The 112345-nt window shown below is 68.3% G+C and carries 113 protein-coding genes, 1 tRNA gene and 1 riboswitch (1 of these 115 cut by a window edge); of the genes, 35 read left to right on the top strand and 79 right to left on the bottom strand.

Translation table 11 applies throughout. From position 1 onward, the window contains the following. Both ON43_RS02325 and ON43_RS02320 read left to right on the top strand, forming a co-directional pair. Window positions 1-319, top strand: partial view of a carbonic anhydrase gene (locus ON43_RS02325; protein ID WP_040802981.1) — the 3' portion only. Its footprint begins 305 nt before the window's first position; only the last 319 of its 624 coding nucleotides appear in the window; the start codon falls outside the window, past its left edge; it ends in the stop codon at window positions 317-319. A 107-nt stretch (window positions 320-426) separates the two neighbouring features. Next, window positions 427-1092 (top strand): DUF4232 domain-containing protein, encoded by a 666-nt coding sequence (locus ON43_RS02320; RefSeq protein ID WP_040802936.1) that lies wholly within the window; start codon window positions 427-429, stop codon window positions 1090-1092. Window positions 1093-1225: 133 nt separating this feature from the next. Here the strand turns inward: ON43_RS02320 and radA are convergent, their stop codons facing one another. Next, complete coding sequence (gene radA / locus ON43_RS02315) at window positions 1226-2626, bottom strand: DNA repair protein RadA (protein WP_040802934.1); 1401 nt, start codon at window positions 2624-2626, stop codon at window positions 1226-1228. Between the two features lie 132 nt (window positions 2627-2758). Then, window positions 2759-3406, bottom strand: coding sequence for a copper chaperone PCu(A)C domain-containing protein (locus ON43_RS02310; RefSeq protein ID WP_040802980.1), 648 nt, complete (start codon window positions 3404-3406; stop codon window positions 2759-2761). A gap of 474 nt (window positions 3407-3880) precedes the next feature. Here ON43_RS02310 and carD point away from each other — a divergent pair, with 474 nt between their 5' ends. From carD to ON43_RS02280, 6 genes are all read left to right on the top strand, one after another. Beyond that, complete coding sequence (carD, locus tag ON43_RS02305) at window positions 3881-4369, top strand: RNA polymerase-binding transcription factor CarD (protein WP_019931623.1); 489 nt, start codon at window positions 3881-3883, stop codon at window positions 4367-4369. Window positions 4370-4371: 2 nt separating this feature from the next. Continuing rightward, window positions 4372-5118: a 2-C-methyl-D-erythritol 4-phosphate cytidylyltransferase gene (ispD, locus tag ON43_RS02300; protein ID WP_373283379.1), complete on the top strand. Its 747-nt coding sequence runs from the start codon at window positions 4372-4374 to the stop codon at window positions 5116-5118. A gap of 14 nt (window positions 5119-5132) precedes the next feature. Continuing rightward, window positions 5133-5600, top strand: coding sequence for a 2-C-methyl-D-erythritol 2,4-cyclodiphosphate synthase (gene ispF / locus ON43_RS02295; RefSeq protein WP_040802978.1), 468 nt, complete (start codon window positions 5133-5135; stop codon window positions 5598-5600). A gap of 43 nt (window positions 5601-5643) precedes the next feature. Continuing rightward, window positions 5644-7044: a cysteine--tRNA ligase gene (cysS, locus tag ON43_RS02290; protein WP_040802977.1), complete on the top strand. Its 1401-nt coding sequence runs from the start codon at window positions 5644-5646 to the stop codon at window positions 7042-7044. A gap of 237 nt (window positions 7045-7281) precedes the next feature. After that, entirely contained in the window at window positions 7282-8265 is a 984-nt protein-coding gene (gene rlmB, locus ON43_RS02285; protein WP_040802927.1) for a 23S rRNA (guanosine(2251)-2'-O)-methyltransferase RlmB, read from the top strand. A gap of 154 nt (window positions 8266-8419) precedes the next feature. Then, on the top strand, window positions 8420-8698 hold the full coding sequence (locus tag ON43_RS02280; protein WP_040802925.1) for a hypothetical protein: 279 nt from the start codon (window positions 8420-8422) through the stop codon (window positions 8696-8698). A gap of 12 nt (window positions 8699-8710) precedes the next feature. On the opposite strand, the gene ON43_RS02275 is transcribed toward ON43_RS02280, so the two are convergent. The 3 genes from ON43_RS02275 to ON43_RS02265 all read right to left on the bottom strand — a co-directional run bounded on the left by ON43_RS02275 (window position 8711) and on the right by ON43_RS02265 (window position 11687). Next, the gene (locus ON43_RS02275) at window positions 8711-9523 is read right to left on the bottom strand and encodes an enoyl-CoA hydratase/isomerase family protein (RefSeq protein ID WP_040802923.1); all 813 of its coding nucleotides are present in this window, start codon (window positions 9521-9523) and stop codon (window positions 8711-8713) included. Window positions 9524-9691: 168 nt separating this feature from the next. Further along, window positions 9692-10864: an acyl-CoA dehydrogenase family protein gene (locus tag ON43_RS02270; protein WP_040802921.1), complete on the bottom strand. Its 1173-nt coding sequence runs from the start codon at window positions 10862-10864 to the stop codon at window positions 9692-9694. Between the two features lie 79 nt (window positions 10865-10943). Next, window positions 10944-11687 carry an alpha/beta fold hydrolase gene (locus tag ON43_RS02265; protein ID WP_040802919.1) on the bottom strand — a complete coding sequence of 248 codons (744 nt, stop codon included), beginning with the start codon at window positions 11685-11687 and terminating at the stop codon, window positions 10944-10946. 44 nt (window positions 11688-11731) lie between these two features. On the opposite strand from ON43_RS02265, the gene ON43_RS02260 reads away from it, so the two are divergent. Next, on the top strand, window positions 11732-12043 hold the full coding sequence (locus tag ON43_RS02260) for an antibiotic biosynthesis monooxygenase family protein (RefSeq protein WP_040802917.1): 312 nt from the start codon (window positions 11732-11734) through the stop codon (window positions 12041-12043). 68 nt (window positions 12044-12111) lie between these two features. Here the strand turns inward: ON43_RS02260 and ON43_RS02255 are convergent, their stop codons facing one another. Genes ON43_RS02255 through ON43_RS02240 form a run of 4 tightly spaced genes read right to left on the bottom strand, consistent with a single transcriptional unit; the run spans window position 12112 to window position 14060 of the window. Then, window positions 12112-12555 carry an OsmC family peroxiredoxin gene (locus ON43_RS02255; protein ID WP_040802915.1) on the bottom strand — a complete coding sequence of 148 codons (444 nt, stop codon included), beginning with the start codon at window positions 12553-12555 and terminating at the stop codon, window positions 12112-12114. Between the two features lie 45 nt (window positions 12556-12600). Then, on the bottom strand, window positions 12601-13041 hold the full coding sequence (locus tag ON43_RS02250; RefSeq protein WP_040802913.1) for an SRPBCC family protein: 441 nt from the start codon (window positions 13039-13041) through the stop codon (window positions 12601-12603). Between the two features lie 30 nt (window positions 13042-13071). Continuing rightward, window positions 13072-13392 carry a DMT family transporter gene (locus tag ON43_RS02245; protein ID WP_040802911.1) on the bottom strand — a complete coding sequence of 107 codons (321 nt, stop codon included), beginning with the start codon at window positions 13390-13392 and terminating at the stop codon, window positions 13072-13074. A 20-nt stretch (window positions 13393-13412) separates the two neighbouring features. Beyond that, window positions 13413-14060 carry an FMN-dependent NADH-azoreductase gene (locus ON43_RS02240; protein WP_040802975.1) on the bottom strand — a complete coding sequence of 216 codons (648 nt, stop codon included), beginning with the start codon at window positions 14058-14060 and terminating at the stop codon, window positions 13413-13415. A 105-nt stretch (window positions 14061-14165) separates the two neighbouring features. On the opposite strand from ON43_RS02240, the gene ON43_RS02235 reads away from it, so the two are divergent. Continuing rightward, window positions 14166-14777 (top strand): TetR/AcrR family transcriptional regulator, encoded by a 612-nt coding sequence (locus ON43_RS02235; RefSeq protein ID WP_051177795.1) that lies wholly within the window; start codon window positions 14166-14168, stop codon window positions 14775-14777. Window position 14778: 1 nt separating this feature from the next. On the opposite strand, the gene ON43_RS02230 is transcribed toward ON43_RS02235, so the two are convergent. Together ON43_RS02230 and ON43_RS02225 are read right to left on the bottom strand one after the other, a co-directional pair. After that, window positions 14779-15627, bottom strand: a complete 849-nt coding sequence (locus ON43_RS02230) for an ABC transporter permease subunit (protein ID WP_040802908.1) — start codon at window positions 15625-15627, stop codon at window positions 14779-14781. Continuing rightward, on the bottom strand, window positions 15624-16520 hold the full coding sequence (locus ON43_RS02225) for an ABC transporter ATP-binding protein (protein WP_040802906.1): 897 nt from the start codon (window positions 16518-16520) through the stop codon (window positions 15624-15626). Before ON43_RS02225 ends, ON43_RS02230 begins: the two co-directional genes overlap by 4 nt. Before the next feature lie 126 nt (window positions 16521-16646). Between ON43_RS02225 and ON43_RS02220 the strand changes: the two genes are divergently transcribed. The 3 genes from ON43_RS02220 (at window position 16647) to ON43_RS02210 (ending at window position 19447) form a co-directional block, all read left to right on the top strand. After that, window positions 16647-17873, top strand: a complete 1227-nt coding sequence (locus tag ON43_RS02220; protein ID WP_040802904.1) for a sensor histidine kinase — start codon at window positions 16647-16649, stop codon at window positions 17871-17873. Between the two features lie 27 nt (window positions 17874-17900). Next, complete coding sequence (locus ON43_RS02215; protein ID WP_040802901.1) at window positions 17901-18563, top strand: response regulator transcription factor; 663 nt, start codon at window positions 17901-17903, stop codon at window positions 18561-18563. A gap of 89 nt (window positions 18564-18652) precedes the next feature. Continuing rightward, window positions 18653-19447: an LLM class flavin-dependent oxidoreductase gene (locus ON43_RS02210; RefSeq protein WP_040802898.1), complete on the top strand. Its 795-nt coding sequence runs from the start codon at window positions 18653-18655 to the stop codon at window positions 19445-19447. On the opposite strand, the gene ON43_RS02205 is transcribed toward ON43_RS02210, so the two are convergent. The 20 genes from ON43_RS02205 to ftsH form a co-directional block, all read right to left on the bottom strand. After that, window positions 19406-20227, bottom strand: a complete 822-nt coding sequence (locus ON43_RS02205) for a phytanoyl-CoA dioxygenase family protein (protein ID WP_040802896.1) — start codon at window positions 20225-20227, stop codon at window positions 19406-19408. The genes ON43_RS02210 and ON43_RS02205 overlap by 42 nt on opposite strands. Before the next feature lie 138 nt (window positions 20228-20365). Beyond that, window positions 20366-22921: an ATP-dependent Clp protease ATP-binding subunit gene (locus tag ON43_RS02200; RefSeq protein ID WP_040802893.1), complete on the bottom strand. Its 2556-nt coding sequence runs from the start codon at window positions 22919-22921 to the stop codon at window positions 20366-20368. 273 nt (window positions 22922-23194) lie between these two features. Next, window positions 23195-24145 (bottom strand): esterase/lipase family protein, encoded by a 951-nt coding sequence (locus ON43_RS02195; protein ID WP_040802890.1) that lies wholly within the window; start codon window positions 24143-24145, stop codon window positions 23195-23197. Window positions 24146-24336: 191 nt separating this feature from the next. After that, on the bottom strand, window positions 24337-24975 hold the full coding sequence (locus ON43_RS02190) for an anthrone oxygenase family protein (RefSeq protein WP_083913106.1): 639 nt from the start codon (window positions 24973-24975) through the stop codon (window positions 24337-24339). 188 nt (window positions 24976-25163) lie between these two features. Next, on the bottom strand, window positions 25164-25787 hold the full coding sequence (locus ON43_RS02185; RefSeq protein ID WP_036545715.1) for an FHA domain-containing protein: 624 nt from the start codon (window positions 25785-25787) through the stop codon (window positions 25164-25166). A 273-nt stretch (window positions 25788-26060) separates the two neighbouring features. Further along, window positions 26061-26423, bottom strand: a complete 363-nt coding sequence (locus ON43_RS02180; RefSeq protein ID WP_040802887.1) for a histone-like nucleoid-structuring protein Lsr2 — start codon at window positions 26421-26423, stop codon at window positions 26061-26063. Window positions 26424-26539: 116 nt separating this feature from the next. Further along, window positions 26540-28006 (bottom strand): lysine--tRNA ligase, encoded by a 1467-nt coding sequence (gene lysS, locus ON43_RS02175; protein ID WP_051177801.1) that lies wholly within the window; start codon window positions 28004-28006, stop codon window positions 26540-26542. Window positions 28007-28164: 158 nt separating this feature from the next. Beyond that, a complete protein-coding gene (locus tag ON43_RS02170; protein ID WP_174416436.1) occupies window positions 28165-28596 on the bottom strand; it encodes a rhodanese-like domain-containing protein in 432 nt (143 codons plus the stop codon). Then, entirely contained in the window at window positions 28593-29204 is a 612-nt protein-coding gene (locus ON43_RS02165) for a cysteine dioxygenase (RefSeq protein ID WP_051177794.1), read from the bottom strand. Before ON43_RS02165 ends, ON43_RS02170 begins: the two co-directional genes overlap by 4 nt. A 192-nt stretch (window positions 29205-29396) precedes the next feature. Then, window positions 29397-30191: a type III pantothenate kinase gene (locus ON43_RS02160; protein WP_040802882.1), complete on the bottom strand. Its 795-nt coding sequence runs from the start codon at window positions 30189-30191 to the stop codon at window positions 29397-29399. 13 nt (window positions 30192-30204) lie between these two features. Further along, window positions 30205-30624, bottom strand: a complete 420-nt coding sequence (gene panD, locus ON43_RS02155; RefSeq protein WP_036545720.1) for an aspartate 1-decarboxylase — start codon at window positions 30622-30624, stop codon at window positions 30205-30207. Between the two features lie 13 nt (window positions 30625-30637). Beyond that, complete coding sequence (gene panC / locus ON43_RS02150; protein ID WP_040802876.1) at window positions 30638-31564, bottom strand: pantoate--beta-alanine ligase; 927 nt, start codon at window positions 31562-31564, stop codon at window positions 30638-30640. Beyond that, window positions 31564-32490, bottom strand: coding sequence for a Rossmann-like and DUF2520 domain-containing protein (locus tag ON43_RS02145; RefSeq protein ID WP_040802874.1), 927 nt, complete (start codon window positions 32488-32490; stop codon window positions 31564-31566). The genes panC and ON43_RS02145 overlap by 1 nt, the downstream gene beginning before the upstream one ends. 124 nt (window positions 32491-32614) lie before the next feature. Continuing rightward, a complete protein-coding gene (locus ON43_RS02140) occupies window positions 32615-33649 on the bottom strand; it encodes a DUF6779 domain-containing protein (protein WP_051177792.1) in 1035 nt (344 codons plus the stop codon). Window positions 33650-33718: 69 nt separating this feature from the next. After that, entirely contained in the window at window positions 33719-34189 is a 471-nt protein-coding gene (locus ON43_RS02135; protein WP_218003188.1) for a DUF3180 domain-containing protein, read from the bottom strand. Next, entirely contained in the window at window positions 34186-34719 is a 534-nt protein-coding gene (gene folK, locus ON43_RS02130) for a 2-amino-4-hydroxy-6-hydroxymethyldihydropteridine diphosphokinase (RefSeq protein WP_040802872.1), read from the bottom strand. The genes ON43_RS02135 and folK overlap by 4 nt, the downstream gene beginning before the upstream one ends. Window positions 34720-34723: 4 nt before the next feature. Further along, on the bottom strand, window positions 34724-35098 hold the full coding sequence (gene folB / locus ON43_RS02125; protein WP_086007871.1) for a dihydroneopterin aldolase: 375 nt from the start codon (window positions 35096-35098) through the stop codon (window positions 34724-34726). Between the two features lie 5 nt (window positions 35099-35103). Continuing rightward, window positions 35104-36027: a dihydropteroate synthase gene (gene folP / locus ON43_RS02120; protein ID WP_063712475.1), complete on the bottom strand. Its 924-nt coding sequence runs from the start codon at window positions 36025-36027 to the stop codon at window positions 35104-35106. An 11-nt stretch (window positions 36028-36038) separates the two neighbouring features. After that, on the bottom strand, window positions 36039-36662 hold the full coding sequence (gene folE, locus ON43_RS02115) for a GTP cyclohydrolase I FolE (RefSeq protein ID WP_040802867.1): 624 nt from the start codon (window positions 36660-36662) through the stop codon (window positions 36039-36041). A gap of 152 nt (window positions 36663-36814) precedes the next feature. After that, window positions 36815-39172, bottom strand: a complete 2358-nt coding sequence (ftsH, locus tag ON43_RS02110) for an ATP-dependent zinc metalloprotease FtsH (RefSeq protein ID WP_040802865.1) — start codon at window positions 39170-39172, stop codon at window positions 36815-36817. 304 nt (window positions 39173-39476) lie between these two features. On the opposite strand from ftsH, the gene ON43_RS02105 reads away from it, so the two are divergent. After that, window positions 39477-40406 (top strand): hypothetical protein, encoded by a 930-nt coding sequence (locus tag ON43_RS02105; protein WP_040802862.1) that lies wholly within the window; start codon window positions 39477-39479, stop codon window positions 40404-40406. A gap of 91 nt (window positions 40407-40497) precedes the next feature. Here ON43_RS02105 and ON43_RS02100 read toward each other — a convergent pair whose 3' ends face one another. Then, window positions 40498-41322 (bottom strand): DUF1266 domain-containing protein, encoded by an 825-nt coding sequence (locus ON43_RS02100; protein WP_040802860.1) that lies wholly within the window; start codon window positions 41320-41322, stop codon window positions 40498-40500. Window positions 41323-41515: 193 nt separating this feature from the next. Between ON43_RS02100 and ON43_RS02095 the strand changes: the two genes are divergently transcribed. Next, window positions 41516-41782 (top strand): DUF2277 family protein, encoded by a 267-nt coding sequence (locus ON43_RS02095; protein WP_040802858.1) that lies wholly within the window; start codon window positions 41516-41518, stop codon window positions 41780-41782. Window positions 41783-41793: 11 nt separating this feature from the next. On the opposite strand, the gene ON43_RS02090 is transcribed toward ON43_RS02095, so the two are convergent. Beyond that, window positions 41794-43038 (bottom strand): PucR family transcriptional regulator, encoded by a 1245-nt coding sequence (locus tag ON43_RS02090; RefSeq protein ID WP_245568436.1) that lies wholly within the window; start codon window positions 43036-43038, stop codon window positions 41794-41796. Between the two features lie 158 nt (window positions 43039-43196). Between ON43_RS02090 and ON43_RS02085 the strand changes: the two genes are divergently transcribed. Genes ON43_RS02085 through ON43_RS02075 form a run of 3 tightly spaced genes read left to right on the top strand, consistent with a single transcriptional unit; the run spans window position 43197 to window position 46581 of the window. Further along, window positions 43197-44843, top strand: coding sequence for an aldehyde dehydrogenase family protein (locus ON43_RS02085; protein ID WP_040802855.1), 1647 nt, complete (start codon window positions 43197-43199; stop codon window positions 44841-44843). Then, window positions 44843-45673 (top strand): SDR family oxidoreductase, encoded by an 831-nt coding sequence (locus ON43_RS02080; protein ID WP_040802960.1) that lies wholly within the window; start codon window positions 44843-44845, stop codon window positions 45671-45673. The genes ON43_RS02085 and ON43_RS02080 overlap by 1 nt, the downstream gene beginning before the upstream one ends. 17 nt (window positions 45674-45690) lie before the next feature. Beyond that, window positions 45691-46581 carry a PfkB family carbohydrate kinase gene (locus ON43_RS02075; RefSeq protein WP_040802852.1) on the top strand — a complete coding sequence of 297 codons (891 nt, stop codon included), beginning with the start codon at window positions 45691-45693 and terminating at the stop codon, window positions 46579-46581. Here the strand turns inward: ON43_RS02075 and ON43_RS02070 are convergent. The 3 genes from ON43_RS02070 to ON43_RS02060 are packed head-to-tail and all read right to left on the bottom strand — an operon-like array spanning window position 46566 to window position 51965. Further along, on the bottom strand, window positions 46566-47252 hold the full coding sequence (locus ON43_RS02070; protein WP_306304951.1) for a nucleoside/nucleotide kinase family protein: 687 nt from the start codon (window positions 47250-47252) through the stop codon (window positions 46566-46568). The two genes, ON43_RS02075 and ON43_RS02070, sit on opposite strands and share 16 nt — an antisense overlap. A gap of 19 nt (window positions 47253-47271) precedes the next feature. Then, complete coding sequence (locus tag ON43_RS02065; protein ID WP_040802850.1) at window positions 47272-49458, bottom strand: protein kinase domain-containing protein; 2187 nt, start codon at window positions 49456-49458, stop codon at window positions 47272-47274. Continuing rightward, window positions 49455-51965, bottom strand: coding sequence for a serine/threonine-protein kinase (locus ON43_RS02060; protein WP_051177790.1), 2511 nt, complete (start codon window positions 51963-51965; stop codon window positions 49455-49457). The genes ON43_RS02065 and ON43_RS02060 overlap by 4 nt, the downstream gene beginning before the upstream one ends. A gap of 193 nt (window positions 51966-52158) precedes the next feature. Here ON43_RS02060 and ON43_RS02055 point away from each other — a divergent pair, with 193 nt between their 5' ends. After that, a complete protein-coding gene (locus ON43_RS02055) occupies window positions 52159-53613 on the top strand; it encodes an amidase (protein ID WP_083913098.1) in 1455 nt (484 codons plus the stop codon). 85 nt (window positions 53614-53698) lie between these two features. Here the strand turns inward: ON43_RS02055 and ON43_RS02050 are convergent, their stop codons facing one another. The 5 genes from ON43_RS02050 to ON43_RS02030 form a co-directional block, all read right to left on the bottom strand. Beyond that, window positions 53699-54598, bottom strand: coding sequence for a LysR family transcriptional regulator (locus tag ON43_RS02050; protein ID WP_040802847.1), 900 nt, complete (start codon window positions 54596-54598; stop codon window positions 53699-53701). A gap of 380 nt (window positions 54599-54978) precedes the next feature. Then, window positions 54979-55533 (bottom strand): hypoxanthine phosphoribosyltransferase, encoded by a 555-nt coding sequence (hpt, locus tag ON43_RS02045; protein WP_040802845.1) that lies wholly within the window; start codon window positions 55531-55533, stop codon window positions 54979-54981. Between the two features lie 58 nt (window positions 55534-55591). Then, complete coding sequence (locus ON43_RS02040; protein ID WP_051177799.1) at window positions 55592-56608, bottom strand: tRNA lysidine(34) synthetase; 1017 nt, start codon at window positions 56606-56608, stop codon at window positions 55592-55594. A gap of 194 nt (window positions 56609-56802) precedes the next feature. Next, window positions 56803-57906 carry an Rv3626c family coenzyme F420 biosynthesis-associated protein gene (locus ON43_RS02035; RefSeq protein WP_083913104.1) on the bottom strand — a complete coding sequence of 368 codons (1104 nt, stop codon included), beginning with the start codon at window positions 57904-57906 and terminating at the stop codon, window positions 56803-56805. A 13-nt stretch (window positions 57907-57919) separates the two neighbouring features. After that, on the bottom strand, window positions 57920-59401 hold the full coding sequence (locus ON43_RS02030; protein ID WP_040802841.1) for a D-alanyl-D-alanine carboxypeptidase/D-alanyl-D-alanine-endopeptidase: 1482 nt from the start codon (window positions 59399-59401) through the stop codon (window positions 57920-57922). A gap of 168 nt (window positions 59402-59569) precedes the next feature. On the opposite strand from ON43_RS02030, the gene ppa reads away from it, so the two are divergent. Further along, on the top strand, window positions 59570-60061 hold the full coding sequence (gene ppa / locus ON43_RS02025; protein WP_040802838.1) for an inorganic diphosphatase: 492 nt from the start codon (window positions 59570-59572) through the stop codon (window positions 60059-60061). A gap of 49 nt (window positions 60062-60110) precedes the next feature. Here the strand turns inward: ppa and ON43_RS02020 are convergent, their stop codons facing one another. Next, complete coding sequence (locus ON43_RS02020; protein WP_051177788.1) at window positions 60111-61763, bottom strand: MDR family MFS transporter; 1653 nt, start codon at window positions 61761-61763, stop codon at window positions 60111-60113. A gap of 77 nt (window positions 61764-61840) precedes the next feature. Continuing rightward, window positions 61841-62662 carry a crotonase/enoyl-CoA hydratase family protein gene (locus ON43_RS02015; protein WP_040802834.1) on the bottom strand — a complete coding sequence of 274 codons (822 nt, stop codon included), beginning with the start codon at window positions 62660-62662 and terminating at the stop codon, window positions 61841-61843. A 146-nt stretch (window positions 62663-62808) separates the two neighbouring features. Between ON43_RS02015 and ON43_RS02010 the strand changes: the two genes are divergently transcribed. The 3 genes from ON43_RS02010 to ON43_RS02000 all read left to right on the top strand — a co-directional run bounded on the left by ON43_RS02010 (window position 62809) and on the right by ON43_RS02000 (window position 64259). Beyond that, on the top strand, window positions 62809-63129 hold the full coding sequence (locus tag ON43_RS02010) for a 2-oxo-4-hydroxy-4-carboxy-5-ureidoimidazoline decarboxylase (RefSeq protein ID WP_040802832.1): 321 nt from the start codon (window positions 62809-62811) through the stop codon (window positions 63127-63129). Window positions 63130-63169: 40 nt separating this feature from the next. Continuing rightward, window positions 63170-63643 carry a YbaK/EbsC family protein gene (locus ON43_RS02005; RefSeq protein WP_040802829.1) on the top strand — a complete coding sequence of 158 codons (474 nt, stop codon included), beginning with the start codon at window positions 63170-63172 and terminating at the stop codon, window positions 63641-63643. Between the two features lie 67 nt (window positions 63644-63710). Continuing rightward, on the top strand, window positions 63711-64259 hold the full coding sequence (locus tag ON43_RS02000; protein ID WP_040802827.1) for a flavin reductase family protein: 549 nt from the start codon (window positions 63711-63713) through the stop codon (window positions 64257-64259). Between the two features lie 3 nt (window positions 64260-64262). Here ON43_RS02000 and ON43_RS01995 read toward each other — a convergent pair whose 3' ends face one another. Together ON43_RS01995 and ON43_RS01990 are read right to left on the bottom strand one after the other, a co-directional pair. Next, the gene (locus ON43_RS01995) at window positions 64263-64898 is read right to left on the bottom strand and encodes a LysE family translocator (RefSeq protein WP_040802825.1); all 636 of its coding nucleotides are present in this window, start codon (window positions 64896-64898) and stop codon (window positions 64263-64265) included. A gap of 151 nt (window positions 64899-65049) precedes the next feature. After that, window positions 65050-65709, bottom strand: a complete 660-nt coding sequence (locus ON43_RS01990) for a biliverdin-producing heme oxygenase (RefSeq protein WP_040802823.1) — start codon at window positions 65707-65709, stop codon at window positions 65050-65052. 212 nt (window positions 65710-65921) lie between these two features. Continuing rightward, a riboswitch (SAM riboswitch) is annotated at window positions 65922-66035 on the top strand. A 54-nt stretch (window positions 66036-66089) separates the two neighbouring features. On the opposite strand from ON43_RS01990, the gene ON43_RS01985 reads away from it, so the two are divergent. Further along, window positions 66090-67403 (top strand): aminotransferase class V-fold PLP-dependent enzyme, encoded by a 1314-nt coding sequence (locus ON43_RS01985; RefSeq protein ID WP_040802821.1) that lies wholly within the window; start codon window positions 66090-66092, stop codon window positions 67401-67403. A 1-nt stretch (window position 67404) separates the two neighbouring features. Here the strand turns inward: ON43_RS01985 and ON43_RS01980 are convergent, their stop codons facing one another. The 3 genes from ON43_RS01980 to ON43_RS42085 form a co-directional block, all read right to left on the bottom strand. Then, window positions 67405-67590, bottom strand: a complete 186-nt coding sequence (locus tag ON43_RS01980; RefSeq protein WP_040802818.1) for a hypothetical protein — start codon at window positions 67588-67590, stop codon at window positions 67405-67407. An 18-nt stretch (window positions 67591-67608) separates the two neighbouring features. Then, entirely contained in the window at window positions 67609-68058 is a 450-nt protein-coding gene (locus tag ON43_RS01975; protein ID WP_040802955.1) for a DUF2752 domain-containing protein, read from the bottom strand. A 67-nt stretch (window positions 68059-68125) separates the two neighbouring features. Further along, window positions 68126-68752 (bottom strand): TetR/AcrR family transcriptional regulator, encoded by a 627-nt coding sequence (locus ON43_RS42085; RefSeq protein ID WP_051177786.1) that lies wholly within the window; start codon window positions 68750-68752, stop codon window positions 68126-68128. A gap of 110 nt (window positions 68753-68862) precedes the next feature. On the opposite strand from ON43_RS42085, the gene ON43_RS01965 reads away from it, so the two are divergent. After that, a complete protein-coding gene (locus tag ON43_RS01965; RefSeq protein ID WP_040802816.1) occupies window positions 68863-69651 on the top strand; it encodes an SDR family oxidoreductase in 789 nt (262 codons plus the stop codon). A 25-nt stretch (window positions 69652-69676) separates the two neighbouring features. Continuing rightward, window positions 69677-70741, top strand: a complete 1065-nt coding sequence (locus tag ON43_RS01960; RefSeq protein ID WP_040802814.1) for an NAD(P)H-dependent amine dehydrogenase family protein — start codon at window positions 69677-69679, stop codon at window positions 70739-70741. Window positions 70742-70745: 4 nt separating this feature from the next. On the opposite strand, the gene ON43_RS01955 is transcribed toward ON43_RS01960, so the two are convergent. The 7 genes from ON43_RS01955 to ON43_RS01925 all read right to left on the bottom strand — a co-directional run bounded on the left by ON43_RS01955 (window position 70746) and on the right by ON43_RS01925 (window position 79038). Further along, window positions 70746-72458, bottom strand: a complete 1713-nt coding sequence (locus ON43_RS01955) for a copper resistance CopC/CopD family protein (RefSeq protein ID WP_040802812.1) — start codon at window positions 72456-72458, stop codon at window positions 70746-70748. Further along, entirely contained in the window at window positions 72455-73150 is a 696-nt protein-coding gene (locus ON43_RS01950; protein WP_040802810.1) for a YcnI family copper-binding membrane protein, read from the bottom strand. Before ON43_RS01950 ends, ON43_RS01955 begins: the two co-directional genes overlap by 4 nt. After that, a complete protein-coding gene (locus ON43_RS01945; protein WP_040802808.1) occupies window positions 73147-74562 on the bottom strand; it encodes a PLP-dependent cysteine synthase family protein in 1416 nt (471 codons plus the stop codon). The genes ON43_RS01950 and ON43_RS01945 overlap by 4 nt, the downstream gene beginning before the upstream one ends. Beyond that, the gene (locus ON43_RS01940; protein WP_083913097.1) at window positions 74559-75395 is read right to left on the bottom strand and encodes an ABC transporter ATP-binding protein; all 837 of its coding nucleotides are present in this window, start codon (window positions 75393-75395) and stop codon (window positions 74559-74561) included. Before ON43_RS01940 ends, ON43_RS01945 begins: the two co-directional genes overlap by 4 nt. Then, the gene (locus ON43_RS01935; protein WP_040802952.1) at window positions 75389-76405 is read right to left on the bottom strand and encodes an ABC transporter permease; all 1017 of its coding nucleotides are present in this window, start codon (window positions 76403-76405) and stop codon (window positions 75389-75391) included. The genes ON43_RS01940 and ON43_RS01935 overlap by 7 nt, the downstream gene beginning before the upstream one ends. After that, window positions 76402-77484: an ABC transporter substrate-binding protein gene (locus ON43_RS01930; RefSeq protein ID WP_157513872.1), complete on the bottom strand. Its 1083-nt coding sequence runs from the start codon at window positions 77482-77484 to the stop codon at window positions 76402-76404. Before ON43_RS01930 ends, ON43_RS01935 begins: the two co-directional genes overlap by 4 nt. 381 nt (window positions 77485-77865) lie before the next feature. Further along, complete coding sequence (locus ON43_RS01925) at window positions 77866-79038, bottom strand: helix-turn-helix domain-containing protein (protein WP_040802804.1); 1173 nt, start codon at window positions 79036-79038, stop codon at window positions 77866-77868. 202 nt (window positions 79039-79240) lie between these two features. Here ON43_RS01925 and ON43_RS45450 point away from each other — a divergent pair, with 202 nt between their 5' ends. Next, on the top strand, window positions 79241-79402 hold the full coding sequence (locus ON43_RS45450) for a hypothetical protein (protein WP_167333404.1): 162 nt from the start codon (window positions 79241-79243) through the stop codon (window positions 79400-79402). Further along, entirely contained in the window at window positions 79402-79653 is a 252-nt protein-coding gene (locus ON43_RS01920) for a hypothetical protein (RefSeq protein WP_040802802.1), read from the top strand. Before ON43_RS45450 ends, ON43_RS01920 begins: the two co-directional genes overlap by 1 nt. Window positions 79654-79971: 318 nt before the next feature. Here ON43_RS01920 and ON43_RS01915 read toward each other — a convergent pair whose 3' ends face one another. From ON43_RS01915 to ON43_RS44570, 7 genes are all read right to left on the bottom strand, one after another. Then, on the bottom strand, window positions 79972-80868 hold the full coding sequence (locus tag ON43_RS01915; protein ID WP_040802800.1) for a major capsid protein: 897 nt from the start codon (window positions 80866-80868) through the stop codon (window positions 79972-79974). A gap of 39 nt (window positions 80869-80907) precedes the next feature. Then, window positions 80908-81312: a helix-turn-helix domain-containing protein gene (locus ON43_RS01910; protein WP_040802797.1), complete on the bottom strand. Its 405-nt coding sequence runs from the start codon at window positions 81310-81312 to the stop codon at window positions 80908-80910. Continuing rightward, a complete protein-coding gene (locus tag ON43_RS01905) occupies window positions 81291-81569 on the bottom strand; it encodes a hypothetical protein (protein ID WP_157513871.1) in 279 nt (92 codons plus the stop codon). The genes ON43_RS01910 and ON43_RS01905 overlap by 22 nt, the downstream gene beginning before the upstream one ends. After that, window positions 81566-81745, bottom strand: coding sequence for a hypothetical protein (locus tag ON43_RS44575; protein ID WP_157513870.1), 180 nt, complete (start codon window positions 81743-81745; stop codon window positions 81566-81568). The genes ON43_RS01905 and ON43_RS44575 overlap by 4 nt, the downstream gene beginning before the upstream one ends. A gap of 4 nt (window positions 81746-81749) precedes the next feature. Continuing rightward, the gene (locus tag ON43_RS01900; protein WP_083913094.1) at window positions 81750-82403 is read right to left on the bottom strand and encodes a CheR family methyltransferase; all 654 of its coding nucleotides are present in this window, start codon (window positions 82401-82403) and stop codon (window positions 81750-81752) included. Window positions 82404-82527: 124 nt separating this feature from the next. Next, window positions 82528-83784, bottom strand: a complete 1257-nt coding sequence (locus ON43_RS01895; RefSeq protein WP_083913093.1) for an AAA family ATPase — start codon at window positions 83782-83784, stop codon at window positions 82528-82530. After that, window positions 83676-84026 (bottom strand): hypothetical protein, encoded by a 351-nt coding sequence (locus ON43_RS44570; protein ID WP_051177782.1) that lies wholly within the window; start codon window positions 84024-84026, stop codon window positions 83676-83678. Before ON43_RS44570 ends, ON43_RS01895 begins: the two co-directional genes overlap by 109 nt. 280 nt (window positions 84027-84306) lie before the next feature. Between ON43_RS44570 and ON43_RS44565 the strand changes: the two genes are divergently transcribed. Then, window positions 84307-84849 carry a hypothetical protein gene (locus ON43_RS44565; RefSeq protein WP_157513868.1) on the top strand — a complete coding sequence of 181 codons (543 nt, stop codon included), beginning with the start codon at window positions 84307-84309 and terminating at the stop codon, window positions 84847-84849. 14 nt (window positions 84850-84863) lie between these two features. Beyond that, window positions 84864-86240, top strand: coding sequence for a tyrosine-type recombinase/integrase (locus tag ON43_RS01885; RefSeq protein WP_051177781.1), 1377 nt, complete (start codon window positions 84864-84866; stop codon window positions 86238-86240). 116 nt (window positions 86241-86356) lie between these two features. Here the strand turns inward: ON43_RS01885 and ON43_RS01880 are convergent. The 5 genes from ON43_RS01880 to ON43_RS01860 all read right to left on the bottom strand — a co-directional run bounded on the left by ON43_RS01880 (window position 86357) and on the right by ON43_RS01860 (window position 91814). Then, window positions 86357-86432: transfer RNA gene (locus ON43_RS01880), tRNA-Thr, on the bottom strand. A gap of 82 nt (window positions 86433-86514) precedes the next feature. Next, a complete protein-coding gene (locus ON43_RS01875; RefSeq protein WP_040802950.1) occupies window positions 86515-87729 on the bottom strand; it encodes a DNA polymerase III subunit delta' in 1215 nt (404 codons plus the stop codon). A gap of 61 nt (window positions 87730-87790) precedes the next feature. Beyond that, window positions 87791-88297 carry a DinB family protein gene (locus tag ON43_RS01870; protein WP_040802786.1) on the bottom strand — a complete coding sequence of 169 codons (507 nt, stop codon included), beginning with the start codon at window positions 88295-88297 and terminating at the stop codon, window positions 87791-87793. Window positions 88298-88416: 119 nt separating this feature from the next. Continuing rightward, entirely contained in the window at window positions 88417-91296 is a 2880-nt protein-coding gene (gene topA, locus ON43_RS01865) for a type I DNA topoisomerase (RefSeq protein ID WP_086007869.1), read from the bottom strand. 314 nt (window positions 91297-91610) lie between these two features. Continuing rightward, window positions 91611-91814 (bottom strand): cold-shock protein, encoded by a 204-nt coding sequence (locus ON43_RS01860; protein ID WP_033089373.1) that lies wholly within the window; start codon window positions 91812-91814, stop codon window positions 91611-91613. Window positions 91815-92249: 435 nt separating this feature from the next. On the opposite strand from ON43_RS01860, the gene sftH reads away from it, so the two are divergent. Beyond that, window positions 92250-94646 (top strand): DEAD/DEAH box helicase, encoded by a 2397-nt coding sequence (sftH, locus tag ON43_RS01855; protein ID WP_040802784.1) that lies wholly within the window; start codon window positions 92250-92252, stop codon window positions 94644-94646. A 320-nt stretch (window positions 94647-94966) separates the two neighbouring features. Here sftH and ON43_RS01850 read toward each other — a convergent pair whose 3' ends face one another. The 7 genes from ON43_RS01850 to ssd form a co-directional block, all read right to left on the bottom strand. Then, window positions 94967-95374: an Rv3654c family TadE-like protein gene (locus ON43_RS01850; protein ID WP_051177777.1), complete on the bottom strand. Its 408-nt coding sequence runs from the start codon at window positions 95372-95374 to the stop codon at window positions 94967-94969. Continuing rightward, window positions 95371-95685: a TadE family type IV pilus minor pilin gene (locus ON43_RS01845; RefSeq protein ID WP_051177775.1), complete on the bottom strand. Its 315-nt coding sequence runs from the start codon at window positions 95683-95685 to the stop codon at window positions 95371-95373. Before ON43_RS01845 ends, ON43_RS01850 begins: the two co-directional genes overlap by 4 nt. Window positions 95686-95720: 35 nt before the next feature. Continuing rightward, on the bottom strand, window positions 95721-95915 hold the full coding sequence (locus ON43_RS01840; RefSeq protein WP_373283380.1) for a DUF4244 domain-containing protein: 195 nt from the start codon (window positions 95913-95915) through the stop codon (window positions 95721-95723). 81 nt (window positions 95916-95996) lie between these two features. Further along, entirely contained in the window at window positions 95997-96593 is a 597-nt protein-coding gene (locus ON43_RS01835; RefSeq protein ID WP_040802777.1) for a type II secretion system F family protein, read from the bottom strand. After that, window positions 96590-97402: a type II secretion system F family protein gene (locus ON43_RS01830; RefSeq protein ID WP_245568435.1), complete on the bottom strand. Its 813-nt coding sequence runs from the start codon at window positions 97400-97402 to the stop codon at window positions 96590-96592. The genes ON43_RS01835 and ON43_RS01830 overlap by 4 nt, the downstream gene beginning before the upstream one ends. A 192-nt stretch (window positions 97403-97594) precedes the next feature. Continuing rightward, window positions 97595-98791 carry a TadA family conjugal transfer-associated ATPase gene (locus ON43_RS01825; RefSeq protein WP_040802773.1) on the bottom strand — a complete coding sequence of 399 codons (1197 nt, stop codon included), beginning with the start codon at window positions 98789-98791 and terminating at the stop codon, window positions 97595-97597. A gap of 138 nt (window positions 98792-98929) precedes the next feature. Then, window positions 98930-100186 (bottom strand): septum site-determining protein Ssd, encoded by a 1257-nt coding sequence (gene ssd / locus ON43_RS01820; RefSeq protein ID WP_063712471.1) that lies wholly within the window; start codon window positions 100184-100186, stop codon window positions 98930-98932. A 428-nt stretch (window positions 100187-100614) separates the two neighbouring features. Here ssd and ON43_RS01815 point away from each other — a divergent pair, with 428 nt between their 5' ends. Beyond that, complete coding sequence (locus ON43_RS01815) at window positions 100615-101424, top strand: HAD family hydrolase (protein WP_245568437.1); 810 nt, start codon at window positions 100615-100617, stop codon at window positions 101422-101424. Window positions 101425-101896: 472 nt separating this feature from the next. On the opposite strand, the gene ON43_RS01810 is transcribed toward ON43_RS01815, so the two are convergent. From ON43_RS01810 to ON43_RS01790, 5 genes are all read right to left on the bottom strand, one after another. Continuing rightward, window positions 101897-102643, bottom strand: a complete 747-nt coding sequence (locus ON43_RS01810) for a Fic family protein (RefSeq protein WP_040802769.1) — start codon at window positions 102641-102643, stop codon at window positions 101897-101899. 55 nt (window positions 102644-102698) lie between these two features. Then, on the bottom strand, window positions 102699-104387 hold the full coding sequence (locus ON43_RS01805) for an ABC transporter ATP-binding protein (RefSeq protein ID WP_051177773.1): 1689 nt from the start codon (window positions 104385-104387) through the stop codon (window positions 102699-102701). 4 nt (window positions 104388-104391) lie between these two features. After that, window positions 104392-105360 carry an ABC transporter permease gene (locus ON43_RS01800; protein WP_040802767.1) on the bottom strand — a complete coding sequence of 323 codons (969 nt, stop codon included), beginning with the start codon at window positions 105358-105360 and terminating at the stop codon, window positions 104392-104394. Beyond that, on the bottom strand, window positions 105353-106279 hold the full coding sequence (locus ON43_RS01795) for an ABC transporter permease (RefSeq protein WP_040802765.1): 927 nt from the start codon (window positions 106277-106279) through the stop codon (window positions 105353-105355). Before ON43_RS01795 ends, ON43_RS01800 begins: the two co-directional genes overlap by 8 nt. 61 nt (window positions 106280-106340) lie before the next feature. Then, on the bottom strand, window positions 106341-107936 hold the full coding sequence (locus ON43_RS01790) for a peptide ABC transporter substrate-binding protein (RefSeq protein WP_245568434.1): 1596 nt from the start codon (window positions 107934-107936) through the stop codon (window positions 106341-106343). A gap of 373 nt (window positions 107937-108309) precedes the next feature. On the opposite strand from ON43_RS01790, the gene acs reads away from it, so the two are divergent. From acs to ON43_RS01775, 3 genes are all read left to right on the top strand, one after another. Beyond that, complete coding sequence (acs, locus tag ON43_RS01785; RefSeq protein ID WP_040802763.1) at window positions 108310-110259, top strand: acetate--CoA ligase; 1950 nt, start codon at window positions 108310-108312, stop codon at window positions 110257-110259. A gap of 198 nt (window positions 110260-110457) precedes the next feature. After that, window positions 110458-111684 carry a Na+/H+ antiporter NhaA gene (gene nhaA, locus ON43_RS01780; RefSeq protein WP_040802761.1) on the top strand — a complete coding sequence of 409 codons (1227 nt, stop codon included), beginning with the start codon at window positions 110458-110460 and terminating at the stop codon, window positions 111682-111684. A 41-nt stretch (window positions 111685-111725) separates the two neighbouring features. Beyond that, window positions 111726-112241 (top strand): phage holin family protein, encoded by a 516-nt coding sequence (locus ON43_RS01775; protein WP_040802759.1) that lies wholly within the window; start codon window positions 111726-111728, stop codon window positions 112239-112241. The last annotated feature ends 104 nt before the right edge of the window (window positions 112242-112345 follow it).

The following is a 112345-nucleotide window of genomic DNA, read 5'->3' as shown; positions in this document are numbered from 1 at the left end:
CGGCCACGACAGCTGCGGCGCGGTCCGTGCCACCATCGACGCCCTCGACCACGGCAATGTGCCCGGCGGCTTCATCCGCTCGGTGGTCGAGCGCGTCACGCCCTCGATCCTGATCGGCCGCCGCGAGGGCCTGGCAGAGGTCGACGAGCTCGAGGCCCGCCACGTCGAGGAGACCGCCCGCCTGCTCATGCAGCGGTCGATGATCATCTCCCAGCGCGTGGCCACCGGCGAGTGCGCGATCGCGTGCGTCACCTACAACCTCGGCGACGGCGAGATCAAGCTGCACCGGGTGATCGGCAATATCGGCGAGGTTGTCTGATTCGTCCGCGCGGGCGGCGGAATTTACCGCCCCCGTAGGCGCTTTCACGTCCGACACGCCGAGACCCTGCTCGGGATGATCCCGACGCTGCCCTTACCGTTGTCACCGTGCTGGAACCGAACGGACCTCTGCCACCGGAAATCTACTGGCGTCGCCGCGCGGCCGCGATCGGTGCGGTGGTGATCGCGCTCGCGCTGGTCATCTGGGGTGCCTTCGCGCTGCTCAAGGGCGGCGGCGACCACAAGACCGACGCCAAGGCGAGCGCCACGTCCAGCCCCGCGGCCACCAACAAGCCGGCGGGCAGCTCGTCGGCCGCGCCGGATTCGAGCCCGATCAAGCCTTCGGGCGCCACCGCGAGCGGTGCCGCTCCGGCCGCGGCGGGCCAGTGTCCCGACCAGTCGTTGGCCGTGAAGGTCACCGTCGGTCAGCCCACGTACAAGTCCGGTGAGCAGCCGCAGTTCGGCATCGTCATCACCAATATCTCCAGCAGTGCCTGTGAACGCGATATGGGTGCGGCGCTGCAGCTGATCCAGGTGCAGTCTCTCGACGGCCAGCGCAAGCTCTGGTCCAGCACCGACTGCAATCAGGACGGCACCCCCGACATGCGCACCCTGGCGCCCGGCCAGCAGGCCGCCTTCACCGTCGCCTGGTCCGGCACCACCTCACAGCCCAGCTGCGCGGGCGAGCGCGTCCCGGTGCCGTCCGGCCCGTACAGCGTTGTGGCCCAGCTCGGTTCGGTGCGCAGCGCGCCGGAGCCCTTCAATATCGCCTGAATCCAGCACGAATAACAACGGAGGCCGGAATCCGATCGATCGGATTCCGGCCTCCGTTGTTATTCAGGAATTCGAGTGGCGGTAAACGGAATTCCTTTTATCGATCGAATTCGATTCACCAGGTCTCGGATCCTCACTCCGCCATCTCCAACGGAGCCTCCTCGCGCCGACGGCGGCGCAGACCGGTAACCGCAAGGGCCGCACGGATATCGGCCACCTCGCGCAGCTTCATGCCCCGGCTCGAGCGCTCCACGCCCGGCGGCACCAGGGCCTCGGTGAAGCCCAGCCGTTCCGCCTCGGCCAGCCTGCGGCTCAGCCCGGTCACCTGCCGCACCTCGCCCGCGAGGCCCACCTCGCCCAGCACCACCATGCCGCGGGGCAGGGCCAGATCCTGGCTGGCGCTCGCGATGGCAAGCGCGACAGCCAGATCCGCGGCGGGTTCGGTGAGCCGCATACCGCCCACGGTGGCCGCGTAGACGTCCTGCTTGCCCACGAAGACGCCCCCGCGGCTCTGCAGGACCGCCAGGACCATGGAAACGCGGTTGTAGTCCAGCCCGCTCACCGCGCGCCGCGGCGCGGGCGCCTGGGTGTCCACCGTGAGCCCCTGCACCTCGCCCAGCATGGGCCGCTTGCCATCCATGGCGACCGTCACCGCGGTGCCGGGCACCGCGTCGGTCCGGTGGTGCAGGAACAGCCCCGAAGGGTCGTCCACGCAATGGATTCCGGCCTCCCGCATCTCGAAGCAGCCGACCTCGTCGGTGCTGCCGAAGCGGTTCTTGATGCCGCGCACCATGCGCAGCGAGGAGTGCTTGTCGCCCTCGAACTGCAGCACCACGTCCACCAGATGCTCGAGCGTGCGCGGACCGGCCACCGCGCCGTCCTTGGTGACGTGCCCGACCAGCAGCACCGCGATACCGCTCGCCTTGGCCAGCGAGGTGAGCGCCGCCGTCACCGACCGCACCTGGGTGACACCGCCGATCACGCCGTCCGCGTCGGCCGCCAGCATGGTCTGCACCGAGTCCACCACCAGCAGTGAGGGTTTCACCTGCTCCACGTGGCCGAGAATGGTCCCCAGATCGGATTCCGCGGCCAGGTACACCTTTTCGTGCACCGCCCCCGTCCGGTCCGCCCGCAGCCGCACCTGCCCCGCCGACTCCTCCGCGGTCACGTAGAGCGCGATCTCGTCGCGCGCCCGCGCCCACCGGTGCGCCACCTCGAGCAGCAGCGTCGACTTCCCGACGCCAGGCTCGCCCGACAGCAGCACCACCGACCCGGGAATGATGCCCCCGCCCAGCACCCGGTCCAGCTCGGACACGCCCGTGCCCCGCGCGAACGTCTTGTTGGAATCGACGCTCGAGATCGGCACCGCCGCCGTGCTCGGCAGCATCGCCCGCCGCCCGGTCGCGACCGCCGCCGAGGACGCGGCGACCTCCTCGATGGTTCCCCACCCACCGCAATCCGGGCACCGCCCAACCCATTTCGCGACCTCGTGCGTGCACTCCGCGCACCGGTACAGCGATTTCACCTTGGCCACGCGGGCAGCCTAACCAGCCCGTCCGACAAACCTGGGCACCCCGGCCGCCGCCTCGGCGCTCGATGCCCTGAACCGAAAGCAGCGCCCGCCCCAAGGTTCGGGACGGGCGCTGCTCGGTCTGTCGGGGCGAGACTAGTGCTCGCCGCCCTTCTCGGCCTTCTTCGCCGGCTCCGGGCGCGGGTTGTTCGGGCCCGCGTCGACCGGCACGTTGACGACGACGGTGCCGCCCTCCTTGAACACGAACGTCAGCGGGTACGTAAGACCGGGGGTGACATCCTTGGTCAGGCCGGTGACCTCGATCAGGACCGGCTTGGCGTTCGGGTCGGCGACCTTGTCGCTGACCGGCTGGCCCTCGTTCTGCTCGTGCACGGCGGCCGCGGTGGCCGCGTCCTTCGCGGTCGGCTTGTCGGCGACGACGGTGGTGGACGGCTTGATCTCGATCTTGTCGGCCAGCTTGACCTGGCCCAGATCGGTGTTGATGCTGACCAGCTCGTCGGTCTTGCTGTCGCTCAGGTTGACGGCGCTGAAGGCCACCACGGCCTTGCCGCCCTTGGCGTTGTTGAACTCCTCGGTCTGCGGGATCAGGAAGCGCACGTCACGCAGCGCGATGGAGCCGACATTGGCCGAGTTGCCGTTGACGGCGGCGACCTGGGTGGCGGTCTGCGAGACCTGGCCGGCACCGCAGCCCGACAGCGCGAGCACGGCGCCCGCGGCGAGAGCGGCAACTGTCACGGCACGCCGCCGCGACTTCGACGCAGTGGTGGCTTTCAGGGCAGTCACGGGGTCCTCCATGTCGACCGGGCTAACTCCACTATGGAGAGTAGTAGTCAATGAGAGTAATGCGTGCCTCCCCCCGCACCACACGCGGGCGGTGTCGGATCCGCGTGGCGGGGTGTCACCTGCGACCGGCGGGGTACCCGGGAAGCGGTGCCCGCTCACCCGAGATACGTCGGCGGGGATTCCAGAGAGCGACCGGGCGGGATGTGCCAGGGGGCCTGACAGAGATTCGGAGACGACTTCTCGAGTGATGCATTGCCGTTTATGTGAGGGTGCTCGGTCGCGTATGCGAACTACGCACTCGCATATGCACGCGAACTGCCCGATGCGCTATCCCCTTATGCCACAACGGGATGCACACGATTCGCGTTCTGTCAACCCCCGCCGCCGCCTCGTTGTGGCCCTGACCTGCGCCGTTGATCGCGCCGTTACCGAGTCGCATGTTAAACTGTGAACATCGAAAGGGGCACGGGACACATGATTTTTAAGGTCGGAGACACCGTCGTTTACCCCCACCACGGAGCGGCGCTGATCGAAGCTATCGAAACCCGCACCATCAAGGGTGTACAAAAGGAGTATCTGGTCCTGAAGGTCGCACAGGGCGACCTGACCGTTCGGGTTCCCGCGGAGAATGCCGAGTACGTCGGCGTCCGCGATGTCGTTGGGCAGGAGGGCCTGGACCGGGTCTTCCAGGTGTTGCGGGCTCCGCACACCGAGGAGCCGACCAACTGGTCCCGTCGCTACAAGGCCAACCTCGAGAAGCTCGCCTCCGGCGATGTGAACAAGGTGGCCGAGGTCGTTCGCGACCTGTGGCGTCGTGAGCAGGACCGCGGCCTGTCCGCCGGTGAGAAGCGGATGCTGGCCAAGGCGCGTCAGATCCTCGTCGGTGAGCTCGCGCTCGCCGAGGGCACCGATGACGTCAAGGCCGAGACCCTGCTCGACGAGGTTCTCGCAGCGGCCTCCTGACCGTGAAAACAACACCCGGCGACGACATCCGTGTCGTCGCTCTGGTTCCTGCCGCCGGCATGGGCGTGCGTCTCGGTGAGAACAAGCCGAAGGCCTTCGTCCACGTCGGCGGCAGTCCCATGCTCACTCGGGCGGTCCAGGGGCTGATCGATTCCGGTTCCGTCGACGACGTTGTGGTTATGGTGCCCGCCGAACTCGTCGACGAGACCCGGGCCCTGCTGCCCGATTCGCTGGTCCCCGTGCACGTGGTGCCCGGCGGGGCCGAACGCACCGATTCGGTGCGGGCCGGACTCGCCGCCGCACCCGAGGCCACCCTGGTGCTCGTGCACGACGCCGCCCGTGCCCTCACCCCTCCCGCGCTGGTCACCCGCGTGGTCGAGGAATTACGTGCGGGCGCCCAGGCCGTGGTGCCCGCCCTGCCGGTGACAGACACCATCAAATCCGTGGACTCCACGGGCGCGGTGACGGGCACGCCCGACCGCTCCGGCCTGCGCGCCATCCAGACTCCGCAGGGCTTCGACGCCGCGCTGTTGCGTGCCGCCTACGCTGTGGGGACACAGGCGACGGACGATGCGGGGTTGGTGGAGATGCTGGGAGCGACGGTGCACACGGTGCCCGGCGACGCCCTGGCCTTCAAGATCACCACGCCGCTCGATCTGGTCCTGGCCAATACCCTTGCCGCCCGCCGTGATACCGCCGACACCGCAGGTGGGCTGGACACGACACGCGAGGCGGTGATCGCGCCGTGATCGATCCCCGCGCCCTGCGCACCGGAATCGGCAGCGATGTGCATCCCGTCGAACCCGGCCGGGCCTGCTGGATGGCGGGTCTGCTGTTCGAGGGCGACAGCGGCTGCGCCGGTCATTCCGACGGCGATGTGGCGGCGCACGCGCTGTGCGACGCCTTGCTGTCCGCGGCCGGATTGGGCGATGTGGGAGCGATTTTCGGCACCGGCCGTCCCGAATGGGAGGGCGTGTCGGGCGCGGCCATGTTGAAGGAAGTCCGGCGGCTTTTGGACGAATCCGGATTCGACATTGTCAATGCGGCTGTACAGGTAATCGGAAATCGCCCGAAAATCGGTCCGCGCCGAGTCGAGGCACAACAGGTGCTGGGTGAGATTCTGGGTGCGCCGGTATCGGTATCCGGCACGACCACCGACGGTTTGGGCCTCACGGGCCGTGGCGAGGGCGTGGCGGCGGTCGCCACCGCGCTGCTGTGTTGTCGGGCCTGACGCGCCCGTAAACCGCCAAATCCCAACAGCTAGGATGCCCGTCGTGACTCTGCGCCTTTTCGACACCGAGACGCGGACCTTGCGTGAATTCACGCCCTTGGTCCCTGGCAAAGCCTCGGTGTACCTGTGCGGCGCGACCGTTCAGGGGAATCCCCATATCGGCCATGTGCGCAGCGGCGTCGCCTTCGACGTGCTGCGACGGTGGCTGGCCGCCAACGGTTTCGACGTCGCCTTCATTCGCAATGTCACCGATATCGACGACAAGATCCTGAACAAGGCCGCCGAGCACGGCCGCCCGTGGTGGGAGTGGGCCGCCACCCACGAGCGCGCCTTCGATCGCGCCTACGAGACGCTCGGCGTGCTGCCGCCGTCGGGCGAGCCGCGCGCCACCGGGCACATCACCCAGATGGTGGCCATGATGGAGCGGCTCATCGAGCGCGGCCACGCCTACGCCTCCGCGGGCAATGTCTATTTCGACGTGCTGAGCTACCCGGACTACGGAAAGCTGTCCGGCCACAAGCTCGATGACGTGCACCAGGGCGAGAGCGCGGGTCAGGGCAAGAAGGATCCGCGCGACTTCACGCTGTGGAAGGCCGCCAAGCCCGGTGAGCCGAGTTGGCCGTCGCCGTGGGGTCCGGGTCGCCCGGGCTGGCATCTGGAATGCTCCGCCATGGCCGAGTTCTATCTCGGGGCGGAATTCGACATTCATTGCGGCGGAATGGATCTGGTTTTCCCGCACCACGAGAACGAGATCGCGCAGTCACGCGCGGCCGGGGACGGGTTCGCCCGCTACTGGCTGCACAACGGCTGGGTGACCATGGGCGGCGAGAAGATGTCCAAGTCGCTGGGCAATGTGCTGTCCATTCCGAATGTGTTGGAACGGGTCGGGGTGCGCGCGGTCGAGCTGCGCTACTACCTGGGCAGCGTCAGCTACCGGTCGCAGATCGAATACTCCGATCAGGCCCTCACCGAGGCCGCGACCAGCTACCAGCGCATCGAGTCGTTCGTGCTGCGGGTGGCCGAGCGCGCGGGCGAGGTTCCGGTCGGGACCTGGACCCCGGCCTTCGCGGACGCGCTGAACGACGATCTGGGAGTGCCCAAGGCGCTGGCCGAGATTCACGGCGTGGTGAACGAGGGCAACAAGGCGCTCGACGCCGGTGACCTGTCGGGCGCGCGCATGCTCGCCGGCCAGGTCCGGGGCATGCTCGGCATTCTGGGCGTGGATCCGCTGGACGAGCACTGGGCCGCGCCCGCCGACAATTCCGCCGCCATCGCCGCGCTCGATGTGCTCATCGGCGCGGAGCTGGAACGGCGGCAGCAGGCGCGCGCCGACAAGGATTGGGGCACCGCCGACGCGGTGCGCGACCGGCTCAAGGCGGCGGGCGTCGTGGTGACCGATACCGCGCAGGGTGCGGAGTGGTCGCTGGACAAGGACGGCAAATAATCGAACTCCGCCGCACCGCGCGGTGTGGCGGAGCACACCGAATTCGGGGCTTCGGCCCAGCGTGAGGCAGAATTCGTAGGGTCCCGGCGTGGTTTAGGCAGCCGGTTGACACAGAGGCACAGGGCGCAGCCGTTTGCTGCGCCGACCGGATGCAGGTATCCCGCATGATCTTCTCGCGAGCGGGTTCGACCCGCGGCCGGGTCGAGGCGGGCTACCGCAGATACGGAAGGCGAAGAGATGGCAGGCAATTCCCAGCGACGCGGGGCGACGCGCAAGTCCGGCACCAAGAAGGGGCAGACCGTCGGTTCCGGCGGGCAGCGCCGCCGCGGGCTCGAGGGCAAGGGCGCGACCCCCAAGGCCGAGGACCGGGTCTACCACGTCGCCGCCAAGCGCGCCAAGGCGAAGGCCAAGGCCGAGGCGTCGGCCGCCACCGCCCGGTCGCGCAATGCCTCCCGACCGATCGCGGGCCGCAAGGACAACGAGGGTCCGGAGCTGGTGCTCGGCCGCAACCCGGTGGTGGAGTGCCTGCGCGCGGGCGTGCCCGCCACCGCGCTCTACGTCGCCAACGGCACCGAGAACGACGAGCGGCTCTCCGAGGCGGTGAAGACGGCCGCCGAGACCGGTATCTCGATCCTGGAGGTGCCGCGCACCGACCTGGACAAGATGAGCCACAACGCCATGCATCAGGGCATGGCGCTGCAGGTGCCGCCGTACAAGTACGCGCATCCGGACGATCTGGTGGACCGGGTGCACAACTCGGGCGAGCCGGCGCTGCTGGTGGCGCTGGACAACATCACCGACCCCCGCAACCTGGGCGCGGTCATCCGTTCGGTGGCGGCCTTCGGCGGGCAGGGCGTGGTGATCCCGCAGCGGCGCAGTGCCAGCGTGACCGCGGTGGCGTGGCGCACGAGTGCCGGTGCGGCGGCGCGGCTTCCGGTCGCGCGGGCCACGAATCTGACTCGCACGCTGAAGGATTGGGCCAACAAGGGCTACCAGATCGTCGGCCTGGACGCGGGCGGCGACACCACCCTCGACGAATTCGACGGCAGCGCACCGACGGTCATCGTGGTGGGTTCCGAGGGCAAGGGGCTCTCGCGCCTGGTGCGCGAGAACTGCGACGCGATCCTGAGTATTCCGATGGCGGGGCCGGTGGAGTCGCTCAACGCGTCGGTGGCGGCCGGTGTGGTGCTGGCCGAGGTCGCGCGGCAGCGCCGGGCCTGATCGGTACTGCCGCGCTTGATTCGGCAGAGCCGAGTCTGACTCGGACGGTCGCCCACTTGGTTGCCGAGGGCATCGGCCCTCGATGATCAAGTGGCGCAAGCGAAAACCGCGCGTCAGCCTGCCCGCGCGGTGCTCACGCCCGTAAACTCGGGCGGTGGTCTACGATCAGCCGCCCCTCGGTTCCCCCGTCGAACACGAGCACGCCACGGCCGTCCTGCTGCTGGGCGCGCTGAGCGTGTTCTGCTGCGGCGCGCTGGGCCCGATCGCCTGGGCCATGGGCCGGCGGGCGCTCAACGAGATCGAGGCGGGCGAGGGCCGGTTCGGTGGCCGCGTCCAGGTGGTGGTCGGCTACGTGCTCGGCGTCATCGGCACCTGCCTGATGGTGATCGTCGGAATCCTGTTCCTGCTGATCGCCATCAGCGGCGGCCGCTGACCCCGGTCCGGCTCAGTCCAGGCCGGGGCGCTGCTCGCCGCCGGTCACCGCGTCCCAGGCCGGCCATTCGCCGCTGACGCTGCCGGTCCACTTGGGCGGGCGGCGGTCCTTGAGCGCGGCCACGCCCTCACCGCCGTCGGTGCTCTTGGCGACATAGTCGTTGAGCTCGGTTTCCAAGCGGCCCACCGTTTCCGGCGTCATGGTGGGCGCCTCCCAGAGCAGCCGCTTGGACAGGGCGACCGGGAGCGGGGCCGAACCGTGCGCGATGTCGTGGGCCACCTCGAGGGCGGTCGGGAGCACCTCGGCGGCATGCAGGCAGGCATTGGCCAGGCCCAGCGAGCGCGCCTCGTCACCGTCGAAGGTGCGGCCGGTGAGCAGCAGATCGGCGGCGCGGGCGCTGCCGATCAGGCGGGGCAGGGTGAAATGCGCGTAGCCGTCGGCGAGCGCGCCGCGGCGCACCTGGTTGAGCGCGTAGACCGCGTCTCGGGCCACGTAGCGCAGGTCGCACTGCAGGGCGATCTCCAGGCCGATGCCCACGGCATGCCCGTTCACCGCGGCGATGACCGGTTTTCGAATCCGGAAGGGCGGCGGGTCGATGAGGCCGTTGACCTCACCGACCTTCAGCGACAGGTCCGCGCCCGCGCAGAACGCGGGCGGGGTGCCGGTGATGACGACCGCCCCGATGGCGTCGTCATTGTCGCAGCGCCGCAGCGAGGCCCCCAGCTCGGACGCCATGGCGGGAGTCAGGGCGTTCTGCTGGGCGGGCCGATTGAGCGTGAGCACCGCGACGCCACCGGAGACGTCCACGTGCAATTCCGAACTCATAGGCGCAGATCCTAGCTGTCCCGCCTCTCCGCGTCTCGAGGCCAGACCAGGTGCCGTGACCAGTTACGTTGGCGGCCGACGGATATAGGGTGCCCCAATTTTGGACGTACCCGGCGAGTTACCCCGGTCGCCCTAAATCAGTCGTCGCCCTGGCAAACGACAACCCCGTCAGTCCCGCAACAGGTGCCGTCCGATGGCGTACTTGTGCACCTCGGTCGGGCCGTCGTAGAGGCGGAAGGCGCGCATATCGCGGAAGATCATCTCCACCACCGTCTCATCGGAGATGCCGATGCCGCCGAGCACCTGCACGCAGCGGTCGGTGACCTTGAACAGCTCCTCGGACACATATGACTTGGCGATCGAGGATTCGTGGCGGGCCTTGTGGCCCTGATCCATCAGCCAGCAGGCGTGCCAGATGGTCAGGCGGCACTGGTGCAGCGCGATCTCGTTGTCCGCCAACATGAACGACACGCCCTGGTGCTCGCCGATCGGCTTGCCGAAGGCGGTGCGGGTCTTGGCGTAGTCGACCGCGATGGACTGGGCCCGCTCGGCCGCGCCCAGCCAGCGCATGCAGTGGGTGAGGCGGGCCGGGGCCAGCCGCAGCTGGGCGTAGCGCAGCGCCTGGCCGGTCTCGCCGAGCACGGATTCCCTGGGCAGCACCAGGTTTTCGAAGTTCACCACCGCATGGCCGCCGACGTAGTTGCGGTCCATGGTGTTCATGATCCGGTCGATCACGATGCCCTCGGTGTCGCCCTCGCACAGGAACAGGGTCGGGCCCTCGGGCAGGTGGGGGTTGGCGGCCAAGCGCGCCATGATGATCCAGGTCTTCGCGCCGTCCGCACCGGTGATCAGCCATTTGCGGCCATTGATGGTGAAGTTCTCACCGTCGAACACGGCCTCGGTGGCGAGCTGGTTCGGGTCCGAGCCCGCGCCGCCGGGCTCGGTCATGGCGAACACGCTGCGCTGGTGGCCGTCGATGACCGGCTGCAGGAAGCGTTGCGTCTGTTCCGGATTCGCGATCTTGGAGAGCAGGAACATATTGCCCTCGTCGGGGGCGGCGCAGTTCATGGCGACCGGGCCCAGGGTGGACCAGCCCGACGCCTCGTAGAGCACTGCCTGCTCGACATGGGTGAGGCCGCGGCCGCCCAGCTCGACCGGGGCCTGGATGGTGAGCAGCTTCTCGGCGCGGGCCAGCTCGACCATTTCCTGCCGCAGTTCGTCGTTGGGGCCGTGCGCGGTCAGGCGCGGGTCGCGCTCGAAGGGCACGATCTTGTCGATGACGAACTGGCGAACCCGATCACGTTCGGCAGCAAGGTCGGCGGGAATCGAGAAGTCGATCATCGTTGGTCACCATCCGTCAGGAATTCTCGGTCGAGCCGAGCATACGACGACAACCCCCTCCGACTGAAGGCACCCGCCCTCAAACGAGGACGCGGCACAGAAACTCCTCGACTTCGACCCGGTAGGCGGCAGGTTGATCGTCGTGCACGAGATGCCCCGCATCCGCGATGACGACGTGTCTCGCATCCGGATGAACCTCGGCCATCTCACGCATCTGCCCCGGCGGGGTGATGGTGTGCTCGCCCTCGATCAGCAGCGTCGGCACGGTGATGGATTTCCATTGGGACCAGAAGTCACGGGTCCCCCACTCCTCGGAGATGTCCCGGAACGTGGGGACCTCGCCGTGCAGCCGATACCCGTCCGGACCCCGCACGAACGAGTCGAGGAAATACCGCCCCGCCACCGGTCCGAAGAACCCCAGCACCGCCGCCTCGTCCGGAAACGGTTGCGGCCAAGCCGAAATCACGGACGCCCAATTCTCGGCGGTGCGCCCCTGGAAGTCCGGGGCCATATCCTCGACCACCAGCGCCCGCACCCGATCCGGATGCGCGGCGGTGAACATCCAGCCGTGCAGCCCGCCCATCGAATGCCCGATCACCACCATGGGCCCGGGGATCTCGGCGGTGGCCGCCGCCAGGTCCGCCACGAATGCCTCGGTGGTCAATTGCTCGGGCGCGGGTCGCCCGTGACCGGCGGCGTCGAAGGTGTACACGTGCCCGAACTCGCGCAGCCAGGGCAACTGCGATCGCCAGGTTCGGGCGCTGCCCATCAATCCGTGCAGCAGCAGGATCGAGGTCCCGGTGCCGCCTTCGTCATACAACATCGCCTCGAACGATACGTCCGATGCGCCGGAGTAGGGTCGGCCCCATGGCAGTCGTCAAGATCAACGCAATCGAGGTGCCCGAGGGCGCGGGCCCCGAACTGGAACAGCGCTTCGCCCACCGCGCGCACGCCGTCGAGAACTCCCCCGGTTTCCTGGGTTTCCAGCTGCTCCGCCCGGTCTCCGGTGACAACCGGTATTTCGTTGTCACGCAGTGGGATTCCGAGGAGTCCTTCGCGGCCTGGCGCGACGGCCCGGCCCGCGAGGCCCATTCGGGTGAGGCCCGCAAGCCCGTCGCCACCGGCGCGTCCCTGCTGGAATTCGAGGTCGTCATGGACGTGGCGGGCAAGAACGCCTGATCACACCCACAAAAAATCCCGGCTGACCTGAGCGTCGGCCGGGATTTCTCGAGTTGGGCCCGTGCGTCTCAGGCCTCGAAGGTGGCGTCCAGCTCGATGGTGTCGACGCCGCTCAGCGCCTTGGAGACCGGGCAGCCCGCCTTGGCGGCCTCGGCGGCGGCCAGGAAGCCGGCCTCGTCGATGCCCGACGCCCGGCCGACCACGGTGATCTTGATCTTGGAGATGCGGAAGCCGCCCGCCGGGTCCGGGCCCAGCGTCACATCGGCGGTGGTGTCCAGGCTCTGCACGGTGCCGCCGGCATTACCGATCTGGCCCGAGAGCGCCATGGAGTAGCAGGAGGAGTGCGCGGCGGCGATGAGCTCCTCGGGGCTGGTGGTGCCGTCGGCGTTGTCGGCGGCGCGCTTCGGGAACGAGACGTCGTACTTGCCGACGCCCGAGCTGACCAGTTCGACCTGACCCGAGCCGTCCTGGAGACCGCCGGTCCAAGCTGTGCGCGCGCTACGTGTGGGCATGCCAAGTCCTTTCGTATTTTCCGGGTACGGCGTCGAACCTACGCTTCAGACCGCCGCGGCGGTGCGGTGATCCCAGCGCTCCAGGATCTTCGGCCAGGCCGCCTCGTGGCGGTCACGACTGTCCGCCGACTGGAATCCGGCGTGGGTGAGCAGCAGCGCCGTTCCCGCGCCGTGGGCCGAGAGTTCGAGGGTGACAACGGTTTCCGCGCCCTCGGTGCCGCTGGTGACCCAGGTGAGTTCCACCAGGCGCTCGGGTTCCAGGCGCAGGAATCTGCCGTAGTGCGGGTGGCCGCCGCCCGCGGTGAAGTAGAACGGCTCGTTCACCGCGGCGCGCATGAGCACCGAGCCCGGGTCGGCGAACCAGAGTCCGAACCCGGTGGTGCACTGGTGGTAGAGCTCGGCGGGCGAGGCGGCCATGATGCGCTCGGCGACCAGGAAGAACGGTCGCGCGGAGAGGTCGGGTGGCCGCGGGGGCGCAACGTCCATGGGGCGCGACGATACCGCCCCGGCGGGCCGTCACTCGGGATTGGTGACCCGAGCCAGCACGATGCCGCCGATGATCAGGGACAGCGCCAGCACCCGGCCCGCGCTCAGCGGATCCTTCTGCACCACGATGCCCAGCGCGATCGCGCCCACCGCGCCGATACCGGTGAAGATGGCGTAGGCCGTGCCCACCGGCAGCGACTGCATGGCGTAGGAGAGCAGGTACACCGCGACCGCCGCGAGGATGAAGCAGATCAGGGTGGGCAGCGGCTTGGTGAAATTCTGGGTCGGCTTGATGGACTGCGACCACGCGATCTCCACCACGCCCGCCAAAGCCAGGACGAGCCAGTTCATTTCAGTACTCCCTTGTCATCTCAGTACTGCTTGCCGAGCTTGTGCGCCGCGTCGAGGGCGGCGGCGTACGAGACGTCGTGCTTCTCACGCAGGTGGGCCAGCGCGGGATCCTGGCGCGAGTTGACCAGTTCCGCATTGATGAAAACCGTGTCCTCGACGGCGAAATGGCCCGCGAAGAAGTCGCGCAGGTAGCGCTCCTGGTAGTCGTAGGCCGCCTTCGGCGCACCCGGCGAGTACGCGCCACCGCGTGCGGTCACGACCACGAAGCTGGTGGGGGCCAGCGACATTCGAGGGAAGGTGATCTGATCCAGCCAGGCCTTGAGGCTGGCGGGAATCGAGTAGTTGTACATCGGCGTGCCGATCAGCACGATATCGGCCGCGCGAACCTCGGCCAGCAGCGGTTCCACGACCTCCCAAGCCGCCTGCTGCGCGGGCGAATTCACCAGTTCGGACAGGCGGTCGAGGTCGGTGCTGCCATTGGCCAGCACGCGATCGCACAGTTCGGTCCAGCCCTCGCCGATGAACGGGATCGGATCGGCGGCCAGGTCGCGGTGGATGTAGCGGCCGTCCGGGTGTTCGGAGCGCCAGGCGTCGGCGAAGGTGGCGCCGAGTTCACGGCTGATCGAGTGGCGGCGGGCACTGGCGTCGAGGTGCAGCAGGGTGGTCATGATCGAGGCTCCCATCAAGTGGACATTCCGTCCGGTTACTTCAACGACGTTAATGCACAACCGGACAGCTTGTCCACTTATTCCTCGGCGGCTACAGTGAGCTGCATGGATACCCGGTCCCTGCCCCTGCTCGGTGATCAGTCCGCGCCCGCACCCGTCGAGCGCGCCGACGCGGCCCGCAATCGAGCCAAGGTGCTGGCGGCCGCGGCGGAGCTGTTCGCGACCCGCGATCCACGCACGGTCACCATGGACGACGTCGCCAAGGCCGCGGGCGTCGGACGGGGAACGCTGTACCGGCGGTATCCGGACGTGGTCTCGATCGCGGTCGCGCTACTGGACGAGCACGAGCGGGCGTTGCAAGAGCAGCTGCTGCGCGGGGAGCCGCCGCTCGGACCCGGCGCGCCGCCCGCCGAACGACTGGCCGCGTTCTACGCCGCGATGGTCGAATTGCTGGATACGCACGCCCATTTGGTGCTGGGCGCGGAGACCGGCGGGGCGCGCTTCCGGACCGGGGCGTATCAATTCTGGGCGGTGCACGTGCGCTCACTGCTCGTGGAAGCCGGAGTGCCGGAACCCGATTCGCTGGTGGATGCGCTGCTCGCGCCGCTCGCCGCGGAGGTCTACACACACCAGCGCGAGCGCGGACTGACCTCCGCAGAGATCGAGTCCGCGCTCGCCCGGCTCGCTATGGGTGTTATCGGTTCCGCCGCAATCTGATTCAGATCATGTCGCGGCGGCGGATCAGCCAGATCGTGCCGCCCGCGAAGGCCGCGATGTAGACGGCCAGCACGATCAGCGACTCACCACGGGACAGGATGTCCAGCACGCCGGGCGTGGCCGGTCCGGTCACGGTACGCAGCGAACCCGCGAGTGATCCGGCGGCCGTGCCGGGCATGTGGTCGGTGATCGCCTTGATGGGCGAGAAGATCCCGGCCACCCCGCGCAGCAGGTTCTCCACCACCAGCACCCACACCAGACCCAGCCCGACCGCCAGCGCCGGACCCCGGGCGATCGCACCGACCACCGCGCCCGCCAGCGTCCACATGCCCAGAATGACGGTGCCCGAAGCGATTCCGAGCAGGATCCGGCCCGCCGAGGGCAGCGCCAGGGACTGCCCCTGGGTTCCGGCGATGAGCGCCGCCACCCCGGTGTCGACCACGAACGCGACCACCACCAGCGCGACCACCGTCACCGCCAGGCTCAGCACCACCGCGCCGAGCACGTTCACCCGCGAAGGCCCTTGGGTGAGCGCGGTTTTCCAGCTGCCCCAGCCGTAGCCGCTGCCCACCGCCAGGGCGCCCAGCACCAGCATGAGCGCGCCGCCGAACATGGCCATGCCCTGGGTGAACACCTCCGGCACCGCCGCGGGCAGCATCTGCTGCAGCAGCGCCTCGCGCGGCAGGCCGTTGGACATCCGGCTGGTGCTGCCGGTGGAGTAGGCCAGGTAGTTGAAGAGGTAGGCGAAGGTCAGGTTCAACAGGATCCAGGTGCCGAGCACGATCCAGAAGGCGGGCCACTTGCGCAGCCGCAGCAGGTCGGCCCGGGTGCTGGCCAGCAGGTCTTTCATTTCGTGGTCTCCGTCATCTCGAAAAAGACTTCTTCCAGCGACTTCTCGTCGCTGCGCAGTTCCATCAGGTCCGCGCCCGACTCGATGACGGCGCGCGCCACCACCGGGGCCTGGCTCGCGCCGGCGTCGACGCGAATACCGTTGGCAGTCAACAGGGCCGAGCGCTCACCCACCGCGGCACGCACCGCGGGGAAGGCCACGCCCAGCGGTTCGGCGCGCACGAAAAGCGATGCCGTGCCACGCAATTCCCGCACCGTGGACTCGACCAGCAGCCGCCCGCCGGAGATCACGCCGACGCGATCACAGATCTCCTGCACTTCGGCGAGCAGGTGACTGGACAGCACGACGGTGTGCCCGTCGGCGGCGAGTCCGGTGATGAGCTCCCGCATCTCGGCCATGCCGGCCGGATCCAGGCCATTGGTGGGTTCATCGAGAATCAGCAGGTCGGGACCGCCGAGCAGGGCGGCCGCGACACCGAGGCGCTGCTTCATGCCGAGCGAGTAGGTGCGGAACTTGTCCTTGCCGCGGGCGCTGAGCGCCACCCGGGCGAGGGCCTCGGCGACCTCGTCGTCGCCGACACCCCGGTATCGGGCCAGGACGCGCAGGTTGTCGCGGCCCGAGAGATAGGGATAGAAGCCGGGGCCCTCGATGAGAACGCCCATGCGGCGCAGGCCATCCGGGTCGCCGGGCTGCCGACCGAGCACCGAGGCGGTGCCGGAGGACGGGCGGATCAGCCCGACCAGCATGCGCAGGGTGGTGGTCTTGCCCGCGCCGTTCGGGCCCAGGAAACCGTAGATCTCGCCGCGGCGGACCGTCATGCTCACGGCGTCCACGGCGGTGTGGGAGCCGTAGCGTTTGGTCAACCGGTCGGTGACGACAATCGCTTCGTTCATGGGTAAAACGATCCGCTTCAGGGGGCGGGAAATAATCCGTCGCGGCGCGCGATCGACCGTACGTATCTCGACGTATTTTCGGCCCGACACAGTGCCGCGCCCCGCGTACGGCGCTACGGTGCAGCTATGGACTTTCGCGGGGGAAGGCTCGGGCGGCGCGACCTGCTCCCGGCGGTGGCCGTGGGGGCGATACAACTCGGCTTCGGCACCCTGGCCAATCACCAGCAGGATGTGGTGCGCGACCTCGATGTCTTCGGATACCTGCTGCTCGTGGCGGGTCCGGTCCTGCTGGTCCTGCGCAATCGCTATCCGATGCAGGTGTTCTATGGGACGCTGCTCGCCACCGTCACGTACCTGTTGGTCGGTTACGGGTACGGCCCGATCTTCATCTCCCTCGTGGTCGCCTTCATGACCGCGGCCGTCATCGGATCCCGTTGGTACACCTACCCGTTCGTCGCCGTCGGCTATCTGCTCATGGTGTGGCCGGTGCCGGGCTGGCGCGGGTACGACACCAATGCCTGGCAGGAATTCGGCCTGCTCGCTTGGCTTTTCGTGCTCGCGGCCGCCGCCGAGGGCGTACGGCAGCGCACTGCCGCCGTGACCGCGCGCCGGCAGCGGGCCGAATCGGCCCGGCGCAGCGAGCAGGCGCAGCGGGAACGCGAACAGGCCCAGCGCGCACTGGAATCGGCCGAACGCGAGCAGCGGGTCACCGAGGAGCGCCTCGCCATCGCGCGCGAACTGCACGATGTGCTCGCCCACAGCCTCTCGCTGATCAATGTGCAGTCCTCGGTCGCGCTGGAACTGCTCGACCGCAAGCCGGAACAGGCCGCCACCGCGCTGGCCGCCATCAAGACCGCCAGCAAGGACGCGCTCGGCGAGGTCAACGCGCTGCTGCGCTCGATTCGCGGCGGCACCGCCACCGTGGCCGCGCCCACCGCGCCCACCATCGGCATCACCGATCTGGACAAGCTCACCGGTCCGGCCCGCGCGGCCGGACTCGTGGTGCACACCATGGTGACCGGCGGTCCGCGCCGGCTGCCCGCCGTGGTGGATGTGGCCGCCGCGCGCATCGTGCAGGAATCGCTCACCAATGTGGTGCGGCACGCGCCCGGTGCGAGCGTGCTGGTCACCGTGCACTACGCGGCCGAGCGGCTGCAGCTCACCATCGACAACACCCGCCCCACCCGCCAGCCCGCCCCGCAGTCACCGACCGGCGGCCACGGCATCACCGGCATGACCGAACGCGCCCACGCGCTGGGCGGCAATCTGTCCGCGGAACCCAAGGCGGACGGCGGTTTCCGGGTCCGGGCCCGGCTGCCCACCCATCTGGCGCGGCCCGAACCGGCTGCGTGAGTGGATGATTCGAGCCAGGGAGGTGCGATGAGCATTCGGGTGGTGATCGCCGACGATCAGGCGCTGGTGCGGGCGGGCTTCGTCGCGCTGCTCGGCGCCCAGGACGGCATCGAGGTGGTGGGCGAGGCCGAGAACGGTGAGCAGGCCGTCGAATTGGCGCGCGACCTGATTCCCGACATCGTGCTCATGGACATCCGCATGCCGGTCCTGGACGGCTTGGCCGCCACCCGCGCCATCGCCGCCGACCCGGCCCTGGCCGCGGTGAAGGTGGTCGTGCTGACCACCTTCGAACTCGACGAGTACGTCTTCGAGGCGATGCGCGCCGGCGCCACCGGCTTCCTGGTCAAGCACACCGAACCCGCCGACCTCATCAAGGCCGTCCGGGTGGTCGCGGGCGGCGACGCCCTGCTCTCCCCCAGCGTCACCAAACGCCTGGTCGAGGAATTCGCCACCCATGCCAAACCCGCCCCCACCGCCGAATTCTCCGAACTTACCGACCGCGAACGCGAAGTCATGACCCTGGTCGCCGAGGGCCTCACCAACGCCGAAATCGCCGACCGCCTCTACATGAGCCCCGCCACCGCCCGCACCCACGTCAGCCGAATCCTGGTGAAACTGGGCGCCCGCGACCGCACCCAACTCGTCGTCATGGCCTACGAATCCGGCCTGGTCCGCCCCGGCTGGCAGTGACCCGGACCGGGCGGATACGTCTCGAGGCGTAGTCGAGGTGTCGACGCGAAACAGATTCGCCGACAATTCGGGCGGCGGATGCTCGAAGCATGAGCATGAACTTCGGAATCGTCATCGCGCCCCGTTCCGGCTCCGAGTGGGTACGGCAGGTACGCGGCGCCGAACAGAACGGCTACGGCATCGTGCTGTTGCCGGACACCCTCTACACGCCATCGCCGTTCCCGGCCCTGGCCGCGGCGGCCGCGGTCACGAGCACCCTGCGCCTGCGGCCCAATGTGCTGGCCGCGCCCATGCGGTCGGCGGCCACCACCGTCCGGGAAACCGCGGCGCTGCAACTGCTTTCGGAAGGACGGTTCGAACTGGGCATCGGCACCGGGCGGCCGGATGCCGAGCGGGAGGCCGGAAAGTTCGGCATGCCTTGGGGTTCCGCGGCGGACCGTCGCAGGCATCTGGCCGAGGTCATCGAGGCCGTCCGGGCCGAGGTGAAACCCGCGCCGCCCATTGTCATCGCGGCGTCCGGGCCGCGCATGCTGGCCACCGCGGCCGGGCTGGCCGACCGCGTGCACCTGGCCGTGGCGCCGACCGCCACCGAGAACGATCTGGCGGACATCGTCGCCGCCGTCCGCGATCAGACCGATCGCCCGGTCGCCTTCAGCCTGCAACCGGTGGCCATCGGGGACGTCCTGCCGCCGTTCATGAGCAAGTTCATGGGCGTCACCCTGGAACAGCTCCGGGCCGCTGATGCCGCGACCCTGTTGCCCGCCGACCCGGCCGCGGCCGCCGAACTGCTCGAACACCGCCGCGAGAAGCTCGGCATCGACGAGCTGCTGGTGCCCGGCGATCTAGCCGACGCGTTCGCCCCGGTTCTCGCCCGCTTCCGCTAGCCCCCGCCGAATCGCCTGCTCCACGGGCGAATACGCGCCGTCCGGGCGGTCCAGGACACACGGTTCCACCGTGTGCAGCGGAGGCTGAGCCAGAAAGCGCGGGTTCCTGCCATGGTGGGACTGCCCGGCGTGCACCAGGAACGGGTGGCAGAGGTAGACGTCGCCGGCGCGGCCGGTGGCGTATGCCTCGGGAAGATCGGCCGTCGAACCGTATGCCTCGACCATCGGCGCGGAGACGACGGTCGCGCCCGGTTCGCCCAGCGGCTCCAGTGCTTTCGCGATCCGCAGGTGGGAGCCGACGCGGATGCGGGTGGGGCCGTCATCGGGCTCCACGTCGGAGAACAGGAAGAGCATGAGCAGGCCACGCGCCTTGGAACGCAGGTTGACGCGCCAGTGCAGATAGTCGAAGGGGTCGACGGTGGGGTCGTCACCGGGGAAGCTGGCGTCGATGTGCCAGCCGTCGTCACCGGGGGCTCGGTCGCTGGGGAATCGGATGACGAAGCCGCCGAGGCTGTTCCGGGGCATCCAGCGCCCCGGACCGACCAGCTGGTCGAAGGCCGTACGCAGGACCGGGGTATTGGCGGCCGCTACGAACGGGGGCATCGAGAAGTCGGGGAAACGGTGGACCGGCTGGGTCCAGGTGGCGGGGTCGTCCGGATCGCATCCGGTTGCCCGCCACAGAATTTCGCGTCCTGCCGCGGCCAGCTCGGGTGAAAAGGCGTTCTCCACCTTCACGAATCCGTCGGTGATGAAATCGGAGATCTGAGCGTCGGTGAGCATGCGTCCCCTCTCGTTCGGATCCTCCGAGCATCGGCGATACCGGGACCGCGCCGCCACTGAATTTCTTTCCCGGACATGGCGGAAGCCCCGCCCTCCCGAAGGAGAGCGGGGCTTCCGTTGTCTCGCTGAGCTTCCGGATTACTCGCCGGAGGCGGCGGCCGGGGCCTCACCCGCGAGGGCGGCGACCGGCTTGTCCTCGGCGGTATCCGCCTTCTTGGTCAGCTTGGCCTTGGGCGTGAAGGTGAACTTGGCGTTCTCGCCCTGGCCTTCGCCGTCCCAGCCCTCGACGTCCACCACCACGACCTGACCGGCGCCCAGTTCGCCGAAGAGGATCTTCTCCGACAGCTGGTCCTCGATCTCGCGCTGAATGGTGCGACGCAGCGGGCGGGCGCCCAGGACCGGGTCGAAACCGCGCTTGGCCAGCAGGCTCTTGGCCTGCGGAGCCAGCTCGATCTCCATGTCCTTGTTCTTCAGCTGGTTGGCGACGCGGCCGATCATCAGGTCGACCATCTGGATGATCTGGTCCTGGGTCAGCTGGTGGAACACGATCACGTCGTCGATGCGGTTGAGGAACTCGGGGCGGAAGTGCTTCTTCAGCTCGTCGTTGACCTTCAGCTTCATCCGCTCGTAGTTCGAGCCCTCGGCGTTGGACTGGGCGAAGCCCAGGCCCACGGCCTTCGAGATGTCCGAGGTGCCCAGGTTCGAGGTGAAGATCAGCACGGTGTTCTTGAAGTCGACCGTGCGACCCTGGCCGTCGGTGAGACGACCGTCCTCGAGGACCTGCAACAGGGTGTTGTAGATCTCCTGGTGCGCCTTCTCGATCTCGTCGAACAGCACCACCGAGAACGGCTTGCGGCGCACCTTCTCGGTGAGCTGGCCGCCCTCCTCGTAGCCGACGTAGCCCGGAGGGGCACCGAACAGACGCGAGGCGGTGAAGCGGTCGTGGAACTCGCCCATGTCGATCTGGATGAGCGCGTCGTCCTCGCCGAACAGGAAGTTCGCCAGCGCCTTCGACAGCTCGGTCTTACCGACACCGGACGGACCGGCGAAGATGAACGAGCCCGACGGACGCTTCGGATCCTTCAGACCGGCGCGAGTGCGGCGGATGGCCTTGGAAACGGCCTTGACCGCGTCCTCCTGGCCGATGATCCGCTTGTGCAGCTCGTCCTCCATGCGGAGCAGACGGGTGGTCTCCTCCTCGGTGAGCTTGAACACCGGGATACCGGTCCAGTTGGCCAGCACCTCCGCGATCTGCTCGTCGTCGACCTCGGCCACGACGTCCAGATCACCGGAGCGCCACTGCTTTTCGCGCTCGGCCCGCTTGGCGACGAGCTGCTTCTCCTTGTCGCGCAGACGCGCGGCCTTCTCGAAGTCCTGCGCGTCGATCGCGGACTCCTTCTCCCGGCGCGCCTCGGCGATCTTGTCGTCGAATTCGCGCAGGTCCGGCGGCGCGGTCATCCGGCGGATGCGCATGCGCGCGCCCGCCTCGTCGATGAGGTCGATCGCCTTGTCCGGCAGGAAGCGGTCGTTGATGTAGCGGTCCGCGAGGGTGGCCGCCGCCACGAGAGCGCCATCGGTGATCGAAACCCGGTGGTGCGCCTCGTACCGGTCGCGCAGACCCTTGAGGATGTTGATGGTGTGCTCGACCGTCGGCTCGCCCACCTGCACCGGCTGGAAACGACGCTCCAGCGCGGCATCCTTCTCGATGTACTTGCGGTACTCGTCGAGGGTGGTGGCACCGATGGTCTGCAGCTCACCGCGAGCCAGCTTGGGCTTCAGGATCGAGGCCGCGTCGATGGCGCCCTCGGCCGCGCCCGCACCCACCAGGGTGTGCAGCTCGTCGATGAACAGGATGATGTCGCCGCGGGTGTTGATCTCCTTGAGCACCTTCTTCAGGCGCTCCTCGAAATCACCGCGGTAGCGGCTGCCCGCGACCAGGGAACCCAGGTCGAGGGTGTACAGCTGCTTGTCCTTGAGCGTCTCCGGCACCTCGCCGTTGACGATGGCCTGGGCGAGACCCTCCACGACGGCGGTCTTACCGACGCCGGGCTCACCGATCAGGACCGGGTTGTTCTTGGTACGGCGGCTCAGCACCTGCATGACGCGCTCGATTTCCTTCGAGCGGCCGATGACCGGGTCGAGCTTGCCCTCGAGGGCGGCCTGGGTCAGGTTGCGGCCGAACTGGTCCAGCACCAGCGAGGTGGACGGGGTGCCCGTCTCGCCGCGCGAACCGGAACCCTCGACCGGCTCCTTGCCCTGGTAACCCGACAGCAGCTGGATGACCTGCTGACGCACACGGTTGAGATCCGCGCCCAGCTTGACCAGCACCTGCGCCGCGACGCCCTCACCCTCGCGGATCAGGCCGAGCAGGATGTGCTCGGTGCCGATGTAGTTGTGGCCGAGCTGCAGCGCCTCACGCAGCGACAGCTCCAGCACCTTCTTGGCGCGCGGGGTGAAGGGGATGTGACCGGACGGGGCCTGCTGGCCCTGACCGATGATCTCCTCGACCTGCGACCGCACACCCTCCAACGAGATGCCCAGGGATTCCAGCGACTTCGCCGCGACACCCTCGCCCTCGTGGATCAGGCCCAGCAGGATGTGCTCGGTGCCGATGTAGTTGTGGTTGAGCATCCGGGCCTCTTCTTGGGCCAGGACAACGACCCGCCGCGCGCGGTCGGTGAACCTCTCGAACATCGCTCCCTCACTCTCCTGCTCCGCCATCAAAGGCATCCGGCGCTTCAGACCCTGTGCTGCCCTTCTGGTCGCCAGCCTGCCATGAAGCCCTGGGGTTGCATCCCCCGACTCCACTCTAGTTGCCGGGGGTCACGCACGTCGTCCGTCCACCCTATTGCGAACGGGCCTCAGTACGACTCATTCAGTCATAACGGGGCAGTTGCGCGGACCGTTTCCATTCCGGCTACGCCCACAGCGAACAAGCCGGTCAGTCCGCGAAATCGGGCGGATGGCCTAACCGGTGAGGGGCGGAACCACCTCACAGGGCACTGGACGCGGATGCGCCGGGTCCAAGGCGTTGAGGGCGACCATGGCCGCGCGATGACTGCCCGCGATGGCCATGTGATCGGAGAAGTCGGTGGGGCAACCCTCCTGCATCAGGACATTGGTGGCATTGGCGGCGGGCACCAGCGCGATGGACGGGAAGACGCCCTCGTCGAAGTTGGTGGCCAGGTTGGTGTAGGTGACGGTCGGGTCGTAGACGCCGTCGGAGTTGAGCTCGTTGAGGAAGGTGGAGTTTCCGAGCATCTGATGGCAGGCGGCGCAGATCACGCCCATGGTCGCGTATTCGTCGACGGTGTCGGCCTGGACGCCCAGCTGCTTGCCGAAGGCGCGGATGCTGTCCATGCTGTCGCCGAACAGGCCCAGCCACGGCGGTGCGATGGCGACGAACTTGTCCACCTTGCCGTGCCCGCCCAGGCGCTTGATGTAGTAGTCGCCGACCGTATTGCCCTGCGAGTGGGCGACGAAGTCGACCTTGGCGGCACCTGTCGCGGTCAGCACCCGGTCCACGAAAGCGGCCAGTTGCGCGGCACTTTCGGGAATCGGCTTCATGCCGCCCATGGCCGACAGCGGCCACGGCACGTCGAGGCTGCCGTAGGTCAGCGCGAAGACGCAGTAGCCCTCATTGGCGAGCAGCGGCGCGTAGGCGCCCCAGTTGGTCTGCGCGCCACCCGCGGTGCCGTGGATCAGCACCACCGGATCGGGGTGCGCGGCAGTCACTCTGCAGGCCCAGTCGTTGGCGCCGGGCAGGGAGCCACCGGGGTTGGTGAGCTCGTACGGGATGCCCGCGAAGAAGTTGAAAGTGACCGGGTATTCCGCGCGGGCGGTGCCGCTCGTGACTATCCCCAAGACCGCCAGCACCGCGATGATCAGCAGTGATCCTGGCGTTCCGCGCCTGGGCATCCTTCTCATGTTCCCTCCCAAATTAGAACGCGTTCCGCGTCAAACTAATCGGGAAACAAGCACTGGCGCTGGAATACCGGCGAGTAAGTTCTGAAACTCGTTCCAGTACAGGAAAACGGCGGTGGCCGGGACCCGCAGGCGGATTGCGATGCCGCACAACGGGTCCCGGCCACCGCCGGAATCGAAGCGAATTACTGCTGGCCGGAACCGAATCCGGGCTGCGGGGCGAACTGCTGGGCCGGGGCGAAGGACTGGGCCTGCGGGAAACCGGCCTGCACCGGGAAGGGCCACGCCGACGCCGCCGGGGCCGCCTGCGCCACCGCGCCGGCCCTGGCATGCGCCATGCCCGCCACGAACAGCGCACCGGTCAGCACCAGGAAGGCCAGCGTGTGCAGCACCGCGCGGACGGCATTCCAAGCCACCCAGGAGCTTTCGAACTGCGACCGCACCGCCGCCAGATCCGGGATCTGCCCCACGTCACCGGCATTGGCCAGCTGGTTGTTGAGCGGCACATTCATACCCGAGGTGACGGCGAAGGCGATGATATTGAGCAGCAGCGCGACCCCGATCCAGATCAGCGTGGTGCGCTGCTCCTTGCCCAGGTGCAGCGCCGCGGCCAGCACCGTGAAGCCGACCGTGCCCATGAAGGTGATCATGAACCACGGGTTGATGATCACCACGTTGATCTTCTGCATGACATCGACGAAAGTACGGTCGTCGGACTGCCCCAGCGCGCCCATCACCGAGGTGGCGTAGGCGAAGAACACCCCGGCGATCAGCCCGGTGCTCAGCGTCGCCGCCACGAGAGAGGCGGTGCGAAGTGCGAACATCGTTTTCTCCTGACTGGATCTGCCACCCGTGTTCTCCCGGGTGATCGACTGCATTCAGTCAATCGCCCACGGGCACGGAAACCCATGGCTCAGAAGCTCGCACGCATGCGTGCGAGTCCAACAGGGACTGGCCGTACCAGGATTGGGCAACTCGCACACCCTGCCAGGGGTAGCCCGGAGGTGAGAGCTCAGAGATCGCGCTCGGAGATCACTCCGGACTGCATGGCCAGGTTGGCCAACCGCACGCGCTTCTGGTTCTGGGGCAGATCTTCGACGCCGAACTTCGCGAAGAGCGCGCGCAGGTGGGTCTTGATGGCGTCGACGCTGAGGAAGAGTTCCGCGGCGATCTGCTGATTCGAGGCGGGGGAGGCGAATCCGTCATTGCCGCGCAGGGGGCGGCACAGCGCGATCAGTACCGACCGCTGGGTTTCGGTGAGGGAGCGCAGAGTTGGCAGACCGCCGGTCGAGGTCTGCGTGACATCGCCTGCCGCACCGCTGAAGTCGTGGAAGGTGACCCGCGAGGTGCCCATCCGGATGACGTCGCCCGGCTGCAGCCGATGCCGCCCCACCAGGCGATCCCCATTGACGAAGGTGCCGTTGCGGGACAGCCCGTCGTCCACGATGGTCCAGTGCGCGCCCAGGTACTCGGCGGTGGCGTGCAGGCGCGAGACCTCCACGTCCCAGAACAGCGACAGATCGGCCTGCGGGGAGCGCCCGATGGTGATGCGCGGCTGGTCAGGGGACAGCATCAGCTCGTGCTGGCGTCCCTCTTGATCCTTGACTCGAAGGAAGGAACCGTGGAATGCGGTCACTGCGCCGATACCTCTTCTCTACATCCAGCCAGTGACATCGTCCGCACGTTTCAATGGTGCCTGGCCGCCCCGGCACGAGCAAGATCGCATGCCGGTGTGCGCAGCCGCGGTCTCGACCCCGGGCTTTCCAGAGGCGGATTTTACGAAGTCCTACAGTACCCTGCCACGAGGACTTGATCTTGGTGTTATACGCGAAGCGTATGAAAAAACCACTGCCGCCCGGGTACGCACGAAACACCCGGACGGCAGTCGAATCGGCGACTAGTCGGACAACTAGTTCTTAGCAGCAGCCTTGTTGTAAGCCTCGGTGATGTCGGCGGAGATACGACCACGAGCGGACACCTTGTGCCCATTCCGGCGAGCCCATTCACGAATGGCCGCGCTTTGTTCGCGATCGATCGACACCCGGTTCTTCGGGCCCGCGGCCGGGGCGCCCGCCACCTTGGTCCGACGGCGTCCGCTCACCCGCCGAGCGGCGGCGACCCAACCGTCCAAACCCTCCCGCAGCTTGGCCGCATTCTCCGTCGACAAGTCGATCTCGTACGAGACGCCATCGATTGCGAACTCGATGGTCTCGTCCGCGATGGACTCACCGTCGACATCGTCGATCAAGCTAACGGTGACCTTCTTTGCCATGAGATGAACGTCCTCTCGAAATCGTGCGACCCGCATAGTCAGGCCGATTACCCGACGCCAGAATACCGCTAATTCCGATAGTCCCAGAACTAGCCCCGGAAATGCAATCCGGAGAACTATCTGGCAGCCGGACGCACAATTGGAAAGAGTATCGTTTCCCGGATTCCGTGGCCAGTCAGGGCCATCAGCAAACGATCGATACCCATACCCGTTCCGGTTGTGGGGGGCATACCGTGCTCCATGGCGGCGAGGAAGTCCTCGTCCAGGCGCATGGCCTCGTCGTCGCCGGCCGCGGCCAAACGCGCTTGATCCACGAACCGTTCCCGCTGGATGACCGGATCCACGAGTTCCGAATAGCCCGTGGCGAGTTCGAAGCCCCGCACGTACAGGTCCCACTTCTCGGTAACCCCGGGCTTGCTCCGATGCTGACGCGTCAGCGGCGATGTCTCCACCGGGAAGTCGCGTACGAAAGTCGGGGCGTAGAGCTTGTCGCCGTAGACGTGCTCCCACAGTTCCTCGACCAGTTTGCCGTGGCCATAGCCCTTGCCCTCGGGAATTTCCAGACCGACCCGATCGGCGAGTGCCAGCAATTCCTCGACGGTCGTTTCCGGGGTGACGTCCACACCGATCTGCTCCGACAGCGACGGGTACATCTCGACGGTCGCCCACTCGCCCGAGAGGTCGTATTCGGTGCCGTCCGCGAGCGTCACCACCTGGGTTCCGAAGACCTCCTGTGCGACTTCCTGGATCAATTCCCGCATCATGGTCGCGGAATCGTCGTAGGTGCCGTACGCCTCGTAGGTTTCCAGCATTGCGAACTCGGGCGAATGGGTGGAGTCCGCGCCCTCGTTGCGGAAGTTCCGGTTGATCTCGAAGACCTTCTCGATGCCGCCCACCACGCAACGCTTCAGGAACAGCTCCGGCGCGATGCGCAGGAACAGCTCCATATCGAGCGCGTTGGAGTGGGTCGAGAACGGGCGCGCCGCCGCGCCGCCGTGGATGGTCTGCAGCATCGGGGTCTCGACCTCGAGGAATCCCCTGCGCTCCAACGCGTTTCGCAGCGCGCGCACCGCGGACACCCGGGTGCGGGCCATCTCGCGGGCCTCCGGGCGCACGATCAGGTCGACGTAGCGCTGACGGACGCGCGACTCCTCGTTCATCTCCTTGTGCGCCACCGGCAGCGGGCGCAGCGACTTCGCCGCCATCTCCCACGCGTCGGCCATGACGCTCAATTCGCCCGTGCGCGAGGCGATCACCTCACCGTGCACGTACACGAAATCGCCGAGGTCCACATCGGCCTTCCAGGCCGCCAGCGATTCCGCGCCGACGCCGTTGAGGCTGATCATGGCCTGGAGTTTGGTGCCGTCGCCCTCCTGGAGAGTGGCGAAACACAGCTTCCCGGTATTACGGACGAAAATGACGCGGCCCGCAATCCCGACGATCTCACCGGTCGCGGTATCGGCGGCCAGATCCGGGTGGGCGGCGCGAATTTCGGCGAGGGTATGCGTGCGCGGCACCACCACGGGATAAGCCTCGCGGCCCTCCCCCAGCAACCGCTCACGCTTCTCCTGGCGAATCCGCATCTGCTCGGGAACGTCCTGCTCCACGACGGGCTTGGCGGCAGACGCCTGGCCAGCAGAAACAGCGGTGCTTGCGGAAGAAGTGGGGTTGGGGGTGCTCACGGGACCCTAGCCTATCGTGCGGCGGAAATTGATTTTCCCGCCGCCCGGCGAATAAACCCTCACACCCAAGCGAGCGTCGCGACCTCGCGTTCGAAGTGCGGCGCGCTCGCCGCGACAGTCAGCAGACCGGCCGTTTTCAGGGCCTGATATCCGCCCTCGAGATCGGTCGCGCGACGCAGGCCCAGCTGCTGCAACGAGGCCGCGGCCAGGCTCGAGGTGTAACCCTCCGAGCAGACGATGATCCATTCCACGTCGTGGTGTTCGGCCAGCGCCAAACGCGCCGAACTGGTCGGATCCAAACGCCATTCCAGGACATTTCGCTCGATGACGAGCGCGCCCGGCAGGGTGCCCTCGCGCTTGCGCTGCGCCTGGGGGCGAATATCCACCAGAATCGCGCCGCGGGCGATGGCCGCCGGAATTTCGATCGGGAGCAGGCGACGCAGCTGCTGCCGGGCGTTGGCGAGCATGCCGTCGATCGTCAAGTGGGTCATTCGAGTTCACCTTCGGGCTGGTCGGTGAGAACGGAACGGGTGCGGCGGAGGGTGCCGTGGCCGGTGACCTCGTAATAGGACATGGCCGTCAGCGGCGGTGAATAGGCGTGCACGCTCAAGGTCGGATTCAGCGGGCCGGTGATGCCGGCCTCTTCCGCGGGGGCACGCACCACGTCGTGCACCCAGCCGAGCGGGAAGGAGGCCTGATCACCCGCGGTGAGGGTGCGGCGGCGCAGTTCCCGGCCGTTCCAGCGGTATTCGGAGAGCGCGCCGGCGAGCACGGTCAGCGCCCCCAGCGACCCGGCGTGGTCGTGCAGTTCGGTGTACTTGCCCTCGACCCAGCTGATCAGCCAGATGTCCACCTCGTCGTCGGCGACAAGCCTTGTCGCCCAGCGGTTTTCGGTGGGCCAGAGGCCGTCGGCGGGCAGCAGGTGGTCGTAGCGGCCCTCCAGCACGTCCTGCGCGCCCTCATCGGTCAGGCGCAGCAGGTCGGCCGGGCGCAGCCGGGTGGGCAGGGCGGAGGCGGTGGCCCGCTCGGTGACCTCGGGCAGCAGGCGCGAGGTGGCGGCGCGACCGGCGACAGGTAGGGAAAGAACAGAAGATCGCATCAGCGAAACTCCAAGGAATGTGAAAGTGGTCGGGGGCTATACGAAGCCTCGACGACCGTCGAGGCGAATCAGCCTCGACAACACTCCTGGGTGCTCACGCGGAAATACACGTCGGCGAGCCTAACAGAGGGACGCCGGGAAGCAATAGTGCCTCCCGGCGACGACTAGGTCACTTTTATTCCGACCAGTCCGTTAAGGACGGTTCTTGCGCTGCTGGTTGCGCTCGTAGACCAGGCGCAGGCCATCCAGCGTCAGATGCGGCTCGTGGTGCTCGATGGTCTCCGACTCCGGCACGATCAGCGGCGCGGTCGCACCGGTGGCCACCACGGCCACATCGTCGCCGGAGAACGCCTCGATATCCCGAATGCGGTCGATCAGGCCGTCCACCAGGCCCGCGAATCCGAAGATCGCGCCCGACTGCAGGCATTCCATGCTGTTCTTGCCCACCACCGAACGCGGCCGGGTCAGCTCCGCCCGGCGCAGCGCACTGCGGGCAATCAGTGCCTCGGTCGAAATCTCCACACCCGGCGCGATACTGCCGCCGAGGAATTCACCCTTGGCCGAAACCAGGTCCACACAGATGGCCGTGCCGAAATCCACCACGATGGCCGGGGATTGGAAACGGTGATATGCCGCAAGACAATTCACGATGCGATCCGCGCCGACTTCCTTGGGATTGTCCACCAGCAGCGGAATACCCGTGCGCACACCGGGTTCCACGAGCACATGCGGGACATGACCCCAATAACGGGACAGCATCTCGCGTAGCTCGCGCAAAACCGGCGGCACCGTGGACAGCGCCGCGACGCCGATCACCTGATCGGCGTCGGCGCCGATCAGCCCGCGCACCTGCAGCGCGAACTCGTCCGCGGTGAGCAGCGGATTGGTGTGCATCCGCCAGTGCCGCACCAGCTTCGCGTGCTCCCCGCTGCCGGAGAACAGGCCCAGCTCGATGCTGGTATTGCGGACATCGATACAGAGCAGCATGCCCGCCCGCCGCTCAGGCCAGCGTCAGCGTGCGCGGGGAGATCAGGTCCGATCCCTCGGGGGCGTGCGCCGGGTCGGTGCCCAGCTCGATCGGGCGATTGCGCTCGTCGACGAAAACCACATGCGGCGCATAGTCTTTCAGCTCCGCGGCATCGAGCATCCCGTAGGCGATGAGGATCACCAGATCACCCGGGTGCACGAGATGCGCTGCCGCGCCGTTGATTCCGATCACGCCGGAACCGCGCTCGCCCGCGATCACGTAGGTCTCGAGCCGGGCCCCGTTGGTGATGTCCACGATCGAGACCTTCTCGCCCTCGAGCAGATCGGCGGCGTCCAGCAGATCCTGGTCCACCGTCACCGAGCCCACATAGTGCAGATCGGCGTGAGTCACCGTGGCGCGGTGGATCTTCGACGTCATCATGGTGCGCAACATCGTCGTCGCCTTCCTACTGGATCGCCTGGGCAGGCTGGTCGGGAACGGTGGGCAGGCCGTCGAGCGGCTTGCCGATGGAAACGGGCATGTTGTCGATCAGGCGGGTGCTGCCGACCCGGGCGGCGACCAGCAGGCGCGCATTGCCGGTCGGCCACTCCTCGGAGAAGTCCGAACCGCGCAGGGCCAGGTAGTCGACCTTGATATCGGGCGCCAGATCCAGGATCGACCGGGCGGTCTCGAGCACGGCCTCCGGGCCCCGGCCCGCGGCGTGGCGGCCGGCCAGCAGCGCGGCCGACAGCGTGGTGGCCAGCTCGCGCTCGTCCTCGCTCAGGAAGCGGTTGCGGGAGGACTTGGCCAGGCCGTCGGCCTCGCGCACGGTCGCGGCCGGGACGATCTTCACGTCCATGTTCAGGTCCACGACCATCTGCCGGATCAGAGCCAGCTGCTGGTAGTCCTTCTCGCCGAAGAACGCCTCGTGCGGCTGGCAGATGTTGAACAGTTTCGAGACCACGGTCAGTACACCGGAGAAGTGGCCGGGCCGGGTCGCGCCCTCGAGGATGTCGCCGTAGGGACCGGCCTGCACCGTGGTGCGCGGGCCGAACGGGTACATGTCCTTGGCGCTGGGCGCGAACACCAGCTCGACGCCCTCACCGCGCAGCAGCTCCACATCGGCGTCGAGGGTGCGCGGGTACTTGTCGAGGTCCTCGTTCGCGCCGAACTGCAAGGGGTTCACGAAGATCGAGACGATGACGGTGGTGTTGGTCAGCTTGGCCAGCCGCACCAGCTCCAAATGGCCCTCGTGCAGCGCGCCCATGGTCGGCACCAGCGCGACCCGGCGGCCCACCGACTTCAGCGCCTTCACGACCTTGGTCAGCACGGCCGGGTCGTGGTGCACGGTCAGCTCGCCGCGCTTGTAGGTGCCAATCAGCTTGGGGTCCATCAGCGTCCTTCCAGCAGGTCGAGCAGGGCGGGGTTGGTCTTGGCGCGCTCGGCCGAGCGCAGCGACTGGGCGCGATAGCCCGCGGCCAGGCGGGGATTCAGCGCCTCGAGGGCGTCCAGATGCGCGGCCACCGCGGCCACGTCGCCGCGCGCCACCGGACCGGTCAGCGCGGCCGGGCCGCGCCGCAAGGCGTTGTCGAGCGCGGCCGAGGCCAGCGGCGCGAGCATGCGCTCGGCCAGGCCGCCCGGCTGATCGTCGATCGACTGCTGACCGAGCAGGCCCGGACCCGCGAGGGCGGCGCGCAGGGCCTCGACGGCATCCACGATCAAGGTCACCAGATGATTGCTGCCGTGCGCGAGCGCGGCGTGATAGAGGGTGCGGTGCTCCTCCGAGACCCGGACCGGTTCGCCGCCCATCTCGATCACCAGCGACTGCGCGATGGCGTAGCCGATGTCGTCGGCGGCGGTGATGCCGAAGCAGGCATTGGCCAGGCGGGCGACATCCTCGTCGTGCCCGGTGAAGGTCATGGCCGGGTGGATGGCCAGCGGCAGCGCGCCCAGCGCGGTCAGCGGCGCCAGGATTGCGACACCGTTCGCGCCCGAGGTGTGCGCCACGATGGTGCCGGGCCGCACCGCGTTCGCGGCCGCCAATCCGGCCACCAGACCGGCCAATTCGCTGTCCGGCACGGCCAGGATCAGCAGTTCGCTGCGGGCGGCGACGTCTTCGGCGGGCAGGACCTGGGAATCCGGCAGGCGGGTGGCGGCACGGCGCAGCGAGGCATCCGAAATCGCGGATACCCCGAAAACGACATGACCGGCACGCTCGAGCGCCGCGCCCAGGGCGGATCCGACGCGTCCCGCCGAGACGATTCCCACCGTCAGGCGTGCGGGCGCAGGATCACTCCAGACATCCTTGTCCGAGGTCACTTGTTCCTCTCGAAAGTCGTTCCAGTCCCGCCTTGCGGGTACCGGACGTTACTCGGCGAGGATATCGCCCACGATTCGCCGGAGCCACCACTTGTGGGATAGGCAACTCCGGCGAGCGGCGGGGCTAGTTCGTGTTCTCCGACTTCAGGTTCGCCATGATTTCCGCGACGGACAGGCGGTGGGTGCCTTCCGGGTCGACGGTGTCGTCGGAGCGGCGACGCCGGCGGGCGGTGGCGCGGCCGACCGGGCCGGACGGGTCCGGGTCGGGGGTCAGGCGCGGGATCGGAGTGCTGCCGTTGACCTGGACGCTGACCTTGGTCGCGCCGTTTCCGGTGCCGCTGAGATTGGTGAGCACCTCGGCCGCCGGGGGCTCCTCGGCGGGCTGGGTCTCCTTGGCGGGCTCCGGCTTCGGGGCCTCGGCCGGTGAATCCGATTCGGCGGCGGCGAGTTCGGCCTCGTAGTCCTCGCGCATGGCGTCGGTGATGATCGACGTCTCGGCCGTCACCGGGTCGTCGAAGGGCGTCGCGAAGGCCGCCGCTTCGGAATGTTCCGGGTCGATCTTCGGGGCCATGCGGGCGCGCGGGTCCTCGTCGTCCTCGGGCTGGTCGGGCGACGACCACGGGTCCCAGGGATCGGCTTCGGACCAGCTATCGTTCGCCGCCGGAGCGGCCGGGCCGGCCTCGCTGCGCGGAAGTTCCTGGACCCGAACCGCATCCGCGCGCAGTGCGGGCCGCTCGAAGGGCAGGTCGCCGTCGAACAGACGCTGCAGGCTCTCCCGTAGAACGGTGAGTTCGGCGCGCAGCGCGGCCATTTCGGTGGCGTCGGCGCCGACCTCGTGGCGCACCCGGGTCTCGACGCCGAGCTCGTATTCGCGGCGGGCGGCAACCTCGCGCTCCAGCTGCAGTTGGTAGACCTTCTGGAGGTCACCCACTTTCGCCTTGTCGATGGCCGCCTCCCTGCGATAACGCGTGGCGGCGAGGGCTCCGATGGCGGCGGCCCAGAGGGCGGCGACCAGGCCGACACGGATCAGGTGGAGGTTGTCGCTGAAGACCAGGAACACACTGGCTACCAGTCCGAGGAGAAGCAGAAAGCCGGTGAACAACTTTCCCGCATCCTCCCGGCGGCGACGGGAAGCACTGCTACGGGAGGGTGAAACCATGTCCGCCAGCGTAGCTTGATCTTCCGGGTAGGGTTCCCACCTTGACGATCCTCGAGATCCACATGTTAGCTACGAGGTAGCTGCTTCATCGGGCGGATCGATGGGCGCTCGGCAGCAATATTCCAGCCACAGCGCCGCCGCCACCAGCGCCACACCGCCGATCAGACCCACCACGGCACCCGGCGTATCCGACGATGCCGCACGCAGATCCGAATGCGTGAGCAGCCACACCAGAAAGCCCAGCCAGATACCGCCCACCAGCGAGCCGACCTGAGCCGACGCCTTGGCCAGCGCCACCGCCCGGGCCGCCGTGATGGGATGCAGCTGACCCGAACCGCCGGGGCCGATGCCGTGATTGTCCTTGCGCTGCCGGATCACGAAGGCCAGCACCGCTTCCAGGAGTGCCACCGGCAGCAGCGAGGCGCCGGAGAACACCAAGATCGGCGGGAACGACGAATACGCCATATTGGTGGCGACCCAGGCCACGATCGCCGCCAGCAGGACATTCGCACACAGATCGAGAATGCGCGTAGGTTTCACGGGGTCCAGCCCAGGGTCAGTTCGGTGCGGCGCACCCCGGCCACCTCGTCGGAATCCAAGGCGGACAGCCACTCCCGCAGCGATCGCGCCGCCCCGGTCACCGCCAGCTCGGCGTCCGGCTCCACCTCCAGCCAGGGCAGCAGCACGAAGGCGCGATTGTGGGCCTGCGGATGCGGCAGCGTCAGCACCGGGTCCGCGCTGCGCACCTCCACCACGACATCGCGGCGGCGCTGCTCGGCCCACACCAGATCCACGTCGAGAGTGCGCGCGCCCCAGCGGACTTCACGCACCCGCCCCGCGGCCTGCTCCAGCTCCTGACCCAGCCGTAACCAGTCCGAGGGCTCCAGGGCCGGATCCTCGGCCACCAGAACGGCATTCAGGTAGTCCTGCTGCGGCACCCCGCCCCAGGGCGGCGTCGAGTACACCGACGAGACCGCCACCAGGCGCGGGCCCAGGGCCGCCACCACGCTGCGCAGGTGCGCCAGCCGGTCGCCCAGGTTGGATCCGATGGACAGGACTACGCGGGTCACCGCTCTACTCCTCCGGTTCGCGACGGCGGGACGTGACTACACGGACGTCTTCGAAGGTATGCGGAATCGGCGCGAATGGCTTGTGCAGAACCACTTCCAGCGCCCGGATGCGCGGATCGGCCATCACCTCGTCGGCGATATTCGACACCACGGTCTCGATGAGATCGCGCGGCTCGCCCGCCACGATGCCGACCACCTGCTCGGCGAGCTCGCCGTAGTGGACGGTGTCGGCGATGTCGTCGGACTTGGCAGCGGCGGTGAAGTCCGTCCACAGCGTCAGGTCCACGACGAACTCCTGCCCATCGCGCTTCTCGAAATCGAAGACGCCGTGATGGCCGAACACGCGCAGGCCGCGCAATTCGATCCGATCCCCGGTCAATTCGCTCACAACGCCTCCCCAGCCGCGCGCCGGTACCGCTCCCGCAGGCGCCGCGCGGCATTCGTCGCCGCGTCGACCACCGCGATGGCGTCCAGCGACGACCGCACATCGTGCACCCGCACCCCCCAGGCCCCGTGCTCGGCGGCCAGGGCGGAGATGGTGGCGGTGGCGACCTCGCGGCCGTCCGGCGGACGCGGGCCGTCGGCATCGGCCAGCAGCCCACCCAGGAAACGCTTGCGCGAGGCCCCGATCAGCACCGGCAGCCCGGCGTCCATCATCTCGGTCATGCGATAGAACATGCCGCCCAGCAACTCCCAGTTGTGGTCGGCGTTCTTGGCGAAGCCCAGGCCGGGATCGAGCACCAGCTGCTCGAAGTCGACGCCGCCCGCGAGGGCGAACTCGACCTGCGCGTTCAGCTCCTCCCAGACCTTGCTCACCACATCGTCGTACTGCTCGGCCGGGCCGGTGTGCTCATAGTTGGCGTCGGCCCGCCAGTGCATGAGGATCCACGGAATCTTGGTCGCCGCAACGACTTTCACCATGTTCGGATCGGCGCGGCCGCCGGACACGTCGTTGACCATGGACACGCCCGCCTCGACGGCGGCCTCGGCGACGCTCGCCCGCATGGTGTCCACGCTGGTCGGCACCCCGGCCTCGGCCAGCCGCCGGATCACCGGAACGACCCGCGCCGCTTCGGTTTCCGGATCGATGCGCACCGCGCCGGGACGAGTCGACTCACCGCCGACATCGATGATGTCCGCACCCAGCTCGTACAGCTCGAGACCGTGCGCCACGGCCAGGCCCGGATCCAGATAGCGGCCGCCATCGGAGAACGAATCGCTGGTGACGTTCACGACGCCCATCACCACGCACGAGCGGCCCCCACGAGGAACAACCAGGTTGGCCCCCCGCGTACCGCTCTCGGCCATGGTCGGCGCGCTCACTTCCGGAGGATCAGGTCGAGGGCCTCCGCGCGGGTGGAGGCATTGGACTGCAGGGTGCCGCGGACCGCCGAGGTGGTGGTGGAGGCGCCCGGCTTGCGGATGCCGCGCATGGCCATGCACAGGTGCTCGGCCTCGATCACGACGATCGCGCCGCGCGGATCCAGCTTGGCCATGACGGCGTCGGCGATCTGGCTGGTGAGCCGCTCCTGCACCTGCGGGCGCTTGGCGTACAGATCCACCAGGCGGGCCAGCTTGGACAGCCCGGTCACCCGGCCGTGAGTGCCGGGGATGTAGCCGACGTGGGCGACGCCGTGGAAGGCCACCAGGTGGTGTTCACAGGTGGAGTACATAGGGATGTCGCGGACCAGCACCAGTTCCTGATGCCCCTCGTCGAAGGTGGTGTTGAGCACCTCGGACGGGTCGGTGAACAATCCGGCGAACATCTCCCGGTAGGCGCGGGCCACCCGGGACGGGGTATCGGCGAGGCCGGGACGATCCGGGTCCTCACCGACCGCGATCAGCAGTTCGCGCACGGCCGCTTCGGCACGGTCCTGGTCGAAGGGCCGACCGGTCTCGAGGGCGATCAGCCCGGACACGACGCTGTTGTTGGTGGCCGACAATCGACACCTCCTGTGTTGACTTGCCGCACCTGCTCGTCGCGGCCTGGACGCGGTCGCCGACCACTCGGGGCGGGCCCGGCACAGGTATTCACCCTGTTACCGGGCCCGGCCCGAGCCGGGCCGCGAACCCATTGAGCGTATCGGGACCGCGGTCAGCGACGACCGTTCGGTCCGTCCCAACCGTTCTTCTCGTCCTCGTCATTCCCGGCGGCCGGCGGCGCGGCCGGATACTCCGGCTGACCGTAGCCCGGCTGCTGGTACTGCCCGCCCGGCTGATAGCGCTGATTGCCCGCGGGCGCCCAGCCGCCGTACGCGCCGCGCGGCTGCGGGGCCTGCGGCTCGTCGTCCTGCGGCGGCCAGCCCGGAGCCGACCAGCCCGCCGGAGCGCCGTAGTCCGGACGCGAACCGTGGGTCGGGGTCCCGCCCCGCGGATAGGCCGGGGCCTGCGGCAGCGGGTAGCCCTGCGGCGCGGGCGCCGGGTAGCCGCCGTACTGGCCCTGCGGCGCACCGCCGTAGGCCGGTTCGGGATGGCCGTTGGCGGGCTGCGCCACGGGGCGCTCCTCCTCGGGCCACGGCTCACCGCGCTCGGCGGCCAGCTCGCGCGGCGTCTTCACCGGCGGGCGGTCCGAGGGGGTGCGATCGCCGAAATCGTTGAAAGCCGTGATGCGCGGCCGCTTTTCGACGGTGGCGAGGATGGTCTCGAGCTCCTTGCGGTGCAGGGTCTCGCGTTCCAGCAGCGCCGTGGCCAGCGAATCGAGCTCGTCGCGGTAGTCGTTGAGCACCGACCAGGCCTCGGTGTGCGCGGCCTCGATGAGGTTGCGCACCTCCTCGTCGATCTCGCGGGCCACCTCGTGCGAGTAGTCCGAGCCCATGCCCATGGACCGGCCCAGGAACGGATCGCCCTGCTCCTGGCCGTAGCGGACGGCGCCCAGGCGGGCGCTCATGCCGTACTCGGTGACCATGGCGCGGGCGGTCTTGGTGGCCTGGTCGATATCCGAGGAGGCACCGGTGGTCGGCTCGTGGAACACCAGTTCCTCGGCCGCGCGACCGCCCATGGCGAACACCAGGCGGGCGATCATCTCCGAGCGGGTCATCAGGCCCTTGTCGTCCTCGGGCACGGTCATGGCGTGGCCGCCGGTGCGACCGCGGGCCAGGATGGTGACCTTGTAGACGGGCTCGATATCGGGCATCGCCCACGCGGCCAGGGTGTGCCCGGCCTCGTGGTAGGCGGTGATCTTCTTCTCGTGCTCGGAGATCACCCGCGACTTGCGGCGGGGGCCGCCGATGACGCGGTCGACCGATTCCTCCAGTGCCGCACCGGTGATCACGTTGCCGTGCTCACGCGCGGTGAGCAGCGCGGCCTCGTTGATGACGTTGGCGAGGTCCGCGCCGGACATGCCGACGGTGCGCTTGGCCAGACCCTCGAGGTCGGCGTCCGGCGAGATCGGCTTGCCCTTGGAGTGCACCTGCAGGATGGCGCGGCGGCCGGCCAGGTCCGGATTGCCGACCGGGATCTGCCGGTCGAAACGGCCGGGACGCAGCAGCGCCGGATCCAGGATGTCGGGGCGGTTGGTGGCGGCCATGATGATGACGCCGGTGCGCTCACCGAAGCCGTCCATCTCGACCAGCAGCTGGTTCAGCGTCTGTTCACGCTCGTCGTGACCACCGCCGAGGCCCGCGCCGCGCTGGCGGCCGACCGCGTCGATCTCGTCCACGAAGATGATGCAGGGGCTGTTCTGCTTGGCCTGATCGAACAGGTCGCGCACGCGCGAGGCGCCGACACCGACGAACATCTCGACGAAGTCCGAACCGGAGATGGTGAAGAACGGGACGCCCGCCTCACCGGCAACGGCCTTGGCCAGCAACGTCTTACCGGTACCGGGCGGGCCGTAGAGCAGCACGCCCTTCGGGATCTTCGCGCCCAGCGCCTGGTAGCGCGCCGGGTTCTGCAGGAAGTCCTTGATCTCGTAGAGCTCTTCGATGGCCTCGTCGGCGCCCGCCACATCCTGGAACGTGGTCTTGGGCATGTCCTTCGACAGCAGCTTGGCCTTCGACTTGCCGAAGCCCATCATGCCGCCGCGGCCGCCGCCCTGCATGCGCGCCATCACGAAGATGAACAGGCCCAGCAGAATCACCATGGGCAGCATGAAGAGCAGGATCTGGCTCAGCCACGAGTCCTGTTTGACGGTGGTGTTGACCTTCGCGCCGGAATCCTCGGCGAGCTTGAAGATCTGCGCGGAGACCTCACCGCCGCCCGGGTACTTGGCGATGAGCTTGGTCTCACCCTTGGTCGCATCATTGCCGTTCTTCAGCGTGATGCGGACCTGCTGTTCCTTGTCGTCGATCTGGACCGAGTCGACATTGGACTTGTCCTGAAGCTGGGACAGCGCCACCGAAGTATCGACGTTGTGCCAGCCGCGCGTGTCGTTGCTGAAATAGCTGACCAACCAGATCACGAGCAGGAAGCCCGCGACTATGGCCAGGTTGCGGAACACAGTCTTGCGGTTCATAGAGCGTCGGCCGGCGGCCAGTCCTTTCCGGGGGGTGTATCCGGTTTGCCTGCGATGCTTCGGGGCACGCCCGTTCCGGCGAACGGATGCGGACATGCCACGTTACCGCGTACGGTCTAGTCGATACATCGCGCAGTTCGGCTGCTGGTGCAGTTCAACAGGTAAACGGCTGGAGAACGCGGGTGGTTCCCCGACCATCTGCGGCAACACATCGGGTCGATCACCCCCTGGTGTCGGCACGACTGGTCACAATCATGGCATGGTCGTCCTATCGTGAGTGACGACACAACAGAGCGCAGGGGGTATGGACATAGTCGAGCTACGGACACCCACGGCGATTGTGCGGCATGGCAACGGGCGTTTGACGGTGCTGCGCCCCGGAACCGACGGCGAGCGCGTGCTCGACGTGCCGGTCAGCGACCTGCTCAAGGTGCGTTTGAACCGGCGCGCCGATGACGCCGTCGTCATCGAGATATACCTGCGCTATCCCACCCCCGTGCTGACCGGAGTCCCGGCCGACCGGACCCCGCTGCCGGTGCTCATCGCCGAACACGATGTGCCCGCCGCCACCGTCATCGTCGAGCGGATCAACAACCAGATCCTGGCCACCCAGCGTCTCGACGTGGCCGCCCCCGATCTGACCCCGCCCGCGCCCTCCTGGGGTCGTACGGGTCCCGCCCGCGCCGATGTGGATCGCGCGGTGCGGCGCATGGCTCCCAAGCGGGATGCCAAACCGGCCGTCGCGGCGCTGCAGCGCTATGTCACGCCCGACGAATACGTGCTGGAGACGGCGCTGGTCACCGCGGGGCCGCCCGCGCCCAAGGCCACCGGTCTGCTGGCCGTCACCACTACCCGGCTGATCTTCGTCTCGCTCGGCTCGGGCAAGCGTTTCGCCCACGAACTGCCGATCGCGACCCTGCTGTGGGCGCGCGGCGCCGATGACGCCGACACACCGGGCGCGGCGCCCGGCGAATTCGGGGTCGAGGTCAGCGACGGCAATGTGACCTGGCAGTTCACCGGTTCGGATCGGGCCGACACCGATCGGGTCACGGGCGCTTTGAATTTCGCCATCCAGCGCGAGGTGGCCGACGGCGCGGCGGGTCCGGCGGACCCGGGCGTGTCGAAGCTGTACTCGGAATGGGAATTGCTCGTCGAGCGGCATTCGCTCGGCATGGTGGACGACGCGCAGTTCCAGCGTTACGGGCGCGGAATTCTCCGGTCGCTGCCGGACTGAACACCACATCGTCATTCCGGCATGTTTTTGGCCGGAATCCACTGCACCAGGGTGGATCCCGGCCAAAAGCACGCCGGGATGACGAGTCGACCTATTCCTCCGGTTGCAGGGTGATGCGCCGCCACGGACTGGTCGGCCGCATCCACAAGCGCAGCAATTCCATCCGCCGGTCCACGCCACCGGATTTCAACTCCGCCAGGTCCTCGCACGCCTGCCAATAGGTCCACCCGGCCAGATACGCGTCACCGAATTGCCGCCAGTTGCGGTATTTCCGCTGAGCCGGCGGCAGGGCGCGCATGAGGTAGTCCCACGCGACATCGGCGTCGAGATAGCCCGCAGTGTAGGCCATACGCGCCACCGCGACCACACGGGCCAGATCCCAGGCCTGGATATCGGTGGGCAGCGGGCGGACCAGATGGTCGGTGAGGCCGAGTTTGATGGCCTGGGACCAGATGTCGTAATCGCGGACCAGCGCCTCGGGATTCTCCATGCCGCGGAAGGAGCCGACCTGCCGCAGGAAGGCGCGGTGCCGGTCGGCGCGCTCGCCGAAGCGGTCGCGTTCAGGGGAGTTGATGGCCGCCATGACGAGCGGATGCACCAATGCGTAGAGGGGGCCGTGCATACCGTCGAGAAGTTGTTCCATCGAGGCCATGGCCTCGGTGCCGTCGGTGATGCCCCACGCACCGGTCAGTGTGTCGATGGCAAGTTCCCGGCGATCGCCCAATGGGTGGTCGCGTTCGGGCCCGAGCAGCAGTGCGTCATGGAAGGCGTCCCAGCGAGCCGAGTAGAAGCCACCGAGCGAAAGAGCACGCAGTTCGTCGTCCGAGACCTGCGCACCCGACCAATGGTCTTCCTCGCGCTCGTCCAGCTCCGGGTACGGAAAGGTCGTCAGCGAGGGAACGTCGCGGGCAGGCATACCACGATTGTTCCCCATCGATCTTGGAGTGGCCCACTATTCGCCGATCGCGTGTGCCACATCGGCCACGTCGGGTGCGAATAATCGGCAAACCATTCGGTTCGCAAATTCCGTGTCTCGCCGCGACCCACTCGCGCAATTGTCTGAATCTTGCCCTGTCACAGCGGGTAATCGGGCGCTAACCTCTGGGGGCATGAGTGGGAACATCACCCTGCTGCGCGGGCTGACGCCGGCTGCCACGGAGCAGGAAATCTACGCCGCCGCACAGGAATACGTGCGCAAGGTCGGCGGGGTCTCGGGATTGACGACGACGACCAAGACGGCCGTCGACAAGGCGGTGGCGGCAATCGCCGCGGCCACCACGCAATTGCTGGCGGAATTACCGGACCGCCGGGCCTCGGAGGGCGAACCGCCGACCCGCAGACGCTCCCGGGAGACGGTCACCGAGGAAGCGAGCTGAGACTCGCGGGCTCACACGCCGTAGACGGCCACGCAGTCGAGCGCGATCTCCAATCGCGGCCCGCGCTGGTCGAGAGAGTGACCGAGTAGTTCTTCTATGCGCTGAATCCGGTATCGCACCGTGTTCTTGTGCACGCCGAGGAGTTTCGCCGCCGCATCGGGGCTGCGGCGAGCTCGCAGATAGGCGTGCAGGGTTTCCCGCAGCCGCGCCGACTGCGCGTCGGGCGCGGCCAGCGCGCCCAGTTCCCGTTCGACGAGCGAACGCATGGCGACCTCGTCCGCGCCCGCCAGATAGGCGACCTCCACCTCCGAGTAGTGCAGGACCCGCGCGGTGCCCGGGCGGGCGCGCTCGGCGACGTGGCGGGCCGCGACCGCCTCGCGATGGCCGGCACGGAATCCGGCGGTGTGCGCGGCGGGCAGACCGACCGCGACCCGCACGGGCGCTTCGACCGACCACACCGGATCGCCCGGCTCGGGCAGCTCGCCGTCCACCCCGACCCAGCCCCACAGCGCCGACGCGCCCGAGGGCATGGTGAGGAAGCTGCCGTTGCCGAGGGTGGCCGCGTAGCGCGCCACGATCCGGTCGAGCTGCCCGACGGCCTCGCCGTCGCCGTCCGAGGGCAACGGCGAGTCCTCGTCGGTCCACAGCACCAGAGCCAGGTGCCGCTGCGCCAGCCGGTATCCGAGTCGGGCCGAGGCGCTTTCGGCGTCCACCTCCGCCCCGTCCAGCAGGGCGCGCACGATCTCGGCGCGCTGGGTGAAGGCCGCGCGCAGGCCGCGTTCGCGTTCGGCGGTGTAGGTGTCGGTGAGCTGTTCGACCGAGGTGCTCACCCACCGGGTGGTGCGGTCGAAAAGCCGTAGCAGCACCGATCTTTCGATATCGCGCGGCAGCTGCCGCTGTTCGAGCACCTCGGTCATGTAGTCGATGACCGCCTCCTGCCCGAGGTGGTAGACGCGCAGCAGCAGCCGCACGTCGTAGCCGCGGCGGGCGACGGTGCGGGCGAAGGCGTGCGCCTCCTCGGGGACCGGATAGTCGAAGCGGTCCTGGGTGAGGCCGCTGAGCACGGCGACCGCGTGGGCCCGGCTGCTGGCGGCGAGATCGCGGCGCATGTCCCGGTCCCGCAGCTCCGGGATGCGGGCGATGATCGCGTTGTCGAGGCGGGTGACGACCTGTTCGAGGGTCTCGGCGGGGAGCGTTTCGGCGACGAAGTCGGCGATCCACTGCCGGATCTCCGGGCCATTGCTGGTCGTCGCCACGAATAAACCTCTCGCGTTGTACTCAGAGCACAAAACCGGCCGGAACAATTGACCCGATTGGCCAAGCAGCGGCCCTCGAAATTGTGTCACGATCATAGTCCAGTGAGCTGTGGCACAGCTCGCCCGTCGCAACGCAGCGCACCTGGGGAAGGCACACCGTGACCAATACCGAACCCGCCGCGGGCACCGCTCGCAAGACCGGGACCCGCAAATCCGCCGGAACCACCGGAACCGCCGCCAAGGCGGTCCCGAAGCAGGCGGCCGCCCCGAAACCGGCCACCGAGCTCGAGGTGCGCAATCCGGCGACCGGTGCGCTGGCGGGCACGGTGCCCATCGATTCGGCAGAGACGGTCGCCGACCGCGTTCGCGCCCTGCGCGCGGCCCAGCCCGCCTGGGAGGCGCTGGGTCCCGACGGCCGCAAGGAGTGGCTGCTCAAGCTGCAGGACTGGTTGGTGGACAACACCGATTGCCTGGCCGATGTGCTGCAGTCCGAGACCGGCAAGGCCCGCGTCGACGCGCTCATCGATCCGGCGTTCTCGGTTGATCTGACCGGCTACTACGCCCGCCGCGCCGCGAAATTCCTTGCCGACGAACATCCTTCGCCGCACAGCCCGCTGGCCCGGGTCAAGCAGCTGACCACGGTGTTCCGGCCCTATCAGGTCGTGGGTGTGATCACGCCGTGGAACTTCCCGCTGGCCATGCCGGTCATCGACGTGATCCCGGCGCTGGCCGCGGGCGCGGCGGTGATCCTGAAACCGTCCGAGGTGACGCCGCTTTCGGCGGTCGAACTCGCGCGCGGCTGGCGTGAGATCGGCGCGCCGCCGGTGTTCGAGGTCGTCACCGGCGCGGGCGAGACGGGTGCCGCGGTGGTCGGCAATGCCGACTACATCCAGTTCACCGGTTCCACCGCCACCGGCCGCAAGATCGCCACGGCGTGCACCGAGCGGATGATCCCGTTCAGCCTGGAGCTGGGCGGCAAGGATCCGGCCATCGTGCTGGCCGACGCCGATCTGGATCGCGCGGCGCACGGCATCGCCTTCGGTGGGCTGTTCAATGCCGGGCAGGTGTGCATCTCGGTCGAGCGCGTGTACGTGGAAGCGCCTGTCTACGACGAGTTTTTGAAGAAGCTGACCGCCGCGGTCAAGGAGGTCCGCCAGGGCGTGGACGGCCGCAAGCCGCAGTACGACATGGGCGCGCTGGCCAACGAGAACCAGGCGCAGATCGTGCAGCGGCATGTCGAGGAGGCCGTCAAGGCGGGTGCACGGATCACCACCGGCGGCAAGCGCACCGGTGTCGGAACGCTTTTCGAGCCGACCGTGCTCGCCGATGTGGACCACACCATGAGCTGCATGACCGAGGAGACTTTCGGGCCGACGCTGCCGGTCATGAAGGTCGCGAACGAGGCGGAAGCCGTTCGGCTGGCCAATGATTCGATCTACGGCCTGTCCGCCTCGGTGTGGTCGGGCGACAAGGATCGCGCGGAACGCGTTGCGCGCCAGCTGAACGCGGGCGCGGTGAACATCAACGACGTGTTCGCCAATATGTTCAGCTTCGCGCTGCCCATGGGCGGCTGGGGCCAGTCCGGCACCGGTGCGCGCTGGGGCGGGGCGAACGGCGTGCGCAAGTACTGCCGCCAGCAGGCCATCACCAAGCCGATCCTGCCGACGCAGACCAAAGAGCCGCTGTGGTTCCCGTATTCGCCGCCCAAGCTGACCTTCGCCATGGCCGCCATGCGCGCCGCGGGTACCCGCGGCCTGCGCCGGATCGACCTGCCCGCCATCATCAAGACCGTTCGGGGGCTGTGATGACCGATTTCGGAACGATCGCCGGGAAGGTCGTCGTCATCACCGGCGGCGCGCGCGGCATCGGCCTGGCCACCGCCACCGCGCTGCAGGCGCTGGGCGCCAAGATCGCCATCGGCGATATCGACGAGACCACGGTCAAGGAGTCCGGCGCCGCACGGGGTTTCGACGTGTACGGCAAGCTCGACGTCACCGATCAGCAGTCCTTCGGCGCCTTCCTCGACGACGTGGAGCGCCGGCTGGGACCGATCGACGTACTGATCAACAATGCCGGGATCATGCCGACCGGGCGCGTGGTGGACGAGCCGGACCAGATCACCCGCCGCATTCTCGACATCAATGTGTACGGCGTGATCCTGGGCTCCAAGCTGGCCATCGCGCGCATGCTGCCGCGCGGGCGCGGGCACGTCATCAATATCGCCTCGCTCGCGGGTGAGAGCCATATTCCGGGCCTGGCCACCTACAACGCGAGCAAGCACGCGGTGCTGGGCTTCACCGACACCCTGCGCGAGGAGTACCGGGGCACCGGCGTCCATTTCTCCTCGGTGCTGCCGACGCTGACGAAAACCGAACTCGGCACCGGGATCTCGCTGCCCAAGCTGATGCGCGCGGCCGAGCCGGAGGAGATCGCCGACGCCATCGCCAAGCTGATCGTCGACCCGAAGGCGAAGGCGCGGGTCACCGCCGTCGCGGGCATCATCGCGCAGGTGGTGGGTCTGCTGCCGCAGTCGGTGGGCGATGCCATCGGGCGCGCGCTGGGCTCGCAGACGGCCTTCCTCGACGATGTGGATTCCGACGCGCGCGACGCCTATGAGCACCGGGTGCGCGACTAGCTCGTAGGGTCGGCGGCATGGGTAGCAGGAGTGCGGTTTTCGCCGGTTTGTCGACGCTGGATCTCGCCTATGCCGTCGACCGGTATCCCGCCGAGGACTCCAAGACCCAGGCCGCCGACCTGTTCCTGGGCGCGGGCGGACCGGCCGCCAATGCGGCGGTCACCTACGCGTTCCTGTCCGGGCGCACGCCGCGGCTGGTCACCGCGCTCGGCAAACACGCGCTGGCGGAGCTGATCCGGGGCGATCTGCGGCAGCACGGGGTCGCCGACCACGACCTGACGCCGGACGGGGATCAGCAGCCGCCGGTCTCGTCGATCATCGTGGCCACCGCGGCGGCCACCCGGACCATCGTGTCGCTGGACGGGTCCAGGATTCACCCGGCGCTCGCGGATGGGGCCGAATTGCTCGGTGCCGCTTCGATTCTGCTGGTCGACGGGCACTATCCGGAGCCCGCGGTGCGGTTAGCCGCGGCGGCGCGGGAGGCGGGGGTGCCCGTGGTCCTGGACGCGGGGCGGTGGCGGCCGGTACATGCCGAACTGCTGCCGCTGGTCGATATCGCCATCTGCTCGAGTGGGTTCGTTCCGCCTGGTGCACACGCCGATTCGGCTGACGATGTCTTCGATCACCTGCACGCCGCCGGGCCGACGCTGGTCGCGATATCGCACGGCGGGCGGGCCATCGAATACTCGATGCCGGGTGCGCGCGGCCAGGTTTCCGTCCCGGCCGTCGCGGCGATCGACACCCTCGGCGCGGGCGACATCCTGCACGGCGCGTTCTGCCATTTCTACGACCGCGACACGGATTTCCCGCTCGCACTGCGCCGGGCGGCCGAGGTCGCCTCCCTTTCCTGCCGGTTCGTCGGCACTCGGGAATGGATGCGACACTTCGATTTTCAGTCGATTCTGTAACCGCGTCCCGCCTTGCGCAGCACCATATCGGCGCGGGCGCGGGTGGCTTCGACCAGCGCGGCATTGCGCAGATCACTATGGGCGACTTTGTTTTTCGCCGCCTCCGGGGTGCGTCCGCCTCGAATATGTCGGCGTAGCAGCCGCTGCTCGATGATCGGCCGGGGCACGTCCAGGTACCAGGTCTCGTCCAGCAGCGGCCGCACGGCGGACCAGTCCGGGTGGGCGCGGTCGTCGAGGAGCAGGTAGTTGCCCTCGGTCACCACGATGGTCTGCCGATCGAAAACGACTCCGCCCGGGACGGGTTCGTGGATTTCGCGATCGTAGGTGGGCCAGGGCACGGGCGTGCCGGGCGCGGTGTCCCGGACCGTGCGCAGCAGGTTCACATAGCCCGCGGCGTCGAAGGTATCGGGTTCGCCCTTGCGGTCGAGGATCCCGGCGGCGCGCAATTGCGCATTGGTGAGGTGGAAGCCGTCCATGGGCGCGATTTCGGCGATGGCGGTGCCCGCGGCCAGATTCAGTTCATCGCGGATGCCGCGCGCCAGGGTGGATTTGCCCGCGCCGGGCGGCCCCGCGATACCGAGCAGAAACCGACCGGGATGCCCTTCCGCGCGGCGGCGGACGCGAGCCGCCAACTCCGCCAAGGAGGTTTCGACACTGCCGCGTATCGCCACCCCCCAACCCTACGGGTCCTCAGCGCCCGCCTTCGGGAATGGCGCGCACCAGGGCCTGCAGATCGGCCTCCAGCAGCCGCGACAACCGGTAGGTGAGGACGAAGGCCAGCACCCCGCCGACGCTCAGCCAGCGCAGCGGAACGATCACCAGCGACAGATCCGCCGGAGACACCAGCGTGAGCGTCGCGACACCGAGCAGCGGCACCGACGCGGCGGCGGCCAGATACACATTGCTGCGCCGGGCCAGCGCCAGCAGCTGCCGCCGGTCGGCGGGCCCGACCGAACCACGCGCCAGCAGTTGCGGATACAGCGACCGCACCGCGTACACCACGATCAGGAAGAACGGATAGGCCAGCGCGATGAGCGCGCACACGAGCTGCGCGGTGAGGAAATGCCAGTAGGCATTGTGCGGCAGGCTCGCTCCCATGCGCGCGAGGGTCAGATTCGCCGCTATTCCGGCAATCATCCACATGGTGAACGGAATCCACACCGCCCGCTCGCCCGTCAGCAGTGTGTCGGACCGCGCCCGGGCCAACTGTTCCGGCGTGTACTCCTGTCCGCGCGCCAGCCGATACGACACCGCGAGCGGGCGGCGCGCCAGCCACAACAGCAGCACCGCGGCCAGCGGGAAGGCGACGGCATTGCTCACCAGGGTCACCTGCGCGAACCGATGCTGGTCCACCGCGGACAGCTCATCCACGAGCAGGCTCTTGTTTATTCGCACGTTGTACCAGCTGGCGAGCGCGTTCGGCAGGCCCACACACAGCACCGCGATCGGCACCGGCCAGCCGCGCAGCCGGGCCCACAGACTGCCCCGCGGCGGATCCACCAGATCCCGCGCCCGCGCGTCGAGGCACAGGTCCAGCTGCCCGGCCAGCTCCCCCGCGGTCCGCCAGCGGCGCGACGGTTCGGGCCGCAGGCATTCCAGCAGGACCCGGCGCAGCGCGGCCGGCGTGTCGGCGGGCAGCGTCGCGAGCGCGGCTTCCGGCACACCCGCGATGCGCCGGGCCAGCATGGCGGCGGTGGTATCGTCGCCGCCCTCCGATTCGAATGGCGATGCGCCGGTGAGCATCTCCCACAGCACCAAGCCCAGCGAATAGATATCGCTGCGATTGTCCGGCGCGGGCGCGGTCGGATCGAGCAGGGCGGCCAGCGCCTCCGGCGACCGGTATCGCTGAGCTCCAACATCATTGGCGTCGGCGAAGCCGGACCGATGGAATCCGGCGCTCCAATACACCGGCCCCAGCGCGAAATCCGCGAGTTTCGGCACCCCCTCCGCCGTGAAGAGCACATTGGCGGGCCGGATGTCGTGATGCAGCACGCCCTGCCGCACCCCGTAGTCGAGCGCCTCCGCCAGCCGACGGCCCACCCATGCAACGGTTTCCGGCCAGCTCAGCCCGGCGATCTCCGCCCGCACCCGGGAACCCGAGGACCGGCTCTCGCCCTTGGCCTCCATGGCGGCGTCGACGGCCCGCAGCAGCAGTCGCCCGTCGGCCGCACCCGATTCGGCGCGCAACCGCGCCAGCACCCCCTCGGCCGTTCCGCCGGGCAGGTACTGCATGTACAACAGCCGCAACGGTTTCCCGGTGCTGCCGTCCGCGATCAGCCGCTGATCGAAGACCCGCACGATGTGCTGATGGTCGAGCTGGGCGACGGTGTCGGTATCGCTGTCCGCCCCCGCCTCCACGCGCACCGCCACCAGCCGCTGCATGGACCGCTGGCGGGCCAGGAACATGCGCCGGCCCTCGTCCCCGCCGAGATCGGTGAGCAGGTCGAAATCATCGAGGCGACGGCCGATTTCGATGCCGTCGGGCAGCACGGCCGGTGCGGACGGCGACGAGTCGCCGTTGAATCGCCGCCGGATCTCCCCCGCGACCTCCGGGTATTCGGCGGTGAATCGGTCCACGTCCAGCGGCCGGAAGCGGCTGCGCGCCAGGAATTCCTCGCACACCAGATCGGCGAAGGCCGGGCTGTCCGTCACCTCCGGGAATTCCGCGCGGTATTCGGTGATCCGCTTCTCCAGTCCGGCCCGCCGCCACCGCTGCCGCATGTCCACCCGCACCAGATCGGTGAGCACGGCGACCCGCACGGCGTCCCCGTCGGGCAGGTAGCCGGCCAGGCGTGGTGGTTCGCCGCGCTCGCCCCGCAGGGTGGATTCCCAATCGGCGGCGAAGCGGGCGATGGCTTGCGCCGGCAGTTCGCTCACGGTTCGGTACCCGCCGCGTTCCCGGCCGGCCGGGCCGAGGACACCACCCGCTCGAGCGCCGCCAGGTCGGCCTCGAGCGCCCGGAACATGATGTAGACGAGCACGAACGCGGCGATCCCGCCCACGCTCAGCACCCGGACCGCGACGATCACCTGCGGTATGTCGTCCGGCGGCAGGAAGGTCACGCCCGCCACCGCCAGCAGCGGAATCGACGCCGCCACCGCCAGATACGTGGTGCAGCGGTGGCCCAGCCGGTGCAGCCAGGCCGAGTCCTCGGCGCTGATGTCCCCGTGCCGCAGGAACATCGGATAAATGCATCGCACCAGATAGAAGGTAACCAGGAAGAACGGATACGCCACCGCGATGGCACCGCACACCACCAGCGACACCAGGAAGTGCACGACTCCGCGCGCGGGCAGGTCGCTGGCGGTGAGCCGCAGGATCAGCGGGAAGGTGACGCCCGCGATCACCCACAGCGAGAACACCACCGACGAAATGCGTTCGCCCGCAAGCAGTACGTCGGCCCGGGCCTTTCTCAGCGTGTCCGGGTCGTAGTCACGGCCCTTGCTCAATCCGCGCGGCACCAGGATCACATACCGGCACAGGTAGGCGATGACGAGCGTGCCGAGCGGGAAGAACACCAGGTTCACCGTCGCCGTGGTCCAGGTGAAGGTGCGCATGGCCGATGCGGGCAGGTGGCTGATGATGAACGCCTGGTTGTGCGCGATGTTGTACAGCGAGGCCAGCGCGTTGGGTATCGCCACGGCCAGCGTGACCAGCGGAATCATCCACGGCCGCAGGCGCATTCGCCAGCTGTGCGGCGGCGGGTCGACCAGGTCGCGGGCGCGCTCGTCCAGGCACAGGTCGAGCTGGGTGGCCAATTCCGCGCCGCTGCCCCAGCGCTGATCGCGGGCGGGCGCCAGGCAGGTGAGCAGGACCCGGCGCAGCGCGGCGGGGCAGTTGGCGGGCACGCGGTCGAGGGCGGCGGTGTCGACGCCGCCGCGCCGCCGGGCCAGCATGGCCTCGAGGGTGGTGCGGTCGCCGTGGTCGCCGGGACCGGCGGTGGAGTCGTCGAAGGGTTTCGCGCCGGTGAGCAGCTCCCACAGCACCACGCCGAGGGAGAAGATGTCGGCGCGGGTGTCGAGTTCGGCGGCGGTGGTGGCGGTCCCCGGATGGCAGGCCTCGAGCTGTTCCGGGGACATGTAAGACAGCGAACCACCGAAGTACGAGACCGGGCTGGAGCCGTCGACATTCCGGCTGAAACTGATATTGAAATCAGCCAGTTTCGGTACCGCCTCGGCGGTGAGCAGCACGTTCGCGGGCTTCACATCCCGGTGCAGCACCCCGTGCCCGTCCGCGTAGTCCAGCGCCTCGGCCAGCCGACGACCCAGCCACGCAACGGTTTCCGGCCAGCTCAGCCCCGCGATCTCGGCGCGCACACTGGAATCGGTGGGCCGGATCTCGCCCTTCTCCTCCATGGCCGCGTCCACCGCGTCCAGCAGCAGCTGCCCGCTGCGCTCGGCGGGCGGCGTGGCCCGCACCCAGCGCAGCACGCCCAGCAGGGTGCCGCCGGGCAGGAACTGCATGTACAGCAGCCGCAGCCGCCGCCCGGATTCGGTGCGGATGTCCGACATCAGCCGCTGGTCGAAGACCCGCACGATGTAGTCGTGGTCGAGCTGGGCCAGGGTCTGCGGTTCGGTGCCGTGGTCGGCGGAGATCTTCACCGCCACCAGCCGCTGCAGCGACCGCTGCCGGGCCAGGAAGACCCGCGCGAAGGCCCCCGAGCCGAGGCTGGTGAGCAGATCGAAATCATCGATGCGCTGGCCGATCTCGATGCGATCGAGCAGTTCACCGGTGTCGGGCGCGCTGATGCCGTCGGTGACGCGGGTGCGATCGGGCGCGCCCCCGGCCAGCCGCGAGGGTTCGTCGAACAGCGTCGCCTCGCCCGGCTCCGGCACCCGCGTGGAGTCGCCGTCGAACGGGTTCGGGACGTGGAAGGTCTCCTCGCCGGGTTTCGGCTCCGGGACGATGGTGAAATCGCCGCGGGTGGACTCCTCGAGCCGCGCGCGCCGGGTGCTCTGATCCTCGTCGTCGGCATTGAGCAGTTCCCGCAGCTGATCCGCCTGGTGCGGATACTCGCGCAGGCATTCGCGCGGATCCACCCGCTCGCCGCTGTGCCGCCGGATCACGAACTCCTCGTACACCAGCCCGGCGGGCAGATCCCGCGTCGCGAGTTCGGGGAATTCGGAACAGTATTCGCGCAGCCGCTTGGGCGCCGGCGGCCTGGCGCCGGGCGGGAGTCCGGGCCGGTGCAGCCAGCGGTGCCGCATATCCACGCGGATGAGCTCGACCAGCGCCCCGCGGCGCAGGGCGCTGGCATCGGGCAGGAAGTCGGCGATGCGCGGCGGCGCGGCAGCGGTGTCCCAGGCCGCCGCGAAGGCCGCGACCGCGCTGAATTCCGTTCCGGCCGTGTAACCCCCGGAACGGTGATCGGAACCAGAAGTCATGTCCGCACCCACCTGGCTCGGCACGGATGTCGTCGATCCGCACTGTCGATCCTGGGATGTCGTGGATTCTGAGATTCGGACAAAGAACCCGCCACACCCGACACCATCATCCCCGACCAGTAGCGGGAATGATAACTTGCGGCTCACGAGCGGATCACCCGATTTCGACACGAGGCGACGGGGGAAGACGAGCATGTACGACGAGGGCACGGCGCTGACGGCCGATCGCGTCCGAGCCGAGACCACCGAGGAGGCAGCGGTGGCGGGCACCACGACCGATTCCGACAGTTCACCCGAGGCCCGTCCACCCGCGGACCTGACCACGGCAACCGGCATCGCCGCCGCGGTCCAGAACGGTTCGATCTCCCCCGAACAGGCCGTCGACGCCGCGCTGGAGCGCATTCGCGGCCGGGACCGGAAACTGAACGCCTTCAGCCTGGTTCGTGAGGAAGCCGCCCGCGCCGAGGCGCGCGCGGTGGCCGAACGCCAGGACCTGGACATGCTGCCGCTGGCCGGGGTGCCGATCGCGGTGAAGAACAATATCGATGTGGCCGGTGAGGTCACCCGCGGCGGCTCGCTGTCCGGTTCGGACCAGCCCGCCGATGCCGACCATCCCGTGGTGCGGCGACTACGCGCGGCCGGCGCGGTCGTCGTCGGCCTCACCACCGTCCCCGAATTCGGGCTCTGGGGCGCCACCGACGGTCCGGGCAGCATCACCCGCAGCCCGTGGAACACCCGCTACTCGGCCGGTGGCTCGTCGGGCGGTTCCGGCGCGGCGGTCGGCTCCGGCATGGTCGCGCTCGCGCACGGCAATGACGGTCTCGGCTCGGTCCGGATCCCCGCCGCCTGCTGCGGTGTGGTCGGCCTCAAGCCCGGGCGCGGCCTGGTGCCCGCCGAGGTGGGTGTGGACTCCTGGGGCGGCATGACCGAAAACGGTGTCCTCGCAACGACTGTCGCGGACGCCGCGCTCATGCTCTCGGTGCTCGCGGACCGTCCCGATCTGGCCGATCTGGAGACCCCGCAAACTCTGCGCATCGGCCTGGCGACCGGTGCGCCCACCCCGCTGACCCACATCGACCTGGCCTGGACCGCCGCCGCCGACAAGGCCGCCGCGGCCGCCTCCCGGGCCGGCCACATCATCGGCGTGGCCGAACTCCCATATCAGGGCGCGACTTTCGCGCTGGCGCTGCGCTGGCTGGCCAATGCCGCGCGCGAGGCCGCCACGGTCCCGCATCCGGATCGCCTGCAGCGCCGCACCCGCACGCACGTCGCGCTGGGCAAGGCGGTGCTGAAGTCCGGGCTGCTGCGGCCCTCGCAGGTGGATCGGGTGGAATCACGGCTGCAGGACTACTTCGAGCGCTACGACGTGGTCATCACCCCGACGCTGGCCACCCCCGCCCTGCGCGCCCGGCGCTGGCACTCGCGGCCGTGGCTGGCGAATGTCGTTGCGAACGTGAAATTCTCGCCGTTCACGCCGCTGTGGAATCTGGTCGGCTGGCCGGCGCTCTCGATTCCGATGGGCGTGCACCCGCGAACCGGCACCCCGGTGGCCGCGCAGATCGCGGGCCCGCCAGGCAGCGAATCGACCATCCTGCGCCTGGCCGCCCAGATCGAGGCCGCGCATCCGTGGCAGCGGTTGGCGCCCTAGATACGCGAAAGCCCGAGCGGTGGCGGCAACCTCCGACCCTCTGCCGCCACCCTCTCGGGCGTTCTGAATGACTTGCAGCTCTTGCTTACACAGCCGACGGCGCGGCCGCGACCGGTTCCTTCTCCGCGAAGCCGCCCTCGAGCACACGGGCCGCGAACTCCAGGATGGTCGGCCGATCGTCATCGGCGCGCCAGGCCACCGCGAGCTCGCATGGGGCGAGTCCGGTCACCGGGCGGGCGGTCAGACCCGGCCAGCGGTACATGGGGACATTGTTCTCGGCCAGCAGGCACACACCCAGGCCGAGGCTGACGGCCTCGAGCCGCTCCTCGGCGGTGGCCGCCTCGGCGCCGATCCGCGCCTGACGTCCGCCGCGGGCGTCCGCACCCAGCCAGAAGTCGCGTGCCGCACCGGCTTCGGCGGGCATGGCGATGAACGGCTCGTCGATCAGGTCGGCGAACTCGATGCTCTCCTGACCCGCCAGCGCGTGGTTCTCCGGCAGCAGCACCCAGCGCGGCTCGGTGCGCAGCACCTGCCAGCGGTAGCGGCTGGTGTCAGGCACCGGCAGCCACATGAGCGCCAGGTCCGCCTGACGCCCGGCCAGGCCGCTGGACGGGTCGGTCCAGGACGCGGAGTGCAGGGCGAGCCGGTGGCCGCTGGCGCTCTCCAGGTCGGTGATCAGGCCGCGGCCGATGGAGGACTGGATGCCGACGCGCAGCACCTCACCGGCCTCCTGCAGGGCGACATTGGTGACTTCCCACAGTTCCAGGATCTTCCGCGCGCCTTCGAGGAGTTCCTTGCCGGCGACGGTCAGGGCCACGCTGCGCTGGTTGCGGTCGAACAGCACGACATCGAGCTGGCGCTCCAGCTGCCGGATCTGTCGTGACAGGGTGGGTTGTGCGATGTGCAGCCGCTGGGCGGCGTTCGTGAAATGCAGTTCCTCAGCGACGGCGACGAAATACCGCAGGTCGCGCAAATGCGGGTCCATAGCCCCTTGCTATCAGAATCGGTCTTGATTTTCCAGCCGAATCCGACCCCAAAGTTTGCAGCAGGATCAGAAAACAGCCGTCAGGTTTGTTATGGACAGCATAGGACGCCCACGAAACATTCTGTTAACTGGAGTCGCGAATTCCTGGCCATTCGGCAAGGCTCGGCCCGACGCGCCCAAGCGAACACTTGACCAGCAGTTACGCGAACCACACTCCCACCCGGCGATCCGCCCGTCACGCGATCGCTGACCCTCAGCAACAACGCCCGCGCCGGGCGTATCTCCCAAACAAATCGCCCGAGTGACATTCCTCACATCAAGGCCGAAAGCCGCCCCAAATCATGGGACGGCTTTCGATCTTGAAAGATTCGCGAGAGGGTCTAGCCCCCGTACACCTTCGGATCGAGGGTGCCGATGTAGGGCAGATCCCGGTAGCGCTCGGCGTAGTCGAGGCCGTAGCCGACCACGAACTCGTTCGGGATGTCGAAGCCGACGGCCATCACGTCGACCTGGGTGCGCAGCGCATCGGGCTTGCGCAGCAGCGTCACCACCTCGAGCGAGGCCGGATTGCGGCTGGACAGGTTGCGCAGCAGCCACGACAGCGTCAGACCGGAGTCGATGATGTCCTCGACGATCAACACATTGCGGCCCGCGATGTCCTTGTCCAGATCCTTCATGATGCGCACGACACCAGAGGACGAGGTGGAGGATCCGTAGGACGAGACGGCCATGAACTCCATCTGCGTCGGCACGGTGAGCTTCTTGGCCAGATCGGTCATGAAGAAGATCGCGCCCTTGAGCACGCCCACCAGCAGCAGGTCGCCCTCGGGAGCCCCGGCCGGGTAGCGCTTGGCGACCAGTTCCGCGAGTTCCTCGACCTTGGCGGCGATCTCGTCCTCGCTGATCAGCACCGACGCGATGTCGTCCCCGTACACGTCCGCTGGTATCCCTTCACTGATGTGTCGACCCGGCTGCGCATCCTCACGCGCGGGTTCACTCCGACCTGAGTATGAGCCTGCCATGTTCACGCGCGGCAACCAACCTGGTCCCACCGGATGAACCGCCGACCGCGACACCGCCCTGTCCACGCCATTGTGTGACCAGTGCCTCGACCGCCCGTAAATTGCTGTCCGTCAATGATTTTGCGCCATGCTCGAGCAACCACCCGCGAATGACGCGTCGCCGCAGCGCGGGCGCGACAGTGGCGAGCATCTCGATTCGCAGCGCGTCGCCCTCCCGCGCGTCCGCCAGCAACCCTCCGGCGAGCCCGTCCAGCACCTCCCCGTCCTCCCGCAGCTGCGCCGCCGTCCGCGCCAGCGCCGCCGCCACCCCACCCCCGAGCACGTCCTCCAGCAGCGGCAGCACCTCCGCCCGCAGCCGCACCCGGGTGAACTCCGGCGCACTGTTGTGCGGGTCCTCCCACGGATCCATCCCCAGGTCTCCACAGAGCTCCCGGGTCACGCTCCGCCGCACCCCGAGCAAGGGCCGCCCCCATGGGTCATCGAACTCCGCCATGCCCTGAATCGACCGCGCCCCCGACCCGCGCGCCAGCCCGAGCAGCACGGTCTCGGCCTGATCATCGAGAGTGTGCCCGAGCAGCACCGGCAGCCCCTGCCGCGCCGCGTCCAGGGCCGCATACCGAGCCCGCCGCGCCGCCGCTTCCGGGCCGCCCGGATATCCGCCGATGTCCGGGTCCCCGCCCTGCCCCATGTCCGTGCCGAACGTCGGATTGTCCCCGGCAAGATCGGCGCTCGGCCCCGACCGTTCCACCGTCACCGGCAGCACCTGGGCCGATCGGCAGCCCAGTTTCAGCGCCACCTCCGCCGCGCGGGCCGCGACCTCCGCCGACCCCGCTTGCAATCCGTGGTCCACGATCAAGGCGTCGACCGCGTCTGCTTCGACGCACGCGGCGGCGGTGAGGGCCAGCGAATCAGCACCGCCCGAAAGAGCCACCGCGACCACGCCCTGATGGGCGTAGCGCCCCAGCCACTCCCGCACGGCGCGTCGCATGGTCAGCGCGGCACGTGTCTCGGGCAGGCGGGGCCGATCGTTCACGCCCCGATCGTCGCATGTGGGCACCTGCCAGCCGCCGGGCCGGGCGGGGGTGGCGCATCCGATCCCGCGCAGGCGCAATCGGTGTCGCCCGCGAGCAGCATCGGTATCGCCCGCGAGCAGCGCGGACGCCTCCTTCGACCCGACAGCCGTCAGCCCAGGACGCGGTTCACCCAGCGTTGCGGCTCGCCGATTTCGTCTGTGCGGGGCAGGGTTTCGGGTTCGGTCCAGATGGTGTTGAACCGCTGCATGCCGACGGTGTCGACGACCTCGTCGACGAAGGCCTTGCCGCGCACGTACTGGGCGACCTTGGCGTCCATGCCGAGCAGGGCGCGCAGCAGGCGCTGAATCGGGTTGGTGGGCCGCTTGCGGCGCTGGTCGAAGGCGGCGCGAATGCGGGCGACCGAGGGCACCACGGCGGGCCCGACGGCGTCCATGACATGGTCGGCGTGGCCCTCGAGGAGAGTGCCGAGCATGAGGAGCCGGTCCAGGGCTTCGCGCTGGGGTGCGGCCTGGGTGGCGCGCAGCAGCCCGATCATGCCGCCGGCCGCCGGGTCCTCCTCGCCGCGGCGGCGGGCCTGCACCGCTTCGGCCAGGCGGGCCAGCATGTCGGCGAGGGGTTCGTCCCCGGCCTCGCCGAGGATGTCCACATTGCCGCGCATGTATTCGGCGATCCAAGGGGCGGAAGAGAATTGGACCCGGTGGGTGACCTCGTGCAGGCACACCCAGAGCCGGAAGTCGGTGGGCGGCACGCCGAGTGCCCGCTCCACCGCCATGATGTTGGGCGCGACCAGCAGCAGGGTGCCGTCGGGCCCGGTGAACGGGTCGTACTGGCCGAGGATGGCCGTGGACAGGAAGGCCAGCATGGCCCCGGCCTGCAATCCGGCCGGTTTGCCGACGAATTTGCCGGAGGCCCCGGCATCGACGCCGCTGCCGGTGAGCTGCGACATGGAGTCCGCGGCGGCCCGGATCCAGCCGGGCCGGTCCACGATCAGCGCGTCCGGCACCACCGAGCCGTCGTCCAGCCCGCTGACCTCGCGCACCGGCCCCTCGGCGCGCACCGAGGCGGAGGCGAGTTCGGCGACCGCCTGCTCGGCGGAGTAGCGCGAGGTGCGCGGTCCGGACGGCACCAGCGCGGCCCCGGTGCGCGCGGCCACGTTCCAGTCAACGACGCCGGTCAACGGGGTGCGGCTCCTCCTGGTCGATTCACGATCTTCCGATTCGGCGGGGGCCGAGGAGTTTTCGGGTCCGGTCATGTTCATCCACCCGTCAGGAGCAGCCACAATTGCGCAGTGCGTTGGCGACGGCGTCCAGCGCGGGTCGGCTCACCTCCGGCGGCCGATCGTTGGACATGAGGGCGAACGTCAGTACCCGTCCGTCGCGGTCCAGCACATAACCCACCAACGCACTCGATACGGACAGAGTTCCTGTTTTCGCCCGAATCCAACCCGCACCGTCGCGATCGCGATCCACATAACGGTTCGCCAGCGAGCCGGTGCCGCCCGCGACGGGCAGGTAGTCCAGCAGCGGCGCGAGCGGGGATCCGCCGGACTTGTCCGAGGCCGGATCGGCGGTCGAATTGCCCTGCGTACCAGTGGTGTTGCCTTGCACACCGGAGTTGCCGGGCAGCGCGGCCACCGTCAGCACCCGGTTGAGCAGCCGCGGCGGGATGCGGTCATCGGTCGAAAGCCCGCTGTTATCGGACATTTTCAGCCCGTTCAGATCGAATCCCGCGGCCTGCAACACCGTCGACATGGCGGTCACCGCACCGGTGAAGGAGGCTTCCTGCCCGCTGGCCACCGCGACCTCGCGGCCGATGGCCTCGGCCAGCACATTGTCGGAGTGCACCATGGCCTGCAGCATGCGTTCACGCAGCGGCGCGGACTGCACGGCGGCCAGCTGGGTGGCGCCCGCCGGGGCCGTACCCATGCTCACCTTCGCCTGGTCGACTCCGAGCTCGGCGGCCAGCTTCTTGCCCGCGTCCAGCGCGGGAGTGGGCGTGCGCGGCGAGTATTCGACCAGCGGATCGAGCCGCCCGCCGTCGATCATCACCGCGTCCATGGGCGCGATCGACCCGCCCGCGATATCGGAGGTCTCCCAGCCGGGCGCGAAATTGGGCCCGGTGTAGGCCGAGGTGTCCACCACGATCGAGTCCACCCGCTGTCCCGACGCCTTGACCTGCGCGACCAGGTCCTGCAGCTTCGGCGCGTCCGGGTAGTAGCCCTTGCCGTCCGGCTGCGCGGTGATGGTCGGGTCGCCGCCGCCGACCAGCACGATCTGGCCGGGAGTGGCGCCGGTCACGATCTTGGTGGTCACCCGGTGGTCGTAGGGCAGGGCCAGCAGCGCGGCCGCGGTGGTGAGGACCTTGGCGGTGGAGGACGGGATCATGCCCTTGTCCGGGTCCTGGGTCCACAGCACCTTGCCGGTGTCCCCGTCCGACACCGAACCCGCGAAGATCCCCAGGTCCGGGTTCCCGATCACGGGCGCGAGAGCGGCGGTCAGACCGGTGGCGGTGGCCGCGGGCGCGGTCACCGGTGCGGGTGCGACCTGCGGGATCGGCTTCACGAGCGCGGGCGGATCGGCGATCGTCAAGCCCCCGTGCCGGAATTCCTCGGTCCAGGGCTTCAGGATCAGTACCGTCGAGCCGACCGCCGCCAGCACCATGACCAGCACCAACGACACCAGGAACCAGGTTCTGCGCCGACGCTTGGCCTCCAGACCACCGACGTTCTGCTTGCTCCGACCAAACACCTGCCGCTGTCTCCCTGATACCTGTGGTGGGGCTATGGCTACCGCTCGGGGCCCCGGGACGTCCCTGCCGAACCCACACACTCGCGGTCCACACTATCCTCGTTGCGCAGTCGTTCCCCCGAACGAGCTGGCGAGTCGGCAGCCCTACCGCCCACAGAAGGAGATGACGTGGAGTTCGACGTCACCATCGAGATCCCCCGGGGTCAGCGCAACAAGTACGAGGTCGATCACGAGACCGGACGCGTGCGGCTGGACCGCTACCTCTACACCCCGATGATGTACCCGGCCGACTACGGCTACATCGAGAACACCCTCGGCGGCGACGGTGACCCGCTGGACTGCATGGTGCTGCTGCCCGAGCCCGTGTTCCCGGGTGTGCTGGTCGAGGCCCGTCCGGTCGGCGTGCTCATCATGAGCGATGAGGCCGGCACCGACGAGAAGCTGGTCGCGGTCCCCAACAAGGACAAGCGCTGGGATCACATCCAGGACGTCGAGGACATCCCGGAGTTCCAGCGCAAGGAGATCGCGCACTTCTTCGAGCGCTACAAGGACCTGGAGCCCGGCAAGTGGGTCAAGGTCGAGGGCTGGGAAGGCCGCGAGAAGGCCGAGAAGCTGGTCGACGAGGCCTACGCGCGCCTGAAGGAGCAGGGCGGCCACTGAGCTGTCGATGCCCGAGGGGCGGTGCGGATTCCGCACCGCCCCTTCGCTTTTATTCGGCGGTGGTCAATCCGGCCGTGGTGCGCAGCGGCACCTCGCGCCAGAACAGCACCAGCACGAATGCCACCAGCGTGACCGCGGAAGTAGTCAGGAAGACCGTCGACAGCGAATCGGCGAATCCGACCTTGAACGGTTGCGCGAGTACGGGATTGAGTTTCTGAATCACCGAACTGTCGTTCAGCACGCCCTGCACAGCCGAGGTGTCGTGGTTCAAAAAGCCTTGTGACAAGGCCATATCCGCCGGGTTCCCGTCGTGCGCGCCCTTCAGGACGGCCTGCTGGAACGCCGGATCCTTCCCGGCCTCGAGCAATTGCGAGCGGATATTGGGCCCCAGCCGATCGAACAGGATCGACAGGAATACCGCCGCGCCCAGCGTGCCGCCGATCTGCCGGAAGAACGTGGCGGAGGCCGTCGAAACCCCCATGTCCCTGGGCGGCAACGCATTCTGCAAGGCCACGATGAGCGGCTGCATGAGATTGCCGAGCCCGAAACCCACGCACAGCATGAACAGCACCACGATCCAGAACGCCGTATCGGCCTTCAGATAGTGCAGCAGGAACAGCCCGATGGTGATCATGGCCGAGCCGAGCAGCGTATAGATCCGGTAATGCCCGGTGCGCGAGATCAATTGCCCCGACACCACCGAGCCGATCATCATGCCGAGCACCATGGGGATCATCTGCAGGCCGCCCAGCATCGGGCTCGCGCCCCGGTCGGCCTGTAAATACTGGGGCAGCAGCAGAATTCCGCCGAACATGCCCGCGCCCACCACGAACGAGATGACCACGCCGAGCGCGAAGGTCCGGTTCTTGAATATCCGCAGCGGAATCAGCGCCGCGTCGCCCAGCGCGGCCTCCACGACCACGAAGCCGATCACGCCGACCGCGGCGATGACGAAGCAGGCCACCGATCGCGCACTCCCCCAGCCCCATTGGCGGCCCTGTTCGGCCACGATCAGCAGCGGCGTGATGCCGAGCGCCAGGATGATCGCGCCCCAATAGTCCACGCGGTCACGGGATTTCTCGACCGCCGGCAGATGCAGCACCCGCGTCACCACGGCCAGCGTGAACAGCCCGATGGGCACGTTCACCAGGAACACCCACCGCCAGCCCGCGATGCCCAGAATGCTGTGCTGCCCGGCGAACAGCCCGCCCAGCACCGGCCCGATCACGCTGGAGGTGCCGAACACGGCCAGGAAATAGCCCTGGTACCTGGACCTTTCGCGCGGGCTCACGATATCGCCGACGATGGTCAGCGCCAGCGACATCAGCCCGCCCGCACCGAGTCCCTGGATCGCCCGGAAGGCGGCGAGTTCGTACATGGACTGCGAGAACGTGCACAGCAGCGATCCGGTCAGGAAGATCGAGATGGCGGCCAGGTAGAAGGGCTTGCGCCCGTACATATCCGACAGCTTCCCGTACAGCGGCGTCGCCAGCGTGGCCGTGATCAGATACGCCGTGGTGGCCCAGGCCTGCAGCGAATACCCGTTCAGGTCATCGGCGATGGTGCGGATGGCCGTGGACACGATGGTCTGATCCAGCGCCGCGAGCAGGATGCCCAGCAACAGCCCGCTGAGAATCACCAATATTTCTCGATGGGTGAAGCCGCCCTCGCCGGTCGACTCCCGCACTTCGGATGTAGCCATGGAAAACCTCCAGCCCCGCCCAACGATAGGCCGGGAACCGGAGGTGCGTAATCCTTTTTCGGCCGAAACCGAAGGGGCTACTTGCCCTTGAACTCCGGGGCGCGCTTCTCGAAGACCGCCGTGATCGCCTCGGTGAGGTCCTCGGACGGCAGGAACGCGGAGTTCCAGGCCGACACGTACCGCAGCCCGTCCGCGATCTTCCCGCGCTTGGGCTGGTCCAGCACATCCTTGATGCCCTGCACGACCAGCGGCGGGTTGGCCGCGATCTCACGAGCCATGGCGTGCGCGGCGTCGAGCACGGCCGCCTGATCCTCGAACACGTCGTTGACGAGTCCGATCTTCTCGGCCCGTGCCGCGTCGATGTCCTTGCCGGTGTAGGCGAGCTCGCGCACATGGCCCTCGCCGATGATCCCGGGCAGCCGGTGCAGCGAACCGATGTCGGCGACGATCGCCACCTTGGCCTCGCGCAGGCTGAATTTCGCGTCCGCGCTGGCCAGCCGGACATCCGCGGCGGCGATCAGGTCCAGCCCGCCGCCGATGCACCAGCCGGAGATGGCCGCGATGACCGGCTTGACGCAGTCGGCGACCGCGGTGACCGAGTCCTGCATGCTGCGCACGTGCTTGAGGAAGTCGGTGCGCGGCCCGGCCAGCGCCTTGTCGGCCAGCAGCGGACCGAACAGCGGGCTCATGGCCGGCAGGTCCAGGCCGTAGGAGAAGTGCTTGCCGGAACCGGTGAGCACGATGGCCCGCACTTCCGGGTCGGCGTCGAGTTCGCCGAAGACGAGCGGCAGCTCACGCCAGAAGTCGGGGCCCATGGCATTGCCCTTGCCGGGACCGGTGAGCGTCACCTGGGCGATGTGGTCCTTGCTTTCGACCTCGAAAGCCTTCCATTCGGTCATCGGTCCAGCGTATCGGGGGTGCGGGCGGCCCGGCAGGCCGGTGTTAATCCTGTGCTAAATCTGCTGTGTCCCAGTCCCTTCCGGACCGTTTCGGACGGACGATCAGAGCCTCAGCACATTCTGTTCCTCTCGTTTGTGAGGTCACGATGTTGATGCATCACGGAATCGGCCTCGACCGCTTCAATTCCCTCTCCCGCCGCCGCGCCATCCACGCCCTGTACGCCTGTTGCTGCAATGTCACCTGGGCCCAGAAGATCGCCGACGGCCGCCCGTATCCCGGCCACGAAGCACTGCTCACGGCCGCCGTCGCGGAGCTGCACGCGCTCTCCGCGGTGGATCTGGAACGGGTCTTCGATTCCTGTGCGCACCAGGCCGTTTCGCGGCACGGTGTCCCCGAGTTGGCCCCGATCGTGCGCGCCCGCCTGGTCGAGTTGCTCGGCCCCGAGGAGGGCTACCCCGACTACTGATCCCCCGCACATTCACCGCAATCGCTCTACCCTGGTTGCCATGCGCAGGTCGCTGCCACCGGTCGCGTCGAAGGTCTCCGATACTTTGATAGCGCGCGGCCATCACGGTGTGATCATCACTCAGCCCACTCCCACCCATACGGCGCAGGAAGCGGCCGAGGCCCTCGGCGTGACCGTCGGGGCCATCACCAAATCGCTGGTCTTCCTGCTCGACGACGATCCGGTGCTGTTACTCGTGTCCGGTGCGCACCAGGTTGACCTGGGCCGCACCGGGCAGCGACTCGAGGGCACCCTGTCCCGCGCACCCGCGGCTATGGTCCGCGAGGTGACCGGGCAGCCCATCGGCGGCGTCGCCCCGCTCGGGCATCCCACCAATCTGCCCACCTTCATCGACAACGCGCTGGCCCAGCATCGGGAGCTGTGGGCGGCGGCCGGGCATCCGAACACGCTGTTCCGCACCACCTTCGGAGAGCTGGTGCGGATCACGGCGGGGCTGGCCATCGACGTCGATTGAGCCGGGTCGCCTGAGCGATTTCCAACAGCGCGGAATAACCGGGCGCTCGACCACGTAGGTTCCTCACGTGAGTGATTCACCGACGCCCGGCACCGAGCTACACGTGCCCGACGACCTGAGCGGCATAACCGCGCAGCAGTATCGCGCCGCCATGCGGCACTATCCGGCGGGCGTCACCATCGTCACGCTGAACTCCGAGAGCGGTCCGGTCGGCTTCACCGCCACCTCGTTCGCCTCGCTCTCGGCGCAGCCGCCGCTCATCTCGTTCAATATCGCCGAGACCTCCTCCAGCCTGGAGGGGATGCTGCGGGCCGAATCCATGGTCGTGCACTTCCTGGGCGAGCATCAGAAGCATCTGGCGCAGCGCTTCAGCCGGTCCGCCGAGGAGCGCTTCACCGACCGGTCGCTCTGGACCGAGCTCGGCACCGGCGAGCCCGTCCTGCACGGCACCCCCATCTGGGTGCGCGCCACGGTCCACCAGTTGATCCCGATCGGCGATCACACCCTCGTCATCGGCCTGGTCACCCAGGTGCACGACAACACCGAGAACTCCCCCGCGGTCGGCCCGCTGGTCTATTACAACGGCGCGTACCACCGCGCCGAGATCGCCGACTGACTGCTAGGCGACCGCCGAACCCGCGGTGCCGATGCCCAGCGCCGCCAGAATCCCCGCGCTCGCCTGTTCCAGCCCGGAGCGGATCTTCGGCCGCTTCAACAGCGCCACCGCCCGCGCGGCCGCCACCGCCAGCAGGATCATTTCGATTGCGGCGATGGTGGATTCGATCGCACCGAGCGTGAGCGTGTTCGCGAAAGTCACGTGGTTCAGGAACTGCGGCAGCACGGCGAGATAGAACAATCCGACCTTCGGATTGAAGATGCACGACAGCAATCCCGCAGCGAACGCCGAGCGAACTGTGGCGGGCTTGCCCTGCGCCAGCTCGACTTCCGCCTCGGCATCGGCCAACCGCGCCCGCCGATGGTCGATCAGCGCCCGAATCCCCAAGTACAACAGGTAGATTCCGCCGATCACCTTCAGCGTGCGATACGCGGTCGCCGACTGCTCCAGCAGCGCCGCCACCCCCGCCGCGACCACGGTCGCCCACACGATCCCGCCGAACGCCGACCCGATGGCCGCCGCGATCCCGGGTCGCGATCCGCCCATCGAAAACCGCAGTACCAGAAAGGTATCCGGGCCGGGCGTGAGCGCCAGCAGCACACACAACCCGATGAAACTCATCAGCAGCGGAAAACTCATACGTCCATGGCAACGCACGGATCAGACTCATGCAAGGGGTGATGCCGCCGACCCTGCCCCCGACGAACAGGGCCGACGGCACGCATCGGCACGGCGAAGGCCGCCGACCCGCCTGATGAACGGGACCGACGGCCGTCTGGGCTGAGGGTTTTCAGTTCCGCGCGCTGAATTCCAGACCCAGTTCACGGAACAGATCGGTGTTCATCGTGAACGCCAGTCGCGCCTCGTCGAGCACGCGATCGACCTCGGAACCGTCGATGGGAAGCCGGTCCAGGCTCTCGCGGTACTCGCGCTTGAACGCGGCCGGATTGGAGATGTCCTCGAAGACGTAGAACCGCACCCCGTCACCCTTCTTGGGCAGGTCCCACAGCTTCTCGGCAGTGCCGCGAATGACCTGGCCGCCCGAGAGATCGCCCAGGTAGCGGGTGTAGTGGTGCACGACGTAACCGGCGGGCCATTCGCTCGCACACTCCTCGATGCGCGCGGCGTAGGCGGCGGTGGAGGGCAGCGGGGTCAGCTCGTCGCGCCAGTTCGCACCGCCGAGGTAGGCCAGGTCGGCCTCCAGCGAGGCCAGCCGCGCCAGTTCGGGCTTGACGAAGGGGCCCGCGACCGGATCGGAAGCCAGTGCGGCGGAATGCTTTTCGAGCGCCTCGTAGACGAACCAGAGCTGGCCGGTGTACCGATTGAAGGCGTCGACGCCGAGCTGCCCGGTGAGCATGTCGCGCATGAAGGTCGAGTGCTCCGCCTCGTTGTGCTGCTGCTCGGTCGCGGTGCGAATGAGCGTCGAGAACGGGGTGCCGGTGTCCAACATGGTCGCGCTCCTCGTGGTCAACTCCGGGGCACCCCACTTTGGCTACCCTAACTTTCCCTCCAACCGTACGCCTCAGCAACGATCTCGCGATTCGAACTTTGCGGCCCACCCGATCCAACTTTCGGATGATTTTTCCGGGACACCCGTGCCGTTCGTCACACCCCGGGCCGGGGTTGACAACCACCGGGCCGATCTGCCAACCTCTCAAATCAGGTCATGAGTACCAGCGTCAAGCCCCGGCTAGCTGGTCGGCAACCCTCCTCCGCGGTGGGGTGCTCCGGGTGACGACCGGGCCGACGCCCGACCGGGTGCGGCAAGCGCGGACTCTCGATCGACCCCTTTCTTCGATCGCGTGTCCATGAACCCGATGGGATTTCGTGATGACCGCATTCGCCGAACAGACCTGTGCCCCCCTCGCCACCGTTTCCGGCTGTGACCTGCGGGTGCCGCTGGTCCAGGGCGGGACGATCGGCTACGCCAACTTCGACTACGCCGCCAGCGCACCCGCGTTGAAGCAGGTCACCGATCGGGTCGCCGAGCTGCTGCCGTTCTACGCCAGCGTGCACCGCGGCGCGGGCTACGCCTCCCGGGTCTCCACCGACTGCTACGAGTTGGCCCGCGGTTCGGTCGCCCGGTTCCTGAACGCGGCCGACGACCAGGTCGTGGTCTTCACCCGCAACACCACCGACTCGCTGAACCTGCTGGCCTCGTGCGTCCCCGGCGACACCGTGGTGCTGGATGTCGAGCACCACGCCAACTTCCTGCCCTGGACCCGCAACGGCCGCCGGATGGTGCCGGTCGCCGACACCATCGAGGAGACCATTCAGCGCTTGGTCGCCGAGCTGTGCTCGAAACCCGCTGCGCTGCTGGCGGTCACGGGCGCGTCCAATGTGACCGGCGAACTGCTGCCGCTGGAGCGGCTGGCCTGGATCGCGCACCAGTGCGGCACCCGCATCCTGGTGGACGCCGCCCAGCTGGCCCCGCACCGCCGTATCGATCTGCGCACCACCGGCATCGACTACCTGGCCTTCTCCGGCCACAAGGCCTACGCCCCGTTCGGCGCGGGCGTCCTGGTCGGCCGCCGCGATTGGCTGGACGCGGCCGAGCCCTACCTGGCCGGCGGCGGCGCGGTCCGCTCGGTCACCACCGACGGCGTCGACTGGGCCCCGGCGCCGCAGCGGCACGAGGCCGGTTCACCGAACGTGCTGGGCGTGGCCGCCCTGGCCGCCGCCTGCGATGCCCTCGCCGAGCTGGACGAGACCACCGTCGTCGAGCACGAGCAGTACCTGACCCACCGCCTGCGCTACGGCCTGAAAACCGTTCCGGGCGTGAACTTCCTGCGCATCTTCCGCGACAGCACCGACGCCGTCGGCATCGTCGCCTTCACCATCGACGGCTTCGAGCCCGGCCAGGTCGCCGCCTACCTCTCCGCCGAGCACGGCATCGGCGTGCGCGACGGCCGCTTCTGCGCCCACCCGCTGCTGTCCCGCCTCGGCGTCGACGCCGCTCTGCGCGCCAGCATCGGCCTGGGCACCACGGCCGCCGACGTCGACCGTCTGATCGACGCCGTCGCCACCCTGGTCGTAAAGGGCCCGACCTGGAATTACGCCCGCACCGAAGGACATTGGAACCCGGTTCCCGAGACCCGTCCGTTCGGCAGTTCGGCCGAGGGCGCCGCGCCCTGCGGATTCTGAGCTACGCCACCAGGTATCGCGCCGCGAGCTCTTCGATCAGCGGATCGTCATCGGCCACGGCATCCAGCAGGTCCAGGTCGTCCTGGACCGAGACCTGCCGGGTGTCGTCCTGATCCGGATCCGGGGGCCCGTCCTCGGACAGCTGACGAACCAGCTTCTCGCGCACGCGTTCCTTGAGTGAGCTCATGTGCTGAGCATGCCCCGCCTAAACCGGCGCTATCCAACTTCCCCACGGCGTGTTCCGCACAACCGTGAAGACAATGAGGAAGGCGAGCGCGAGCCACATCGCCGACTTGGGCAGGACCTGCGGTAGTCGCGGCGGCTTCGGATTGCCGCGCCAGCCGCGCAGCAGCCAGGTCCCCCACCAGGCGATGAAGCCCAATGTCAGCGGGAGCAACAGGATATTGCTGTGAATGGCGTCGAGCACATGCCCTTCGGTGAGGTTGTGCAGCCCGCGCAGTCCACCGCAGCCGGGGCACCACCATCCGGTCAGTTCATAGAACGGGCAGTACCCGTACGCACCCGACACATGGGGATCCCGGAAGTGCAGCAGCGCCAGCCCACCGGCGACCGCGCCACCCGCGAGCAGCGGCAGCCCGACGCCGAGCCACCGCGGGCGAGTGGGCGATTCGAGTGCCGCTGCCGTGGTATCCACGACCATCAACGGTAGCGGCACCACCGCCCACCTGCCAGGTCGCACCGAACTTCGCACCGGCGGAATCTCACCGCACCGAGCGTTCGACGACCGGCGCGGTCAGCACCCCGGCGAGCATGTCGACGATCTCCCCCCAGGCCGCCACGTCGCCCGCGGTAACGCGCCCCGCCTCCACCGCGCGCTCATGATCGGCCAGCAGTGCGAACAGCACCGACGGCAGCGCCCGTAATCGCCGCAACCGCAACCGTTTCGGCAGCTCGGTGAGTTCCCGCTCCAGCTGCCGCATGATCACCCGCACCGACGTGCGCCGCGCGGACTCCAGATTGGCGGCGTCGTTGACCGCCGGATGCGTGTGGATCTGTTCGAGAAACCGTGCGTAGTAGTGGATTCCGTGCCGGTCGCTCAGTTCCAGCATGGGAATGACCAGCGCCTCGAGCAGATCGTGCACTCCGGTCGCGCCCGCGCCCGCCTGCTCGGCGAGCAGTTCCAGCCGCCGCACCTCGAGGGTGGCCAGCCGGTATTCGACCACGGCCAGGATCAGCCCGTCGCGATTCCCGAAGTGGTACTGGATGGCCGAATTGTTCCGCTGCTCGGCGGCCGCGGCGATATCCCGCAGCGGCACCGCCTGCCCGCGCTCGGCGATCAAGCGCTCCGCCGCGAGAATGATGCGCTCCCGCGCGTCGGTAACTCCCACAGCCTGCACGATAGCCGTTCACCAGCGCATAAAGAACTCATCCTTGACGGTTAAGAATTATTGCTTAAAGCTCCTTGTGACTGTCGTCACCCAGAAGGACTGAATTCGCGATGATCCTGGACACCTTCCGACTGGACGGCCGCGTGGCCGTCGTGACCGGCGCGGGCCGCGGCATCGGCGCCGCCACCGCCCTCGCCCTGGCCGAAGCCGGTGCGGACGTGGCCATCTCGGCCCGCACCGAATCCCAGCTCGACGAGGTGGCGGGCAAGATCCGCGCCCTCGGCCGCCGCGCGGTCACCGTCCCCGCCGACCTGTCGGACCTCTCCGCCGTCACCGCCCTGGCCGAGACCGCCGCCGCCGAACTCGGCCGCCTCGACATCGTGGTCAACAATGTCGGCGGCACCATGCCCAACACCTTCCTCACCACCAGCACCGAATTCCTCGAAGAGGCATTCCGTTTCAACGTCTCCACCGCGCACGCCCTGACCCAGGCCGCGGTGCCGCACATGTTGAAGAACGACGGCGGCTCGGTCGTGAACATCTCCTCCCGCATGGGCATCTCGGCCGGTCGCGGCTTCCTCGCCTACGGCACCGCCAAGGCCGCCCTGGCGCATTGGACCCGGCTGGCCGCCACCGATCTGTCCCCGCGCATTCGCGTCAATGCCATCGCGGTCGGCTCGGTGCTCACCTCGGCGCTGGAAGTCGTCGCGCAGCAACCGGAGATCAAGAAGCAGATGGAGGACGCCACCCCGCTGCATCGCCTCGGCGAGCCGTGGGAGATCGCCGCCGCCATCGTCTACCTGAGCTCGCGCGCGGGCGGCTATGTCACCGGCAAGGTGCTCGAGGTGGACGGCGGCATCGATTCGCCGAACCTGGATCTCCCCATCCCGGACCTGTAATACACCGCACCGCAGGAGCTTTCCCATGACCTATCGCGTAGTCCAGTGGAGCACAGGCAATGTCGGCCGACGCACGCTGCGCTCCATCATCGCCCGTCCCGAACTCGAACTGGTCGGCATCTGGGTCTCCAGCGCCGAGAAGGCGGGCAAGGACGCCGGTGAGCTGGCCGGTCTCGACCGCGAAATCGGCGTCACCGCAACCCAGGACGCCGCCGCGCTGCTCGCCCTGAAACCCGACTGCATCGTCCACACCGCCATGGCCGACGACCGGCTCATGGAGGCGGTGGAGGATCTGAAGACCTTCCTGCGCGCCGGCATCAATGTCATCTCCAGCAGCCCGGTCTTCCTGCAATTCCCCTACGGCACCCTGCCCGACGAGGCCATCGCCCCGATCATCGAGGCCGCCACCGAGGGCGGCGCCTCGCTGTGGGTCAACGGCATCGATCCCGGCTGGGCCAACGACTGGCTGCCGCTGCTGCTGTCCAGCGGCTCCGAGCGCATCGACAAGATCATCTGCTCGGAGGTGATGGACTACTCCACCTACGACAATCCCAAGGTCCTGTTCGACATCATGGGCTTCGGCAGCGCGCTGGACGAGCTCCCGCTGCTCCTGCAGCCGGGCGTCCTCACCCTCGCCTGGGGCAGTGTCATCCGGCAGCTCGCCGCCGCCCTCGATATCGAACTCGACTCCGTCACACAGCATTTCGAGCGGCTTCCCGCCACCGACGAGCTGAAGGTGGGCAGTCACACCATCGCCGAGGGCACCGCCGCCGCCCTGCGCTTCCAGGTGCACGGCGTCAGCAAGGGCCGCGAGATCCTCACCCTCGAACACACCACCCGCCTGCATCCCGACCTGGCCCCGGACTGGCCGCAACCGGCCGGAAAGGGTTGCTACCGAGTGGAAGTCAAGGGCGAGCCCGACTACATCCTCGACCTCCAGCTCTACAGCAACGGCGATCACGCCGAGGCGGGCATCGTCGGCACCGCCGCCCGCCTGGTCAGCGCCGTCCCGGCGGTCGTCGCCGCCCGGCCCGGCCTGCTGACCGCCATGGACCTCCCCCTCACCACCGGCCGCGGTCTGGTCTCCTGACCGGTCACCACACCCGATACGGCACCGTGGCGGCGAATCCGTTCGTCCGATCCGCCACCACGGTCAGCCGCAGCCGCCACTCCCCGGCGAGCGGAACCCGTACCGGCTGGGACACGAAGTAATCGGGCCCCAGCTCAACGGGTTCCACCCGCCGGAACGCCACCTCGACCGGCCCGATCCCGCCGTCCGTCCGCTCCAGCCGCCCGGTGACCTCCAACGCGTCGACCGGCGTCCCCGCCGAATCACGCAGCCGCACAGTGATTTCCTGCTGCCCGGTATGCGCTCCGTCCACGTCGACCTCGGCCCGCAGCGGCCCGACCACCGCATCCAGCCGCACTGGCGGATCGTAGGTATCCCGCGCGGGCGCGACCCCGGTCAGCAACGCGGTCACCAGCAGCACCGCGACCTGAGCTCCCAGCTCGACACGCACCGCCCACGGCCCGCTACTCGCTCGCGCCGACCCCCACCGGCGAAACCGCCTCGCCGAGCCCGTATCCGGGCCGGCGGCCGCGATCCACCGCACCACCATCGCCGTTCCCACTGCGATCGCGACCAGCGCGACTTTCACCAGCAACAGCAGCCCCCACGAGGTATGCCACAGCGCCGCGACCGGACTCACCGCACGCCAGCTCTGGAACGTCCCGCTGACCACCAGCGCCCCCACCGCCCCGGCCGCGACCGGCCCAAACCTCGCCACCACCTCGGCGCGGCGCGGCGTGCGCCATGCCAACCCGACCAGCACTGCACCACCGATCCACAGCGCCATGGCCGTCACGTGCAATACGCCGGAAGCCACTGCTGCCCAGCGGTATTCACCGGCGACCGCATGACCCGAGGCCACCGTGGACAGCACCACGACCCCGCCACCGGCGAACTCCATCACACCCGGGACTCGCGCCGGAGCGATACGGCTGCTCGGCGGTGCCTGCCGGTGGTTCCACGTTGCCCAACCCGCCAGCCTCCCCGGTGCGGTCGCGAAGTATGCGAGGGCTGACGCGCCCACGGCCCTGGCCAGCAGCGCCGCGCCGACCAGTGAGGTCGCCGACTGTATCCAGACCCCTCGTTCGCCCCAGCCCGCCGCACCCCCGAGTCGCCCGGGGAGGACGGCGAAGGTCGCCAGCGCGGTGACGACGGTGGTGGTCGCGCCGAGGCGAACAAGCTGGGCGATCGCCCTTTCCCGCGCCGCATTCGGCCACACCAGCCGTGTCGCGAGTGGAATGCCCACGGCCAATGCGATTCCCGCGTAGCCGAGCGCCGCCAGCAGTCGCACCACCACGTCGAGCGCGGCGATCAGCGGATCGGGCGGGGCGGCCGTGACCGTCAGGTCGGGCGGGACGCCGATCCCGAAGACGATCGAGCCCGCCACCACATGACCGTCGGCCGAGAGTAGCGACCAGCCGAGCAGGTAGGTCCCATCGGCGAGGCCGGATCGCAGCGGTACCACGATCGTCCGGCCGCCGTCGGAACTCTCGGTCGCATCGACATCGGCGCGCGCCCCATCGCGGTCGGTGACCGTGACCGCGTTCTGCGCCGCCGTCACCGGTTCGTCGAAGGTGATCGATATTCGCGCGGGCGCGTGCTCCACCATCGCCCCGTATCCGGGATCGCTGCCCACCAGCACCGCGTGCGCGAATGCCGGTGCGGCGCCGGAGAACAGGCCGATCAGCCCCAGCCCCAGGGCGAGCAGCAGCGCGACGACTGCCCGTCTCGCGATCATTCCCGAGTGCGGAAACGCCGGAACTTCGGTGCGGCGGACAAGGCCAGCGCACCGATGGCGACGACCAGGGCCACCTCGGCCAGTCGGCGCTGGACGCGCGAATCCCGATGGGCTGCTACCGCTTCCGGCGCGGCGGTCGGCTGGCCGTGCGCACCATCGTGTGCGGCCGACAGTTTCAGAACCGGGGCGGGCTTGTCGGGCGCGGTGCCGTCGGAGGATCGCTCGATCCAGGACACCACGCTGCCGTCGCTGTAGGTCTGGATGGCCGGGAACGCGATTTCGGCCGTGTGCGGCAGCGGCCCCACCTGCAGTTTGAACTCCCCGAACTCGCCGGGTCGGATCGAGACTCCGTCCCTCGCGGTGAAGGTGACGCTGGAGACATAGTCGGTGACCTTGCCGCCGTGCCCGTTGTCCACGGGTGTGGCCAGGGTGGCGCGCTTCTGCGTCACGTCCCATCCGGCAATGGCCTCATTGCGCACGACCGCGAGCGGATGATCCTGCGGCAGCGTGATTTCCAGCTTCACGGTGCCCGCGGTCGCCGACTCGGTCGGCACCCGCACCGTCACCACCGCGAACCCGCCCGGCTCGGCCTCGGGCGCGCTGACCCCGACATGCGCCGCGGCCGTCCCGGCTCCCAGGAGTCCGAGTCCCGCGACGAGGGTCGCGGCGGCGGTCAAACGTGCGAATGTCACTGTGTTTCTTTCTGTTCTGTGTGTTCGTAGAGCCGTGCGCGGTCGACGACCGCGATGGCGCGGCCCTCGTGTGCGATGACGACCGGCCCGGAATGATCGGCGAGACGGGCGAGTGCCCGCGCGAGCGGTTCGGTCGTGCCGACGAACGGCAATGCCGCGTCGAGATGCGTGGAGACCGAATCGGTAGCGGGTGCGGCGGCCACGCTGGCGGCGGTGATCGATCCGAGCACCTCGGCCACCACGGTCGGACCGGATGCGCTGCGCTGCAGCACCACCGGCAATGCCGCACCGTCACCGAGCAGCGCTCGCGCCTCGGCGACGGTCGCGCCGGATGGCACAGCCGCCAGATCGGCGTCGCGATCGAGTTCGCTCACCACCGCGCCGATGGTCGGCCCCTCGACCTCGCCGGTGAGCGGGAATCCCAAGCTCCCCAGCCATTCATCGTTGTAGTACTTCGACAGATACGCCCGCCCCGAGTCCGGCGCGACGACCACCACGACATCCTCCGGCCCCAGCGTCCGCGCGATCCGCAGCGCCGCCGCGATGGCCGTCCCCGACGAACCACCCAGCAGCAGGCCCTCTTCCCTCGCGACCCGATGCAGCACTCGCAGCGCCTCGGCATCGGGAATCCGCTCGATCGCGTCCACCACATCCGTGTGATACGACTCCGGCCATTCGTCGACCGCGGTCTCCGGATGCAGGAAGTGCCCGACCGCCTCCACGTACCAGACCCGCCCGTCGCCGCCGCCGTACACCGAGGTCACCGGGTCGGCCCCGATCACCCACACGGCGCCGCCGGACGCCTCCTTCAGGTACTCGCCGGTCCCGGTAATGGTCCCGCCCGTGCCCACGCCCGCCACGAAATGCGTGACGCGCCCGTCGGTCTGCCCCCAGATCTCGGGTCCGGTGGTGGCCCGGTGCGCCGCCGGATTGGCGGGATTGTCGTACTGCCCGGCGAACCACGCCCCCGGAATCTCCGCGGTCAGCCGCAACGCGACCGACCGCAGATGCTCGGGATGATCCACCGGCCGCAGCCCCGGCGTCTCGTGCACCTCGGCCCCGTGCGCCCGCAGCAGCGCCTTCTTCTCCTGGCTCACCCGGTCCGGCACAACGACCACCGTCCGATAGCCGCGCGCCGCCGCCAACGCGGCCAGGCCCAGTCCGGTATTGCCCGAACTCGCCTCGACCACGGTGCCGCCGGGTCGCAGTTCCCCGTCCCGCTCGGCCGCCAGCAGCATGCCGAGGGCGGCCCGATCCTTCACGCTCCCACCGGGATTCAGGTATTCGAGCTTGACGTAGACGGTGGCCCGGATATCGTCGGTCACCCGGTTCAGCCGCACCAGCGGCGTATGCCCGATGGCGTCGGCGACGGAGTCGAACACGCCCGCGGTCCGCGTGGAAACACCGGTCATGCGGCAGCCCTGCCTGTCTCGCCGAGCGCGGTGAACAGCTCTCGGCGCAGTCGTAGATACTCGGGATCATCGTGGTCACGCGGACGCGGCAGCTCGACCGCCAAGTCGCGCACCACTTTTCCGGGCCGCGGCGTGAACACCACCACCCGGTCGGCCAGCCGCAGCGCCTCGTCGACATCGTGGGTGACCAGCACGGCGGTGAAGCGGTCACGCTCCCACAGCCGCGTGATCTCGCCCTGGAGCGTGGCACGGGTCAGCGCGTCCAGCTTGCCCAGGGGTTCGTCCAGCAGGAACAGCCGGGGCTGATTCACCAGTGCCCGCGCCAGCGCCACGCGCTGGGCCATGCCGCCGGACAGCTGCGCCGGATAGGAATCCCGGAACCCTTGCAGACCAACGAGTTCGAGCGCCTCGGTGATCCGCTCGGCGTCCAGTGCACCGCGCGCCTGCGGTCCGAGCGCCACGTTCTGCTCTACCGTCCGCCACGGGTACAGGGTCGGATCCTGAAACATCAAGGCCCGGTGCGGATCCGGTCCGGTGATGGCCTGCCCGTCCGCGACCAGGGTGCCCCGCGACGGCCGTTCCAGTCCGGCCAGCAGGCGCAGCAGCGTCGACTTCCCGCATCCCGACGGCCCGAGCAAGGCCACGAACTGCCCCGGCTCGATGCGCAGCGAGATATCGGTCAGCACCCGCAGCCGCCCCAGTTCCTGCGCACGGGTCGGCACCGGCGCAGGTCGGCCCAGCACCCGATCCAGCACGGTGCGCTTGCGCGGCCCCGCCACCGAGAACTGGTGTGAGACTCCGTCGATATCGATCGCGATCCCGTCGCTCACCATCGCACCAGATCCTTCTGCCAGGCCAGCGCGCGATTGCGCAGCCGGAGCAATCCGACGATCGCGGTGCAGCACACCACGATCATGATCACGATCGCCGCGTACATGCGCGGATAGGCGGCCCAGCCCTTGGTCCACTGGATGTACCAGCCCAGCCCGTTCTTCACGCCGAGCAGTTCCGCCACCGCCAGCGCCGTCAGCGATGAGCACAATCCCATGAACAGGCCGGTGAAAATGCTCGGCAGCGCACCCGGCACCGCGACCCGCCAGATCAGGAAGCGATTCGACGCGCCCAGTGTCTGCGCCACATCGAAATATCCGCGCGCCACCCCCGAGACGCCCACCCGGGTGAGGAACGACACCGGGAACCACACGCCCAGCGCCACCATGAAGACGCTGCCGAGATAGGTGCTCGGGAACAGGATGAACACCAGCGGCAGAATGGTGGCCGGCGGTACCGGCCCGAGCGTCAGCAGTATCGGATGTGTCCAGTACGCAACGTTTTTCGACCATCCGGTGGCGATCCCGGTCAGCAGCCCGCTCACCGCGCCGATCGAGAATCCCGTCACCAGCAGCAACAGCGAATGCCAGGTGCACGACACCAGCAGGCCGCCGTCCTCCCAGAACACCAGCAGCATCTGCTGCGGTGACGCGAAATGCGGCGGCTCGAGCCAGCCGGTCTTCGCGGTGCTGTACTCCCACACCAGGATCCACGCGGCGACCACGCCGATCCACGGCGTCCAGTGCCGCAACCGTACCGTGGCCGCGCGGCTGTTGAAGGCGATGACCGCCCAGCCCGTCAACCCGAAAGCAGTTGTCGCGAAGATGATTCCGGCAGCCGTCGGCGCGGCCGCCGTGAGCCGATCCGGCACCAGCAGCGTCACGGCCGCCGTGAGCACCCACAGCGACCAGGCCGTCACGAACCCGATGGTCGGCGGGTACCGGACCGCCGTAGCGACCGGCACTGCCGTCTTCTCCTGGCCCGCAACGGTTTCCGCCGGAGCGGTCGTCACCACGTCAACCCCAGATCGGCGTACACCTTGTCGGCGAGCCGCCGCGCATCGGTCTTCCGATCCAGATATCCGGTCTTGGCGAACTTCTCGATGCCCGGCGTGATCTCCGGCTTGAACTTCACCGCGGACGGGTTGTAGCCGTAGGTCTTCAGCGTCGATTCCACGACCGTCAGATCCGCCGCCACGTACTTGTTGTCCACCTCGAGCGCAGCGGTCCGGCTCAGATTGGCCCCGACCCAGCGGCTGCCCTCCGCCCAGGCCGTGACCAACGCCCGCGCGGTATCCGGATCCTCGCGAAGCAGCTTTCCGTTGACGGCGGTCGCGCAGCAGAACAGCTCGCGATTCGCGCCCTGCTGATTATTCGTGAGCTCCCGCGCCTTGCCCTTCAGCGTCGGGAGCAGCGCGTTCGGATCGCTGCCCGCGACCGCCTGGATCTCGCCGCGTGCGAGCGCGTCGCCCAGCTGGTCGCCGGGAAACACCCGCCACTCGACGTCCTGACTCGGGTTGATACCGGCGTCCAGCAGGTCCAGCGAGAAGAACGACATGGACGAATCGCCGATCGCCCCGACCCCGATGGTCTTGTTCCGCAGCTCCGCGATCGACTTGATGGGGCTGTCGGTCGGCACGATGATCCGCAGGCAGCCCTCGTGCAGCCCCGCCGCCAGCTTGGCGTCGATCCCCTGCTCGATCGGCTTCAACCAGGAGAAGAAGATCCCCGGCGCGGCATCCAGCTTCCCGGCCCCGACCGCGTCCTTGATCTCATCGGACCCGGTCTTGATCACCTCGACCTTCAGCCCGTGCTTCTCGAAGATCCCCTGGTGCACCGCCGCGAACAGCGGCGCCTCACAGATCCCACCCCCGAACCCGATCTTCAGCGCCCGATTCACCGGCCCCGACCCGGGCGTCCGCCGCGTCGTCAGCCAAGCCCCCAGCCCGCCGCCGACGACAACAGCTCCCGCAATCCCGGCCCCCGCGAACAACTTTCGCCGCGACAGCGTCGGAACCTCCAGCTCCGCAGGCGCCCCCAAGTCCTCCGACTCGTCCGCCACCTGCCCAGCACCCTGCTCGTTCTCACTCACGCCGCCAGACTCGCAAAGCCCCCCGCCCGCGAACAGATTTCCCCTCACCACGAACACAAGTCGCCCCAACGAAAAAGAGGTGAGGACCCACAGGGTCCTCACCTCTCCTACCGAGCCGCCTGGGGGAATCGAACCCCCGACCTTTTCATTACGAGTGAGCGCAGAACCGTGCTCTCCCGTCCAGCAAGGGACAAGGCGTCCAGGTCAGGGACCACTCCCATGTCCGGGGAGTTTCGATCAGTCCAGACTGTTTCACCCTGTCTTGGCACACTCTCGGCACGCTGAAAAGCAGGCGGGAACTGGGGATATCCAGCATTCTCGGCACGCTCACGACGCCTACCCGCTGGGCCACCTTGTCCAGGTCTCTCAGCGCGCCGCTGCCTACAGCGCGACACCGACCCAAGATGCGAAGTTCGACAGGCTGTCCGTCCGGCGGCGCTCGGTCGACGCTACGGCGTACAGCGTTTCACGCACGGAAGGGTGTAGGCGGGTCTGTTGTGGCGCGACAGCGCGCGCAGCGCCAAGCGCCTTCAGCGCCTTGTCAGGTTGACCGACCAGCACCCAGGCACGCGCAACGTCTTGCCAATGGTGACCCGCACGGGGCGGGGCAATCTCTGGGGGCAGGATCAACTCCGATCCTTCCCTCGCGGCCCGATCTGGATCGCCGGATTCCAGCGCAACCGCGCAAGCATGGATGCCCACATTGCCGGGGCCGAACAGGGTTCCGTACAGGTCGGACTCGTGCGGCATGGACGGGGCAAGGCGGCGCGCATGTTCGATGTGCTCGGCAGCGGTGTCGGGTCGAATGGCGCGGGCGGCGACGATCGCACCGCATAAGTGCCCGTATCCGCGTACAGCGTTAGCGGCTTCGCCATCTCCCTCAACGAGGTCGATCCCCTGCTCTACCAACGAGAGACCGACCTCATTTGCGTTGTGGTACATCAGGATTCGCGCACGCTTGATCTTCGCCTGTGCGGCATACAGCGGATCATCGGCACCGACAGCGGCCCACTCGAGGCGGTCAAGCACGGTCGGGGCGAGCGCAGTGAACCCGAACCGGCGACACAGGCGTTCGGTGGTGACGTGCGCGGCGCACAGCAGCGAGAACACTTTGCCGCGGTCGCTGTCAGTCGCGGCGTGAAGCGCTCCGTAGAGCTGGCGCAACAGCACGGGCATTCGAGCGAGCGCGATTCGGCCCTTGTCGTTGCGATACGCGAGGTCGATCGCGGCCATCTCGGTTGTCAACTCAGCCAGCGAGGGCGGCTCGACGGCCCGCACGTAGGGCCCTTCAGCGAGCACCGAGCGCAGCTCGGCCACGCCGTCGAGCGGCCCATCTTCCTCAATGATGTCGTAGTACGGAGCACCGGTGAGGTGCTCGGGCTCTACACCGAGCGCCGACGCGATCGCAGCGACAAACCCGGGCGAAGCGGGTTCGCGGTTCTGTTCGACGGCACGAACCATTGACAGGCTGTATTGCGCCCGCTGGGCAAGCTGTATTTGTTTCAGCCCGGCGAGTTTGCGCAGGCTCGCAATTCGGTCACCGGTCGTAGTCACCGCGCTACCTCCGTAGCTGGGGAATTCACAGTGGTTCACGTCTGAGCGTACAGACTCACGCACGTTCGCCCGAGTCCTGTTACTGCACTGGCACTCCCGCCCGCGAGATGACAGGAAGGTGAACGTACGCCTCCGCCGGGTCCACCCCTTCCCGGCGGCAGGCGTTCCAAGGGGTTGGAATTCACAAGGGAGAGGGCAGCGCATGACGCAGCCGATACCGGGGTTCGACCACGTACGGCATATCGATGCGGAGGTGGTCACCCACGTCACGGAGACGGACCTTTGGGCAATCCAAGCGGCCGAACTCGCTACTGACCTTGCAGAGCTGGAACGCCTGGGCTTCATCGAGGGGAGCGATTGGTGATGATCGCGTACCTGGCACAGCACCAGACAGCTATGACGCTGGCTTGGGTGCTGGCATTCCTGGTCCCCTCCGTCGCCCTGCTGGGCGCGGCGCTCTGGCCAGAGTACATACCTCCAGAGAACAGGGTGGGCGCGATCAGAGCCCGGATCGAGGAGGAGAAGCGGGCCGCCGCTGCCGACACCGAGGAACTGCCCCCGGTGAAGGGTGCGCGGCCTAGCCGAAGACCAGCGGGCAGCCGCAGCGCCGCCTGATCACACACCGAACAGACCAATGCCCCGGCCGGGAGCTATCCGGCCGGGGCATTGGCGTTCACCAGGGTAGGCGGGCCGCAAAATTGACGCCCCCGCCGCCTGACTCGTCGGCGGTCAGTCAGGAGATTTCTCTCTCCCCGCGCGGAGGCTGGCCGCATTCATCCTGTGCAGCGAGCGTTTTCGGCCCCGTAAAAAAAGTCCTGACTACCACAGCGAGTCAGGGGCGGGGGTACCTGGATTTTTGGCTGACGCAACGAAAGAACGGCCCGCGCCAGCCGAAGGGAGGAGCTGACGCGGGCCGCATGTCCGGACTGGTCGTTATCCGGCCAGTCCGGTGATCTTGCGGGCACCGCCAGGCTTGGACACAGCGAATGCGGGCACGGCGTAGGACTGGATCCACTGGGCGCGGTGGTGGCGATCGTCGATGACCTCGGTCGTCATGGGCCGTTCGAACGCGACGCGCCCCACGAGACCGGACTCCACCAGGTAGGCCGTGCCCGGCGTGACGAGCACGGACGGGCGGACCTTGGCGATACCGGCCGATGCCAGCACGGCGGCAAGCTCAGTGCCGTAACCGATTTTGAGCCGCGCGTGCTCCTGCGGGTGGCACACGAGGGTGTCGAGCCCCTTGATTCCGATGTCGTCCATGACGGCGGACAGGTTGGCGTTCGCGAAATCGGCAGTCGGGCGATTGGCGTTCGGCGTGAGGCTGGTGTCAGGGCCGACGGTCACCAGCGCGGACCAGTCGTGACCGGGCAGTGGAGCAATCGTGTGCTTGGTCAGGGCCGCATCAACAGCAGCTAAGGCCACCTGGTCGATCTTTCGGGCGATGGTGTTGGACAGCTGAATCAGCTTGTTGGCCAGCGTGATTGCGTCGCAGCGGTCGCGGTGCTCGTCGAGGATCTGAATCTTGGAGCCCCAGTCCTGCGGGACGGCCAGATCCATCGGCATGTCACTGCCCGAGACGATGTACTCGGCACCGGGCGCGCGGAGCTCGGTGTCTCGCGCCAGGTAGTTCGATCCGTGCTTGAGCACGCCGTACACCACGCCGCCGCCGGACACTCCGGACGGAATCGGGTTGAAGAATGCGTCCATCACCAGCTGCTCGGCGGTGAGCTTGGCGAGTACGTCATTCAACTTGGTCGGGCTGGCCAGCAGCGCCGACACGTTCAGCGTGCCCTGAGTGTCGATCTTCGGCAGGAGTGGGTTCGGCATGGTCGTTGTCTCCGTTCAGGTTCGGCCGGCGGTGCGGGCTCAGGTTCGGCCGGCGGCGGTGCGGCGGGCCTGGACGAGGGCGTCCAGTTCGGCCGCGTTAATCCACCAGCGGCCCCCGCTGCGGAAGCCTGGGAGCCGTTTCGAGCGGCACAGGTAGCGCACCCCGTCCGGGGTGAGGCCCAGTGCCCTTGCGGCGGTGGCGGTATCGACCGCGCCCGTGTCCACAGTCAAGGCGTCGAGCACGAAATCGACTCCGGTCCTCGCGTCCGCGTGAGGATGCTCGCGAGAGCTGCTGGCCCCCTGGGCGAGACCATGACGCAGCGCGACAAGCCGGGGTGAGAGCCGCGCGCCCCGGTCGGCCGCCAACCGGGCCAGGGCGTCCAGCGCGGCAACGAGTTCGGCGGCGTCGTCGTCACTGAGCGCTACCCCGTCGAGGCGCTGCACTGATCGTCGCCGTCGTCGAGTAGCCCGTGCTCACATTCGAGCAACAGCCGCACGTGTTCCTCGGCGCGGGCCGTCACTGCCTCGGGGTCAAGCCATGATTCAGGGAACACAGCGGTTACAGCCTTGAACAGCGCCAGCAGGCCCACGGGCGGGCCGTCGTGTTCCACCATGGCGGCGGCGCGGTAGTCATCGCGGAGCAGGTGAACCAGTACTACCGCGGCGCGCCGCTCGTCGGCGGGTGTCATATATCCGCTCACGGGAGGTCTCCGTTCATCCATTGCTCAAGCCGGTCAAGACCGTTCGCCCACAACTCGGCCTCGTCGATGCCTTGGGCGACAAACGCCCGCCACTGATCCATGCGCGCCCGCATTCGAACGCCCGGACTGTGCGCATCTCCGGGGGTGCGCTGACCGTTGTAGTCGGGTTGGCTCATGCCCTTATCCCTTCGGTGCCCAGATGAGCGGATGTTCAGCAGGTTCGAACAATTCGCGGAGCACCGGCGGCGTGTGGTCGGACAGGTCGGCCGCGTAGAAATCGGTACCGCCGAACACGATCCGGCCGTTACCAGCGAGCGCGCTCCGCACGGCCCCGGCGGCACGCTGCTGCCGCTCGGCAGTCAGCAGACGCCATACGTTGCGGCACAGAGCGATATCGCACGGCGGCGGATCGTCTACGCCCAGTTCGGCGACAGCGAAGGTCACACGCTCGCGGATGTGGTCGCCGACGACAACCCAGTACCGCGCGTCGTCGTCCTGGTCAAAGTGGGAGACAGCCACTCGAGCATTCACCTCGTCACGGACGACCGATTTCCGGTACCGCGCCCGCAGTGCCTCACTGATGAGGTCGGACGATACGTCGTGTGCGATTACCTCGCCGTCAATATCGTTGTCGTACAACATAATTGCGGCTGAGAACGCTTCCTCGCCGCTAGCGCACGCGCCCGACCAGATAGTGACCGGACGGCCGAGTTCGGCCACGTACGTGCGCAGCAGCGGCCAAATCGCCGCACTGCGAAACCATGAGGTGTAGGTGCCCTGCCTGGCGCGGCGCGCCCGGCGCATGTCGTCGAAGGTGGAGAATCCAGGGTTCATGTTCTTCCTCTCGCCCGGTTGTCTCGTGTCCCGTTGTCCCACTCCCTAAGAGAGGGGGAGTGGGACGGGACAACCGGCGCGGGACGGGAATTCGGTGGGACGGCATTGGGACAGTGGGACAACGTCATTGCGCACCCCCGCCGCCCGGCAGTCGGGTGCAGACGTAGCGGGCGCGATTCTCGGTACCGATGTTCCGTAGAATCTGCCGCTCTATCAGCGTGTTTACCGCGCGGTAGGCGCTGGACTTGCTCACGCCCTGCTCTACGGCGAGGTCTCGCAGTTGCGCCCTGGTCAGTCCCTCATCACCGCATGTTGTCCCAGCGATGTCCCACACGTTCCGCAGTGACGCGGGCTCGTCGGCATCGGTTGTCCCATCGGCTCGTGGGACAACGACCAGGGATTTTCTGGCATCCTCGGCGACGCCGGGCATGAGCGATTCCGAGACTGTGTGCGGTACAAGCCGGTACTCGAAATCCATACCGCTGGGTGCGTCCTTGTGTTTCTCGACATGGATCGTGGCGCAGAGTGGGCCATCGGACTTCAACCGCAGATCCGTCCACACCGCCCCGTCCCACGCCGTAGACCCGCGCGGGGTGCTCCCAGTGCGTCCGGTGTGATGCACCACCAGCACCGCACACCCCGCCGCCTCCCGGATACGCTCGGCCGCGTCGATCGCGCGCCCCTGCTCAGTGGCCGAGTTCTCCTCGAGCCCGAGCGTGCATCGGGCTCGTGTGTCGAGCACCAGCAGACCCGCGCCGATGTCGGCCGCCAACTCGGCCGCCTCGCTCACGTCGACCAGTTGGCCCAGTTGCACCGGGCAGGGCAGCACGTACAGCCAGCCCTCGAGCGCGGCGGGGTCGACCCCGGTCAGCTCGCACCACGCCAGGATGCGCACACGTAGGCCCGCTGCCCCCTCGGCCGCGACATACACGACCTTCTCGCGCACCGGGACAAGGTGGCCCTCCCAGTTCTGGCCCGTCGCCAGCGCGCACGACATATCAACGGCCACAAAGGATTTGTACGATCCAGGCGCGCCCGCCAACTGGGCGAGAGTGCTGCGGTGCAACAGTCCATCCACCAAAGGCTCAGCAGCGGGTAGGCGGCCCAGTGCTGAGGGAGTTAGAAGTCTGTCGCGCAACGGAATTCGCCGATACGACGGTTGAGTTTCGTCCGACGGTAGCGGGTTGTCGTCGCCGTCCGGCTGTGGTGGGCCATTGGCGTCACGGTATTGCGCAAGCAACGCAGACGCCTCGGATTGAGTGAGGATGCTCGTCACGCCGCGACCCCGCCCGCCCGATGCACCCGCTCGACCAAGGCCCGATCCGAACCGCCCTGCTTCCAAAGCACCCGCGCCACAGACGCGGGGAGGATTGGCGTACATCCGACCGAGTACAAATCGACCGTGGCGGCCGACCACGCGGCCAACCGGGACGCACTTACGCCGTCGTCATCGCGCAGGCCCTCGGTCCACGGATCGCCGCCCGGGAGCCTGCGTGCCGCCTCGGCCCTGCGATGCCATTGCGCGGCGATCTGCTGACCGGCAGCGATATCCTGAATCTGGCCCCGACGACCATTCGCCGCCCTGGCCGCCCCCGCACCGGGGTGCGTGAATTCGCCACTCACTTGCGCTGCCCCTGCACATCCGACTCTTGGTCTAGGCGCAGTTGGCGCAGCACCGCAGCACTAGGGACGCGCACGCAGCGACCCACTCGGATTGTCGGTATCTGCCCTTCGCGTGCGTAAACGTATGCGCTGGCGCGTGATACGCCGATCAGTCGCCCGTACTCCGGTATCGAAATGGTCGGCTCCGTCCGGAGCCGGGCAAGGATTTCTTGGGTATCACTCATGCATCTCTGTCTAGTCGCTCTGGCATACAATCGTCCAGGATGATACGTTGCCATTTATGACGCGACGTAAAACCAACAACCACCCCCAGCCTCCCCCTCGACACGACCGCAAGCGTGGCGACTTTGCGGGCGGCGGATATCTCGGCGACAACGTCGGCACGATCCACCTCGAAGGGCACGATCTGTCCTACAGGGTGCGATTCGCCACCGGCGACAACGGGCCGGAGGTTGTCGAGCTGACGATTGGAAGCCTGGAAGATCGCGCGCTTACGAGTGACGACCTGCGCGCAATCCCTTTGCGTCGCTTGGCCGCATACGTCGCGCAGATGGACAAGGCGGTCCAACTACCGCCGAATCTTCGGCCGCGCGAATGGGAAGAACCGGAAGACGCAAAGACTCCTCGCAAACGCCACATTGACGATGACCTGCTCCGCGAGGTGGCCGACCGCGCTCGAACGGCATTCCGGCGCGGTGAACGAGTGCGAGAGACGCTCGCCGACCACTTCCATGTCTCTCCGTTCACCATCGACAAATGGCTCGCCAAAGCTCGTGAGTCAGCCATTCTCCAGCCCGGAGAGATTTCCCGTAAACGCAAGTGAGGCAGGGTAATTCAATGTCAGAACCTACACGCAAGGGCAGGCGCGCCGAACCTATCGACAAGCGCACGGCCAAGAACGGGACGGTCACCTGGACATTCCAGGTGGACGTGGGCACCCGGCCGGACGGCTCCCGTGACCGCCAGCGCTTCACCTACGACACCCAGACCGTTGCCCGCCGGGAGTATCGCCGGATCACATCGGAGGTAGCAGCCGGGACGTACGTCCACCTGCTGACCCTGACCGTGGACGAAGCGTGTGACGAGTGGCTGACCGGACGGCGCTTCCGGCGCGGCGTGACAGCCGCCAACGCCCGCAATCACCTGAAGGCAGCGCGCCGGTACTTCGGCGGCAAGAAGTTGGCGCAGCTCACCAAGGCCGACGTGGACAAGCTGGTGGATTGGATGCTGACCGCCGGGCGCGTGGACCAGCGGTCCAACGTGGACCCCGAGTCGCTGTCCTCCCGGGTCTGCGCCTTCGTGGCGCTGCACACGGACGGCGTGACCGCGCGGGCGATCCAGGCGGAGTTCTCGGGCCAGGATGTCCACACCCGCCTGTCAGCGCTGCTAAAGGCGGGCCGTATCCAGCGGGTCTCGCGCGGCGTCTACGCGGTGGCGGAGACGGACGGCGCAGCGCCGCGCGGCGTGAAGCCCGTGACCGTGCGGTCCACCCTGACGGCGCTGTCCATGATGGTCCAGTCCTACGTGGACCAGGGGCGTCTCCCCCGCAACGTAGTGGCGCTGGCGGAGCGCCCGGAAGACCAAATTACCGACCTGGACGAGGACGAGGAACTGGACGACCCGAAGGCGTGGACGGTCGCGGAGGTCGCGCGGTTCCGCGAGGCTGCGGCGTCGCACCGCCTCTACGCGGCTTGGCTGATGTCCACGTACGGGATGCGCCGCTCTGAGGTGCTGGGCATGAAGTGGACCCGGTTCTCCGATGCGGCGCTGAAGGTCCGCCGGGGACGGGTCGCGGTCGGCACATCCACTGAGATGAACGCGCCCAAGTCCCGCCGCTCCCGTCGCGATCTCCCGCCGCCGCCCGAACTGGCCGCCGCGCTGCGCACCCTGAAGCGCCTCCAGCGGGCCGAGTGCCTGGCGCTGGGTGTCGAGTGGTCGGACAACCGCCTGATTGTGGTGGACGAAGTGGGCAACCCGCTGCGGCCGGAGCGCTACACCGATGAGTTCCAACGAATCTCGCGGGCGGCGGGCCTGCGGCGTATCCAGCTAAAGCACCTGCGGAATTCGTCCGTGAGTTCCATGCTCGCGCTGGGAATTCCGGCGCACATCGTGGCGGCTTGGCACGGCCACGATCCGACCATGACCCTGGGCGTCTACTCGGTGGTCCAGGGTGAGGAACTGGCGGCGGCCGGTACCGCTGCGTTCGGGAGCTAGTCCGATGATGTTCGACCGGGTGCCCTGATCCGGGATGCTCGCCCAAGAGTTGGCACAACCTCGGCACGCTGGGCATAAGTCCCCCCGAAGGGGGATAAGGGAATTGGTCTCTGACCTGGAGCCGCCTGGGGGAATCGAACCCCCGACCTTTTCATTACGAGTGAAGCGCTCTACCGACTGAGCTAAGGCGGCGTGCCTTCCGGCGCTGAGAGTCTATCGTCTCGCCGCCGGATCACGAAAACGGGTGGTCGGGGTCACGGGTGGTATGCCGGGATCAGGCCGAGCGGGCGGCGATGAGGGCGGCGGCCATGGCTGCCAGGGCGAAGCGGGGCTTCACATTGGTTTCGAGGGCGGTGCGGCAGTCGAGGACGGCCTGGATGGAGAGGAGCAGGCCCTCGGGGCGGACGTCGGTCGCGAGTTCGCGGATCTGGTCGGCCATGTCCGGGTGGGTGAGGACGACGCCCGAGGAGGAGTCGGCCTTGGCGGCGCCGAAACGGACCGCGAGGGCGTCGCGGTACATGCCCGCGACATCGATCAAGGCCCGGTCCAGGGCGTCGCGGCCGGTGCGGGTTGCGCGCGACTTCTGGCGTTTCTCCAGGTCTTTCAGGGCTCCGGCGGAACCGCGGGTGGCCCCGGCGGTGCCCTTGCCGGTGCCGCCCGCGCCGAGGGCGGTGGCCAGCTCGTCGCGTTCCTTCTCGTCCCGCTCGGCGCTGACCTGCTTGGCCTCGTCATCGGCCGACTTCACCAGCTCGTCCGCGGCGGTGTAGGCGGCCGCGGGGCGCGCGGTCGCGGTGACCAGGGCCAGTGCGCGCTTGCGGCGCGCCCGCGCCTCATTGTCGGTGGCCAGCCGCCGGGCCCGGCCCACATGCCCGCCGCTGACCGACGCCGCCCAGTTCGCGACCTTCTCGTCCAGCCCGTCCCGCTCCCGCAGCACCTGGGCGATCGAGGCCACCGACGGCGTCGCCAAATGCACATGGCGACACCGGGATCGGAGCGTCACCGAAATATCCTCGGGATCCACCGAGGGCGCGCAGAGCAGGAACACCGTGCGCTCCGGCGGCTCCTCGACCACCTTGAGCAGCACATTGCCCGCCGCCTCGGTCAACCGGTCGGCATCCTCGACCACCACGACCTGCCAGCGCCCGGTGCTCGGTCGCCGCGAGGCCACCTGCACGATCTCGCGCATCTCCTTGGTGCCGATGCTCAGGCCCTCGGGCACCACGCGCCGCACATCGCCGTGCGTCCCGGCCATGGTGGTGGTGCACGCGTGGCAGCGCCCGCACCCGGGCGTCCCCTCATCGGTGCACTGCAGGGCCGCCGCGAAACACAGCGCCGCCACCGACCGCCCCGACCCGGGCGGCCCGGTGAACAACCACGAATGCGTCATCGCCGACGAGGACCCGGCCCCACCCCGCGCCGCGACCGCGGCGGCGGTGAGATCGGATTCCACCGCACCCTGGCCGACCAGCCGATCGAAGACACCTGCCACGCGCACAACCTTAGCCGCCACCCCCGACAGCCCGGCCGACGGTCAGCGGGCGCGCTGGAACTCAGTTAGCGCGCTGATACGTGGTGTTGGCCCCGTCCAAGGCTTCCCGGATGATGTCCGCGTGCCCGGAGTGATGCGCGATCTCCCGCAGAATATGCAGCACGATGTAGCGGGCGGTCAGATACACCCGCTCCGGCGCCCACGGCGCGGTCGGCGTCGGCACCGAATCCTCGAGGTTGGGTAGCTCCCGGACCAGCTTCGCGGTGTGCTCCGCGACCACCTCCCACTCCGCGAGCAGCCCGGCGACCGTCTGATCCGGATCCAGCCGGTACTCGGAATCCATTCGGGAGACATCGAATTCGGAGTTCGGATCACGCTCGACCAGGATCGTGGTCCAGTGCTTCTCCACATTCACCAGATGGCTGAGCAGACCGCCGAGGGTGAGTTCACTGACCGTGGTGCGCTGCCGCGCCTGCTCGTCGTCGATGCCGCGGACGGTGATCCGGAACAGCTCCCGCTGGCTGTCCAGGATCTTGATCAGTTCTTCACGCTCATGGTCGACGGTCATCGAATGTCCTTCCGCTGGTGCGTGTTACCAGGCTCACGCTACGGCAGGGCACCGACAGGAAACAGCGGCTGAAATGCGAAATGCTCCCGCCGGGACGGGAGCATTTCGACGAGCTTCGCTCAGGACTGCGCGGCAGCCGTGCTCTTCTTCGCCGGAGCCTTCTTCGCGGCCGCGGCCTTCTTGGTGGTCACACCGTCGGCCGTCTTGGCCGCCGCCTTCTTCGCGGCCGCCTTCTTCACCACGGTCTTGGCCACCGCGGTCTTCTTGGCCGGGGTCTTCTTCGCCGCCGCCTTCTTGGCGGTCTTCTTCGCGGCCTTCTTCACCGGCCCGCGCGCCCGCCGATCCGCCAGCAGCTCCGAGGCCCGAGCATCGGTGATGGACTCGACCTCATCGCCCTTGCGCAGGCTGGCATTGGTCTCACCGTCGGTGACATACGGACCGAACCGGCCGTCCTTGATCACCATCGGCTTCTCCGACACCGGGTCCACGCCCAGCTCGCGCAGCGGCGGCGCGCTGGCCGACTGCCCGCCGCGCCGCTTGGGCTCGGCGTAGATCTTGAGCGCTTCCTCCAGGGTCACCGTGAAGATCTGATCCTCGCTGGTGAGCGAGCGCGAGTCCGTGCCCTTCTTGAGGTAGGGCCCGTACCGCCCGTTCTGCGCGGTGATCTCGTCCCCGGAGGTCGGATCCGCACCCACCACGCGCGGCAGCGACAGCAGCTTCAAGGCCTCCTCGAGCGTCACCGACTCCACGCTCATGGACTTGAACAGCGAGCCGGTGCGCGGCTTGGGCTTGTCGGCCGCCTTTTTCGTGGTCTTCTTCGCACCGGTGTCGATATCCTCCGCCGGTTCCGGCAGCACCTCGGTGACGTACGGGCCGAAACGTCCTTCCTTGGCGACGATTTCGTGCCCGGACTCCGGATCGACACCCAGCGAGCGACCCTCCTGCGGCGTGGAGAACAGCTTCTCCGCGACCTCCAGGGTCAGCTCGTCCGGCGGCAGGTCGTCGGGCAGGTTCGCCCGCTGCGAGATCGAATCACCTTCCGGGTCATCGGGATTGACGATCATGCGCTCGAGGTACGGCCCGAACTTGCCGACCCGCACCACCACGTCGCGATGGTTCTCGTCCTCGAACAGCTTGATGGAGTTGACTTCTCGCGCGTCGATGCCGTCGAGATTGTCGCCGACCATCCGCTTCAGACCACCCGAGCGGGCCACCGAACCCTCGGCCCCGTGATCGCCGCCGAAATAGAAGGAGGACAACCAGTTTCCGCGCTGCTCGCGCCCACCGGCGATGGCGTCGAGGTCATCCTCCATGGCCGCGGTGAAGTCGAAGTCCACCAGCCGCCCGAAGTGCTCCTCCAGCAGCCCGATCACCGCGAACGCCACCCACGACGGCACCAGCGCGCTACCGCGCTTGTACACATAGCCGCGATCGAGAATCGTCTTGATGATCGAGGAGTACGTCGAAGGACGGCCGATGCCAAGGTCTTCCAGCGTCTTGATCAGCGAGGCTTCGGTGAATCGCGCGGGCGGATTGGTGGTGTGCCCATCCGGCGCCAGCTCGATGGCCGTGACGCCCTGGCCCTCGGTCAGCGCCGGCAGCCGCGATTCGGCGTCATCGGACTGGCCGCCCGCCTCCTCGTCGACACTCTCCACGTACGCCTTGAGGAAGCCCGGGAAGGTGATGGTCCGGCCCGACGCCGAAAACACGCACTCCTCACCGGAATTCGCGGTACCGGTGATGCGCACCGTCAGCGTGGTGCCGCGCGCGTCCTGCATCTGCGAGGCCACCGTGCGCTGCCAGATCAGCTCGTACAGCCGGAATTCGTCACCGTCGAGCTTGTTGTGCAGCTGCCCCGGCGTCGCGAAGGTGTCACCCGAGGGGCGAATCGCCTCGTGCGCCTCCTGCGCGTTCTTGACCTTGCGGGTGTACTGCCGCGGCGTCGGGCTCACGTATTCCGCGCCGTACAACTGCGTGGCCTGCGCCCGCGCCGCCTGAATCGCCGTGTCCGACAGGGTCGTCGAGTCGGTACGCATATAAGTGATGTAGCCGTTCTCGTACAACCGCTGCGCCACCCGCATGGTGCGCTCGGAGGTGAAGCGCAGCTTGCGCGCGGCCTCCTGCTGCAGCGTCGACGTCATGAACGGCGCGTACGGCTTTCGCGTGTACGGCTTGGATTCCACCGAGGTGACCGTGAGGTCCGCCCCGTGCAGTCCCTCGGCCAGCCGCTGCGCGTATCCGGCGTCGAGCACGACGACACCGTGCGACTTCAGCTGCCCGTCGGAGCCGAAATCGCGACCGGTCGCCACTCGCGAACCCTGCACGCTGACCAGTCGCGCGCCGAAGACCCGCGGATTCCCGCCGCTCTCGTCCCCGCCCGCGTCCAGCTTGGCCGCGATATCCCAGTACTCCGCGGACCGGAACGCCATGCGCTCCCGCTCCCGCTGCACGATGACGCGCGTCGCCACCGACTGCACGCGGCCCGCCGACAGGCGCGGCATGACCTTCTTCCACAGCACCGGCGACACTTCGTAGCCGTAGAGCCGATCCAGGATGCGCCGCGTCTCCTGCGCGTCGACCAGATCCTGGTCCAGTTCACGGGTATCGGCGGCGGCGGCCTGAATGGCCGGCTCGGTGATCTCGTGGAACACCATGCGCCGCACCGGCACCTTGGGCTTGAGCGTCTCGAGCAGATGCCAAGCGATGGCCTCGCCCTCGCGGTCGGGGTCGGTGGCGAGGTAGAGCTCGTCGGCGTCGGCCAGCAGGCTCTTCAGCTCGCTGACCTTCCCCTTCTTCTCGGGGCTGACCACATAGATGGGCTCGAAGTCGTGATCGACGTCGACGCCGAGCCGGGCCCACTGCTGTCCCTTGTATTTGGCGGGCACGTCCGCCGCACCGCGCGGCAGGTCTCGGATGTGACCGACCGAGGCCTCCACGACATAGCCGCGGCCCAGGTAGGGGGCGATCTTCTTGGCCTTCGTCGGCGACTCGACAATCACGAGACGACGCAGGGAACGGCCCTGGTCGGGCGCTGCCTGGGAGTTCGGCGCTGCACCGCGGTCTCGTGTTGCCACCGGCGAACACACCTTTCGTCTCGATCCACGTCGGCTGGTGTACGCGCCATACGCGGCTGGGGCAAGCGGCTGCGATGTCCGATATCGCTGCCAGCAACGTTTATACCGTGTTCAAAGGCCGTGACTGGTGCACGGCGACGATGTAGCCCCTGATCGTGATCGAGTGTAATGGGTCGAGATATGGGTCGTCCCCCACCGCCAGGGGGCGATGGGGGACGGATACCTTCGGGAGGGCTCGCTCAGAGCGCCCGAACACCGGTGGCCTGCGGGCCCTTGGTGCCCTGGCCAACCTCGAACTCGACCTTCTGGTTCTCCTCGAGGGTGCGGAAGCCCGTCCCCTGGATCTCGGAGTAGTGGACGAAGACGTCAGCGGAGCCGTCCTCGGGCGCGATGAAGCCGAACCCCTTCTCCGCGTTGAACCACTTCACAGTTCCCTGTGCCATTCTGTTCCTTCTCTTTCCATACCGGAACGGTAGACAACGAGGTTCGTCCACCGGGTCCGTTGAGACCGCTGTACTCTGTTCCCCCTGCAGGAAAGCACCTAGTACACCGTTCGCAACATCGATCCTGCTGATGGTTTGGACTTTCGATCCGTTCCCTCGAACACAGAAGCTTGCGACCAGGAACCAGTGAACCATGTCTTCCGGCAATTCAACAGCCGAGTTACCCACAATTTGCAAAAAAGTTGATCTTGCGAATGCGCAGGTGAGGGGCATAATGCCCAAATCCGTACTTGAAGTTGGTTTGCTTCCGGATAACAGAGCGAGCATCTGGCAAACCGGCCGCGAGGCAAGCCGCTACTCTGCAGTGAAATGGCAGGTAGGGCAGCGGGCGCACACACGTTTCGCACCCGTTCGGCGTGTCGCGGTGACGCTTCGATGAATGGTGAAGATCAGCCGCGATCCAGCGGAGACAACAGCGACATCAGCTATGGGAGATCGTTGCTGAATCGTGTCCTGAACGGCCAGCATTCCGGTGACTCCCGCCTCACCCATGTAACCGAGCTACCGCCGCGTGCGGCCCAGGTCACGAAATGGCCCGAATGGACATCTCCGGATGTCATCGCCGCAGTTCAGGCCGCCGGCGTCGCGGAACCGTGGAGCCACCAGATCCGGGCCGCGGACCTGGCCGCGGCGGGGCGGCACGTGGTGGTGTCGACCGGAACGGCGTCCGGGAAATCGCTGGCGTATCAGCTACCCGTGCTGACCGCGCTGCAGGAAGATCCGCGCGCGACGGCACTGTACCTCGCGCCGACCAAGGCGCTCGGGGCCGATCAGCTACGCATGATCAACGAGCTGACCAGCGAGGATCCGTTGCGAAACGTGCATCCCGCGCCCTACGACGGCGATACGCCCGCCGAGATCCGGCAGTGGGTGCGGGCGCACTCGCGGTGGGTGTTCACGAATCCGGACATGCTGCACGTGGGGATGCTGCGCGGACATCAGCGCTGGGCACGGCTGTTCCGGCAGCTGAAGTACATCGTAGTCGACGAATGCCATATATACCGAGGCGTTTTCGGCTCGCATGTGGCGCTGGTGCTGCGCCGACTACGGCGACTCGCCGCGCGGTACGGGGCGGATCCGGTGTTCGTGCTGTGCTCGGCGACCGCGGCGGATCCGGCCGCGACGGCCGAGAAACTGATCGGCGCACCGTGTGTCGCGGTCACCGAGGACGGATCGCCGCAAGGGGCGCGCACGGTGGCGCTGTGGGAGCCGCCGCTGCTCGGAGCGGGTGTGACCGGGGAAAACGGTGCGGCCGTGCGACGTTCGGCCGGAGCGGAGGCCGCCACGGTGATGGCGGATCTGGTCACCGAGGGCGCGCGCACGTTGACCTTCGTGCGGTCGCGGCGCGGGGCCGAACTGGTGGCGATGGATACGCGACGGCTGCTGGCGGACGTGGACGCCGAGCTCCCGGGGCGTGTCGCGGCATATCGGGCCGGGTATCTGGCCGAGGATCGGCGGGCGCTGGAGGCGGCGCTTTCGGAGGGCTCGCTGCTGGGTGCGGCCACCACGAACGCGCTGGAGCTGGGCGTGGACATCGCGGGGTTGGATGCCGTTGTGGTGGCGGGATATCCGGGGACGGTGGCCTCGTTCTGGCAGCAGGCCGGGCGCGCCGGCCGCCGCACGCAAGGCTCGCTCGTGCTGCTCATCGCGCGTGACGACCCGCTGGACACCTACCTCGTGCACCATCCGGAAGCGCTGCTCGGGCGGCCGCTGGAGGCCAGCATCACCGACCCGCACAACCCGTACGTGCTCGGGCCACACCTGCTGTGCGCGGCCCTGGAACAGCCGCTCAGCGATGCCGAGGTGCACGACTTCCAAGCCTGGGATCTGCTGTCCGACCTGGCCGAACAGGGGCTGATCCGGCGGCGCGCGGGCGTGGCCCGGGACGGGACCGCGCGCTGGTTCGTGACCGCCGACGCGCATCCGCACGACGCGGTCGACGTGCGCGGCGGCATCGGCTCGGCGATCGCCGTGGTGGACGGCGAGTCGGGGCGCATGCTCGGCACGACCGATGCCGGGCGCGCACCGGCCACGCTGCATCCCGGCGCGGTGCACCTGCATCAGGGCGAGAGCTATGTGGTCGACGAGCTGGACCTGGAGGAAGGCGTGGCCCTGGTGCACGCCGACACGCCGGGGTGGAGCACCAGCGCCCGGGCGGTGACCTCGCTGGAGATCGAGGCGGTGACCGAGGAACGCCGATTCGGCTCGGTCACCACGGCTTTGGCCTGGGTGCGGGTGACCCGGCAGGTCATCGGCTACCTGCGCAGACTGCCCAGCGGCGAGGTGCTCGACATGATCGACCTGGACCTGCCCGCCCAGACGCTGCCCACCCGGGCCGTGTTCTACACGGTCACACCGGACCTGCTGGCTCGGGCCGGGATCGACGCGCGGCACGCCGCGGGCGCACTGCACGCGGCCGAGCACGCCGCCATCGGCATGCTGCCACTGGTCGCGACCTGCGACCGGTGGGATATCGGCGGCGTGTCGACGGCTGAACACGCGGATACGGGGCTGCCCACGGTGTTCGTCTACGACGGGCATCCGGGTGGGGCGGGCTTCGCCGAGCGCGCGTTCTCGCGGCTCCGGCACTGGTTGACGGCCACTTTGGGGGCCATCGACTCCTGCGGGTGCGCCGCCGGCTGCCCGTCGTGCGTGCAGTCCCCCAAGTGCGGGAACGGCAACAACCCGTTGGACAAGGCCGGTGCCGCACGCCTGCTGCGGGCGGTGCTGGCCGAGCTCGGCGAAGGTGACGGCGGCCACACCGAACCGTGACGCCGCCGTCGCCGGAGCGAGATCGGAGCGCCATCCGACCAACCGGTCGGCGTCGTCAACTGGTAGATATCGGGCGGCCTCCACGCGGTCGGGGGTGTCTGCGACACGCCGAGGGCCGAGAGTGATTAAAAAGGGATGTGATCCTGTTAACTGGAGGGTTGCTCCGTTCGATAATGTCGCTCCCGGATTTACCTGTGCATTCATTCGAATGAGTCTCGGGGAACGAATAGGAAAGCGATCGATACCCAATCTATTCGCCGATCTTATTCATCGAATATCGACATTGATCATGGGGCGATGTGGCGCGCGCCATCGTATTTCTAACCAACCGCTCGGTACGAGGTAATGGCTTGCGGGTCCCCTTCCGACGGGCCCGCCCGGGCCGCCGCGCGCACCTCCCGCGGACCCAATGGGCCCAGCGATATCCGGCCCTCGACGATCACCGTCACATCCCATCCCGCCACCTCGCACGCCACCAGCCGCACGCCCATTCGGCTCGCGATATCCGCGGCCCGGCGACAACCCGCCGCGCTCCCGCCGTCCAGGGCGCCCGCGGCGGCCAGCGCACCCAGATCCGCGGCGGCCTGCACCCGATGTCGCGCCGCCACAGCGACCCCGATCTGCGCGATCAGGACCATGGTGGCGAGCAGGCCGATGAGGGCCAGGCAGGCGGTCACCGTGACCGCACCCGCCTCGCCGTCCCGCCGATCCCGGACGAACCTCGTCATCGGGGCTCCCCGGGCTCTCGGACGGCCACGGCCGCCGCGTGCAGGGTGAGCGGCAGCAGGATGGCCGGGGCGCTCACATCGGCCACGACCAGGTCGCCCTCGGTGCGGAGCTCGACCCGCGCGCCGGGCGGCGCGACCCTGCTGCCCGCGGTGACGGCCTCGGCGGTATCGCCGCGAGCGGCCAGCCGGGCCGCCTCGCGGGCGGCATCGACACAGCGCACCTGCGCCGATACCGCCAGCAGCGCCCCGATCCCGAGGACCACTACCGCGACCAGCGCGGCCAGCGCAATGGCCGCCTCGGCGGTCGCCATCCCCGCCTCGGCATGGAGAGGTGGTGTGGCATACGTCACTTGACGGGAGTCTTCAACGCCTTGTCGATGATCTTCGTCAGGGCGTTCACGATGCTGTCCCCGGTCACCACGGTGTACAGCACCGCCCCGAAGGCCGCCGCCGCGATCGTCCCGATCGCGTATTCCGCGGTGCTCATGCCGTTTTCGGCGGTGACCACATGCAGCAGGCGAGTTCGCACTCCCCAGAACAGGTTTCGGACGGTCGTTGCCACGGTCGCTCCTTCCCTCGCTCCGGCGCGGCGGTTCCGCGCCGGCACAGTCGTCGGTGACGGTCACAGCAGCCCGCCCTGAAGGACCCGGCCCGCCAGGCCGATCACGACCGGGACGATGCCCAGGCACAGGAAGGCGGGCAGGAAGCACAGGCCGAGCGGTCCGCCGATGAGCACGCCGGCGCGTTCGGCCCGCGCGGCGGCCGCGTCCTCGAGCTCGCCGCGCCGACGTTCCGCCAATTCGGCCACGGCCGTGGCCAATCCGGTGCCGGAGCGCGCGGAGCGACGGGCCATGCGGGCCAGGGCGGTCACCGAGTCGTCGGCCTGTCCGGCGGTGGCCTGTTCCCAGGCCGTGGCCGGATCCGCGCCCAGGCCCAGCAGATCCGAGGCCCGGCGCAGGGCGGTGGCCAGCGGTTCGGGAGCCTCGATCGCCACGGCCGCGGCCGCCGAGGCGGTGGGGAGGCCGGCGCGCAGACAGGCGGCGAGCAGATCGAGGGCCGAGGCGACACCGAGCGGATCCGCCTCGGCCCCCGCGACGGACGGTGGCTGCAGGCCGGGCGCCGACTCGCTCAGCCGACGCAGTCGCCGTATCGCGTCCACCCGGCCGGGCAGCATGAGCAGGGCGAGGGCGGCCAGCAGCGCGGCGAACGCGGCGGTCATCGCAGCACCTTGTCCGTGATGGCGTCGGCCCAGAGCAGACCCGCACAGGTCAGCGCGGACCCCAAGGGCAACAGCACCGTTCCCGCCGCGGAACGGAACAGGACATGCAGCGGGGACGCGCCCATCAGCTCGCCCAGGCCGATGCCGAGCACCGGGAGCAGGGCCAGCACCGCCGCGGTGGCGCGGGCGCCCGCCAGGGCCGCACGGGTGCGATCACGGAAACGCTTGCGGCCGAGCAGATCCAGGCGTGCGGCGGTCAGCAGCTCGGCCAGGGCGAGACCGTGCCGTTCCGCCACCTGCCAGGCCGCAGCCACCCGCGACAACTCCCCCGCCACAACGGTGCCCGGTCGCCGCAGCCCCTCCGCGCCCGAGCCGCCGAGGCGGCTGCGCGCCGCGCTCACCGCGAAGGCTCGGGCCACCTCGCCGGTGGTCTCCCGCGCCGCCACCTGAGCCGCAGCGCTGGGGTGCGCGCCGATGCGCAGTTCCCCGATCACCGATTCCAGACCTTCGAGCAGCTGCGCCGAGTCGGCGGCCCGCAACCGATCTCGGTGCGCCCGTCGACGCCGGGCGGCGAGTGTGGCCGTCACCAGTACTGCCGCAATCGCCGGACCGGGACCGGTCAGGAGTACCAGCGATGCCGCGAGCAATGGTGCAGCGCGAATCATCCACTTGGAATGCATCTTTCGTGCACGACCCACCCGCCGGAACAACCCCTGGAAACGCCGATGCGCAGCGGGTGGGGGCATGACCAGAACAGCCGAGGCGAAGCAGGCGAGCGCCGGAGCCATCGAGCCGAGACCGGGCGTCATCAGCGGCACCCGCCCGACTGCGTACTCGAATCATTGTCAACACCAACCGAATTGGCGGTATCCCGTCGCATGCATGCCCGACGCCACCCCAGCCGAAGCCCTGGGAATCGCGAGCCCTGCGCACCGAACGGACTGCAGCACAACGAGTTACCGGTCGTGCAATCCTGCTGGCACCGTGGCGAATTGGCGTCTTCACTCGCGGGATTCATCGGGAGTCCTTTCGTCGAGCAGTTCGATGAGGGCGGCGGCGGCCGGCGCCGGGCGTGCGTCGGCGGTCCAGGCGGGCGTGATGTGGACTCGGCCGTCGACCGGGGTGACCATGCCGATCTCGCGGAGAACGCGGCGGCCGTCGGGGTGCCGGTGGACGTGCAGGACGACCTGGATCGCCGCCGCCAGCTGGCTGTGCAGGGCGGCCGCGGGCAGGCCGCCGAGGGCCGCGAGCGCCTCCAGGCGGGCCGGGACCTCACCGGGTGAATTCGCGTGCACGGTGCCGGCGCCACCGTCGTGGCCGGTGTTCAGCGCGGTCAGCAGGTCCACCACCTCGGCGCCCCGAACCTCGCCCACCACAATGCGATCCGGGCGCATGCGCAGGGCCTGGCGGACCAGATCGCGCACGGTCACCTCGCCCGCGCCCTCGACATTGGCGGGCCGCGCGACCAGGCGGACCACATGGGGGTGCGGCGGGGAGAGCTCGGCGGCGTCCTCGACGCAGATGATGCGCTCGGCCGGATCGACCTTGGCCAAAAGTCCGGACAACAATGTGGTTTTTCCAGCGCCTGTCCCGCCGACCACCAGGAAGGCGAGCCGAGCGCGAATGATGCGCTCCAGCAAGACTTTCGCGTCGGGTGACACCGCGCCCGCCGCGGCCAATGCGTCCAATCCCTGGGTGGCGGGTCGAAGTACGCGCAGCGACAGGCAGGTGCCGCCGTGCGCGATCGGCGACAGCACCGCGTGCAGTCGAACGCCGAACGAATCACCCAGCGCCGCTTCGGTTCCCGCCAACCGACCATCCACCCACGGTTGCGCGTCGTCGAGCCGGCGTCCCGCTGCCAGGGCCAGCCGCTGCGCCAGCCTGCGCACCGCGGCCTCGTCCGGAAACCGCACCGGTGTACGCCGCAGCCCCCGGCCCCGGTCCACCCACACCGAATCCGGCCCGGAGACCAGCACATCGGCGACCTCCGGATCGTGCAGCAGCGACTCCAGCACCCCCGCACCTGTCATCTCGGTCTGCAGCAATCGCAAGGCGCGCAACAGATCCGCGTCCGCCAGCACCCCGCCCGCCTCGGCCCGGATAGCCGCGGCAACCAATGCCGGCTCCGGATCGACGGCCCCCTCGGCCAGCCGTTCCCGCACCCGCTCCAGCAGCTCAGCGGTCACCAGCTCACTCATCGCGGACCTCGACGCCGACCAGGAACCACCGCCACCCGCCTCCGGGAGCGGCAATGCGGCAGTATGCGATTCGTCCGCCTGCGCGCCGCGCGCCGGGCCAGACTCCGAGCACGGTGGGCCGACCGCGCCGCGTCCCCCTCATTTCGAAGCCCCCGTCGAGTTCACGTAGTCCGTCCCGCGCTGCGCGGGCGCTCCGGTGTGCGCCGTACGCCACCAGGCGGCCCCCGACCGGCCCTGAGTGCGGCGAGGCGCCGAATAATCCGAGAACAGGGCGGTCAGCGCGGTTTCGGCGGCCGTGCGCAACGGGCCGCGACGACGGACCGTGAGCGCGCCCCGTTCCAGGCGCTCGGTCAGACCGGGCTGCGAGGGGACCGCCGCCAGCAGTGGCAGCGCGAGCGCCGCCGCGATCTCCCGTGGCGAGAGCCCACCCGGGGCCGGACCGCGAACGACCAACCGCACGTCCGGGTTTCGCACCCGCAGATACGCGGCGGCGCACTTCGCGGCCGCGATCGACCGCAGCCGGGCCTGCGTCACCAGCACCACCAGATCGGCACTGTCGAGAACCTGCTCGGTGTACGCCCCGTGATCACTCGAGAGATCGGCGACCACCAGATCACCTGCGGCGCGACCGCCCTCGATCACGGCGCGAACCGCGGCGGGCGCGAGGGCCGGTACTGCCGCGTCGAATCCCTCTGTGGCCGTGCCGGAATCGACCGCGTCCGCATCGGCGGGCTCGGATTCGGTTGCGCGGGTGGGCCTTCCACACGACAGGACGGCCAGGCCGGAGACGTTCGGGAGGGCAGCATGCAATGCCGGTGCGGCGACGCGCCCGCGCTCGATGGTGAGATCGGGCCAGCGCAAGCCGGGCACAGTCTCGAGGCCGAGCAGCAGGTCGAGCCCGCCGCCGTAAGGGGCACAGTCGACAAGCAGGGTGCGGTCGCGGAAACGGCCTGCGGCGGTGAGGGCTACGGCCGTGGCGAGGACCGAGGCGCCGGACCCGGCGCCCGCGCCCGCGATGGCCAGGACCGCGCCGTCGCCGGGGCGGCGGCCGTCGTGGGCGGCGAAGGCGGCTATCAACGCATCGGCCTCGGCGGGCAGTTCGATGACATGTTCGGCGCCGGCGGCGGTGGCGGCCTGCCAGTCGAGCAAACTCGCCTCGCCATCGGTCACCAGGAGGATTCCGGGACGGCGTGGGTGCCCGGCGGATGTACAGCTATGCGCGGCGGCGGTATCGAGGACGATCACGGACGCGGCGGCCCAGGCGTGGCGGCCCGGCGGCGGCATGCGCTCGTCGAGCGGGCGGTCGGCCGCGGCGGCGATGCGGCGGATCTCGTCGCGCAGACGGGGATCGGCGACCAGCGACAGCGCCGGCGGGGTGACGGCATCGGAGTTCATGCTGGTCAGCGTCGCCCGAACGACAATGTCGCGAAAGCGCCTTCACGGCGAGTGTGGATAACACGCGGCCTGTGCAGAACTCGGGGGGCGAAAGAGAATCCGAACTGTCCGGAAATAGAGGACGGCCCCAGCCGGGGGGGGAGGAGGCTGGGGCCGTCGGGTTCAGCCCCGGGGGGTCGGGCTGAACGCGCCTGGACCATGTCCAGGTAATTGCGATACTACACCCAAGCCCCGGCCGGATTGCAAGTCCGCCCGGCGAGTCTTTTTCCCGCCCTGACGGCCCGGCTTCCACCTGGCTAACCCGGACAATTCCCCCGCTGAAAGTGACCGCCGCCACCACTGCCGCCGCGCGGCATGAAAAGAGCAGATAAACCGCGAGACCCGCCCACCGCGACCGAGATTCCCGCGACGCGCCGCGGAACCATATCCTGGACCACGTGACAGCCGAACGCGGACGAGTCGCCGCCTTCTTCGATCTCGACAAGACGGTGATCGCCCGGTCGAGCGCCTTCGTGTTCAGCAAGCCGTTCCTGGATCAGGGCCTGCTCAGCCGCCGCGCCGTCCTGGAGAGCAGCTACGCGCACTTCCTGTTCCTGCTCCAGGGCGCCGACCACGATCAGATGGAGCGGATGCGCGAGCACCTCACCAAGATGTGCGCGGGCTGGGATGTCGACCAGGTGCGCTCGATCGTCGCCGAGACCCTGCACGACATCGTGGATCCGCTCATCTACGCCGAGGCCGCGGATCTCATTGCGGACCATCGGATTCGAGGCCACGACGTGATAATCGTGTCGGCCTCCGGCGAGGAGATGGTCGCGCCGATCGCCGCCGCGCTGGGTGCGGATCACTTCGCCGCCACCCGCATGGTCATCGAAAACGGCAAGTACGCGGGCGAAGTCGAGTTCTACTGCTACGGCAAGGGCAAGGTCGAGGCCATCGAAAAGCTTGCCGCGCAATATGATTACGACCTCTCGCGCTGCTACGCCTACTCCGACTCCAGCACCGATCTGCCGATGCTGGAAGTAGTCGGCCACCCGACGGCGGTGAACCCGGACCGCGCGCTGCGACGCGAGGCCACCACCCGCGGCTGGCCCATCCTCACCTTCTCGAACCCGGTCTCGCTGTGGGCCCGGATCCCGGCCCCGACGACCACCACGGTCGCCGCGACCGCCGCAGTCGGACTGGGCGCGCTGGCGGCCGGGGCGCTCACCTATCGGCTATTACGCCGGCGCGGGTGAGGCCCGGCGGTTTCGGAAACGCCCGGACCGGAAAACAGCCGGACACGCCGAGTATCGGAATGTTTCCCCAGGTCTTGATGTGATGGCGGTCACGGGGTAACAATGGAGGCACGGAAGGACGGAAGGCCAAGATCGGATCGGAAGAGAAGGTTCGACCTCCCATCCCACCCTTCCCAGCACGGACACCAGGCACCCACGCGGAGCACGCCGCGACAAGGGCACGAGTAGTTGTGGGCCTGCGTTATCCGGGATTTCGACGGCGAGGGCCTCGCATCCATGCGGGGATGAACCACCGGATCCTGGAGAGCTCGCCGAGGCCGAAGAAACACAACCCGAGAAGCACGCTTGGTAACCCGGCGATCCGTGCTAGCGGGCGGTGAGGTCGCAATTTCAGCGACAACGCCGCCCGCTCTGATGTGCAAGGGCCTTTCGGAAACACCTGGCGCACAGGTTATTTCACGGTCAGGGGCATTTACCCCGAAGCCGAATCCGCGATCGAGCGGGCCTCGCGGGCGCCGTCTTCCAGTGCGCCGCAGGTGAAGATCACCCAGCCGCCGACGCCCTCTGCCGTTCCCATGCCGAAGGCCGCGGCGGCGTCCAGGTAGGCCTGGCGGCGGCGGAGCCAGAAGACTTCGGGGACGCCGAGGCTGTGCGGGTCGAGGCCACTGGACACCGCGACCAGGCGGGAGGCGGCGCGGGCGACGATGCCGTCGGCGGTGCCGAAGGGGCGCAGGGAGAGCAGCTCGCCGTGCACGATGGCGGCGATCACCGGGGCGGGGGCCTTTGTGGTGGTGAGGGTTTGGGCCAGCAGGTCCAGGCGTTCGGCGACGCCGGGGACATTGCGGGGGCGGCCGAGCTGCTGTTCGTCCTCGACCATGTCGGCGGCGGCGAGCAGGTGCAGGCGGGCCAGGGCCTGCAGCGGGGCGCGCTGCCAGACTCCGACCAGGTTGGTGAGGGCCTCGGCGTCCAGCGCCTGGCCGACGCGCAGAGAGCCGGCCAGGATGGGGTCTTCGACGCGGCCGTCGGCGGGCAGGTCGATGGTGCCGCCCTCGATGGCCGCCGAGGAGCGGGCCGCGCGCACGGCGGCCTCGGCGGCGGTGGTGGGCCAGCCGCGGCGGTTGGCCCGGTGCCGGTGCACCTCGGCGAGGGCGTCACGGGCCTTGTCGGCGGCATCGCGCACGCCGGGCAGGTCGACGAGGGGCTGCAGCGGGTCGGTCACGAGTTAGAAGGCTACTGCCGGGCATCGGGCGGCCGTCCGACACCCGGCAGCCGGATCATCCCGCGAGCAGGTCGCGGCCCGGGATCGCCTCCAGCAGCCGCTGGGTATACGGGGATTGCGGATTGTCGAAGACCTCGGTGGTGGACGCCGCCTCGACGACCTTGCCCTGACACATGACCAGGACGTCGTCGGCGATCTGGCGGACCACCGCGAGGTCATGGGTGATGAACAGGTAGGTGAGCCCCATTTCGGCCTGGAGCTCGTTGAGCAGGGTCAGGATCTGCGCCTGCACCAGGACGTCGAGCGCGGAGACGGCCTCGTCGCAGACCACCACCTCCGGGGACAGCGCCAGGGCGCGGGCGATGGCCACGCGCTGGCGTTGACCGCCGGAGAGCTCGTTGGGATACCGGCGCATGACCGAGGCCGGGAGCGAGACCTTGTCCAGCAGATCGCGAACGGTGGCCTCCCGTTCCTTCGGGGTGCCGATGCCGTGGGTGCGCAGCGGCTCCTCGATGGTGCGGTAGATGGAGTACATCGGGTCCAGGGAGCCGTACGGATCCTGGAAGATGGGCTGCACCCGACGCCGGAACGCGAAGGCGCCCTTGGCATCCAGGGCGGCCACCTCGCGCCCGTCGAAGGTGACGCGTCCGGAGGTCGGCGGGAGCAGACCCAGAACCATCTGCGCCACAGTGGATTTGCCGGACCCCGACTCCCCCACGATGGCGGTGGTGGTGCCACGCCGGAGCGTGAACGAGACATCGTCCACCGCAACGAGTTCGCTGGATTTCCAGGGTGCGTTGCCGCGGATCCGGAACACCTTGGTGAGCCCCTCGGCGACCAGCACATTGTCGGGGACACTGGCGAATTCGGCATTGGTCTCGGCCAGCTGCCCGGCCACCTGCACCGCCTGCTCGCGCACCTCGGCGCGTTTGCGCACCGACGACAGCCGCTGGGAGGCCAGCGACGGCGCCGAGTTCACCAGCTTCTTGGTGTACAGATGCTCCGGCTCGCGCAGGATCTGCAGTGCCGGACCGGATTCCACCACCCGTCCCCGGTACATGACCACCAGATGCTCGGCCCGCTCGGCCGCCAGCCCCAGATCGTGGGTGATGAGCAGCACCGCGGTGCCCAGTTCGGCGGTGAGCCCGTCGAGGTGGTCGAGGATCTGCCGCTGCACGGTGACGTCCAGGGCGGAGGTCGGCTCGTCGGCGATGAGCAGTTTGGGCCGGCAGGACAGGCCCATGGCGATCAGGGCGCGCTGGCGCATGCCGCCGGAGAACTCGTGCGGATACTGGTTGACCCGCCGCTGCGCGTCGGGCATGCCCGCCTCGGTGAGCAGTTCGACCGCGCGCTCCCGCGCGGCCTTGCCCTTGGCGATCCCGTTGGCCTCCAGGGTTTCCCGGATCTGGTATCCGATCTTCCACACCGGATTCAGATTCGACATCGGGTCCTGCGGCACGAACCCGATGCCCTTGCCGCGCACCCGGACGATGTCTGCCTTGGACGCCTTGGCCAGATCCTTGCCGTCGAAACAGATGGAGCCCGAGGTGATCTCGCCGGTGCCGGGCAGCAGGTCGATGATGGCGTGCGCGGTCGTGGACTTGCCGGACCCGGATTCGCCGACGATGGCCACGGTCTGTCCCGGATACACCGTCAGGTTCACCCCGCGCACCGCCGGGACGCGCGTGCCCTCGGAGGTGAAGCAGACATTCAAATCGCGGACGTCGAGCAGTGGTTCGGTCATGTCCTCACCTCTTCCGAGCCTTGGGATCCAACGCGTCTCGCACCGCGTCGCCGAGCATGATGAAGCTGAGCACCGTGAGCGCCAGCGCCGTCGCGGGATAGAACAGGATGCCGGAGGTGCGGATCTCCTTCTGGTCCGCGGCGATATCCGAACCCCAGGACACGATCTGCCGCGACAGCCCGACACCCAGGTAGGACAGCGTCGCCTCGGTGACGATGAAGACGCCCAGGGAGATGGTGCTGACCACGATGAGCGGTCCGGTCGAGTTGGGCAGCACGTGCCGGATCAGCGTCCGGAATCTGGAGACGCCCAACGCCTTTGCCGCCGTCACGTATTCGCTGTTGCGCGACTGGATGACCGCGGAACGGGCGATGCGCGCGGCCTGCGGCCAGCTGAACGAGGCCAGCGTGATCATGACCGTCCACACCGTGCGGGTGTGCAGCAGCTGCATGAGCACGATGGCGGCCAGCGTCAGCGGCAGCGCGTAGAAGATCTCCGCGATACGTGACACCACCGCGTCCAGCAGTCCGCCGTAGTACCCGGAGAGCGCGCCCAGCGTGCCGCCGATCAGCACGAACAGCAGGGTCGCGCCGAGCCCGGTCTCCACCGAGGCCCGTGCGCCGTACACGGTCCTGGTGTAGATGTCGCAGCCCTGCTTGTCGAAGCCGAAGGGGTGGCCCGAGGACGGCGGGTGCATGCTGAAATCGCCGCTGCAATACCGCGGATCCTGACCGCTGAACAGCGACGGCCAGACCGCGACCACCAGGATGAACAGGATCAGCAGCGCCGCCACGATGAAGATCGGATTGCGCCGCAGCTGATGCCAGGCCTCGCGCCACACGCTGGTCGGCGCGGCGGCCTCGTTGACCCGGTCGGTCGCCAGCACCTCCACCTCGTCGGGCGGCGCCACGAAATGCTCTTGCCCGGGCCGGATCTCGCGGGATTCCCGGATTTCGGTCTGCGGCTCAGGCATAGCGGATCCTCGGATCGAGTGCGGCGTAGAGCAGATCGACGATCAGATTGGTCAGCAGCAGGATCACGATGAGCACCGTCACGAAGGCCACCACCGTGGGCGGCTCCCCGCGCGTGATCGCCTGGTACAGCGTGCCGCCCACGCCCGGGATGTTGAAGATGCCCTCGGTGACGACCGCGCCGCCCATCAGGAATCCGAGATCGGTGCCGACGAAGGTGATCACCGGGATCAGCGAATTGCGCAGGATGTGCACCACGATGACGCGCCGGCGGCTCAGCCCCTTGGCGGTCGCGGTGCGCACATAGTCGGCACTCATGTTCTCCGCCACCGCGTTTCGGGTCAGCCGCAGCACGTAGGCGAACGACAGCGACCCCAGCACGAACGCCGGCACCAGCAGATCGCCGATGCCCGCCTTGGAGCCGACGGTCACCGGCGCGATGCCCCATTTGATGCCGAGCAGGTACTGGGCCAGGAAGCCGAGCACGAAGATCGGCACGGCGATGATGACCAGGCTCAGCACCAGCATGGTGGAGTCGAAGAGCTTGCCCTTGCGCAGCCCGGCGACCAGGCCGAAGATCACGCCGAAGAAGAACTCGATGCAGACGGCCATGACCGACAGCCGGAAGGTGATCGGGAAGGCCCGCACCAGCTCGTCGCGCACCGGACGACCGGAGAACGACGTGCCGAAGTCCAGGGTGACAATGCCTTTCAGGTATTCGAGGTACTGGATGTAGAAGGGTTGATCGAGGTGGTAGCGCGCCTTCAGCGTCGCCTCCACCGCCGGTGTCATCTGCCGGTCACCGGCCAGCGCCTGCACGGGATCACCCGGAATCAGGAACACCATCGCGTAGATGAGCAGCGTTGCCCCGAGAAAGACCGGGATCATCTGGAGCAACCGCCGCACTACATACCAAGCCATGTTTCGGCTCCTGTGTGAGAAACGGGGGCCGCGCCGGTGCGGCGGGCCCCCGTGTGGCGGTTTACTTCTCGATGTTCTCGAAGTCGAAGAGTCCCGACCAGGACACCTCCGCCTTCTTCACCTTGTCCGAACGCCCGGCCGCGACGTTGTAGTCGAAGATCGGGATATCGGCCATGTCCTTGAACAGCAACTGCTGCGCCTGCGCCAGGATGTTGTAGGCGGCGTCGGGGGTGGCGGCGCCCTGGGCCTGGTTCAGCAGCTTGTCGAACTCCGGGTTGGAGTACTGGGTGTTGTTGGTGCCGGATCCGGTGAGGTACAGCGCGGTCAGGAACTCGAACATGGAGGGGTAGTCGCCCTGCCAGCCGTAGCGGAACGCCTTGCCGACGGTCTTGTTGGTGATCTCGTCACGAATGTTCTTGAACGTCGGGTACGGCACGCCGACCGAGTCGATGCCCAGGGTGTTCTTCACGCTGTTGGCCACGGCCTCGACCCAGGCCTGGTGGCCGCCGTCGGCGTTGTAGGCGATCTGGTAGGTGCCCGACCACGGCGAGATCGCATTGGCCTGCGCCCACAGCTTCTTCGCCTCGTCCGGGTTGAACTTCAGCACCTCGGAGCCGGGCAGGTCCTTCTTGAAGCCGGGCAGGGTGAACGCGGTGAAGTCCTGGCAGGGCACCCGGGTGCCGTGGAAGATGTTCTGCGCGATCTGATCCCGGTTGATGGCCATCGAGATGGCCTTGCGGCGCAGCACGCCCTCCTCACCGGCGAAGTGCGGCACGGTCGGCTGGATGCCGATGTGCTGGCTGTAGGCGATGGGCTTGTGGATGGCCCGGTCGCCCAGATCCTTCTCATAGGTCGAGAGCGCGGTGTCGGGGATGATGTCGAGCGCATCGAGGTTGCCCTGCAACAGATCCGCGTAGGCGGTGTCGTAGGACTGGTACATCACGAAGCGCAGGCCCTTGTTCTTGGCCGGGCGGCCGCCGTGATAGTCCGGGTTGGGCAGTACTTCGATCTTGACGTTGTGTTCCCAGGTCGAGAACTTGTAGGGGCCGTTGCTGACCGGGGCCTCACCGAACTTCTTGGGGTCCTTGAAGAAGGCGTCGGGCATCGGATAGAACGGCGCGAAGCCGAGTTTCAGCTCGAAGTCGATCGACGGGCTGGTCAGGTCGACCGTGAAGGTCTTGTCGTCGACCACCTTCAGACCCGACATCGTCTGCGCCTTGGGCGGATTCGCCTGGACGTCGTCGTATCCGGCGATCCCCTCGAAGGCCCAGTTCTGCAGCTGACCATTGGTGGACAGCGCACCGTAGTTCCAGGCGTCGACGAACGATTTCGCCGTCACCGGGGTCCCGTCGGTGAACTTCCAGTCCTTGATCTTGATCTTGTAATGCTGCCGATCGGTGGTCTCGATGGACTGCGCCACCTCGTCCCGGGCGGTGCCGTTGACGTCGTAATACTTCAGGCCCGCCCAGAGCCGGTCGGTCACGCGACCGCCCATGTTCTCGTTGACGTCCGTGGGTACCAGAGGTCGTTGTGGCTCACCGCCGTTGACCGTCACGAAGCCGGAGTCGTCTCCGCCTCCGGACGAGCAGCCGGTGATCGTGAGGCCGGTCGCCAGTATCGCCGCGGCGGCCAACGACGTAATCGTCTTGATTCTCAACGCTTTTCTCCCGTGTCCAGGAAGGTGCGAAGGAGGATGCGACAACCAGCCGGGGTCACCGGTGGTTATAACAATCCACCTTGGGTGAATCGGACAGTAACCATCCCCGCCGGTGTTGTCAGCGGATCGAAACAGGAATGTTCAGCTTGTTAGCAATCCGGCAACATGAGCCATACAAAGCGGGAACCTTACGTGACAGAGCGCACAGCCGCGCGGACCTCGCGTTCACGGTTCGGTCATACCCGTCCTGGCAGGTTGGACGCCGTCGCCCACCGATCGAGACGGCGAAACACGACGCAGGTCACAGTCGGTTAGGGTCGAACGTGGCCGCCGTCACCCCGTGCGGCCCGCACGCGAGAGAAGAAGAGAAGAGATGACCACGGATACATCTGCCGACCACCTGGATGCGTACCCGCCCAGCGCTGAGTTCGCGGCTGCCGCCAATGGCGATGCCTCTCTCTACGATCGGGCCGCGGCCGACCGGGAGGGGTTCTGGGCGGAACAGGCGAAGCGTCTGCACTGGCATCAGCCCTTCACCCGGGTCCTCGACTGGGACGACGCACCCTTCGCCAAGTGGTTCGCGGACGGCAAGCTGAACGTCGCCTACAACTGCGTGGACCGGCACGTGCTCGCGGGCCGCGGCGATCAGGTCGCCATCCACTGGGAGGGCGAGCCCGGCGATTCGCGCGCCATCACCTACAGCGATCTGCTGGCCGACGTATCGCGCGCCGCCAACTACCTGACCGGCCTGGGCCTGGTGGCCGGTGACCGCGTCGCCATCTACATGCCGATGGTCCCCGAGGCCATCGTGGCCATGCTCGCCTGCGCCCGCCTGGGCCTGACCCACTCGGTGGTGTTCGCGGGCTTCTCCCCCAGCGCCCTGCGCCAGCGCATCGACGACGCCGAGGCGCGGCTGGTCATCACCACCGACGGCCAGTGGCGGCGCGGCAAGCCGGCCCCGCTCAAGACCGCGGTGGACGAGGCTCTCGCCGAGGGTGATTCGACCATCGAGCACGTGCTCGTGGTGCGCCGCACCGGCCTGGACACCCCGATGGTCGAGGGCCGCGACATCTGGTGGGACGAGACCGTCGCGCTGGCCTCCCCCGAGCACGAGGCGCAGGCCTTCGACGCCGAGCACCCGCTGTTCATCCTCTACACCTCCGGCACCACCGGGAAGCCGAAGGGCATCCTGCACACCACCGGCGGCTACCTGACCCAGGCCGCGTACACCCACCACTACGTGTTCGACCACAAGCCGGGTCAGGACGTGTACTGGTGCACGGCCGACATCGGCTGGGTGACCGGGCACAGCTACATCGTGTACGGCCCACTGGCCAACGGCGCGACCGAGGTCGTCTACGAGGGCACCCCCAACTTCCCCGATGAGCACCGGCACTGGCAGATCATCGAAAAGTACGGCGTCACCATCTATTACACGGCGCCGACGCTGGTCCGCACGTTCATGAAGTGGGGCCGCGAGATTCCCGAGGCGCACGACCTGTCGAGCCTGCGGCTGCTGGGCTCGGTCGGCGAGCCGATCAACCCGGAGGCCTGGCGCTGGTACCGGGATGTGGTGGGCGGCAACAAGACCCCCATCGTGGACACCTGGTGGCAGACCGAGACCGGCGCCATCATGATCTCCCCGCTGCCGGGCGTCACCGCGGCCAAGCCGGGCGCGGCCATGACCCCGCTGCCGGGCATCTCCGCGAAAGTCGTTGACGAGGAAGGCAACCCGGTCCAGCTGGGCGAGACCGAGGCAAATGGCTACCTGGTGCTCGATCAGCCGTGGCCGTCCATGCTGCGCGGCATCTGGGGCGACAACGAGCGCTACAAGGACACCTACTGGGCCCGCTACGCCGACAAGGGCTGGTACTTCGCCGGTGACGGCGCCAAGCTCGACAAGGACGGGGACCTGTGGGTGCTCGGCCGCGTCGACGACGTGATGAACGTGTCGGGCCATCGCATCTCGACCGCCGAGGTGGAGTCGGCGCTGGTCGGCCACTCCGGTGTCGCGGAGGCGGCCGTGGTCGGCGCCTCGGACGACACCACCGGCCAGGGCATCGTGGCGTTCGTCATCCTGACCGCCGAGGCCAAGGACACCGGCGACGATCTGATCGCCGAACTCAAGGCCGAGGTCTCGCGGGAGATCTCCCCGATCGCCCGCCCGCGCGAGATCCACGTGGTGCCGGAGTTGCCCAAGACACGCTCGGGCAAGATCATGCGCCGCCTGCTGCGCGACGTGGCCGAGGGCCGCGAACTGGGTGACACCTCAACCCTGGTGGACCCCAACGTCTTCGAGGCGATTCGCGCCGGAAAGGCGTAAGCGCTCGAACCGTCCGAGAGGCCCCGTGACCACTGGTCACGGGGCCTCTCCGCAGGTGGCGTGGTCAAGAAGTTCCCGGCAAACCGTTAGAATTGCGCAAAAGGTGTGCCGGGAAGTCTGGTCGGCATGCGGTTGTGCCGTCGATCCCGTCAGTGGTGTGCACGCCGCTGTTCTTGTCGACGGCTGAAAGGTGCACCCGTGATCGCCCAGGTTCGTTCTGAGCTGGCCCGCTATCTGAGAACCGAAACCTTCGGCGGCGCACTGCTTCTCATCGCCGCCGCCGGAGCTCTCATCTGGGTCAACTCCCCATGGGGCGCGAGCTACACCACTATGGTCGACACCAAGCTGGCGATTCCCGCCCTCCATCTGGACCTGACGCTGGCCGACTGGACCAAGGACGGCCTGCTGGCCATCTTCTTCTTCGTGGCCGGGCTGGAGCTCAAACGCGAGCTGGTGGTCGGTGAGCTCGCCGACCGCAAACGCGCCGCCCTGCCCATCATCGCGGCCATCGGCGGTGTGGTCCTGCCCGCGCTGATCGCCATGTCCGTCGGCTTGGGCGCGGAGGGCATGGACCGCGGCTGGGCCATTCCGGTCGCCACCGATATCGCCTTCGCGCTGGCCGTGCTGGCCATGACCGGATCGCGGATTCCGGCCAGCGCCCGGGTGTTCCTGCTCAGCCTGGCCGTGGTGGACGACCTGATCGCCATCATCCTGATCGCGGTGCTGTTCACCACCACGCTGAAGATGCTGTGGCTGCTCATCGCGATCGCCTGCTTCGCGGGCTGGGCGCTGGCCCAGAAGTTCCGGCTCGGCAGTCCCCTCATCTATGTGCCGCTGGGCCTGCTGTCCTGGTACGCCCTGCACGAGGCCGGAATTCACGCGACCCTGGCCGGTGTCGTCTGTGGCCTTTTGACCCGCGTGCGACCGGACGACGACGAGGACGAGCACTGTGTCCCGGCGGCCCGGCTCGAGCACTTCTTCCAGCCCATCTCCGCCGCCCTCTGCGTGCCGCTGTTCGCGCTGTTCGCCTCGGGCGTACCGCTGGATTCGACCGTGCTGTCCAAACTGTTCACCGACCGGTTGTCGCTGGCCATCATCGCCGGTCTGCTGATCGGCAAGACCGTCGGCATCTTCGGATCCAGTTGGCTCGCCGTGCGGTTGGGGATCGCGGAACGGCCCGGTGATCTCGGTTATCGGGACATGTTCGCCCTGTCGGTACTGGGCGCCATCGGCTTCACCGTTAGCCTCTTGGTGGCAGAACTGGCATTGGAAGACGTCGGCGACGGATCCGAAGCAGAACTCGCAAAAGCGGCGGTGTTGCTCACGTCTTTGGCGGCTTCCCTGGCCGGTTCGGCGCTACTGTTGCGTCGTGGGCGTGCTCACCAGGCACAACGGGACGCGCAAGCGCTGCAAAGTCAAGAGTGACACCGGACAGTACTACCGGGACATGGAGAAGGGTCGAGCAATTGAGCTTCACACAGGGCGGTAACGGCTACGACGGGAACCGCACCCGCACCGTCACCTCGATTCCGTTGTCCGATGTCGACGCCCATCAGTCGGCGACCTTCGGCACGCTGGTCCGCGACGCGACCGAGCAGATGTCGACCCTGGTGCGCGCCGAGGTGGAGCTCGCCAAGGCCGAGGTGACCGGTGAGATCAAGAAGGGCCTGCAGGGCAGCGTCTACTTCATCCTGGCGCTGACCATCCTGCTGTTCAGCTCCTTCTTCTTTTTCTTCTTCCTCGCCGAGCTGCTCGACAACTGGCTGTACCGCTGGGCCGCGTTCCTGGTGGTGTTCCTGCTGATGATCGCGGCGGTGGCGGCCTTCGCGCTGCTGGGCTATCTGAAGGTGCGCAAGCTGCGCGCCCCGGAGAAGACCATCGAGTCGTTGAAGGAGGCGAAGACCGTGCTGCCCAGCGGTTTCGGCCACACCGAGGAGCCGTCGGCCGACGCCACGCTCGAACTCGGCAAGCCCCGGACCTAGACCTTCGATTACGCTCCCTCGGCGTGTCGTCGAATTCGCAGCCCGATCCGTCCACCGTCCGCTACGACGGACCGTGGGCCCATCGGGACGTGCACGCCAACGGC

The organism is Nocardia concava NBRC 100430 (assembly GCF_000308815.1).
Taxonomy (GTDB): Bacteria; Actinomycetota; Actinomycetes; order Mycobacteriales; family Mycobacteriaceae; genus Nocardia; species Nocardia concava.
This window is presented reverse-complemented; position numbering and strand designations above follow the sequence as displayed.

What these genes read in the sequence shown, in the direction of transcription:
- ON43_RS01835 (WP_040802777.1), bottom strand. Translation starts at nt 96,593, where the DNA reads ATGACCGCCGCGTTCGCCGCGCTGCTGGCCGCCCTCGCCCTGCTCATG.
- ON43_RS01830 (WP_245568435.1), bottom strand. Translation starts at nt 97,402, where the DNA reads ATGACGCCCGGTCTCGGCTCGATGGCTCCGGCGCTCGCCTGCTTCGCC.
- ON43_RS02195 (WP_040802890.1), bottom strand. Translation starts at nt 24,145, where the DNA reads ATGCCCAGGCGCGGAACGCCAGGATCACTGCTGATCATCGCGGTGCTG.
- ON43_RS02180 (WP_040802887.1), bottom strand. Translation starts at nt 26,423, where the DNA reads ATGGCAAAGAAGGTCACCGTTAGCTTGATCGACGATGTCGACGGTGAG.
- ON43_RS02075 (WP_040802852.1), top strand. Translation starts at nt 45,691, where the DNA reads ATGGGTAGCAGGAGTGCGGTTTTCGCCGGTTTGTCGACGCTGGATCTC.
- ON43_RS02220 (WP_040802904.1), top strand. Translation starts at nt 16,647, where the DNA reads ATGGACTTTCGCGGGGGAAGGCTCGGGCGGCGCGACCTGCTCCCGGCG.
- ON43_RS01940 (WP_083913097.1), bottom strand. Translation starts at nt 75,395, where the DNA reads ATGGTGAGCGACGGGATCGCGATCGATATCGACGGAGTCTCACACCAG.
- ssd (WP_063712471.1), bottom strand. Translation starts at nt 100,186, where the DNA reads ATGAACTCCGATGCCGTCACCCCGCCGGCGCTGTCGCTGGTCGCCGAT.
- panC (WP_040802876.1), bottom strand. Translation starts at nt 31,564, where the DNA reads ATGGACCCCAAGCTGATTGGCACCTACAAGCGCGGCGAGCTGACCGTG.
- acs (WP_040802763.1), top strand. Translation starts at nt 108,310, where the DNA reads ATGACCACGGATACATCTGCCGACCACCTGGATGCGTACCCGCCCAGC.
- carD (WP_019931623.1), top strand. Translation starts at nt 3,881, where the DNA reads ATGATTTTTAAGGTCGGAGACACCGTCGTTTACCCCCACCACGGAGCG.
- ON43_RS01885 (WP_051177781.1), top strand. Translation starts at nt 84,864, where the DNA reads ATGTCAGAACCTACACGCAAGGGCAGGCGCGCCGAACCTATCGACAAG.
- ON43_RS01805 (WP_051177773.1), bottom strand. Translation starts at nt 104,387, where the DNA reads ATGACCGAACCACTGCTCGACGTCCGCGATTTGAATGTCTGCTTCACC.
- ON43_RS02035 (WP_083913104.1), bottom strand. Translation starts at nt 57,906, where the DNA reads ATGACCGGACCCGAAAACTCCTCGGCCCCCGCCGAATCGGAAGATCGT.
- ON43_RS02005 (WP_040802829.1), top strand. Translation starts at nt 63,170, where the DNA reads ATGCGCAGGTCGCTGCCACCGGTCGCGTCGAAGGTCTCCGATACTTTG.
- ON43_RS01850 (WP_051177777.1), bottom strand. Translation starts at nt 95,374, where the DNA reads ATGACGAGGTTCGTCCGGGATCGGCGGGACGGCGAGGCGGGTGCGGTC.
- ON43_RS01990 (WP_040802823.1), bottom strand. Translation starts at nt 65,709, where the DNA reads ATGTTGGACACCGGCACCCCGTTCTCGACGCTCATTCGCACCGCGACC.
- ON43_RS02050 (WP_040802847.1), bottom strand. Translation starts at nt 54,598, where the DNA reads ATGGACCCGCATTTGCGCGACCTGCGGTATTTCGTCGCCGTCGCTGAG.
- ON43_RS02265 (WP_040802919.1), bottom strand. Translation starts at nt 11,687, where the DNA reads ATGTTGTATGACGAAGGCGGCACCGGGACCTCGATCCTGCTGCTGCAC.
- ON43_RS02160 (WP_040802882.1), bottom strand. Translation starts at nt 30,191, where the DNA reads ATGCTGCTCTGTATCGATGTCCGCAATACCAGCATCGAGCTGGGCCTG.
- ON43_RS01800 (WP_040802767.1), bottom strand. Translation starts at nt 105,360, where the DNA reads ATGCCTGAGCCGCAGACCGAAATCCGGGAATCCCGCGAGATCCGGCCC.
- ON43_RS02105 (WP_040802862.1), top strand. Translation starts at nt 39,477, where the DNA reads ATGGACATAGTCGAGCTACGGACACCCACGGCGATTGTGCGGCATGGC.
- ON43_RS02015 (WP_040802834.1), bottom strand. Translation starts at nt 62,662, where the DNA reads ATGACCGAATGGAAGGCTTTCGAGGTCGAAAGCAAGGACCACATCGCC.
- ON43_RS02100 (WP_040802860.1), bottom strand. Translation starts at nt 41,322, where the DNA reads ATGCCTGCCCGCGACGTTCCCTCGCTGACGACCTTTCCGTACCCGGAG.
- ON43_RS02275 (WP_040802923.1), bottom strand. Translation starts at nt 9,523, where the DNA reads ATGAGTTCGGAATTGCACGTGGACGTCTCCGGTGGCGTCGCGGTGCTC.
- ON43_RS02260 (WP_040802917.1), top strand. Translation starts at nt 11,732, where the DNA reads ATGGCAGTCGTCAAGATCAACGCAATCGAGGTGCCCGAGGGCGCGGGC.
- ON43_RS02190 (WP_083913106.1), bottom strand. Translation starts at nt 24,975, where the DNA reads ATGTTCGCACTTCGCACCGCCTCTCTCGTGGCGGCGACGCTGAGCACC.
- ON43_RS01900 (WP_083913094.1), bottom strand. Translation starts at nt 82,403, where the DNA reads ATGAACCCTGGATTCTCCACCTTCGACGACATGCGCCGGGCGCGCCGC.
- ON43_RS01960 (WP_040802814.1), top strand. Translation starts at nt 69,677, where the DNA reads ATGACCTATCGCGTAGTCCAGTGGAGCACAGGCAATGTCGGCCGACGC.
- ON43_RS44565 (WP_157513868.1), top strand. Translation starts at nt 84,307, where the DNA reads ATGACGCGACGTAAAACCAACAACCACCCCCAGCCTCCCCCTCGACAC.
- ON43_RS44575 (WP_157513870.1), bottom strand. Translation starts at nt 81,745, where the DNA reads ATGAGCCAACCCGACTACAACGGTCAGCGCACCCCCGGAGATGCGCAC.
- ON43_RS02140 (WP_051177792.1), bottom strand. Translation starts at nt 33,649, where the DNA reads ATGGTTTCACCCTCCCGTAGCAGTGCTTCCCGTCGCCGCCGGGAGGAT.
- ON43_RS01895 (WP_083913093.1), bottom strand. Translation starts at nt 83,784, where the DNA reads ATGTACGCCAATCCTCCCCGCGTCTGTGGCGCGGGTGCTTTGGAAGCA.
- ON43_RS02170 (WP_174416436.1), bottom strand. Translation starts at nt 28,596, where the DNA reads ATGACCCACTTGACGATCGACGGCATGCTCGCCAACGCCCGGCAGCAG.
- ON43_RS02245 (WP_040802911.1), bottom strand. Translation starts at nt 13,392, where the DNA reads ATGAACTGGCTCGTCCTGGCTTTGGCGGGCGTGGTGGAGATCGCGTGG.
- ON43_RS01965 (WP_040802816.1), top strand. Translation starts at nt 68,863, where the DNA reads ATGATCCTGGACACCTTCCGACTGGACGGCCGCGTGGCCGTCGTGACC.
- ON43_RS02165 (WP_051177794.1), bottom strand. Translation starts at nt 29,204, where the DNA reads ATGCGATCTTCTGTTCTTTCCCTACCTGTCGCCGGTCGCGCCGCCACC.
- sftH (WP_040802784.1), top strand. Translation starts at nt 92,250, where the DNA reads ATGAATGGTGAAGATCAGCCGCGATCCAGCGGAGACAACAGCGACATC.
- ON43_RS45450 (WP_167333404.1), top strand. Translation starts at nt 79,241, where the DNA reads ATGACGCAGCCGATACCGGGGTTCGACCACGTACGGCATATCGATGCG.
- ON43_RS02055 (WP_083913098.1), top strand. Translation starts at nt 52,159, where the DNA reads ATGTACGACGAGGGCACGGCGCTGACGGCCGATCGCGTCCGAGCCGAG.
- ON43_RS02240 (WP_040802975.1), bottom strand. Translation starts at nt 14,060, where the DNA reads ATGACCACCCTGCTGCACCTCGACGCCAGTGCCCGCCGCCACTCGATC.
- ftsH (WP_040802865.1), bottom strand. Translation starts at nt 39,172, where the DNA reads ATGAACCGCAAGACTGTGTTCCGCAACCTGGCCATAGTCGCGGGCTTC.
- ON43_RS02255 (WP_040802915.1), bottom strand. Translation starts at nt 12,555, where the DNA reads ATGCCCACACGTAGCGCGCGCACAGCTTGGACCGGCGGTCTCCAGGAC.
- folP (WP_063712475.1), bottom strand. Translation starts at nt 36,027, where the DNA reads ATGGCCGAGAGCGGTACGCGGGGGGCCAACCTGGTTGTTCCTCGTGGG.
- ON43_RS02210 (WP_040802898.1), top strand. Translation starts at nt 18,653, where the DNA reads ATGAGCATGAACTTCGGAATCGTCATCGCGCCCCGTTCCGGCTCCGAG.
- ON43_RS02250 (WP_040802913.1), bottom strand. Translation starts at nt 13,041, where the DNA reads ATGGACGTTGCGCCCCCGCGGCCACCCGACCTCTCCGCGCGACCGTTC.
- ON43_RS02215 (WP_040802901.1), top strand. Translation starts at nt 17,901, where the DNA reads ATGAGCATTCGGGTGGTGATCGCCGACGATCAGGCGCTGGTGCGGGCG.
- ON43_RS02200 (WP_040802893.1), bottom strand. Translation starts at nt 22,921, where the DNA reads ATGTTCGAGAGGTTCACCGACCGCGCGCGGCGGGTCGTTGTCCTGGCC.
- ON43_RS02230 (WP_040802908.1), bottom strand. Translation starts at nt 15,627, where the DNA reads ATGAAAGACCTGCTGGCCAGCACCCGGGCCGACCTGCTGCGGCTGCGC.
- ON43_RS02080 (WP_040802960.1), top strand. Translation starts at nt 44,843, where the DNA reads ATGACCGATTTCGGAACGATCGCCGGGAAGGTCGTCGTCATCACCGGC.
- ON43_RS02040 (WP_051177799.1), bottom strand. Translation starts at nt 56,608, where the DNA reads ATGCGACGCGCCGTGCGGGAGTGGCTGGGGCGCTACGCCCATCAGGGC.
- ON43_RS01985 (WP_040802821.1), top strand. Translation starts at nt 66,090, where the DNA reads ATGACCGCATTCGCCGAACAGACCTGTGCCCCCCTCGCCACCGTTTCC.
- ON43_RS02235 (WP_051177795.1), top strand. Translation starts at nt 14,166, where the DNA reads ATGGATACCCGGTCCCTGCCCCTGCTCGGTGATCAGTCCGCGCCCGCA.
- ON43_RS02205 (WP_040802896.1), bottom strand. Translation starts at nt 20,227, where the DNA reads ATGCTCACCGACGCTCAGATCTCCGATTTCATCACCGACGGATTCGTG.
- lysS (WP_051177801.1), bottom strand. Translation starts at nt 28,006, where the DNA reads ATGCGGATTCGCCAGGAGAAGCGTGAGCGGTTGCTGGGGGAGGGCCGC.
- ON43_RS02225 (WP_040802906.1), bottom strand. Translation starts at nt 16,520, where the DNA reads ATGAACGAAGCGATTGTCGTCACCGACCGGTTGACCAAACGCTACGGC.
- ON43_RS01920 (WP_040802802.1), top strand. Translation starts at nt 79,402, where the DNA reads ATGATCGCGTACCTGGCACAGCACCAGACAGCTATGACGCTGGCTTGG.
- rlmB (WP_040802927.1), top strand. Translation starts at nt 7,282, where the DNA reads ATGGCAGGCAATTCCCAGCGACGCGGGGCGACGCGCAAGTCCGGCACC.
- ON43_RS01795 (WP_040802765.1), bottom strand. Translation starts at nt 106,279, where the DNA reads ATGGCTTGGTATGTAGTGCGGCGGTTGCTCCAGATGATCCCGGTCTTT.
- ON43_RS01995 (WP_040802825.1), bottom strand. Translation starts at nt 64,898, where the DNA reads ATGAGTTTTCCGCTGCTGATGAGTTTCATCGGGTTGTGTGTGCTGCTG.
- ON43_RS01915 (WP_040802800.1), bottom strand. Translation starts at nt 80,868, where the DNA reads ATGCCGAACCCACTCCTGCCGAAGATCGACACTCAGGGCACGCTGAAC.
- ON43_RS01870 (WP_040802786.1), bottom strand. Translation starts at nt 88,297, where the DNA reads ATGACCGTCGACCATGAGCGTGAAGAACTGATCAAGATCCTGGACAGC.
- ON43_RS02010 (WP_040802832.1), top strand. Translation starts at nt 62,809, where the DNA reads ATGTTGATGCATCACGGAATCGGCCTCGACCGCTTCAATTCCCTCTCC.
- ON43_RS02020 (WP_051177788.1), bottom strand. Translation starts at nt 61,763, where the DNA reads ATGGCTACATCCGAAGTGCGGGAGTCGACCGGCGAGGGCGGCTTCACC.
- panD (WP_036545720.1), bottom strand. Translation starts at nt 30,624, where the DNA reads ATGTTGCGCACCATGATGACGTCGAAGATCCACCGCGCCACGGTGACT.
- ON43_RS01955 (WP_040802812.1), bottom strand. Translation starts at nt 72,458, where the DNA reads ATGATCGCGAGACGGGCAGTCGTCGCGCTGCTGCTCGCCCTGGGGCTG.
- ON43_RS01825 (WP_040802773.1), bottom strand. Translation starts at nt 98,791, where the DNA reads ATGAGTGAGCTGGTGACCGCTGAGCTGCTGGAGCGGGTGCGGGAACGG.
- ON43_RS02270 (WP_040802921.1), bottom strand. Translation starts at nt 10,864, where the DNA reads ATGATCGACTTCTCGATTCCCGCCGACCTTGCTGCCGAACGTGATCGG.
- ON43_RS02095 (WP_040802858.1), top strand. Translation starts at nt 41,516, where the DNA reads ATGAGTGGGAACATCACCCTGCTGCGCGGGCTGACGCCGGCTGCCACG.
- ON43_RS01860 (WP_033089373.1), bottom strand. Translation starts at nt 91,814, where the DNA reads ATGGCACAGGGAACTGTGAAGTGGTTCAACGCGGAGAAGGGGTTCGGC.
- ON43_RS01845 (WP_051177775.1), bottom strand. Translation starts at nt 95,685, where the DNA reads ATGGCGACCGCCGAGGCGGCCATTGCGCTGGCCGCGCTGGTCGCGGTA.
- ON43_RS02060 (WP_051177790.1), bottom strand. Translation starts at nt 51,965, where the DNA reads ATGACTTCTGGTTCCGATCACCGTTCCGGGGGTTACACGGCCGGAACG.
- ON43_RS01945 (WP_040802808.1), bottom strand. Translation starts at nt 74,562, where the DNA reads ATGACCGGTGTTTCCACGCGGACCGCGGGCGTGTTCGACTCCGTCGCC.
- ON43_RS01980 (WP_040802818.1), bottom strand. Translation starts at nt 67,590, where the DNA reads ATGAGCTCACTCAAGGAACGCGTGCGCGAGAAGCTGGTTCGTCAGCTG.